The 90,289-nt window shown below is 62.8% G+C and carries 89 protein-coding genes and 1 tRNA gene; 46 read left to right on the top strand and 44 right to left on the bottom strand.

Going from position 1 to position 90,289, the window contains the following annotated elements:
* The 6 genes from AC0L3E_RS05855 to AC0L3E_RS05830 form a co-directional block, all read left to right on the top strand.
* Window positions 1–1,722, top strand: a 1,722-nt coding sequence (locus AC0L3E_RS05855) for a calcium-binding protein (RefSeq protein ID WP_473604429.1), incomplete at its 5' end; no start/stop codon positions are given.
* A gap of 60 nt (window positions 1,723–1,782) precedes the next feature.
* Window positions 1,783–2,154 (top strand): hypothetical protein, encoded by a 372-nt coding sequence (locus AC0L3E_RS05850; RefSeq protein WP_127270682.1) that lies wholly within the window; start codon window positions 1,783–1,785, stop codon window positions 2,152–2,154.
* 32 nt (window positions 2,155–2,186) lie between these two features.
* A complete protein-coding gene (locus AC0L3E_RS05845; protein WP_128307342.1) occupies window positions 2,187–2,963 on the top strand; it encodes a lytic transglycosylase domain-containing protein in 777 nt (258 codons plus the stop codon).
* 92 nt (window positions 2,964–3,055) lie between these two features.
* Window positions 3,056–4,255: an ABC transporter substrate-binding protein gene (locus tag AC0L3E_RS05840; RefSeq protein ID WP_473604428.1), complete on the top strand. Its 1,200-nt coding sequence runs from the start codon at window positions 3,056–3,058 to the stop codon at window positions 4,253–4,255.
* A 33-nt stretch (window positions 4,256–4,288) separates the two neighbouring features.
* Window positions 4,289–4,993, top strand: a complete 705-nt coding sequence (locus AC0L3E_RS05835; RefSeq protein WP_473604427.1) for a thermonuclease family protein — start codon at window positions 4,289–4,291, stop codon at window positions 4,991–4,993.
* Window positions 4,994–5,144: 151 nt separating this feature from the next.
* On the top strand, window positions 5,145–5,897 hold the full coding sequence (locus AC0L3E_RS05830) for a GGDEF domain-containing protein (protein WP_127267697.1): 753 nt from the start codon (window positions 5,145–5,147) through the stop codon (window positions 5,895–5,897).
* 58 nt (window positions 5,898–5,955) lie between these two features.
* Here AC0L3E_RS05830 and AC0L3E_RS05825 read toward each other — a convergent pair whose 3' ends face one another.
* Together AC0L3E_RS05825 and AC0L3E_RS05820 are read right to left on the bottom strand one after the other, a co-directional pair.
* Window positions 5,956–7,503, bottom strand: a complete 1,548-nt coding sequence (locus AC0L3E_RS05825) for a GMC family oxidoreductase (protein ID WP_164898482.1) — start codon at window positions 7,501–7,503, stop codon at window positions 5,956–5,958.
* 43 nt (window positions 7,504–7,546) lie between these two features.
* A complete protein-coding gene (locus tag AC0L3E_RS05820) occupies window positions 7,547–8,224 on the bottom strand; it encodes a FadR/GntR family transcriptional regulator (RefSeq protein WP_013529856.1) in 678 nt (225 codons plus the stop codon).
* Between the two features lie 202 nt (window positions 8,225–8,426).
* Here AC0L3E_RS05820 and AC0L3E_RS05815 point away from each other — a divergent pair, with 202 nt between their 5' ends.
* The 10 genes from AC0L3E_RS05815 (at window position 8,427) to AC0L3E_RS05770 (ending at window position 17,515) form a co-directional block, all read left to right on the top strand.
* Window positions 8,427–10,055: a GMC family oxidoreductase gene (locus tag AC0L3E_RS05815; RefSeq protein ID WP_128307337.1), complete on the top strand. Its 1,629-nt coding sequence runs from the start codon at window positions 8,427–8,429 to the stop codon at window positions 10,053–10,055.
* 290 nt (window positions 10,056–10,345) lie between these two features.
* On the top strand, window positions 10,346–11,497 hold the full coding sequence (locus AC0L3E_RS05810) for a cupin domain-containing protein (protein WP_027039500.1): 1,152 nt from the start codon (window positions 10,346–10,348) through the stop codon (window positions 11,495–11,497).
* Between the two features lie 44 nt (window positions 11,498–11,541).
* Entirely contained in the window at window positions 11,542–12,699 is a 1,158-nt protein-coding gene (locus AC0L3E_RS05805; protein WP_128307336.1) for an LVIVD repeat-containing protein, read from the top strand.
* Window positions 12,700–12,705: 6 nt separating this feature from the next.
* The gene (locus AC0L3E_RS05800) at window positions 12,706–13,116 is read left to right on the top strand and encodes a RidA family protein (RefSeq protein ID WP_127267701.1); all 411 of its coding nucleotides are present in this window, start codon (window positions 12,706–12,708) and stop codon (window positions 13,114–13,116) included.
* 26 nt (window positions 13,117–13,142) lie between these two features.
* On the top strand, window positions 13,143–13,763 hold the full coding sequence (locus AC0L3E_RS05795; protein ID WP_127326715.1) for a glutathione S-transferase family protein: 621 nt from the start codon (window positions 13,143–13,145) through the stop codon (window positions 13,761–13,763).
* Window positions 13,763–14,692: a 5-formyl-3-hydroxy-2-methylpyridine 4-carboxylate 5-dehydrogenase gene (fhmpcd1, locus tag AC0L3E_RS05790; protein WP_127326716.1), complete on the top strand. Its 930-nt coding sequence runs from the start codon at window positions 13,763–13,765 to the stop codon at window positions 14,690–14,692. The genes AC0L3E_RS05795 and fhmpcd1 overlap by 1 nt, the downstream gene beginning before the upstream one ends.
* 3 nt (window positions 14,693–14,695) lie before the next feature.
* Window positions 14,696–14,833, top strand: a complete 138-nt coding sequence (locus AC0L3E_RS05785) for a hypothetical protein (protein ID WP_164762504.1) — start codon at window positions 14,696–14,698, stop codon at window positions 14,831–14,833.
* The gene (locus AC0L3E_RS05780; RefSeq protein ID WP_128307335.1) at window positions 14,823–15,653 is read left to right on the top strand and encodes an ABC transporter ATP-binding protein; all 831 of its coding nucleotides are present in this window, start codon (window positions 14,823–14,825) and stop codon (window positions 15,651–15,653) included. Before AC0L3E_RS05785 ends, AC0L3E_RS05780 begins: the two co-directional genes overlap by 11 nt.
* Window positions 15,650–16,465 (top strand): ABC transporter permease, encoded by an 816-nt coding sequence (locus AC0L3E_RS05775; protein WP_473604426.1) that lies wholly within the window; start codon window positions 15,650–15,652, stop codon window positions 16,463–16,465. Before AC0L3E_RS05780 ends, AC0L3E_RS05775 begins: the two co-directional genes overlap by 4 nt.
* Window positions 16,466–16,504: 39 nt before the next feature.
* Window positions 16,505–17,515, top strand: coding sequence for an ABC transporter substrate-binding protein (locus tag AC0L3E_RS05770; protein WP_128307333.1), 1,011 nt, complete (start codon window positions 16,505–16,507; stop codon window positions 17,513–17,515).
* Window positions 17,516–17,553: 38 nt separating this feature from the next.
* On the opposite strand, the gene AC0L3E_RS05765 is transcribed toward AC0L3E_RS05770, so the two are convergent.
* Complete coding sequence (locus AC0L3E_RS05765; RefSeq protein ID WP_128307332.1) at window positions 17,554–17,979, bottom strand: hypothetical protein; 426 nt, start codon at window positions 17,977–17,979, stop codon at window positions 17,554–17,556.
* A gap of 99 nt (window positions 17,980–18,078) precedes the next feature.
* Between AC0L3E_RS05765 and AC0L3E_RS05760 the strand changes: the two genes are divergently transcribed.
* From AC0L3E_RS05760 to AC0L3E_RS05725, 8 genes are all read left to right on the top strand, one after another.
* A complete protein-coding gene (locus tag AC0L3E_RS05760) occupies window positions 18,079–19,107 on the top strand; it encodes a putative B6 ABC transporter substrate-binding protein (protein ID WP_128307331.1) in 1,029 nt (342 codons plus the stop codon).
* Between the two features lie 78 nt (window positions 19,108–19,185).
* Complete coding sequence (locus AC0L3E_RS05755; protein WP_473604425.1) at window positions 19,186–20,754, top strand: putative B6 ABC transporter ATP-binding protein; 1,569 nt, start codon at window positions 19,186–19,188, stop codon at window positions 20,752–20,754.
* Window positions 20,751–21,848 carry a putative B6 ABC transporter permease subunit 2 gene (locus tag AC0L3E_RS05750; RefSeq protein WP_128307329.1) on the top strand — a complete coding sequence of 366 codons (1,098 nt, stop codon included), beginning with the start codon at window positions 20,751–20,753 and terminating at the stop codon, window positions 21,846–21,848. The genes AC0L3E_RS05755 and AC0L3E_RS05750 overlap by 4 nt, the downstream gene beginning before the upstream one ends.
* A gap of 2 nt (window positions 21,849–21,850) precedes the next feature.
* Window positions 21,851–22,786 (top strand): putative B6 ABC transporter permease subunit 1, encoded by a 936-nt coding sequence (locus AC0L3E_RS05745; protein ID WP_127381740.1) that lies wholly within the window; start codon window positions 21,851–21,853, stop codon window positions 22,784–22,786.
* Between the two features lie 47 nt (window positions 22,787–22,833).
* Entirely contained in the window at window positions 22,834–23,640 is an 807-nt protein-coding gene (pldA, locus tag AC0L3E_RS05740) for a 4-pyridoxolactonase (RefSeq protein ID WP_128307328.1), read from the top strand.
* Window positions 23,641–23,665: 25 nt separating this feature from the next.
* Window positions 23,666–24,844 carry a pyridoxamine--pyruvate transaminase gene (gene ppaT, locus AC0L3E_RS05735; RefSeq protein WP_128307327.1) on the top strand — a complete coding sequence of 393 codons (1,179 nt, stop codon included), beginning with the start codon at window positions 23,666–23,668 and terminating at the stop codon, window positions 24,842–24,844.
* A gap of 33 nt (window positions 24,845–24,877) precedes the next feature.
* Window positions 24,878–25,624, top strand: a complete 747-nt coding sequence (gene pldH, locus AC0L3E_RS05730; protein ID WP_027039485.1) for a pyridoxal 4-dehydrogenase, SDR-type — start codon at window positions 24,878–24,880, stop codon at window positions 25,622–25,624.
* Between the two features lie 125 nt (window positions 25,625–25,749).
* Complete coding sequence (locus AC0L3E_RS05725) at window positions 25,750–26,586, top strand: sulfite exporter TauE/SafE family protein (protein ID WP_128307326.1); 837 nt, start codon at window positions 25,750–25,752, stop codon at window positions 26,584–26,586.
* Between the two features lie 20 nt (window positions 26,587–26,606).
* On the opposite strand, the gene AC0L3E_RS05720 is transcribed toward AC0L3E_RS05725, so the two are convergent.
* From AC0L3E_RS05720 to AC0L3E_RS05675, 10 genes are all read right to left on the bottom strand, one after another.
* Complete coding sequence (locus tag AC0L3E_RS05720) at window positions 26,607–27,956, bottom strand: HlyD family type I secretion periplasmic adaptor subunit (protein WP_128307325.1); 1,350 nt, start codon at window positions 27,954–27,956, stop codon at window positions 26,607–26,609.
* Complete coding sequence (locus AC0L3E_RS05715; RefSeq protein ID WP_128307340.1) at window positions 27,953–29,722, bottom strand: type I secretion system permease/ATPase; 1,770 nt, start codon at window positions 29,720–29,722, stop codon at window positions 27,953–27,955. Before AC0L3E_RS05715 ends, AC0L3E_RS05720 begins: the two co-directional genes overlap by 4 nt.
* Before the next feature lie 77 nt (window positions 29,723–29,799).
* The gene (locus AC0L3E_RS05710; RefSeq protein WP_473604424.1) at window positions 29,800–33,399 is read right to left on the bottom strand and encodes a DUF5801 repeats-in-toxin domain-containing protein; all 3,600 of its coding nucleotides are present in this window, start codon (window positions 33,397–33,399) and stop codon (window positions 29,800–29,802) included.
* Between the two features lie 318 nt (window positions 33,400–33,717).
* Complete coding sequence (locus tag AC0L3E_RS05705; RefSeq protein WP_473604423.1) at window positions 33,718–34,350, bottom strand: LuxR C-terminal-related transcriptional regulator; 633 nt, start codon at window positions 34,348–34,350, stop codon at window positions 33,718–33,720.
* Window positions 34,351–34,704: 354 nt separating this feature from the next.
* A complete protein-coding gene (locus AC0L3E_RS05700; RefSeq protein WP_164762505.1) occupies window positions 34,705–35,067 on the bottom strand; it encodes an AraC family ligand binding domain-containing protein in 363 nt (120 codons plus the stop codon).
* A 2-nt stretch (window positions 35,068–35,069) separates the two neighbouring features.
* Complete coding sequence (locus tag AC0L3E_RS05695) at window positions 35,070–36,503, bottom strand: NAD(P)/FAD-dependent oxidoreductase (RefSeq protein ID WP_128287618.1); 1,434 nt, start codon at window positions 36,501–36,503, stop codon at window positions 35,070–35,072.
* Window positions 36,503–37,681: a M20 aminoacylase family protein gene (locus tag AC0L3E_RS05690; RefSeq protein WP_473604422.1), complete on the bottom strand. Its 1,179-nt coding sequence runs from the start codon at window positions 37,679–37,681 to the stop codon at window positions 36,503–36,505. The genes AC0L3E_RS05695 and AC0L3E_RS05690 overlap by 1 nt, the downstream gene beginning before the upstream one ends.
* A complete protein-coding gene (locus AC0L3E_RS05685; protein ID WP_473604421.1) occupies window positions 37,678–38,487 on the bottom strand; it encodes an ABC transporter permease in 810 nt (269 codons plus the stop codon). The genes AC0L3E_RS05690 and AC0L3E_RS05685 overlap by 4 nt, the downstream gene beginning before the upstream one ends.
* On the bottom strand, window positions 38,484–39,683 hold the full coding sequence (locus AC0L3E_RS05680; RefSeq protein WP_473604420.1) for an ABC transporter permease: 1,200 nt from the start codon (window positions 39,681–39,683) through the stop codon (window positions 38,484–38,486). The genes AC0L3E_RS05685 and AC0L3E_RS05680 overlap by 4 nt, the downstream gene beginning before the upstream one ends.
* A gap of 31 nt (window positions 39,684–39,714) precedes the next feature.
* On the bottom strand, window positions 39,715–40,770 hold the full coding sequence (locus AC0L3E_RS05675; RefSeq protein WP_292337020.1) for an ABC transporter substrate-binding protein: 1,056 nt from the start codon (window positions 40,768–40,770) through the stop codon (window positions 39,715–39,717).
* Window positions 40,771–40,891: 121 nt separating this feature from the next.
* Between AC0L3E_RS05675 and AC0L3E_RS05670 the strand changes: the two genes are divergently transcribed.
* Genes AC0L3E_RS05670 through AC0L3E_RS05650 form a run of 5 tightly spaced genes read left to right on the top strand, consistent with a single transcriptional unit; the run spans window position 40,892 to window position 45,461 of the window.
* Complete coding sequence (locus AC0L3E_RS05670) at window positions 40,892–42,226, top strand: aspartate aminotransferase family protein (RefSeq protein WP_473604419.1); 1,335 nt, start codon at window positions 40,892–40,894, stop codon at window positions 42,224–42,226.
* A complete protein-coding gene (locus AC0L3E_RS05665) occupies window positions 42,226–42,963 on the top strand; it encodes a GntR family transcriptional regulator (RefSeq protein WP_473604418.1) in 738 nt (245 codons plus the stop codon). The genes AC0L3E_RS05670 and AC0L3E_RS05665 overlap by 1 nt, the downstream gene beginning before the upstream one ends.
* Window positions 42,963–44,069, top strand: coding sequence for an ABC transporter ATP-binding protein (locus AC0L3E_RS05660; protein WP_473604417.1), 1,107 nt, complete (start codon window positions 42,963–42,965; stop codon window positions 44,067–44,069). The genes AC0L3E_RS05665 and AC0L3E_RS05660 overlap by 1 nt, the downstream gene beginning before the upstream one ends.
* 31 nt (window positions 44,070–44,100) lie before the next feature.
* Window positions 44,101–45,036, top strand: coding sequence for a 3,5-dioxohexanoate:acetyl-CoA acetone transferase (kce, locus tag AC0L3E_RS05655; protein WP_127317813.1), 936 nt, complete (start codon window positions 44,101–44,103; stop codon window positions 45,034–45,036).
* The gene (locus tag AC0L3E_RS05650; RefSeq protein ID WP_473604416.1) at window positions 45,033–45,461 is read left to right on the top strand and encodes an acyl-CoA thioesterase; all 429 of its coding nucleotides are present in this window, start codon (window positions 45,033–45,035) and stop codon (window positions 45,459–45,461) included. Before kce ends, AC0L3E_RS05650 begins: the two co-directional genes overlap by 4 nt.
* A 176-nt stretch (window positions 45,462–45,637) precedes the next feature.
* On the opposite strand, the gene AC0L3E_RS05645 is transcribed toward AC0L3E_RS05650, so the two are convergent.
* A tRNA-Met gene (locus tag AC0L3E_RS05645) sits at window positions 45,638–45,714 on the bottom strand.
* A 240-nt stretch (window positions 45,715–45,954) separates the two neighbouring features.
* Here AC0L3E_RS05645 and AC0L3E_RS05640 point away from each other — a divergent pair.
* The gene (locus AC0L3E_RS05640; RefSeq protein WP_128308639.1) at window positions 45,955–46,920 is read left to right on the top strand and encodes a Gfo/Idh/MocA family protein; all 966 of its coding nucleotides are present in this window, start codon (window positions 45,955–45,957) and stop codon (window positions 46,918–46,920) included.
* A gap of 39 nt (window positions 46,921–46,959) precedes the next feature.
* Here AC0L3E_RS05640 and mnmA read toward each other — a convergent pair whose 3' ends face one another.
* Window positions 46,960–48,150 (bottom strand): tRNA 2-thiouridine(34) synthase MnmA, encoded by a 1,191-nt coding sequence (mnmA, locus tag AC0L3E_RS05635; protein WP_127381819.1) that lies wholly within the window; start codon window positions 48,148–48,150, stop codon window positions 46,960–46,962.
* A gap of 288 nt (window positions 48,151–48,438) precedes the next feature.
* Here mnmA and sciP point away from each other — a divergent pair, with 288 nt between their 5' ends.
* Window positions 48,439–48,714: a CtrA inhibitor SciP gene (gene sciP / locus AC0L3E_RS05630; RefSeq protein WP_013529904.1), complete on the top strand. Its 276-nt coding sequence runs from the start codon at window positions 48,439–48,441 to the stop codon at window positions 48,712–48,714.
* Window positions 48,715–48,777: 63 nt separating this feature from the next.
* Here sciP and AC0L3E_RS05625 read toward each other — a convergent pair whose 3' ends face one another.
* The gene (locus AC0L3E_RS05625; RefSeq protein WP_473604415.1) at window positions 48,778–49,704 is read right to left on the bottom strand and encodes an NADP-dependent oxidoreductase; all 927 of its coding nucleotides are present in this window, start codon (window positions 49,702–49,704) and stop codon (window positions 48,778–48,780) included.
* Window positions 49,705–49,794: 90 nt separating this feature from the next.
* Here AC0L3E_RS05625 and AC0L3E_RS05620 point away from each other — a divergent pair, with 90 nt between their 5' ends.
* On the top strand, window positions 49,795–50,193 hold the full coding sequence (locus tag AC0L3E_RS05620; RefSeq protein WP_023809911.1) for a winged helix-turn-helix transcriptional regulator: 399 nt from the start codon (window positions 49,795–49,797) through the stop codon (window positions 50,191–50,193).
* A gap of 86 nt (window positions 50,194–50,279) precedes the next feature.
* On the opposite strand, the gene AC0L3E_RS05615 is transcribed toward AC0L3E_RS05620, so the two are convergent.
* The gene (locus AC0L3E_RS05615) at window positions 50,280–50,657 is read right to left on the bottom strand and encodes a flagellar export protein FliJ (RefSeq protein WP_013529907.1); all 378 of its coding nucleotides are present in this window, start codon (window positions 50,655–50,657) and stop codon (window positions 50,280–50,282) included.
* A gap of 452 nt (window positions 50,658–51,109) precedes the next feature.
* Between AC0L3E_RS05615 and ctrA the strand changes: the two genes are divergently transcribed.
* Complete coding sequence (ctrA, locus tag AC0L3E_RS05610; RefSeq protein WP_006203583.1) at window positions 51,110–51,805, top strand: response regulator transcription factor CtrA; 696 nt, start codon at window positions 51,110–51,112, stop codon at window positions 51,803–51,805.
* A 102-nt stretch (window positions 51,806–51,907) separates the two neighbouring features.
* Here ctrA and AC0L3E_RS05605 read toward each other — a convergent pair whose 3' ends face one another.
* Window positions 51,908–52,312, bottom strand: a complete 405-nt coding sequence (locus tag AC0L3E_RS05605; RefSeq protein ID WP_032901484.1) for a response regulator — start codon at window positions 52,310–52,312, stop codon at window positions 51,908–51,910.
* A gap of 239 nt (window positions 52,313–52,551) precedes the next feature.
* A complete protein-coding gene (gene chpT, locus AC0L3E_RS05600) occupies window positions 52,552–53,181 on the bottom strand; it encodes a histidine phosphotransferase ChpT (protein ID WP_024504504.1) in 630 nt (209 codons plus the stop codon).
* A gap of 391 nt (window positions 53,182–53,572) precedes the next feature.
* On the opposite strand from chpT, the gene AC0L3E_RS05595 reads away from it, so the two are divergent.
* Complete coding sequence (locus AC0L3E_RS05595) at window positions 53,573–54,109, top strand: DUF1134 domain-containing protein (protein ID WP_236382921.1); 537 nt, start codon at window positions 53,573–53,575, stop codon at window positions 54,107–54,109.
* A gap of 190 nt (window positions 54,110–54,299) precedes the next feature.
* Window positions 54,300–55,436 carry a coiled-coil domain-containing protein gene (locus tag AC0L3E_RS05590; protein ID WP_473604414.1) on the top strand — a complete coding sequence of 379 codons (1,137 nt, stop codon included), beginning with the start codon at window positions 54,300–54,302 and terminating at the stop codon, window positions 55,434–55,436.
* Window positions 55,437–55,527: 91 nt separating this feature from the next.
* Here the strand turns inward: AC0L3E_RS05590 and AC0L3E_RS05585 are convergent, their stop codons facing one another.
* The 6 genes from AC0L3E_RS05585 to AC0L3E_RS05560 form a co-directional block, all read right to left on the bottom strand.
* On the bottom strand, window positions 55,528–56,343 hold the full coding sequence (locus AC0L3E_RS05585) for a TrmH family RNA methyltransferase (protein ID WP_473604413.1): 816 nt from the start codon (window positions 56,341–56,343) through the stop codon (window positions 55,528–55,530).
* A gap of 163 nt (window positions 56,344–56,506) precedes the next feature.
* Entirely contained in the window at window positions 56,507–56,851 is a 345-nt protein-coding gene (locus AC0L3E_RS05580) for an ArsR/SmtB family transcription factor (RefSeq protein ID WP_013529913.1), read from the bottom strand.
* Window positions 56,852–57,003: 152 nt separating this feature from the next.
* Window positions 57,004–57,783: a HugZ family pyridoxamine 5'-phosphate oxidase gene (locus AC0L3E_RS05575; RefSeq protein ID WP_128308547.1), complete on the bottom strand. Its 780-nt coding sequence runs from the start codon at window positions 57,781–57,783 to the stop codon at window positions 57,004–57,006.
* Window positions 57,784–57,814: 31 nt separating this feature from the next.
* Window positions 57,815–58,996 carry a CaiB/BaiF CoA transferase family protein gene (locus tag AC0L3E_RS05570; RefSeq protein ID WP_473604412.1) on the bottom strand — a complete coding sequence of 394 codons (1,182 nt, stop codon included), beginning with the start codon at window positions 58,994–58,996 and terminating at the stop codon, window positions 57,815–57,817.
* Between the two features lie 6 nt (window positions 58,997–59,002).
* On the bottom strand, window positions 59,003–59,764 hold the full coding sequence (locus AC0L3E_RS05565; protein ID WP_127809490.1) for a 3-hydroxyacyl-CoA dehydrogenase: 762 nt from the start codon (window positions 59,762–59,764) through the stop codon (window positions 59,003–59,005).
* A 61-nt stretch (window positions 59,765–59,825) separates the two neighbouring features.
* Entirely contained in the window at window positions 59,826–60,362 is a 537-nt protein-coding gene (locus AC0L3E_RS05560; RefSeq protein ID WP_127317843.1) for a GNAT family N-acetyltransferase, read from the bottom strand.
* Between the two features lie 29 nt (window positions 60,363–60,391).
* On the opposite strand from AC0L3E_RS05560, the gene AC0L3E_RS05555 reads away from it, so the two are divergent.
* Together AC0L3E_RS05555 and AC0L3E_RS05550 are read left to right on the top strand one after the other, a co-directional pair.
* Window positions 60,392–60,556: a hypothetical protein gene (locus tag AC0L3E_RS05555; protein ID WP_164748917.1), complete on the top strand. Its 165-nt coding sequence runs from the start codon at window positions 60,392–60,394 to the stop codon at window positions 60,554–60,556.
* A 77-nt stretch (window positions 60,557–60,633) separates the two neighbouring features.
* Window positions 60,634–61,626, top strand: coding sequence for a glutathione S-transferase family protein (locus AC0L3E_RS05550; protein WP_473604411.1), 993 nt, complete (start codon window positions 60,634–60,636; stop codon window positions 61,624–61,626).
* A 1-nt stretch (window position 61,627) separates the two neighbouring features.
* On the opposite strand, the gene AC0L3E_RS05545 is transcribed toward AC0L3E_RS05550, so the two are convergent.
* Window positions 61,628–62,122: an NUDIX domain-containing protein gene (locus AC0L3E_RS05545; protein ID WP_473604410.1), complete on the bottom strand. Its 495-nt coding sequence runs from the start codon at window positions 62,120–62,122 to the stop codon at window positions 61,628–61,630.
* Between the two features lie 53 nt (window positions 62,123–62,175).
* On the opposite strand from AC0L3E_RS05545, the gene AC0L3E_RS05540 reads away from it, so the two are divergent.
* Window positions 62,176–63,099, top strand: a complete 924-nt coding sequence (locus AC0L3E_RS05540) for a metallophosphoesterase family protein (RefSeq protein ID WP_292458860.1) — start codon at window positions 62,176–62,178, stop codon at window positions 63,097–63,099.
* On the opposite strand, the gene AC0L3E_RS05535 is transcribed toward AC0L3E_RS05540, so the two are convergent.
* The 4 genes from AC0L3E_RS05535 to leuA form a co-directional block, all read right to left on the bottom strand.
* Window positions 63,083–63,700, bottom strand: coding sequence for a hypothetical protein (locus AC0L3E_RS05535; protein WP_256747458.1), 618 nt, complete (start codon window positions 63,698–63,700; stop codon window positions 63,083–63,085). The genes AC0L3E_RS05540 and AC0L3E_RS05535 overlap by 17 nt on opposite strands.
* A gap of 113 nt (window positions 63,701–63,813) precedes the next feature.
* Entirely contained in the window at window positions 63,814–64,617 is an 804-nt protein-coding gene (locus tag AC0L3E_RS05530; protein WP_127811348.1) for an alpha/beta fold hydrolase, read from the bottom strand.
* Window positions 64,618–64,808: 191 nt separating this feature from the next.
* Window positions 64,809–66,581: a tetratricopeptide repeat protein gene (locus AC0L3E_RS05525; protein WP_473604409.1), complete on the bottom strand. Its 1,773-nt coding sequence runs from the start codon at window positions 66,579–66,581 to the stop codon at window positions 64,809–64,811.
* Between the two features lie 183 nt (window positions 66,582–66,764).
* A complete protein-coding gene (gene leuA, locus AC0L3E_RS05520; RefSeq protein WP_127326752.1) occupies window positions 66,765–68,504 on the bottom strand; it encodes a 2-isopropylmalate synthase in 1,740 nt (579 codons plus the stop codon).
* 423 nt (window positions 68,505–68,927) lie between these two features.
* On the opposite strand from leuA, the gene AC0L3E_RS05515 reads away from it, so the two are divergent.
* On the top strand, window positions 68,928–70,094 hold the full coding sequence (locus AC0L3E_RS05515; RefSeq protein WP_127271680.1) for an ATP-grasp domain-containing protein: 1,167 nt from the start codon (window positions 68,928–68,930) through the stop codon (window positions 70,092–70,094).
* A gap of 4 nt (window positions 70,095–70,098) precedes the next feature.
* Window positions 70,099–70,875, top strand: a complete 777-nt coding sequence (locus AC0L3E_RS05510) for an esterase family protein (protein ID WP_292679833.1) — start codon at window positions 70,099–70,101, stop codon at window positions 70,873–70,875.
* Between the two features lie 23 nt (window positions 70,876–70,898).
* Here the strand turns inward: AC0L3E_RS05510 and AC0L3E_RS05505 are convergent, their stop codons facing one another.
* Entirely contained in the window at window positions 70,899–72,434 is a 1,536-nt protein-coding gene (locus AC0L3E_RS05505; RefSeq protein ID WP_473604408.1) for an MFS transporter, read from the bottom strand.
* A 147-nt stretch (window positions 72,435–72,581) separates the two neighbouring features.
* Between AC0L3E_RS05505 and AC0L3E_RS05500 the strand changes: the two genes are divergently transcribed.
* Entirely contained in the window at window positions 72,582–73,475 is an 894-nt protein-coding gene (locus AC0L3E_RS05500) for a LysR family transcriptional regulator (protein WP_128308074.1), read from the top strand.
* 129 nt (window positions 73,476–73,604) lie between these two features.
* The gene (locus tag AC0L3E_RS05495) at window positions 73,605–74,684 is read left to right on the top strand and encodes a siderophore-interacting protein (protein ID WP_128308073.1); all 1,080 of its coding nucleotides are present in this window, start codon (window positions 73,605–73,607) and stop codon (window positions 74,682–74,684) included.
* 7 nt (window positions 74,685–74,691) lie between these two features.
* Here the strand turns inward: AC0L3E_RS05495 and AC0L3E_RS05490 are convergent, their stop codons facing one another.
* From AC0L3E_RS05490 to AC0L3E_RS05465, 6 genes are all read right to left on the bottom strand, one after another.
* A complete protein-coding gene (locus tag AC0L3E_RS05490) occupies window positions 74,692–75,795 on the bottom strand; it encodes an AbrB family transcriptional regulator (protein ID WP_127271715.1) in 1,104 nt (367 codons plus the stop codon).
* 95 nt (window positions 75,796–75,890) lie between these two features.
* On the bottom strand, window positions 75,891–76,277 hold the full coding sequence (locus AC0L3E_RS05485) for a type II toxin-antitoxin system VapC family toxin (protein WP_473604407.1): 387 nt from the start codon (window positions 76,275–76,277) through the stop codon (window positions 75,891–75,893).
* The gene (locus AC0L3E_RS05480) at window positions 76,274–76,519 is read right to left on the bottom strand and encodes a type II toxin-antitoxin system Phd/YefM family antitoxin (protein ID WP_056595839.1); all 246 of its coding nucleotides are present in this window, start codon (window positions 76,517–76,519) and stop codon (window positions 76,274–76,276) included. Before AC0L3E_RS05480 ends, AC0L3E_RS05485 begins: the two co-directional genes overlap by 4 nt.
* A 161-nt stretch (window positions 76,520–76,680) precedes the next feature.
* Complete coding sequence (locus AC0L3E_RS05475; RefSeq protein ID WP_023809886.1) at window positions 76,681–76,989, bottom strand: putative quinol monooxygenase; 309 nt, start codon at window positions 76,987–76,989, stop codon at window positions 76,681–76,683.
* Window positions 76,990–77,052: 63 nt separating this feature from the next.
* A complete protein-coding gene (locus AC0L3E_RS05470) occupies window positions 77,053–77,832 on the bottom strand; it encodes an SDR family NAD(P)-dependent oxidoreductase (protein WP_127270549.1) in 780 nt (259 codons plus the stop codon).
* Between the two features lie 150 nt (window positions 77,833–77,982).
* Entirely contained in the window at window positions 77,983–78,420 is a 438-nt protein-coding gene (locus AC0L3E_RS05465; RefSeq protein ID WP_127270547.1) for a DsrE family protein, read from the bottom strand.
* A gap of 102 nt (window positions 78,421–78,522) precedes the next feature.
* Here AC0L3E_RS05465 and AC0L3E_RS05460 point away from each other — a divergent pair, with 102 nt between their 5' ends.
* Window positions 78,523–79,626 carry a hypothetical protein gene (locus AC0L3E_RS05460; protein ID WP_128308072.1) on the top strand — a complete coding sequence of 368 codons (1,104 nt, stop codon included), beginning with the start codon at window positions 78,523–78,525 and terminating at the stop codon, window positions 79,624–79,626.
* 19 nt (window positions 79,627–79,645) lie between these two features.
* A complete protein-coding gene (locus tag AC0L3E_RS05455; protein WP_032808618.1) occupies window positions 79,646–79,852 on the top strand; it encodes an antitoxin in 207 nt (68 codons plus the stop codon).
* A 202-nt stretch (window positions 79,853–80,054) separates the two neighbouring features.
* Here the strand turns inward: AC0L3E_RS05455 and AC0L3E_RS05450 are convergent, their stop codons facing one another.
* On the bottom strand, window positions 80,055–81,002 hold the full coding sequence (locus AC0L3E_RS05450) for a cation diffusion facilitator family transporter (RefSeq protein ID WP_023809882.1): 948 nt from the start codon (window positions 81,000–81,002) through the stop codon (window positions 80,055–80,057).
* Between the two features lie 5 nt (window positions 81,003–81,007).
* The gene (locus AC0L3E_RS05445) at window positions 81,008–83,197 is read right to left on the bottom strand and encodes an anthranilate synthase (RefSeq protein ID WP_473604406.1); all 2,190 of its coding nucleotides are present in this window, start codon (window positions 83,195–83,197) and stop codon (window positions 81,008–81,010) included.
* A gap of 318 nt (window positions 83,198–83,515) precedes the next feature.
* Here AC0L3E_RS05445 and AC0L3E_RS05440 point away from each other — a divergent pair, with 318 nt between their 5' ends.
* Complete coding sequence (locus AC0L3E_RS05440) at window positions 83,516–84,286, top strand: isocitrate lyase/PEP mutase family protein (RefSeq protein ID WP_473604405.1); 771 nt, start codon at window positions 83,516–83,518, stop codon at window positions 84,284–84,286.
* A 1-nt stretch (window position 84,287) separates the two neighbouring features.
* Here the strand turns inward: AC0L3E_RS05440 and AC0L3E_RS05435 are convergent, their stop codons facing one another.
* The 4 genes from AC0L3E_RS05435 to AC0L3E_RS05420 all read right to left on the bottom strand — a co-directional run bounded on the left by AC0L3E_RS05435 (window position 84,288) and on the right by AC0L3E_RS05420 (window position 88,562).
* Window positions 84,288–85,343: a M14 family metallopeptidase gene (locus AC0L3E_RS05435; protein WP_473604404.1), complete on the bottom strand. Its 1,056-nt coding sequence runs from the start codon at window positions 85,341–85,343 to the stop codon at window positions 84,288–84,290.
* A gap of 86 nt (window positions 85,344–85,429) precedes the next feature.
* A complete protein-coding gene (locus AC0L3E_RS05430; RefSeq protein ID WP_127272313.1) occupies window positions 85,430–86,602 on the bottom strand; it encodes an MFS transporter in 1,173 nt (390 codons plus the stop codon).
* 125 nt (window positions 86,603–86,727) lie between these two features.
* Window positions 86,728–88,104, bottom strand: a complete 1,377-nt coding sequence (locus AC0L3E_RS05425) for an FAD-containing oxidoreductase (protein ID WP_473604403.1) — start codon at window positions 88,102–88,104, stop codon at window positions 86,728–86,730.
* Complete coding sequence (locus tag AC0L3E_RS05420) at window positions 88,101–88,562, bottom strand: DUF4126 domain-containing protein (protein ID WP_473604402.1); 462 nt, start codon at window positions 88,560–88,562, stop codon at window positions 88,101–88,103. The genes AC0L3E_RS05425 and AC0L3E_RS05420 overlap by 4 nt, the downstream gene beginning before the upstream one ends.
* A 143-nt stretch (window positions 88,563–88,705) precedes the next feature.
* Between AC0L3E_RS05420 and AC0L3E_RS05415 the strand changes: the two genes are divergently transcribed.
* On the top strand, window positions 88,706–89,263 hold the full coding sequence (locus tag AC0L3E_RS05415; protein ID WP_473604401.1) for a sugar O-acetyltransferase: 558 nt from the start codon (window positions 88,706–88,708) through the stop codon (window positions 89,261–89,263).
* A gap of 5 nt (window positions 89,264–89,268) precedes the next feature.
* On the opposite strand, the gene AC0L3E_RS05410 is transcribed toward AC0L3E_RS05415, so the two are convergent.
* Complete coding sequence (locus AC0L3E_RS05410; protein ID WP_473604400.1) at window positions 89,269–90,264, bottom strand: GlxA family transcriptional regulator; 996 nt, start codon at window positions 90,262–90,264, stop codon at window positions 89,269–89,271.
* Between the last annotated feature and the right edge of the window lie 25 nt (window positions 90,265–90,289).

Here is a 90,289-nt window from a genome sequence, read left to right as displayed (position 1 = left end):
CAGGACAAGGACAGCTTCACCTATACGGTGACCGACGCCCACGGCAACACCACCACCGGCTCCATCCTGGTCGACATCGTCGATGACATTCCGACGGCCATATCCCCAGCCTCTGCGGTCGTGGCTAACGGAGCAGGAGCGTCCGTCACGTTCGACCTCGATATCGATGGGGTGCTTACCAACAACTACGGCGCCGATGGTGGAACTGTCATCTTCCCGACGTCGCTCGACGGCACGGCGAGCGGGCTGACCTCCAATGGCGTTTCAATCGTGTATGACGTCTCCGCAGACGGCCACACGCTTACGGGCTTCGCCGGCGCCATTTCTGTGTTTGTTGTCACGCTCGACCCGGCGACGGCCTCCTATTCCGTGGATATGAACGGAGCCGTGGACAGCATAACCACCGTCGATTTCAACGGGGGTGGTTATAATTTCGTTGGCGGCAATGGTGCCTGGGCCGGCTTCAACACATTGGTCAATGACGACAGCAGGGATCTGCTCTTGACGCCTGTAGAAAGCGGCGTCAGTTCAGGAACTCTGAACACAAATGCGAATGAGGGCGGAGTTAGTGGCGGCAATTCGGTTGGCTCAGGCGAGAAAATGCGCCTTGATTATGTCGTGGACTTGACCGGAAGCCCACCGAACGGCAGTTATTCATCGCCATCGACCCATCTCTTCGAGCAACACTACGTTACGAACGGCGCGTCGGCGAAGTTCACCGGCATCTCTTCTTCGTCTGCGGCTCGCTTCGCTGCCTTCGACGATTCCGACACTGGGGGGAACGTGGTGGTTGGCGACGGCGTCCAGGATTCGGTTTCTGCGGTCGCAATTAGCTACAACGGCCAGACAAAGCTGGTGTCGTTCACCGATATTGGTACAACGGCAACGAACGTTACCGTTGGCGGTGAGATATTTACGGTGCATTTTGTCGATGGCGCAGCTGCTGGAACTCAATATGAGGTAGTTGTGGGTTCAATCTTGCAGAACACCTCGATAGCGACCTATACGGCCAACGGGTACAACAGTCTCGAGATTGGATTTGAGTCTGGAGACACTTTCAAGCTGGGAGACTTCGGCGCAGCAGCTTCGACGAACAGCCCGGTGAGCTTCGATCTGCCGGTCAGCGTCGTCGATGGGGACGGCGATACTGCTGCGGGCACCATCGGCATCACGTTGAGCCCGACGGGACAAACCGTCCAGAATCACTCGGCGGATTTGGCTGGAGACCCTCACTCGTATACTTCGACGCTGGCGGCGCCTCATATCATCGGATCGGATTTCAGCGACACGCTGACAGGTGACGGTGCCACCAACGTGCTCTTCGGCGGGCTCGGCAATGATGCGATCAACGGCGGAGCGGGCAATGACACTCTGATCGGCGGCTTCGGCCAGGATACCATGACCGGTGGCACGGGCGCCGATACATTTAAGCTCGACGGTCTCGACATCAAGGATCTCATCGTCGACTACAATGGCGGGCAAGGCGACAAGATAGACCTGACGTCGCTGTTCGACACAGCTCCCGGAGGAGCCAATGTTGGCGATTTCGTGAACTACGATTCGGCGACAGGCACTCTCAGTGTCGATCATGACGGGACCACCGGCGGCGCCAATTTCGTCGACGTGGCGACGCTGTCGAACCTGCCCGCGGCCAACACAATCACGCTGCTCTATGACGATGGCGCTACCCAGCACACGACGACGGCAAATCTGGTGGGTTAACGCCATAGCGCACAACCACGCGACTATGTTATACGTCGCTAATATCTAGGGGAGCTCAATATGAAACGTTCTGCAAGACTGCTTGTTTCCGCTGCGACGCTGTTGCTGGCAGTCGGGTCGACGGGGTATGCCGCCGACATCATCGACGGTCCGACGGGCGACTATTGCCGTGTCGTCGGCACCTCCAACCTGGTGCTGAACGACAACATCGTCGATCTGAAACAGGAGGTTGTGAAGCTGATGGACGAGTCGGTTGCCGTCGCCAACAGCTCGGAGTGGATCAACTCGTCGCGTCCCGTCTTCGTCTGGGCGTCGGAGGCCAAGGTCGCTTGCGGCAAGGCCTATGGCTACCTGAAGACGAACTACAAGGACGAAGACTACCTCAACAAATGCGAGTGTTTTCACGATCGCATGGTCGAGTACATGCACTGACCGGATAGGCGAACCCACGCCTGTTGGCCATCATGACAGCCGACGGATCCTTCCTGAAGGCGGTCGCGGGTGCGATCGTGTTGTTTGGCTTTGTCCAAACGGTCACGCCGGCCAGTGCCAACTGGCTGGAACGACCATCCGTGAAACCACAGCTTTCGTCCGGACTGAAGCAACCGGTGCGCTGTGATCCGGCCACGGAGTGGACCCGGCAGGCTTTCAAGGCATTTGCGAGTTGCCAGGCATCGATCTACGGCCTGGAGCCGATGCTGGCGCATGCGGTGATGGAGATCGAAAGCGGCTTCGACCCCGACGTGCAAGGCGGCGACGGCGAAGTCGGCCTGATGCAGGTGATGCCGGCGACCGCCAGGATGCTCGGCTTTCGAGGTTCCCTCGACGATCTCAGCGCGCCGGCGGCCAACATCGCGCTGGGGGTCAAATATCTTGCACAGGCCAACAGGCTGGCCGCGGGCGATCTGTGCACCACCGTCATGAAATATCGCGCCGGGCACAATGAAAGCCGGTTCTCGGCCCTTTCGGTCCGCTACTGCCAGCGTGCTCGGGCAATCCTGGCAAGGGAAGGCTTTGAAGTGACCGGGCCTTTGCCGGTGGCGACGTTCGGCTTTTCCGCATTTTTGCCGGGCGGAGAGGGCGGAGCCCCTGCCCAATTCTGGCCGGGGAAGGGGGCAAAGGGCGTTTGCGTGCGCCGCGTGTTCGTGCCGGGGCCGCGATACATGAAATGCGCCGACTATCGAAGTGCCGGGCAAGCAAGGCAGATCAGGGCCCTCAGAGGCAGGCTTTTCGGCGGCTAAAAGAACTACAGACGGCATTGCAAGTCCGCCGTAACATGCGTTGAAGACCAGACCGGGAACAATATCCGGCGGCACATAGGGGTGGAGCATTCATGGAAGCTGGCCGACAGGTCCACTGTCCGCGGACATGGGCAATCGCCTTGGCGCTCGCCGCGATCGTGTCGGGCTGCCAGTCGAAGGGCGGCGTGTCTGAAGTGCTCGATCCGGCGGCGATTGCCGCGCCTGCCGGGCAGAACGGCGCCGCCGGTGGCGGTCCCGTCCAGGCGACCCAGTCGCTGGGTACCGGTTCGACCAAAGTCACGATGCTGCTGCCGCTGTCCGCCCCCGGAACGGCCGGGGAAAACGGCAGGAAGATGCTCGATGCGACCAAGCTGGCGATGACGGATATCGGCAACGGATTGCTGACGCTGACGATAGAGGACACCAAGGGCGACAGCGCGCAGGCCAGCAAACTGGCGGTAACGGCCATTACGACGGGATCGAAAGTCGTCATTGGCCCGACCGAGCTGCCGGCAGCCCAGCATATTGCCACGCTTTCGGGATCGAAGCGGCCACCGGTTCTGGCGCTTGCCGATAATTTCGCCGGCGGCGCCGGGGTTTATGCCGTGCTGCTTGGCGAAGCGGACAGCGCCGCAGCCGGCGCCGCGGGACTGGCCGCGAAAGGCAGCAAGAAGTTCGTACTGCTTGTCGCGGACAATCCAAACGCCGGCGCCACGGAGAAGCGGGTCGCAAACAGCCTCAGCATCTACGGCGCGGCGCTCGCGGTCACTCTCCGATATTCTGCCGGCGACGGTGGCGCGAAGGCGGTCGACGAAATGGGCTCACTCGTGGACGCCCCCGACGCCGTCATAGTCGCCAGTGGCAATGGCAGTCCGGCGCCCATCCTTGCCGCCCTCAAATCGAAGGGCATTCCGGGAAAGACCATCTCCGTCGTCGGGACGAACCGTTGGCTGGAGCACCCCATGGATCCGCTCTTCGAGGGGGCGTTTATCGCCACGCTCGATCCAAGTGAAACCGGGCCGATCGCCGACCGCTTCAGGACGACATACAACTATCCGGCTGACGTCAATGTGGCCTATGCCTATGATATGGTTGCCCTGACGGCAGGGATTGCCAGCGCGGTCGGGCCTGATGGTTTCAGCAAGAAAGTTCTCGAAAATCCAAACGGCTTTCGTGGCTCGACCGGCCTGTTCCGGTTTCGGGCCGACGGATCCAGCCAACGCTCGATGCCGTTCTATCGGATTGAAAAAGGTGCGCTCAAGCTGGTTGCCAAATCGACGTCGGGTTTCTGACCGGCGCAAATCCCTGAGATCCTGTTCAAGCTGATGGGCAGGCCGGGCCGCAGCCGTTTGGCGATCGCGCTCGGAAGTTTCCTGCTTCTGGCCGGGATACTGCTGATCATTCAGGGCGGGGCGTTGCTTTCGGTCGATCGGCCTGTCCGTGCCCCGTCGCCGGATGTTGGCGATACCCGGCCTATCCGGCCGGTTGCCCCGGTTGCCGGCGCGCAACGCCTGGAGCCGGCGCGCAAGGTTGCTCAAGACCTGATCGCTCCGCCACGGCTTGATCCCGCTGAGATCGAACGGGCCGAGCCCCGTCCGCCACTCAGCGAGCTCGGTCTCGCCGTGCCCCCGAAAACGCCAATGCCCGGGGATTGGCGGGAGGTCTTGCTCTACCGCCCGATTGCCACATCGTCGGCGATGTTCGAAGCCATGGGCCGCAAGGTGGTCATCAGCGGAGTGCGAGGCATCGATCTCGACAGCTCCTGCTCGTTTCATGACGTCACCTGGCCTTGCGGCGTGCGCGCCCGCGCCGTTTTCAATTCCTGGCTGAGGGGACGCGCGCTGCACTGTTTCGTACCGCCGGACGTCGAGCGTTTTGCCGTCGCCGCACCATGCAGGCTGGGCAAGCAGGATGTTGGCGCCTGGCTTGTCTCCAACGGCTGGGCCACGGCGCTGCCGAGCGGCATCTACGGCAAGGCGGAGGCGACAGCCCGAAAGGCTGGGATGGGCATATTCGGCCCGGCGCAATAGCCTGCCATTCATTCCCTGATGTTTTGTTTGTTAACCGCCACGGGCGCAGCCTTGATGGGGTCATCGCGCAATCGATTAAATTGCAAGCTTCCTTGAAACTGAAATTGCAACACACCGGCCTTATACCAGCCCAACCACAGGAGATCGGCCAGTGATAAAGACTATGGCGAGCACCACCGACCAGGCATGGAAAAGCGTCGCTTTGCTGACCTTTCTGGGAACCGCTGCAATCCTGGGCGTTTCCGTCGGCCTCAATTATCTGCTCCTGTTCTCCGAGGCGCTGACGCCATTTGGGCGCAGCATGATCACGGCAATCCTGTTGCCCGTTGTCCTTGGCGTTCCGCTTTTTCTGTTCGTTGGATTAAAACGGATCGAGCTTCGTCGCTATCGCCGGGAACTCGACAAGTCGGCAACCTTCGACACCATGACCGGCTGCCTGAACGGAGCGGTCTTCACGTCGATGGTCGAAAAAAGAACGGCACGGCCGTCGGTACCGGGGCCGAAATCGGGCGCCTTCCTGGTCATCCATTCGGAACATCTGCGGTCCATCAACCTGCGCTTTGGTCTTGAATGGGGCGATCAAGCCTTGCGGCTCATAGCCTCGACCATACAATCGTCGGTGCGCGCGGAGGATCTGGTTGGACGCATGGGAACGTCGATGTTCGGGGTTTTCCTCGCCGGCGCGACCGAAGCAGAAGCCAGGGAAATCGGCGAGCGTATCCGGGCGCGCATCGCGCAAGTCTATTTCGCGCCAAAAGGGACCGAGGATGCCCTGACCGTCAAGGTCGGCGGCGTGGTGTTCGAAAACCAGGTGGAGTTCGCGGACATGTTCCGGTCCGCCGAGCAGCGCATGGCCGGCGTCCAGGACGGAGCCGCGTTTGAACTGACGCATCTCCATAGCTGACAATCGCTGGGAGCCAGAGCCATTCGGAACCCAGGGGAATTGTCGGACGCGGCCGCGGTTACGCTGACGACGGGGTAGCCCGTGAAGACGCCGCCCAGGTTTCGGCGATGGCGACGATCGCGGCGTTGATCGGTCCGCTCGGGATCGCCGGCATCACCGAGGCGTCTACGACAAAGGCATTGTCGAAGCCGTTCAGCCGCAAGTCAGGATCGACGACGGCCTCAGTGTCACGACCCATCCGGCACGTGCCGGCCGGATGGTGATGGGTGGAAGCAGCCCTGGCGATGAAAGCATCGAGTTCGGCATCGGACTGAACCGGTGCACCTGGCAGGATCTCCGTATCGCGCCATTCGTCCAGGGCCGCATGATGGCCGACCATGCGCGCCCGCTTCAACGCCATCCTGAATGTCGCGCGATCGTGTTCGGTTTCGAGGTAATGCGGGTCGATGACCGGCGCATCGTTGCGGCCCGGGCCGCTCGGTGTGATGCGCCCGCGGCTTGTTGGATGAGTGACGCCGCACAGGATGGTAAAGGCCGAGCCATAAAGCGGGGTCTTCAGGCCCTCGGCCGCCGACGGCGCGACGACGCAGGCGAGCACGATATCGGGACTTCCCGTGGAGCGGGTCGGGTCGTCGCTGTGCAGGTACATCAGCGATTCGGAGTGCTGCAGGCGGGAGGGCGGCACCGGCTTCTTCGTGCTGTAGACATTGCCGAGAGCCAGCAGATGATCCTGCAGGTTGCGGCCGACATCGCCGCGATCGGCAAGGCAACGTATGTCAGCTTGCTTCAGCGTATCGGGACAGCCAATGCCCGACCGCATGAGGATGAGCGGCGTGGATACTGCGCCGGCGCAAAGGACGATCCGGTCGGCGCAGAGCGTTCCGGTCTCACCCCCGCACACCACGCTCACGCCCGTGATCTTGTGGCCGTCCAGCACCAGGTGCTCGACCTCGTGGCCGGCAAGCAAGGTCAGGTTCGGCCGCGCCATGACCTGCGACGACAGATAGGCGTCGGCGACGCTCAGGCGCTTGCCGTCACGTATGTTGAGTGAATTGGGACTAGTGCCGACCAGTTCGCCGCTGTTGTGGTCGCTCAGGGCGGGAGCACCCATGGCGCGCCCGGCGGCGATGTAGGCCCGCACGACCGGACTGACTTCGGCGTCCGGCAGATAGACGTCCAGCGGGCCACTCTTGCCGCGTGTCGGCCCGTCGAAGGCAGTGAAGGCTTCGCTGCGGATGAAGCCCGGCAACAACCCCCGATAGGACCAGCGCTCGCCGCCGGCTTGCGCCCAGGGTTCGAAATCATCGGCATGGCCGCGGACATAGGCCATTGCATGCAGGCAGCTCGAGCCGCCGACGATCCTGCCGCGCGGCCATTCATGGACGCGGTTGGCGGTGAAGGGCTGGGGCACGGTCCGGTAGCTCCAGTCGTAGGCGCGGCCCTGGAGCATCGTCCATTTCAGCGGATCGGCGATGTCGGGATCGGCCGGCATCGCCCCGGCCTCGATGAGGCCGACCTGGCAAGACCGGTCTTCACTGAGCCGGCTGGCAACAACCGAGCCTGCGGATCCCGCGCCGATCACCAGCACGTCGAAATGACGTTTCAATTTGAAATTCCCCGCACAGGCTCACTATCGGAAGCTGATACGATCACGCGGCAAAGGCGCCGGCATTCGACCGTTCCATGATCTGTCTCTGCACGGACAAAAGGTGCGCGCGCATTGCGGCCTCTGCCGCTTCGGGATCGCGCTGCGAGATCGCCTCGGCGATCAGGCGATGCTCGCCGTCGCGGTGGGCGATCCGCTTGGGGCAGGTGGGAGCTGCGGTGCGCGCAACTTTCACCCGCGCATCGACGCCGACCTGGCGCAGCATCTTGTAGAATTCCGCGGCGAGATGGTTGCGGGCCGCGGCAACGATCGCGAGATGGAAAGCGAAGTCGACCTCCCCCGACGGGGCGTTCTCCGGCGTGGTTGCCGCGTCGAGGATCCGCGCCGTCTCGAAAGAGGAGGCGCGCAGCGACGCCAGTCGGGCAAGGCCCGGCTCCATGATCAGGCGCAATTCCAGGACCTCGATCGGATTGGTTACCCTGACCAGTTCCTCGCCATATCTCGGAAGAGCGGTCGGCGCCCGCCTGGCGCGCGCCGGTTTGAGGTCGCCCGAAAGGCGCAGCACTTCAAGCGCCTTGCGAAGCTGATGGCGCTTGACGCTCAGATGTTCCGCAAGATCGCGCTCGGACGGAAGCTTGCCGCCGCCCTGCTGCAACTGGCGGACCGCGGCGATGATGTCGTCGAGATCCGATGGTCCGACCTGCGGCTCGAATGCGCTCAAAACCAAATCTCCTGTCCGATCGGCAGACCGCCGACTCAACGTCCCGACATCATATTGTGACACGAAAACCTGTTCGACGGCACTCAACCAATTCAACCAATCTACAACTGTACGCAATGGTTGACAACACCAGTTGCGCGATGGTTGACTGCCATGTCGACGGTTGCCATCGCGGCGGGCCGTTTTCTCCCGAGGATCACGCATGCCGGCTGGCGAAACCTTTGACTACGTCATTGTCGGTGCGGGATCGGCCGGCTGCGTGCTGGCGAACCGGCTGAGCGAGGACCCTGCCGTATCGGTGCTTCTGCTGGAGGCGGGGGATTGGGACCGCGATCCGATGATCCACATCCCGCTCGGCTGGGGCAAGATACTGACCGAGCGCCGCCACGACTGGATGTATTTCTGCGAGCCCGAGGCCAATGTCGGCGGGCGCAAGGTCGAATGCGCGCGCGGCAAGGTCATCGGCGGCTCTTCCTCCACCAACGCCATGGCTTATGTGCGCGGCAATCGCGGCGACTACGATCGCTGGGCGGCAAGCGGCCTGACGGATTGGTCGTTCGACAAGGTGCTGCCCTACTTCAAGAAGCAGGAGCGCTGGGAAGCGGGGGAAAGCCGGTACCGTGGTGGCAGCGGGCCGCTGAACACCCAGTTCTGCCGGTATAAGGACGAACTGATCGATGCCTTCGCCACAGCCAGCCGTGATGCCGGATACCCGCAGACCGACGACTATAACGGCGCCATACAGGAAGGCTTCGGCCGGCTGCAGATGACGATCGCCAACGGCCGCCGCTGCTCGACCGCGACCGCCTATCTGCGGCCCGCCATGCGCCGCGGCAATGTCAAGGTGCTGACCGGCGCGATGGCGACGAAGATCCTGCTCAGGGATGGCCGCGCGGCGGGCATTGCCTACACCAGAGGCGGGGCGAGCCATGAAGTTCTGGCGCGGCGCGAAGTCCTGCTTGCCGGCGGCGTCATCAACACGCCGCAGCTGATGATGCTGTCAGGCATAGGCGACAGCGGTGAGCTCGCGGCGCATGGCATCGAGACGAAGGTCGATCGTGCGCAGGTCGGAAAGAATTTGCAGGACCATGTTTCGGTCATCCTGATGTATCGGCGCAAACAGCCGGGACCGTTTCTCAAGATGATGCGGGCCGATCGTATCGGGCTGGATTTCGTCAAGACTTATCTCACCGGAAAGGGCTTTTCGGGAGATGTGCCTGGCGGCGTCGTGGCATTCCTGAAGAGCGACGCAAGCCGGCCGCTGCCGGACGTGCAGCTGCTTTTCACCGCTGCACCGCTGGGGGCATGGCCTTACATGTCGCCGTTCAAGGCGCCGTTCGCCGACGGCTTTGCGACCCGTATCGTTGCGGTGCAGCCGGAGAGCCGCGGCAGCGTCAAGCTGGCGTCGAGCGATCCGGTCGCCGCGCCGCTGATCCACCAGAACTTCCTGTCCTCGCAGCGCGACTGGCAATCGCTTCGCGCCGGCTTTCGCGTTGCGCGCAACCTTGCCAGCCAGCCGTCCATGGCTCCGTTCGTTGGCGCGGAGTTCTTTCCCGGCCCGAAATGCGAGAGCGACGAAGAGATCGACGAGCATATCCGCAAGACCTCGATCACCGTGCATCATCCGGCCGGCACGTGCCGCATGGGCGTTGATGCGGCATCGGTGGTCGATCCGGAATTGCGGGTGCGCGGCATCGCCGGACTTCGTGTCGTGGACGCCTCGGTCATGCCCGACCTCGTCTGTGGTAACATCAATGCGGCGGTCATCATGATCGCCGAAAAGGCCGCGGATCTGATCCGCAGCCGCGCTCAACAGAGCGTGGCGGCCTGATAGAGGCGGCCGGAATACAACCAAAGTCTTTTGGTTGAGACTGAAAAACTGCGTTGGTTGGACTGTCATGCGCTTCCGCATGGCCGTGGCGAAGCGGTTTCACGCCCTGATTGCGAGCCGTATCTCGCGCATTTCTAGGCTATTCTGCCTATTTCTGGGCATTTGCCTCCCAAAAATGCACCTCAACCAAAAACTTATAAAATTCGCAATTTGGGTATTGTCGAGCAAAACCAATGCGAATACGGTTGAGTTGGTTAGAAGTATTTTCTTCGTGACGAGAGGTGTCCGATATGTCCCTGGCGCAACCAGCTAACGATGTGCTCACCAACAAGAAGGCAGCACTCAAGGGCCTCTATGACGCCCTCTACGCAAAGAACATGTTTCCGTTCTGGGCGACGTCGGAAGGCGTCGATCATGACGAGATCAAGCAGCTGATGGCGACGTCGAAGGCCGTTCCCTTCGTGTGGTCCTATTCGGACATCGAGCCGCTGCTGCAGCGCGCCGCCGAACTGGTGACCATGGACGACAGCGAGCGCCGTTCGCTGATCCTGGTCAATCCCGGTCTTGCGCCCAAGCGTGCATCGGTCAGCACCATGTACACCGCCTACCGCCTGAACGATCCCGACGAGATCATGCCGCCGCACAAGCACTCGCCGAGCGCCATCCGCTTCGGCCTGACCGGCAAGGGCAATTTCACCGGCGTCGAGGGCGAGGACGTGGTTTTTGGCCCGGGCGACATGGTGCTGACGCCCAACGACGCCTGGCACAATCATGGCACCGTCGGCGGCGAGCAGGCGGTCAACCTGTCGGTGCTCGACCTGCCGCTGGTCGAAACGCTGCATGCCGTCCATTTCGACCACAAATACACCGAGATGGTCGATGGCAAGGAAGTCGAGAAGAAGGTGCAGACCGCCCGCTATCCCGGTGACTACTCACAGCGCATCTATGGCGAGGGTGGCCTGATGCCGCGTTTCGTCGATCACAAGCGCGGCGGCGGCCTGTCGTCGCCGATGTATGTCTATCGCTGGGAGAAGATGGAAGCGGTTCTCGACGCCCACAAGGATTGGGATGGCGACCCTCATGAAGGCATCGTCATCGACTATGTCGATCCGACCACCGGCGGACCCGTCTTCCACACCATCAATTTCTACGTGCAGATGCTGCGCCCCGGCGAGAAGACCTTGCCGCAGCGCGAGACCGCCAGCCTGCTTCTGGCGCCGTTCCGCGGCAACGGCCATTCGATCATCGACGGCAAACGTTATGACTGGAACCAGTTCGACACCATCGCCATACCTGGCGGTTCCTGGGTCGAGCATGTCAACGGCTCGTCGAGCGAGCCGGTGATCTTCTTCGGCGCCACCGATGCGCCGACGCAGAAGGCGCTGCTCCTCTACAAGCGCTGGGGCCGCAACCAGGCCGGCGATCTGCTCCGCCTCGTCTAGCTCCGATCCTATTGTCCCGCCGCCAATGGCGGCGGGACATCGAAATGACGTTTCAGCAGCAAGGGCGTATGCATTTGGTTTCGGCGTTCAACACCAAGCAGATCGGCCATGTCGACTGCCCAGGCGGCGGCCAGGTCTGGGTCGACGGCAACATCCTCTATATCGGCCACATGCGGCCGCCGAGCGGCACGACGCTGGTCGACATTTCCGACCCGCGCAATCCGCGCAAGATAGCGACGATCGATGTTCCGCCCGGCTGGCACTCGCACAAGGTGCGCGCCAAGGACGGGCTGATGATCATCAACCACGAGCGCTTTGGCGATGCCGGCCCGGCCGATTTCGGCGGCGGACTGGCGCTCTACGACACCACCAAGCCGGCACAGCCCAAGCTCATCTCGAAATGGATAACCGGCGGCAAGGGCGTCCACCGCTACGACTTCGACGGCCGTTACGCCTACATCTCGCCGACCGCCGACGGTTATGTCGGCAACATCGTGATGATCCTCGACCTGATCGATCCCACGAAGCCGGTCGAGGTCGGACGCTGGTGGATACCCGGCCAGTGGACCGGCGGCGGCGAAGAATACCCGTGGCATGACTATGTCACGCCGCGTTGCCACCATCCTTTGCGCATGGGCGACCGGCTCTATGTCAGCTACTGGCATCACGGCCTGTTCATCCTCGACATTTCGGACATCACCAAGCCGAAGCTGGTCTCGCACGTCAATTCGAGCCCGAGCTTTCCGCATCCCACCCACACCTGCCTGCCGATCCCACAGCCGCTCAAGGGTCGCAACATCATGGTGGTGGCGGACGAGGATGTCGCCAAACTGCGACCTTCGCCGCCGGCCTTCACCTGGATCTATGACATCACTGACGAGACCAACCCGTTGCCGATCTCGACCTTCCAGGTGCCTGGCCTCGACCCGGATGGCGCGCCTCAACCGCCGATGACCGGCTGCCACCAGCCCTCCGAGCGGTTCAATGGAACCGTCATTCCGTTTGCATGGTTCGCGCAGGGGCTGCGCCTCGTCGACATCGCCGATCCGTTCTCGCCAAAGGAAGTCGGCCATTTCATGCCCGACGCGCCGGAGGGGGCGGAGCGTTCCTCGTCCAACGACGTGACCATCGACGACCGCGGCATCGTCTACCTGATCGATCGCATCCGCGGCGTCGACATCATCGAAACCAGCGTTCTCTAGGGGGGTATGTTGAGCGACAGCACGCGAAAATCCGCCAGCCACTACGCCATCGGCAACAAGAACCCGAACCTGCCGTTTCATCCGGCGGTGCGTGCCGGCGATTTCATCTTCGTCTCGGGCCAGGTGCCGAAGGACGAGAACAACAACGTGATCAGCGGCACGATCGAGGAAGAGACGCTGGCGACGCTGAAGACCATTGCGCGCGTCATCGCGCATGAAGGCGCGACGCTGTCGGATGTCGTGCGGATCACCACCTATCTCGAGGATACGCGCGATTTCGGCCGCTACAACAAGGCGTTCCTCGAAGGGATCGGCGACGCCGTTCTGGCGCGCACGACCGTCGAGGCAAAAGCGGTCATCAACACCAAGATCGAAATGGACGCCATCGTCTACAAGCCGCTCCCGGCGAGCAAGTAGACCCTGGACACTAGCGAGGAGACGACATGTACAAGCTGTTAGGCCGCCAGACATCAGGCAACGTCCAGAAGGTGCTCTTCATGCTCGAAGAGCTGGGAGCCTCCTACAAGCGCGAGGATTATGGCCGCCAGTTCGAGAACACGCAGACTGCGGAATACAAGGCGCTCAACCCGACCTCCAAGGTGCCGACGCTGGTCGACGGCGACACCGTGATCTGGGAGTCCAACACCATCCTGCGCTATCTCGCGGCATCCGGCGGCGAACAGTTGAATGGCGCCACGCCGGCCGAAAAGACCGAGGTCGAGCGCTGGATGGACTTCCTGCTGGCTGCGGTCAATCCGGGCTACCTGGCGGCCTTCAAGGGCGCCAAGCTCACGCCCGAAGAACAGACCGCCGAATACAAGGAACAAGTGAAGGACCTTGTCGCGCAGCTCAAGATCGTCGACGGCCACCTGGCCGGCAAGGACTTCCTGGCGCTCGGCAAGCTGACCCTTGCCGACATTGCCTGCGCGCCGATCCTGAAGCGCTGCGTCGACTTCAAGATCGACCGGCCGTCAATGCCCAATCTGGAGCGCTGGGTGGCCGCAATCGCCGCCCGGCCGGCCTTCAAGGCGGCAACCACCGCTGCTCCCGCAAAGGCGGCATGATGATCAAGCGCGCCGCTCTCATCGGACTGGGAACGATGGGTCCAGGTATCGCCGCGCGGCTTTCGCGCGGCGGGCTCGATGTGACGGCGTATGATGTTTCGCCAGGGGCAATCGAGCGCGCCCGCGGCATGCTTGATCTGGCCGGCGGCGTGCTCGACCGTCTCGACATCGAGGCGCCCGGGACTGGCGCCGGCAGCGTGCGTTTCGTCGAGACGATCGCCGAGGCCGTCGATGGCGCCGAACTGGTGATCGAGAACGTGCCCGAGAATATCGAGATCAAGGCGCAGACCTATCGCGACATCGATCCGCTGATCGGCCCGTCCGTCATCGTCGCGTCCGACACGTCGGGCATCCCGATCACCAAGCTGCAGGCGCATATCTCGCATCCCGAGCGGATGGTCGGCATGCACTGGTCGAACCCGCCGCACATCATCCCGATGATCGAGGTGATCGGCGGCGAGAAGACCGCGCCTGAAACCGTGGCTGTTATCCGCGACCTCATACGCTCGATCGGCCTGCTGCCGGTGGTGGTGAAGAAGGACGTTCCAGGCTTCGTCGAGAACCGCGTGCTCTATGCGCTGCTGCGCGAGGCGGTCGATCTTGTCGAGCGCGGCGTCATCGAGCCGGAAGACCTCGACACCTGCGTGTCGTGGGGCATCGGCTACAAGATTGCCGTCATCGGCCCGATGGCGCTGCTCGATATGGCGGGGCTGGATATCTACAAATCCGTCTCGTCCTTCCTGAATGCCGATCTGTCCAACCGCGACGATGTCGCGCCGATGGTGCTGGAGAAGACGGCTGCGTCTAAGTTCGGCATCAAGTCGGGCGAGGGCATGTTTGCCTACACGCCCGAGCAGACAAAAGCGCTACAGGGTGAACGGGCGCGCAAGCTCGTCGCGGTGCGCCGCATCCTGGAAGGCCGGGAGTAGCCAATGTCACATGGTGCGCACAGGGCAGGCCGGTTCGAGGAGTTCCACCGGCCGGCTGTTTGTGTGAAGGGCGCCTTCGCCATCAAGATGGTGCGGGTGCGGCAGAAAACAGCGCGCGGGGCGGCAAGCCATGCGCATTGAAACCATCCGAGCCGCCGGCGACAGGCCGGCCCATATCCGCCATGACGATCTGATCTCCGCCAAGGGCGTTTCGGTGGTCATGGCCCGGCAGCTGATCCTCAGCAACATCGATCTTTCGGTGCCAAAGGGATCGTTCGTTTCCCTTATCGGCCCTTCCGGCTGCGGCAAGAGCACCTTGCTCAAGGTGCTGGCCGGGCTGGTGCAGCCGACCCAGGGCAGCGTTTCGATCGCCGGGCTCGCGCCGATCGAGGCGGCGCGCAAGCGGATGATCGGTCTCGTCTTCCAGGACGCCAACCTGCTTCCCTGGAAAAACGCCGTCGACAATGCCTCGCTGCTGCTCGGCATTGCCGACAAGTCGCTGTCGCGCTCGGATCTGCGGGCGCGCGGGCAGGAGATGCTGGAACTGGTCGGGCTTGGCGACAGCGCCCACAAGCGGCCAAACGAGCTGTCGGGCGGCATGCGCCAGCGGGTCGCCATTGCACGGGCCCTGGCGCTCGATCCGGCGGTGCTGCTGATGGACGAACCGTTCGGCGCGCTCGATGCCATCACCCGCGATTCGATGGGCCAGTCGCTGCTGGAGATCTGGCAGCGGACCGGCAAGACGATCGTGCTCGTCACCCATTCCATCGACGAGGCCATCCATCTGTCGCGCCATGTCCACGTGCTGGGGATCAAGCCGGGGCGGATCACCGAGAGCCTCGACATTGCGCTGCCTTATCCGCGCGACCTGTCGGTCACCGAGGATCCGGAGTTCGTCAGGCTGGTAGTCCAGTTGCGAACGATGCTGCGCTCCAGCCATCAACCGGGAGGCGCGTCTTGAGCGACCAGCCCATCACCGATCTTTCCGAGCCGCGCCTCGCCTCCAGCTGGAGTGCGGCGACCGGCAGCTGGCTGCCGGCGGTTATCCTCCTGCTGGTGACGATCATGGCGTGGGAAGCGGCCGTGCGGATCTTTGCCATATCCGCTTTCATTATTCCCGCTCCGTCCGAGATCGCGAAGTCGCTGGTCGCGCAATGGGGCACGCTGATGCAGGCGACGCTGGTGACGGCGGGCGAGATCCTGTTCGGCTTCCTGGTCTCGGTCGTGGTCGGCCTCGCCATTGCGCTGATCATCGTGCGCTTCGATTGGTTGGGACGCGCCCTGTATCCGCTGGTGGTGCTGTTCCAGAACGTGCCGAAAGTCGCGCTCGCGCCGATCTTCATCCTCTGGTTCGGATATGGGCTGGCGCCCAAGATCGGCCTGATCCTGGTCATCGCCTTCTTCCCGGTGACGCTCTCCATGCTGGCGGGCATGCAATCGGTCGACCGCTCGCTGCTGTCGCTGATGAATTCGGTCGGGGCCAGCCAGACGCAGATCCTGTTCAGGATCCGCGTTCCGCACTCGCTGCCGAACCTTATGGCCGGAACCAAGATCGCCGCCACGTTGAGCGTGATCGGCGCCATCGTCGGCGAATTTGCCGGGGCGTCGGACGGTCTCGGCTACGTCATCCAGTTCGCTTCGACCCAGCTCGACACGGCGCTGGTCTTCGCAGCGCTGCTGCTCGTTTCCGTGCTTGGCATCGCCTTCTACTACGCCGCCGAAATCCTCGAACGCATCGTGGTGCCGTGGGCGCCGAAATTCAGCCAGTCCTAGGCCCACTCGATCAACCAAATTCATAAAGGGGAACAAAACATGCTGAGACGGTCACTTATCAAGGCAGCTACCTTGGCAGCTTTTGTCGGCGCGCTCGGCTTCTCCAGCGCGGCTCTGGCGGCCGACAAGGTCAACGTCCAGCTTGACTGGGTGGTGCGCGGCAATCACGCCATGTTCTTCGTCGGCAAGGAAAAGGGCTTCTTCGCCAAGAACGACATCGATGTGGCCGAGATCCGCAAGGGGTCCGGCTCGCCGGACGCGATGCGGCTGGTGGGCAATGAGAACGCGGATTTCGGGTTCGGCGATCTTCCCACGCTTGCCGTCGCACGGTCGCAGAATGTCCCGGTCGTGGCGCTGGCGGCTGTCAACCAGCACTCGCCGCTGGGGATCATTTCGCTGGCCAAGACGCTGAAGCTCACCAAGCCGTCCGACCTCAAGGGACTGACCATCGGCATTCATCCGGCCGGCTCCACCTACATCTTCTTCAAGGGTTTCCTGGCCGCCAACGGCCTGACCGAAAAGGACATGACGCTGAACAGCGTCTCGCCTCCCTATGAAAGCTATTTGCTGCTTGGCCGGGTTCAGACGGTCGTCGGCTATATCGATGCGGAGGTTCCCGAACTGGAAGCGAAGGCCGGAGGCCCCGGCTCGCTCAGCATCATGATGGGGGCGGACCATGGGTGGAAAGCCTATGGCTCGGGCCTGTTCACCTCGCAGGCGATGATCAAGGACAACCCGGACGTCGTACGCCGCTTCGTCAAGGCCTACAGGGAAGCCTTCGACTATGTCGTGGCACACCCGGAAGAGGCTGCCGAGATCACCGCCAAGGCGGCGCCCGGCTATGCGGAGAAAAAGGATGTGCTGCTGGCGCAGATCAACGCCGACATCGCCTCGACGTTCAGCAGCCCCGACACAAAGGAACACGGTCTCGGCTGGATGACGAAGACTCAGTGGGAGGAGACCCTGAAGACGCTGACGGACCAGGGCGTGCTCAAGGCGGCTCTGTCGGCGGACGACGTCTTCACCGACGCATTCCTGGCAAAAGAATAAGGGGCGCGCGGTGTTCGAACGGAAAGCTCGATGAGCGCCTACCGGCAGACAAGGCTGTCCCGCGCGATGCCGCAGGACACATCACGCTCGCCTTTCGCCGCATCGGTGCGGTCGAGCGTGACCTGCACGCGGGTGGCATATGCGCGGCTCGCCAGACCGCACCACAGCCGCTCGACGGGCAGGTTCTCGCGTTTGTCGTTGAGGATCGTGAACGTGCCGGTCTTCGCATCGAACCAGAGCTCGACGCGGGTCTTCTTGCCCGGCTCGACCGTTGCGATCCCGGCTGAATACCAGTGGGCGAAGTCGGCGTTGCAGGAGAGGCCTTCGCTGCCCGCATTCGAGATCGTCAACGGAACCATGTCGAGCCCGTCAGTGCCGGTGCGGACGGTGACATGGTGCAACTCAACCGCGTTGGCGAAGGACGACAACGCCAGCATCACCGGAAGGGCATAACGGATCTTCACTTTGCCTGAGCTCCACAATGTAATTTTTCCTAGGCAGTCTATCTCGCTTTTGCGCAATAACAATAAGAATATTGATTGGTAAACAACAGAGAGGGTAACATGTTAAAGTTTCTTAAGAGCAGTGTAAGTGCAGTTATATTGACCGGTGTCTTGATGAGCGGCGCGCTTGCCGGCGAGGTCAAGTCGATCGCCATCCTGACGCCCGAAGAAGGCACGGACTATGGCTGGAACCAGCAAGGCATCGACGCCGCCAAGGCGGCGGGCAAGGCCGCCGGCGTCGAAGTGGTCGTGGCCCAGGGGCTCGGCTATGGCGACGTTCGTCCGACCTTGCGGGAACTTGCCTCCGACGGCGCCAGCCTGTTGATCGCGCATGCCAGCGGCTACAACACCTCGGCGCCCGAAATCGCCAAGGAACTGAAAGTTCCGGTGGCGATCGTCGACACGCCAGCCGGCCTGGAGAAGGGCCTCGTCGCCGACTATACGCTGAGCGGCCACGAGGGTGCCTATCTCGCCGGCCGTCTCGCCGCCAAGGTGTCGCGTTCCAAGTCGGTCGGCATCGTCGTCTCGGGCGAACCGCCATCGTGGAATTCGCAGTCGGCGGCGTTCGCACAAGGCGTGAAGGCGGAAAATCCTGAGGTCAAGATCACCTATGCGGTGATCGGCCCTGCCGCCTACAGCGATGCGGCCGGCGGCAAGCGCGTCACCGAAAGCGTGATCGCATCGGGTGCCGACATCATCTTCGGCCAAGGCAACGGTTCGAGCTTCGGCATGCTGCAGGCGGTCGAGACGACCAAGGCAGCCGATGGCGGCAAGGTCTATTTCATCGACGTCATCGGCGACAAGTCACCGATCGACAAGGGCTTCCTGCTGTCGTCGGTGGTGTGGAACATCGAGCCGGTCTATGCGGCGATGATTGCCGACCTGAAGGCCGACACGTTCGGCACCAAACACTATACGATCGGCCTCAAGGACGACTCGGTCAAGCTGCTGAAGACCGCTGCGGTCCCGGACAATGTTTGGACGGAAATCCAGGCGCTGCGCGAGGACGTCATTTCCGGCAAGATCAAGGTTGAGCCGGTCTATGACGCGGCCGCCGTCAGGGCATTGATGACCAGCGTCGCCCAGTAAGGCGATCACGGTCGGCTGCCGGAGGGGTGATCCGTTCACCCCTCCGGACGATTCCCGTTTTTTTGGTGCTGGGCTTTCATGAGCGGTTTTTCTTCATCGTCCGTTGCCGGGCGCGACATCGTCGCGCTTGAAGGCGTGACCAAACGGTTCCCCGGCATCGTTGCCAATGACAGCGTCGACCTGTCGATCCGCCCGGGCGAAGTGCATGTGCTATTGGGCGAGAACGGTGCTGGAAAATCGACATTGATCGGCATGTTGTCAGGCCTGCAGCAGCCGGACGAAGGACGCATACTGGTCGACGGCAAACCGACGCCGATCACCTCGCCGCGCCATGCGCTGGCACTCGGCATCGGCACCGTATTCCAGCACATGATGCTGGTGCCGACGCTGACGGTGGCGGAAAATTTCCTGCTTGGCGGGCCGTGGTGGCAGCGCCCCAGGACCGAGGAACTGGCGGCGCGCGTCGCCGAGATCACCGGCACGCTCGGCATCACCGTCAAGCTTCAAGCCAAGGTATCGGAGTTGTCGCTCGGCGAGCAGCAGCAGGTCGAGATCCTGCGCGCGATGCTGCGCAACAGTCGGCTGCTCATCCTTGACGAGTCCACCTCCATGCTGACGCCGAAAGGTATCGACGAACTGGGCGCGCTGATGCGCCGCCTCGTCGAGCAGGGCCTGGCGATCGTCTTCATCACCCACAAGCTCAAGGAGGCGGCTGCCTTCGGCGACCGAATCTCGGTGCTGAAGCTTGGCCGCAAGGTCGGCGAGATCCCGCCCGAGCGGTTTCGCGCGCTGGGCGAACAGGAGATCGTCTCGGAGATCGTGGAATTGATGTTCGGCAAGCAGAAGGATGACCCGGAAGCCGTCGAGCGTCCTGTCCGCACTGCCCGCGCCGGAACGGCCCCGCTGCTTCAGGTCGCGGATCTGGCGGTCGCGCCGACGGACAATGCGCCGGGCCTGTCGTCGATCTCCTTCGACATCCGCCCGGGCGAGATCCTGGGCATTGCCGGCATCGACGGCAACGGCCAGAAGCAACTGGCGGAAGCGCTGGCCGGCCAGCGTACAGCTGCCGGCGGCTCGATACGGCTGGACGGCGCCGCCATCGAGACGCTGAGCGTCGGCGAGCGCCGCCGGCGCGGCCTTCGCTACCTGACCGACGACCGGCTGGGCGAGGGCACTGTCGGAACCTTCCCGGTCTCGATCAACTTCTTCCTCAAGCAGGTCGGCGCGGCCCCGTTCTGGCGCAACGGCGTCGAGCAGCGCGCGGAGATCGACAAGCGCGCCACCCAGCTCGTGCGCGAATATGACGTGCGTACGCCGAGCCTGAAGACGCCTGTCGCGAGGCTGTCCGGCGGCAACATCCAGAAGGTGCTTCTGGCGCGAGAACTGGCTGAGGGCGCCAAGGTGGTGATCTTCAACAAGCCGACCTACGGTCTCGATCTCGCCAACACTTTGGCGTCGCGCCAGCGTATTCGCGACACGGCGGCGCGTGGCCTTGCGGTGCTGCTGATCTCCACCGACCTCGAGGAATTGCTTGGTCTGTGCGATCGCATCGCCGTCATCGCCGACGGAGCTTTGGTCGGCACCGTCGAGAACGTAGACGACGCCCGCACCAAGGTCGGTCGCCTGATGATCGGACTTGCCGCATGAGCATCGACACCGCACCCACGGTCAGTGCCACCGCACTCGATGCCACGAGCGGGGCAAGGACGCGCCGCGACATCGCGCATCGGCTGCTAATGACGCTCGGCCCGATCCTCATCGCTCTCGTCATAGCCGGCTGTATCCTGCTTGCGGTCGGCGTCGACCCGCTCGCCTATTACGGCTTCGTGCTGGAGAAGGGACTGTTCTCGCCGCTCGGCATCCAGCAGACACTGACGCGCATGGCGCCGCTGCTGTTTCTTGCCGCCGGCCTGATCGTCGCCTTTCGCGCCGGCATGTGGAATCTCGGCGGCGACGGCCAGTTCCTGCTTGGCGCGGTGACGGCGGCTGCCAGCGCTCCCGTGTTCGTGCAGATCATGCCAGCCTGGCTGGCGCTGTTCTGCTCGTTCCTTATCGCCATGGCGGTGGCGATGATCTGGTCGCTGGTGCCGGCCCTGCTGCGTGCCTATCAGGGCGTCAACGAGATCATCACCACGCTGATGATGACGTTCCTCGGCACCTCGCTCGCCAATGTGCTGGTCAAGCTGGCGTTTCGCGACCCGAACACGACCGTGCCGCAGACGCGCACGCTGCCGGTGGAAGATCGGTTGCCGCGCCTGTTCGAAACGACCATCACCAGTGGCCTGCTGCTTGGGCTGGCGGCAATCGTCATCGTGCATCTGGTGATGACGCGTACGGCGTTCGGGCTGAAGCTGAGGATCGTCGGCGCCAATCCACGCGCGGCGGTTCACTCGGGGCTCGGTGTCCCCGGCCTGACCGTCGCCGTCTTCGCCATTTCGGCAGGGCTTGCCGGCCTTGCCGGCGCCGTCGACATCATCGGCGTCCAGGGCAATGTCCGCGCCGACTGGAATCCCGCCTATGGGCTTGCGGTGATACCCGCCGTGTTTCTCGCCCGCATGAACGGCTTTGCAGCCATCGGCTTCGTGTTCCTGCTTTCGGTGCTTTCGATCGGCGGTGAGAGCGCGGCGCGCCGGCTCGGCGTGCCCAATCATTTCACTCTGGTGCTGGTTTCCATCGTGCTGATCGTGCTCGCGCTCGCCGAATATTTCGATCACCGATACAACCAGTCGCGGAGGGCCTAGGCATGACCGGGCTGTTCAGCGAAGTCTTTCTCAGCGCGCTCCTGTTCGGCGCCGTCACCGCGGCGATCCCGCTGCTGCTTGCCGGGCTCGGCGAGCAGATCTCCGAGAAGGCGGGCGTGCTCAATATCGGCATCGAAGGCATGATGCTGGCCGGCGCCTATCTCGGCTTTGTCGGCGCTTTCTATTCCGGGTCGCTGTGGCTGGGCTTTCTCACCGGTGCCGCCGGGGGTGCTGCGGTGGCGCTTGTCATGGCGCTGCTTTGCGTGCGCATCGGGCTGAACCAGATCGTCATCGGCATCGCGCTGACCTTGGGGCTCGAGGGCCTGACGGCACTGCTCCACCATTTCCAGTTCTCACGCAGCTACCCGCGCCTGCCCGCGGCGGATGCTACCGTCATTCCGCTGCTTTCGGACATCCCGGTCATCGGGCCTGCATTCTTCAAGCATCATCTGATCGTCTATCTGGCGGTCGCGCTGGTTTTCGGCATGAGCTACCTCTATCGGCGCACGCAACTCGGCCTCAATTTGCAGGCGGCAGGCGACAAGCCGGCCGCGCTCGATGTCGCCGGCATCGATGTCGTGCGGACCCGCACCGTCGCCGTGTTGACGACCGGAGCGCTGGCTGGGCTCGGCGGCGCCTATCTCGCCAATGTCGGGGCTGGGCTGTTCATTCCGTTCATCACCAATGGCGCGGGCTTTCTCGGCATCGTCCTGGCCATGCTGGCGCGCGGTCGCCCGATCTGGGTGCTGTTCGGTGCGTTGCTGTTCGGTGTCTGCCTGTCGCTGACGACGGCCATGCAGGTGGCCGGCATCAACATACCGACCGACATCATCCAGATGCTGCCGTTCCTGGCGGTGATGATCATGCTGGTGCTGTTCGGCCGGCGGGCGAGCCTGCCGGCGGCGCTCGGCATTCCATACGAGCGCGGCGCGCGCTGAGGACAATTCATGCGCGGACGGGACCCGCGCCAATAAAGGAGGCAAGAATGTCGGATACCAAGGTTTATCTGCTCGACGGCGGATCGCTCGTTCTCGACGGCTATCATGTGTTCTGGAATCGCGGCCCTGGCGGCGAAGTGCGCTTCCCGGTCTATTCGATCCTGATCGAACATGCCGAGGGCCGGTTCCTCATCGACACCGGCTACGACTACGATCATGTGATGAAGGTGCTGCCGTTCGAAAAGCCGATCCAGGAAAAGCACCAGACCATCCCCGGCGCCCTGGCGCTGCTCGGCCTTGAGCCGAAGGACATTAACGTCGTCGTCAACTCGCATTTCCACTTCGATCATTGCGGCGGCAACAAGTATTTTCCGCATGCCAAGAAGATCTGCCACCGGACCGAGGTGCCGCAGGCGTGCAATCCCGAGCCTTTCGAGCATCTCGGCTATTCCGATCTGAGCTTTTCGGCGGAGGCTGCCGAAGCGCGTGGCGCGACCGGGCAACTGCTTGCAGGAACGACACGGGCGAACTCGACCTTTGAAGGCATCGATGGCGACGTCGAGCTTGCCAGGGGCGTCCGGCTGATCTCGACGCCCGGCCATTCGATCGGCCATTACAGCCTGCTGGTAGACTTCCCCAAGCGCAAGCCGATCATGTTCACGATCGACGCGGCCTATACGCAGAAGAGCCTTGAAACGCTGTGCCAGGCGGCCTTCCACATCGATCCGGTGGCGGGCGTCAATTCGATGCGCAAGGTGAAGAAACTTGCCGAGGACCATGGCGCCGAGTTGATGTACTCGCACGACATGGACAACTTCAAGACCTACAGGACCGGCACGCAATTCTACGGCTGACCCCGCCAATCCGGAGACCAAGACGATGCGCTATCTCGAACATGCCGATCCGGTCATCACTCTGACCGCAGGGCCAGTGAATGCCTATGCCGAAGTGCTGCGCGGCCTCGGGCGTACGGTGCTGTACGACTACGACCCGGCGTTCCAGCTCTTCTACGAGGGTGTGGTCGACAAGGCGCAAAAGGCGATGCGGCTGTCGAACAAGCCGGTCATCCTGCATGGCGAGCCGGTGCTTGGCCTGGAGGCCGCCGCGGCCTCGCTGATCACGCCGGACGATGTCGTGCTCAACCTTGCCTCAGGCGTTTACGGCAAGGGGTTCGGCTATTGGGCGAAGCGCTATTCGCCACATCTGCTCGAGATCGAGGTGCCCTATAACGAGGCGATCGATCCGCAGGAGGTCGAGGCAATGCTGAAGGCGCATCCGGAGATCACCGTCGTTTCCGTCTGCCACCACGACACGCCGTCCGGCACCATCAATCCGATCGACGCCATCGGTGCGCTGGTCTCGGCGCATGGCGGCTATCTCATCGTCGATGCGGTCTCGTCCTTTGGCGGCATGAAGACGCATCCCGAGGATTGCAAGGCCGATATCTATGTCACCGGCCCGAACAAATGCCTGGGCGCGCCTCCCGGCCTGACGATGATGGGTGTCAGCGAGCGGGCCTGGGCCAAGATGAAGGCCAATCCCCTGGCGCCGCGCGCGTCGATGCTGAGCATCGTCGACTGGGAGCATGCGTGGTCGCGGGACAAGCCGTTTCCATTCACGCCGTCGGTCTCGGAGATCAACGGGCTCGATGTCGCGCTCGACCTCTACCTCAATGAGGGACCGGAGGCGGTGTGGGCGCGCCATGCACTCACCGCCAAGGCCATGCGCGCCGGCGTTGCCGCGATGGGCCTGTCGATCTGGGCTGCCAGCGACAGCATCGCGTCGCCGACCACGACCGCTGTCCGCACGCCCGACGGTGTCGACGAGAAGGCGCTTCGCCAGGCCGCGCGCGCCCGCTACGGCGTGGTGTTTTCGTCTGGCCGTGGCGAGACCTTGGGAAAGCTGACGCGCATCGGCCATATGGGACCGACAGCCCAGCCGATCTGGGCGATCGCGGCGCTGACGGCACTGGGCGGCGCCATGAACGCGGCCGGCCAGAAACTGGCGATCGGCAAGGGCATCGACGCGGCGCTGGCCGTGATCGACGCCGACGCCTGAACAGACATCACCACGGATTGAGGGAGCATTTTCATGACTGAACGGCTTGCGGGAAAGACGGCCCTGGTTACAGGCGCCGCGCAGGGTATCGGCAAGGCGATCGCAGCGCGGCTTGCCGCCGACGGGGCAACCGTCATCGTCAGCGACATCAATGCCGAAGGCGCCGGGGCGGCGGCCGCGGCGATAGGTGGAAAGGCGAGGGCGATCGCCGCCGACATTTCCGATCCGGCATCCGTCAAGGCACTCTTCGCCGAAATCCAGGCCCTGACCGGGGGCATAGACATCCTGGTCAACAATGCCAGCATCGTGCCGTTCGTCGCCTGGGACGATGTCGATCTCGACCATTGGCGCAAGATCATCGACGTCAATTTGACCGGCACCTTCATCGTCAGCCGTGCCGGTACGGACCAGATGCGTGCGGCGGGGAAGGCCGGACGGGTAATCAGCATCGCATCCAACACCTTCTTTGCCGGCACGCCGAACATGGCGGCCTATGTCGCGGCCAAGGGTGGCGTCATCGGCTTCACCAGGGCGCTCGCCACCGAGCTTGGCAAATACAACATCACCGCCAATGCGGTGACGCCCGGCCTGATCGAGAGCGACGGCGTCAAGGCGAGCCCGCACAACGAGGCGTTCGGCTTCGTCGAGATGCTGCAGGCGATGAAAGGCAAGGGGCAGCCGGAACATATCGCCGACGTGGTTTCGTTCCTGGCCTCCGACGATGCGCGCTGGATCACGGGCCAGACCCTCAATGTCGACGCCGGGATGGTGCGCCACTAGCCAAAAGCGCATCCCAAAACCGCTACGACCCTTCCGGGCGACCTGCATTTTGGGTCGCAACAGCGGATGAGCGCGGCCGTGCCCGCAAGGCCGTGCCGCAAATGGCCAATCAAGGAAAAATCACAGTGGACTTCGGATTCGACACGTCGGTTTTCGACGGGCTGACGATTGCAATGCTGGTCGCCGGCCTGGCCATGACCGGAATGGCCTCCGGCGTGCTCGCCGGTCTGCTGGGAGTCGGAGGCGGCATCGTCATCGTCCCGGTGCTGTTCTGGGTGCTTAGCCTGTTCCACTTTTCGCCTGCTGTGATCAGCCATCTGGCTGTCGCGACGTCGCTTGCGGTCATCATCCCCACCTCGATCTCGTCGATGCGGTCGCACAACAGGCGCGGCAATGTCGACCGGGCACTGCTCACACTATGGGGACCGGCCATTTTCGTCAGTGCCCTCATCGGCGGCATCATGTCGAAATTTATCCCGGGCGCCGGCTTGCGGCTGGTCTTCGGCGTGGTCGGCCTGCTGGTGGCCGTCAACATGGCGTTGCCGAAGCACCTCGTGATCTCCGATCACCTGCCGCAAAGCGGCTGGATGAACCGCGCGATCGCTGCTGTGATCGGCTTTGTCTCTTCGCTCATGGGAATTGGCGGCGGCACACTGTCGGTGCCGACGCTTTCCAGCTTCTCCTTTCCGGTGCACCGGGCCGTCGGCACGTCGTCGGCGCTTGGCCTGCTTATCGCGCTTCCAGCGGTGGCCGGCTTCATCTGGTCGGGTCTCGCAAGTGCAGGCAGGCCTCCGCTCAGCCTGGGCTATGTCAGCTTGCCGGCGGTTGCCGTCATAGCGCCCATGAGCTTTCTGTTCGCTCCTCTGGGCGCAAGGCTCGCCCACGCGCTCAACCCGCGCTACCTGAAGCTTGCCTTTGCGTTCTTCCTGGCGATCACGGCCGGGCGAATGCTGCTTTCCTGAATTCGTTGGACGGCCTACGGCTATTTTTCCCGCATGGCCCGGCGGAAGTTCTGCGTGATCGGCTCGGCGAGATAAGAGAGCACGGTGCGGGTCCCCGTCCGGATCATCGTCTCGCTCGACATGCCGGGCAGCAGCTTGCGGCCCTCCAGCTTGCCCAGTTCGCTTTTGTCGATCACAACCGTCGCGGCGAAAAACGGTGCGCCGCTGCGCTCCTCAACCATGCGGTCAGCCGACACGATCTCCACGACGCCCTCGAGCGGCGGCAGGTTGTAGCGGGCGAAGGCCGGGAAGCTGACGCGCGCGAGCTGTCCGGGTGCGATCGTCTCGACATCCTCCGGCTTGACCATAGCCTCGACCACGAGTTGTTGTCCGAGCGGTACGATCGTCATCAATGTCTCACCGGGTTTCACGACACCGCCCGCCGTATGGACCTTCAGCTCCATGACGATGCCGTCAACCGGCGCGACGACGTTGGTACGGCTAAGCACGTCCCTGGCGGAACGCTCCTGCTGTCCGAGGTCAAACAGCTCCGCCTCGACCTTGCTCAACTCGTCGACGGCCTCGTTCAGGCGCACTGTGTTGAGGTTCAGGATCTGCATGTCGATCTCAGCCATGGCGCTTCCGGCACGGGCGATTGCCGCGACATTGGTGGCGCGCTCGCCCTCGATCTCCCGCTGCTGGCGTCTGAGCGACAAGTTCCGTTCGCGGGTGGTCAGCCCTTTCTTGAGCAGACCCTCAAGGTCTTTGCTTTCACCCTCGATTGCCTCGATCTGCTTGTCTTCCGTGACGACAAGCTGCTCCAGCCCCGTTATCTCTTCCTCGACCTGGTGACGGCGCTGGCCGAGAATTTCCTGCTCGTCCTTCAGATTGTGGTGCTTCGCTGTAAACACGTCACGCTGTGCTGCCACCGCGTCCTTCACGGCGATCGCGGGGTTTGCGAGCAACGCCGGATTGAACTCGATCTCGGTCTTGCCGTCACGCTCGGCCCTGAGACGCGCGGCCAGCGCCTCACGCGTTGCTATCCGGTTCTGGATCAGGTCGAGCTGCGCCTTTGCCTGCGTGTCGTCGAGCCCGACGAGGATCTTGCCCGCCTTGACGATATCCCCGTTGGCGGCGTTCAACTCCGCGATGATGCCGCCCTCGAGGTGCTGGATGAGCTTGCGGTCGCCGGCGACCTTGATCACGCCCGACGCCACCGCAGCGCTGTCCAGCGGCGCCAGGGCCGCCCATCCCCCGGCCACGCCGAAGAACAGGAACATGATCGCGAAGCCGGTGCACGTCACGCCGGTGAGACGGAGGGGTTGCGGCTCCAGGAGAGAGGGCGGCGCGAGGGGCAGCGGCACGACCTTCAATTCGGGGGGGCGGCTCATGCTTCCTTGACCTCTTTGATTTCCTTCACCACTTCAAGGGCTGGCAACTGGGCCGCCTTGGGCAAATGGGCCACCTTGCCGACACGGCTGGCGAGTTCGTTGAAGACATGGTCGCGCGGCCCGAAGAGATCTTGCTGACCCCTGTTGAGGACCAGTATCTTGTCTACCTTGTCCAAAATGCTGGCGCGGTGCGCGATAAGGATAACGGTCGTATTCGTCGCCTTGGCCACGCCGAGCGCGGCAATCAATGCCTCCTCGCCCTCCCTGTCGAGGTTGGAATTGGGTTCGTCGAGGATAAGCAGCGCGGGGTCGCCGTAGAGTGCCCGCGCCAGCCCGATGCGCTGGCGCTGCCCGCCCGACAGTATCGCACCCGCTTCGCCGATTTCGGTGCCGTACGCCTTCGGCAGTCCTTTGATCAGCTCGTGGACTCCCGCCAACCGTGCGGCCTCGACCACCTTGTTGAAGACCGCCGGGTTGAGCGTAGCAAAGCGGCAAATGTTTTCGGACACGGTGCCGGCGAAGAGCTCGATGTCCTGCGGCAGATAGCCGACATGACGACCACGGTCTTCCGCCGCCCATTGGGCAACATCCGTTCCGTCCAGCAAGGCGCGCCCCGCGGACGGGCGCCAGGCACCGGCGAGTATGCGCGCCAGGCTCGTCTTGCCAGCCCCGCTCGGACCGATCAACGCCATCGCTTCACCCGGCTCGAGGCGGAAGTTGATCCCTTTCAGGATATGCTCGCCACCCTGCCGGGCAAGCACAAGGTTCTCGGCCTCGAACCTGCCTTTCGGACGGGGCAGTGGCAGGACCGGTGTGGCCTCTCGGTGCTGTACGGCGACCGCGGTGAGGCGCCGGTAAGCGGCACGGGCTCCGACCGTCGCCTTCCAGGTGCCGATCGCTTGCTCGACCGGTGACAATGCGCGGCCCATCAGGATCGAGGCGGAGATCATGATACCGGGCGAGGCCTCGTTGCGAAGAACCAGATAGGCACCGAGGCCGAGTATGGCCATTTGCAGGGCCAGCCGGTGACAACGCGCGATGGCCGCGATGACCCCACCCCGGTTAGCGGCAAGAACTTGTCCTTTGTTCGCCTCGTCCTGCTGTGCCTTCCAGCCCTCCATCAGCGGCTTTAGCATACCCATCGCCTGGACGACCTCGGCGTTGCGGATCGTCGCCTCGGCCTGCACGTATGCCCGCGACTGTGCATTTGCAGCATCGGTCAACGGTTTGCGAGTGACGTATTCGTTGAGCAATGCCAACGCAAAGAGGACAATCCCGCCGCACAGCGCCAACCAGCCCAGCCAGGGGTGCATGACGAATATGGCGGCGAAAAACAACGGTGCCCAAGGCGCGTCAAGAATCGGGAAGATGCTCGGGCTGGTGAAGAAATTCCGCACTTGATCCAGGTCGCGCAGCGGACGGGCGTTGGCATGACCGGGCGCCGAGGCGGCATATTCCACGGATGCGGTCAGGAGAACCGGTGCCAACCGCGCGTTCATCCACGATCCGACTTTAGCCAGAAGACGCCCGCGCACCACCTCCAGCCCCGCCATTGCCGCGAGTGCCCCTGCCGCCATAAGCGACAGCATCACCAGCGTTTCCAGGCTGTGGCTGGACAACACGCGGTGGTAGACCTGGAGCATATAGAGCGCCCCGGTCAGCATCAGCACGTTGATGCCGCCGCTGAACCAGACAAGCGGCCGGATGGCGCGTCTGGCCTCTTTCATCACCACCTGCAGGGCAGGCGGCTGTTGGTTGGTTCTCATCATCTGGATGACATCTCCGTGCAAGAGATCGCGGGAGGCGCACGGGGGCAGCATCGGCTGCCCCCGTTGGTCAAGTGTCAGGCGACATCAACAAGTATGTGCTGCATGTCTGTCACATCCCCGTCCGCGTCCGCCACCTGGAAGGCGAAGTCGAGGCTGGCTGACGGCGTCTCGGTCACGGTCGTGCTGAAGGCGATGTCCACGATCTTCAGCACGTCGTTGTCAGCGCCGTCGAAGCTCACCAGATCGTTGGTCGCAACGCTGCTGCCGCCGCCAGCTCCGGTCTCCCTGATCAGGTCGATGGCACTGCCGGTGATCCCGTTGCCCGACTGCATGATCTGGACACCCTGCAGCAGGTACTCTTCGCCGGCTGCGTTGTAGTCGTTCTGCTCGATGATCACGAGGCCGTCATTGTTGTCGAGCGTGAACTCCGAGCTGTACGGGGACGGGGCCTGACCCGTCTTGAAGATGTCGGCGTTCTGCACGTACATAGCCCTTGTGATCGAAGTGTCGTCCGCGGTGCCGAAAATGTTGTCGGCACCGTTGTCGGCCAGGTTGAGGATCAGCATCAGGTCCTCGCTGTTGCCGATGCCGTCGAACTCGATGGCCATGCTGCCGGCGAAAGCCGACGTCTGCGGTGTCTGCTGCACCTCGGTTGCGATACCGACATTGTTGTCGAAGAACCGCAACGTGAGCAATTCGCCTTTCTGGATCGTGTCACCGGCGACACCGTTGGTGTTCTGCGTCGCAGACACCCATGTTTCATTGTCGTTGCTCACCATGTCGTGAGCGCCGAAGGCGAATGAGGAGTCAAAGGGATTGGATGCCCCCTCGCCGTTATTCGTCAATCCGAACGGGTTGGATCTGTTGATCGCGTTGCCCGTGAACTGCACGTAGAAGTCTTCGTCCACATTCTGTGTGGTCCCGTCATCCGCCTGCAATTGTTCCAACACGATCTGCGGGTGGCCCGTATTGCTCGTGGGCTGCTTGGACAAGAGTTCACTGGTGTGGATAAGGTCGAAGCTGAAGCCTTCGAGCGGGTCGGTCAGAGTGATGGTATAGGTGCCGTCCTCCTTGTCGAAGACGAGGGTGCCGCCCGCCGTGCCCGGCTGGACGAGATCCGCTGGGTCCTTGTCGTAGGTGAAGCTGAAGTCGAAGGTCGCGGAGGTTGCACTCTCCGACACAAGCGTCACGTCCGGGGTAAGGATATTCCCCCCGCCGCCGCCGGTGATCGAGCCGGTGAGTGCGATCTGGATGCCATTAAGCGGGTCGCCATCCTGGTCGACGAAGTCAGAGTGCGTGGCATCGTAGAACGCGCCCGGGCGAGCATCCGCGCCGATGTCGTACCCGAAGGCTCCGGTGGCGGACGCATTGGCCGCATTAGCCAGGGTTTCGTGGGTACCATCGCTACCACCACCGGAGGCATCACCGTCGAACGGCACCGTGATCGTCGGGCCGTCATCCTCGAAGGTGAAAGCAGTGCCGATGTTGGCTGTTGCCTCGGCGGTGTCGCCGTCACCATCGGTGGCGGTCGCGGTCAGAGTAACCAGATCGGCCGCGGCAAGTACCGCCGCCGAAGCGCCACTCTCCACGGGATCTGCCGGATCGTTATGGATAACCGAACGGTCCTGAGTCAGCGTTACCTCGCCGGTGTTCTCATCGACGCTGATCAGGAAGGCGACCGTAGCCGTGTCGTTCTCCAGATAGCCTTCGACTTCGCCGTTGCCATTGACGCGCAGCAGAATGTTATCGCCGCTGAGCGTGTCGTCGAGGCCGCTGTCGACGTCTGCGCTCTTGACGCCGAGCTCATAGGTGACGGCGCCGCCGTCGGCGCCGAGGTCGGTGCTGAAGGCGGAAGTAAAGCTTGCCGATGTGGTATCGGAAAGATCGCTGTCGTCGGTGGTCAGCGGCGCAACCGTACCGTCAGCGGTCACGCTCGGCCCGTCATCCTCGAACTGGAAGGCGTCGCCGATATTGGCGGTTGCAGCATCGGTGTCGCCGTCACCATCGGTGGCGGTCGCGGTCAGTGTCACGAGGTCGGCCGCGGCAAGTGCCGCCGCCGAAGCACCGCTCTCCACCGAATCTGCCGGATCGTTATGGACGATCGCGCGGTTCTGGGTCAGCGTTACCTCGCCGGTGGCATCGACGGTGATCAGGAAGGCGACCGTAGCCGTGTCGTTCTCCAGGTAACCTTCCACTTGGCCATTGAGGTTGACGCGCAGCAGGATGTTGTCGCCGCTGAGCATGTCGTCGAGGCCACTGTCGACAGCGGTGCTCTTGACGTCGAGCGCAAAGGTGATGCCGTCGAGACCATCGGCGCCGGCGTCGACGCTGAAGACCGATGCGAAGCTTGCCGACGCTGTATCGGGAATGTCGGTATCGTCGGTAATCAGCGGCGGAACAGTGCCGTCCGCTGTCACCGCCGGCCCGTCATCGTCGAAGTTGATGAAGGAGCCGACCTCTTCGCTGTGGGCGTTGGTGTTCGTCGTCGAGAAATGGAACTCGGAGATATCGAGCCCTTCGTTTGAATCGACCGATGATACCTGCAGCCGATCCATTGGGCTGCTGGTGATGACATCGACGGTGGTGACGTTGTCGAGTCCGGTGATGGTGACTATGCCCGTGCCGAGCCCACTGACGGTGACGTTGCCGCTCCCAGTGGCATAGGTGCCATTGGCGATGATGGTGGACGCAAACCCTGATTCACCCGTCAACGTGAGGCTGGTGATGTTCACGAGGTTGGTCGCGGTGCCGTCAAAGAAATCCGTGCCTTGATCGTTGCCCGTATTGTTGAAGGCAGCGATACTGACGTCCACCCGATCAGTGGGAGTAGAAGGCGTGATCTGGTTGATTGTGAATCCGGCCCGCGTGACGGTCTCGAGATGGCTATCGTACTGGATTTCCGAGGCATCACCCGCGGCCAGATCACCGCCGGTCACAAAATCGACCTGGAGCGTTTCGCCCGGATTAATGCTCTGGTTGTTGACGCCGAAGCCCTTTTCACTCACGTTGGCGGTGCCACCGTTCAAGCCTATCACCAGAAGCTGCTTGGAAGCGTCATCGGGCGAATTGATCAAGTAAAAATCATTGTTGCCGGGCGCGGCGTCCTCGCCCAAAAAACTGACCACGGAGGTTCCCGCAACGGAGGCGAACACTGCGTCTTCCAGATTGATGCGGTCGTCCGGGTTGGTCTCGTCCGGATGGAACAACGGCACGTACTGGACCGTATACAAATCCGCATTGGTGTTGCTGGTGTTGATCAGGGCGAACGAGAAGGCGAGCGGCCCGGTCTCGGCGGGCTCAGTGCCCGCGTCAGAGGTGCCAATGACGCCGATCACGACGTTTGGATGCGTTAGGTCCTGGAACAGCCAGACATAATTGCCATCGACCGTCTGAATGCCGCTGTTCACGCCGACGGTGGTGGAAAACGGGGTTCCAGCGAGGTTCTGTGAGAGAACGACCGAGGTGATGGTTTCTCCCGCGCTCGCCGAGGCCTCCACGAAGTTGGCCTGGAAGGCGACCTCAGGCGAGGTCAACCCACCCGGATCGTCGAGACTTAGGAGATATTGCACCGTGGGGTTGGTGTCGTATGGCGGAATGGCCGGATTGATATCATCGTCCGTAAAACCGATTGTCTCGTCGATGATGATGTCTTGAGCTGCGATGTCGAGTGCCATGGAGATTCTCCTTGGTTCAAAATGCTTTCTGGAAAAGGGATGCAGCCCCCAATGCCGGAAATGCACCTACCCCGGTGCAGCCGGTCGCATACTGAAATGCGCCCCTCCAATTTCATTGTGCCGCCGGCGCAGAGGACGCGTCCATTCCCGCTTCGATAGTATTGCGGTCAATGTCCGCACCTGATCGAACGATATATATCCTTCGATAGATCAGGCTGGCGGGCGCTGGGAGAGGCCGCGCCGGCACAAGGCAGATGCCGTCAGCGGCTTTCCGGCCGTTGCCTTGCGTACAATGTCAGTGCGATGAGAGAGGGGCGGTCAGAGCAGGCCGGTTCGGCCCGTTCCTGGACGCTCGGCGCCTTTGCCGTGCGCCACCCAAGCCAGTTCCGCCCTGCCGCCGAGATGCAGCTTCTCGTAGACGTGATGCAGGTGCATCTTCACCGTGCCTTCGGATAAATGCAGCCGCTGCGCGATGGTCTTGTTGCGCAGCCCGCGCGAGACGAGATCGGCGATCTCGGTCTCCCGCCCGGTCAGCCGGGACATTGGTTGCGGCTGCGACCCGGGCATCAGCAGTTGCTGGACGATCTTGTTGTCGATCCACTTCTTACCCGCCGCCACCGCATTCACGCATTCGACGAGAAAGCGGTGGCTGATGCCGTCCAGAAACAGGCCGTCGACGTCGAGCGTCTGTATTTCCCTGACATCGAGCCTACCGGTTGGCTGCACGATGAAGATGATGCCGAGAGCGCTGTTGCCGGCCTTCAGCCGTGAGGAAAGACCTGATGTCTGCTGGTCCGCGAGATCCACGCCCACGATGACGATATCAGGTTGATGGCGCTCCACATGAGCGAGAACGTCCACAGGGCGGCGGCACTGGGCGACAACATCGTGTCCAGCCTTCTGCAAAACCCATTCCAGACCGGCGAGATATACCCCTCGCGGGTCCGCCACGACCAACGTCGACATGCGAACACCGTCCGTAAAAAACGCAACGAACTTGGTTAAGTACCCGTAAAATCAGGAAACCAGAGCCTAGGCCTATTGTCAAGTAATAGCTAATATACATGTTGCTATAATGACAATCCGCCGTCTGCCAGGCGGATCAGCGGACATCTCGCATCGCACTTGGGCGGGAAGCTGGCTAGCTGCCCTTCCTGGCCGCTATCACCATGAAATCGCTTCCAAGCGTGACGCTTTGCAGCCGACGATATTGACCTGCAATGCGTACTTCGCGGAGATGCCAACAGCTGTTTCACTACCCCGGAACTGCGCGGTGAAAGGCGAACCTATGATATGCCTGTCACTTCAAGGTTCTACCGTCCCTTGCCGCGCGGCCCAGTCGTACGGGTACAGGCAGTAAAAATAGCCGGTGCGCTCGGTTGCGATGTATTTCAGATGCGTGCCATTGGGCAGCCAGACGATGTCGCCGGGGCGGCATTCGTGGCGGCCGTCATCCAGTTCGATCGTCAGCGTGCCTTCATGGATGAACAGCACCTCGTCATAGGTCACGGTCCAGTCGATCGAGGCGTTCTCCAGATACTCAATGCCACCGCCCATGGTCCGGCTGATCTCGGCATTGATCACGCGCGCGATCGACGACGTTCCGGTAGGCGTGACTGATGGCTTCAGAGTCAACTCGCTGTGCTTGAAAACCCTGGCCTTGGACATTGTCATCCTTTCTTTGCGCGAAGATTGGCTTTGGAGGGAGTGACGCCGGACGGAGCCAGCCCGGCGAGCCATCTCGTCACCGGATCCAGCTTGCGCCCGGCATGTTCGAGATCGTCGCGCCGACGCACCGCGCCACGGACGAAATGCGCACCGACGAAGCGAAAGGGTTCGGGCGGGAAACCGCGCGCCACCGGACGCACCAGCGCCGAATGCGTCAGTTCCGATTCGCCGTCAGTCAGCAGGCCGGTGAGGATCTCGCCGCCGATATAAGCCATTGTCGTGCCATTGCCGGAAAAGCCGTAGCCGTAGACGACATCGCGGTTGGCGGGCAAAGCGCCGAACAGCGGGACGCCGCTGACCGTCCGGTCGATCGGGCCGTTCCACGATGTCTCGAGCGGGAAATCGGCGAGCGCCGGGTGGCCATCCCGCAGCACGCGACGCATTTCGGCGACCCGTGGCGACAGGCCATGGAAACGCTGGTCGACGATGCCGCCGAAGCCAATGACGCCACCGCTGACGCCGACGGACAGCCGACCATCGCGCGTCGGAGACCAACCGCCAACGAAGACGCGGGAATCGATCATCAGCGGCGCCCGGCGGTAGCCGACCTTGTCGAGAAGGTCTGGAATGGGCTGTGACATGGCGTCGTCGCTGGAGATGTTGAAGATCGCAGGGGCCAGTTCCGGAATCGCCCCGGACCAGGCGTTCATGGCAAGCACGACCTTGCCGCAGGACACAGTTCCTTTCGCCGTTTCCACCGTGAGCTTGCCACGTCGCGAAAACCGCTTCATCGGCGACTTTTCATAGATCCGAACGCCGCGGTTCAGCGCTGCACGACGCAGGCCGCGCACCAGGAACCCTGGATGCACAGTTGCCGACGAAGCGTCAAACGCACCGCCAAGGTGGCTCGTCGTACCGGCCATCGCCGCGATCTCCGGGCGCGAAACTCGCCGCGCCGGGACGTAGCCGTGCGCTGCCAGCTTGTTTAACGCGTCGTCCCAGGCGCCAAGCTGTGCTTCGCACGTAGCGCCCCAGATCCAGCCGATGCGATCGAACCAGGCGTCGATTGCCTCGGCCTTGCAGAAAGCCTCGATGCCGCCGATCGCGGCTTCGGATGCCTTGATGATCGAAAGCGCGTCGTTTCCGTCGCGCAGCGCGGCAAGCGCGCTGTATTTGGTCCACGCCGAAAGCACCATTCCGGAATTGCGGCCGCTCGGGCCACCACCACAAATGTCGCGCTCTACAATGACAACGTCGAAGCCTGGATTGTGCTGCTTGAGGCGAATGGCGGTCCACAGTCCGAGATACCCGCCGCCGACGATGCAGATGTCGGCCTGCGTTGTCTCTTCGAGCGGAGGCGCAAGGTCCGGGTCCTCGGGCAATGCCTGCCGCAGCCAATGGCTCCGCCAGCGGATGTCTTTTTCCGGCAACTGCATCACGATGCGCCTGCCGCGGACAGGCGGCGCTCCACCAGCCTGACCCAAAGACTGGCGCCCATCGGCAGGATAGCGTCGTTGAAATCGTAATTGGTGTCGTGCGCGGCGGCCTGGTGCGCGTCGTCCGCCTGGCCAAGCAAGAAATAGCAGCCCGGCCGCTGTTCCAACATGTAGCAGAAATCTTCAGAACCCATCTCGGGAGGCGGATCGACGACGAGACGTTCCGAGCCCATCACCTCGTTCGCAATCGCGATCATCGCGTCGGCTTGCGCCTGAGTGTTGATCGTCGGCGCGAAGGGCGTTTCGTAGCGAATATCGACGCTGGCGCCAAAAGCTTCAGCCTCGTTTTTCGCGATGCGGCGGATTGCCATCTCCAGCGTCTTTTGAACCTGGTGGTCGAAGGTGCGCACGGTGCCGGTCAGAAACGCCGCATCGGGGATGGTGTTGAAGGCTTCGCCGGCGCGCAGGCTGCCAACGGTGACGATTGCCGGAGAGTGCACATCGGTCAGGCGACCGGGCAGGGCTTCGATTGCCAGCAGGATGCGCGCGGCGACGGGGAGTGGATTGATCGCCAGATGCGGCATCGCCGCGTGGCCGCCCCTTCCATGGACGACGATCTCGAAGCGATCGGCCGCCGCGGCCACCGTTCCGCGGTGGACGGCGATCTCGCCGAGAGGCCGTTCGCAATTATGCAGCGCGTAGACTTCATCGCAAGGGAAACGCTCGAAAAGGCCATCATTCAGCATGGCGAGTGCCCCACCTCGACCCTCCTCGGCCGGCTGGAAAATGAAATGCACGGTACCGGCGAAGTCGGGCGAGCGGGCAAGCGCCGAGGCTGCGCCGAGCAGCATCGTCGTGTGACCGTCATGGCCGCAGCCATGCATCCTCCCGGGAATGCGGGATGCATGCGGCAGCGGCCGCGCCTCGGTCATCGGCAGGGCGTCCATGTCGGCTCGGATGCCAAGACTGCGACCAGCGCCGAGCCTGCCCCTGAGCGTGCCGACGACACCTGTCTGTCCGACGCCTTCGGTCGTCTCGATGCCCCACGAGCGCAGTTTGTCCGCCACGAAACGCGCCGTCTCGAACTCTTCGAAGCCGAGTTCTGGATTGGCATGCAGATGCCGCCGCCAGGTCGTCATCTCGGTCTCCAACTGCTGTACCGATGGAACCAGTCTCATGCCGATGCCCTTGCGCGGAGAGTTTGCGAGCGGCCCTGAAGGATGGCGATGACACCAAGCAGGGTCGCAGAGAATGCGATCAGCAGCACAGCGACGGCCGCGATGGCAGGGCTGATGGATTCGCGAACCCCGGAGAAGATCATGCGAGGCAAGGTTCGCTCCGCGCCTGTCGAGAGGAAACTTGCGACGACGACTTCGTCGAAAGAGATGATGAAGGCGATGATGGCCCCTGTAATGACGCCCGGCGCTATCAGTGGCAGCACTACCTTGAAGAATGTGCGCATGGTGCCGGCGCCGAGCGATGCCGCCGCGCGAACCAACGTCCGGTCGAAGGTCGAAAGGCTGGCGACGACAGTCGTCAGCATCACAGGCACGGCCATCGCCGTATGCACCAGAATAATCGATAGCTTGTTGCCGACGAGTCCCAGTGTGGCGAAGAATGAAAAGGCCGCGACGCCGACGATGACGACTGGCGTCACCAAGGGCGCGGCGATGATCGCGTAGAGGATTCGCTTGCCGGCAAAATCGCCCCAGGCGAGTCCGATCGCCGCAGGTATGCCGAGCAGCAACGCCAGAACCGTGGTGGACAGCCCGATGACGACCGAGTTCCACAGTGCGTTCGGCCAACGCTGGTCGACCCACAGTTCGGCATACCAGCGCAGCGACCAGCCCGGCGTCGGAAATGCCAGCGAATTGCTCGAGGTCAGCGACATAGGGATCACGATCAGCAGGGGCAGGACGATGAACGCCAGCAACGTCGCCGCATAGGCATACATCAGCCACTTCCGGAAGCGGTCGGCGCTCATGCGACATGCGCCTTGCGGCGGAAGAGGACGGACGCCGTCCAGAACATGAACGCAAACAACACGAGGATCATCAGCAGTTGCAGCGAAAGCGCTGCACCCATGCCCCAGTTCAGTGTGCTGTTCGTGTAGAAAGCTATGTAGCTGGAGATCATCTGGTCGGTCGGCCCGCCGACAAGCGTCGGGGTGATGTAGTAGCCAAGTGCGAAGACAAAAACGATCGCCCCGCCAGACAGGATCCCTGGCAGGATCAACGGCAACTGCACGCGGCGCCATGCCGTGAGCCACGGCGCACCCAGCGACAGTGCCGCGCGCATGTAGGTGGTCGGAACCCGCCGCATGACAGCGACGACGGAGAGCACCATCATAGGCAGCAGAACCTGAACCATCGCCAAATAGAGCGAAAAGCGGGTGTAGATGAGGTCGAGGGGTTCGCTGACGATACCCAATCCGAGCAGAGTGGAATTCACGGGGCCGTTCTTCTGCAGCACGATGATCCAGATGACGGTGCGCACCAGCAGCGATGTCCAGAGCGGAAACAGGATCAACGCGAACATCAGCTTCGACCAGGCCGGGGGCGCGCTGACAATTGCCTGCGCCAGCGGCACGGCGAGCACCGCGCAGATGACGGTCACCACGATGCTGATCCAGATCGTACGCAGCAGCGCGTCGACGAAGATGGCGCGGTCGGCGGAAACGGCTTCGATCGAATTGTCCGCGCCTCGCTTCAGGTCCAGGCTCGCAAGCAGATAATAGTCCGTTCGCGCGCTTTGCTGACGCGCTATGACCTGCCAGAGATCGATGTTTTTCCAACCGGCCTGTTTGGCGAGCACCTCGTCGCGCACGGGGCGCATGTCGAGCTTGCCGTCGGCCGCATCCTTTGCCGTCTTGATGACGAGGAAACGGCTGCCGACCACGCGCTGGTTCACGAGTTGCGCCAGGACGCCTTCCTTCCCGGCGCGCCGCGCGTCGGCCAAATCCTCGACGAGTGCTGCAAAGACGGGTTCGCCAGGCAGGCCGCTATCCGCATTCCAGCCCGCCAGAGCGGCAATTGTGCGCGGCAGGTTGTTCGAGAAATCCGAGTTGTCGACGGCCAGAGCGAGGAAGCGCGCTACCGGCCACAGAAACAGAATGACGACGAACAGAATAAGCGGGGTCGTCAACAGGGCGAGCATGCCGCCCCGTTGGCGCCGCTTCATAGCCGGCTTTGTCCCGACCAACATGCCTGGGTTACTTCGCGAGCCAGGCCTTGAAGCGTTCTTCCAGTGCTTCCTTGTGCTCGGTCCAGAAGTCGTTGTCATAGGAGGCGCCGTACTGAAGGTGCTCCGGCGACGTCGGCAGGTTGGCCTTCCAATCCGCGGGAATGAGGTCGGCGGCTTCCTTGCGGCCGGTGCCATAGGCATAGAGTTTCGAGAAGCCGGCCTGATTTTCAGGGATGGAGAACCACTTGAGGAGATCCAGCCCGGCCTGCTGGTGCGGCGCGCCCTTCACCACCGCCCAGTAGTCGGTGCCATAGAAGAAGCCAGCGTCCCATGCGATCGCATAGGGCTTCTTCTCGTTGATGGCTTCGTTGGTGATGCGCGCATTGAACGCGTCGCTGAGAGCCACTTCACCACTGTCGAGGTTCTGGATGCCCTGCGTCGTTGTGGACCACCAGACGACGTGCGCCTTGATCTTGTCGAGCATGGCGAAAGCCCGGTCGACGCCTTCCGGCGTGCCCAGCACCTTGTACATGTCCTCGCGCTTAACGCCGTCGGCCATCAGCGCGTTTTCCAGCGTGAACTGCGCCTGCTGGTAGAGACCGCGCTTTCCCGGAAATTTCTCGACGTTCCAGAAATCCGCCCAGCTCTTCGGCGCGGCGTCACCTTTATAGACCTTCGTGTTGTAGGCGAGGACCGTAGCCCAGGTGTCGGATGCGACGCCGCATTCGTGCAGGGTGCCTGGAAGATAATTCGCCGCGTCGCCGGTGATCTCGGGCGTCAGCGGGACGAACAGGCCTTCGGCGCAGCCGACTTCCATGGCGGGCGCTTCGACCGAGACGACGTCATAAGTGATGTTGCCTGCCTGCACCTGGGCACGCACCTTGGCGACCTCGCCGCCCCATTCTTCCATGACGATCGGAACGCCCGTCTTTTCGGTGTACTTGTCCCAGACCCCATCCTTGTAGGCTTTGTCCCATGTACCCCCCCAGCCGACCACCGTGACGGGGTCGGCCGCAGACGCGGCCAAAGTCGAGGTCGCGAGGCAGATCGCGGCGGCAGATACGGCTTGCAGATAAGTCCTCATTGCAGTTCCCCTTTCTTATCGTTGCAGATTTGATCAAATTTCAAACGCAAAATCGATTGATTAGCAACAGGAATTTGCGATAGGGTGCAAAAAAGTTGAAAAGACGAGGAGATTTGATCGAATGCTGCAAGGCACTAGAGACCTGCGCGCCAATGTCAGTCTCGCTGCTGTTCTGGACGAGGCGCGACAGCGTTTCGCTGACGCCAACCCGAACAGCCGGGCGCGTCAGAACGAGGCCGCGGCATCGTTGCCGGGCGGCAATACGAGGGCTGTTCTATGGTATCGGCCATTCCCCGTATCGTTTGTTTCCGGTGAAGGCTGCAGGGTGACCGATCTGGACGGCCATACCTATGTCGACCTGGTCTCGGAATACAGTGCCGGTTTCTACGGCCACTCCGACAAGGCGATTTCGGCGGCCCTTGTGGACGTCATACAGGGTGGCATCATGCTGGGCGCACCCAACCGCTATGAGGCGCGCCTGGCTGCCGCGGTGGTCGACCGTTTTCCGGCCATCGAGCGCGTGCGCTTCTGCAACTCGGGCACCGAGGCGAACATCATGGCGATTTCGGCGGCTCGCGCCATCACGCAGCGCTCGAAGATCCTCGCCTTCCGCGAGGGCTACCATGGCGGCGTACTCACCTTTGCGCATGGCGGCTCGCCGCTCAATCTGCCGTTCCCCTTTGTCTTCGCCGACTACAACGATAGTGCAGGCGCCGTGGCGCTCATCAAGGAACAGGGCGACGAGCTTGCCGCCGTCATCGTCGAGCCGATGATGGGCGGCGGCGGCTGCATCCCGGCGACGCGTGAGTTCCTGGAAGCGCTGCGCGCGGCGACGAAGGAGACCGGCGCGCTGCTGATTTTCGACGAGGTCATGACTTCGCGCCTCGACTACCGCGCGCTCCACGGGGCGCATGGGATTTTTCCCGATTTCGTGACGCTCGGCAAGTATATCGGCGGCGGTGCGAGTTTTGGCGCATTCGGTGGACGCGCGGATCTCGTCGATCGCTTCGATCCTGCTTTGCCTGGTGCGTTTTCGCATGGCGGGACGTTCAACAACAATATTCTTAGCATGGCTGCTGGTTTCACCGGTCTGACGCAGGTGCTGACGCAAGAGGCGAGCCGCGCCATCAATGCGCGCGGCGATCGCTTGCGTGAAGCGATGAACGTCTCCCTTGAGCGGCATGGCGTCGAGGGCATCGTCATAGGGCGCGGGTCGTTGATGAACCTGCATTTCGTCAGGGGGCCGGTGGACACGCCGGCGCGGCTCGACGACGCCGATCCTTCGGTGATTGCGCTTTGGCATATCGAAATGCTGTTGCGAGGGTACTACGTGACGCCGCGCGGCATGCTGGCGTTGTCACTGCCATTTGGCGACGCCGAACTCGACGGCTTCGCCGCCGCATTCGACGATTTCCTGTCGAGCAACCTCAAAATACTGCCGCGCCGGACAAACTGATGCTCGATCGCAAGGATGCCAGTGCCGGCTCGGCCGCGCAAAAGACAGCTCATGTTCGTGTCCATACGGCCTTAAAGGAGGCACTGATGAACGGTGACTTCCTGCCCGGCCAGAGACTGGTCGTGCGACAGCTTGCCGAACAGTACCGGACCAGCGCCATGCCGGTGCGCGAGGCCTTGCGGCAACTCGTCAGCGACGAGGCGATGTTCGACCACCCAAACCGGGGCGTCATTGTCCCCGAGGCCACGGTGGCGCGTATTTCGGATCTGGTGCGTGTGCGCTGCAGCGTCGAAGGAACGGCGGCCGAGTGGGCCGCGACGACCATCACGCCCGAAGAACTCGATGAATTGGCGAAGCTGAACGGGCTGATGCGCGAATGCGTCGAGAGCAATGTCATGGCTAATTATCTCGGCCTGAACAGGCGCTTCCATTTCACGATGTACCATGCCGCGCGGTCACCTCTCATCCAGCAGATCATTGAGAAATTGTGGCTGCAGGCAGGACCGTTTCTGAACATCGTCCGCTCGGACGTGACCTACGGCCTGGGCCTGGACCATCACGACGAAATGCTCGCGGCGCTGCGTCGCGCCGATGGCGCGGCTGCGCGCAAGGCGCTGGTTGCCGATCTGCGTGAGGCCGCCGACATCATTCTTCGCGCCGCGGCGGCGGCTGAGGCTCAGCCTGCGCGCAAACGCCCGGCTTCGGCACGCCGTGATCCCAAGGCGCAGGCGCGGTGATGGGCGGATCCCCGCGTGGCCCGGTTCATGTCGAGTTTCGTGGCGTCAGCAAGCGCTACGGGCAGACGGTCCAGGCGGTGCGTCAGCTCGACCTGGAAATCATGCGCGGCGAATTCCTGACGCTGCTGGGGCCTTCCGGGTCTGGCAAGACGACGGCGTTGATGATGCTTGCGGGGTTCGAAGATACGACCGAGGGCGAAATCCTCATTGACGGTCAGCGCATCGACAACGTTCCCGCCAATCGTCGCGGCATCGGCATGGTGTTCCAGAACTACGCGCTTTTCCCGCACATGACGGTCGCCGAAAACCTGGCTTTCCCGCTCGAGGTCCGCAAACTTGGCCGCGACGAGGTGACGCGACGTGTCAGGAACGTTCTCGACATGGTCCAGTTGCCCGAATTCGGCAACCGGCGTCCGGCGCAGCTTTCGGGTGGGCAGCAACAACGCGTCGCGGTTGCCCGCGCCCTGATCTTCGAACCAAATCTTGTCCTGATGGACGAACCGCTCGGCGCCCTCGACAAGCAATTGCGCGAGCAGATGCAGTTCGAAATCAAGGATATCCATGCCCGGCTCGGCGTCACGTTCGTTTATGTGACACACGACCAGACCGAGGCGCTGACCATGTCGGACCGGATCGCGGTGTTCAGTGCCGGCCGCATCGAGCAGCTTTCGACACCACGCGAACTGTATGAGCGTCCGACGGGCAGCTTTGTGGCGAGCTTCATCGGCGAGAACAACCGCATGTCCGGCACCGTGCTTGCCGGCGGTGAAAACGGTGGCGTGGCCGTCCATCTAGACGATGGCGATCTGGTGTTGAACGCCATTTCCCCTGGCGCGACGCCCCCTGCGGGCGCCAGGGTGACGCTGTCGATCAGGCCCGAGCGCATGTCCTTATTGCACGATGGCTCCACCGCCCTCAACGTGATTGCGGCAACCGTCGTTCAGTCCGTCTATGTCGGGGATCACATCCGGCTCGTCGCTGTGACGGCGGGCGGCCTGAAATTCATTGTCAAGCTTGCCGCATCGTCGTCTCGGTCCGAATTCAATGCGGGCGAGGCGGTTCGATTGGGCTGTGGTCGTGAGGATTGCCTCGCGCTCGAGAGATAACAACAAAAGGCAGACAAGGGAGAGTTCAACAATGAAGAAATCGCCGAAAGTCGTCATCACCTGTGCGGTCACCGGTTCGATCCACACGCCGACGATGAGCCCGTATCTGCCGATAACGCCGTCCGAGATCGTCGACGCCGCCGTCGGAGCAGCCGAAGCCGGAGCGTCGGTGATCCATCTGCATGCCCGCGATCCGGAGACCGGCAAGCCTACCCCTGATCCAAAGCTGTTTATGGATTTCCTGCCGCGCATCAAGCAGCAGACCGACGCCGTGATGAACATTTCCACCGGCGGCGGGCTGAAGATGACCCTCGAAGAGCGCCTTGAAGCCGCGCACGCTTCGAAGCCGGAACTCTGCTCGCTCAATATGGGATCTATGAATTTCGCCCTGCACCACATCGCGCCGAAATACACCGACTGGAAGTACGACTGGGAGAAGGGCTACCTGGAAGACACAAAGAAGGGCATCGTCTCCAACACGTTCGAGCAGATCGAGCGTATCATCGTCGAAGTCGGCCAGGCCTACGGCACGAAGTTCGAGTTCGAGTGCTACGATGTCAGTCACCTCTACACGCTTGCGCACTTTCTTGACCGCAAGCTGCTGAAGCCGCCGCTTTTCGTCCAGACGATCTTCGGGCTGCTGGGCGGAATCGGCGCCGACCCAGAAGACATGATGCACATGCGCAGGACGGCTGATCGGCTGTTCGGAGACGACTATCTCTGGTCGATCCTTGCCGCGGGCAAGCACCAGATAAATCTCTGCACGATGGGCGCGATCATGGGCGGCAATGTACGGGTCGGTTTGGAAGACAGCCTCTATGTCGGCAAGGGCACGCTCGCTAAGAGCAATGCCGAACAGGTTGCCAAGATAAAGCGCATTCTCAACGAGTTGTCGCTCGAAATCGCGACGCCCGACGAAGCCCGTCAACTGCTGGATCTCAAGGGCGCAAACGAGGTCGGGTTTTGACGCCCGGCATCGAAACCTATGTCGGCGTCGTGCATCCTTGGATGTGCGACGCGATGGGCCATCTCAACGTTCGTCATTATGTGGCGATGTTTGATGACGCCAGTTTCCAGTTGCTGGGCAGGATTGCCGATCCTCGTTTGACGCCGACCCTCGGCTGGGCGGATGTGAGGATGGAGATCGACTACGTGCATGAAACCGCGGCGGGAACTCTGGTCACCGTTCGCAGCGTTATAGAAAAGCTTGGGAAATCGTCGCTGACTTATCTGCATGAAATGCGCGGTACGCTGGACGGAGTCCTGCATGCGCGCATGCGCACCGTAACGGTACGCTTCGATCTTCAAGCGCGGAGCAAGATCGAGATCGAAGGCGAAGCCCGACAGGCGAGCGCGAAACTCCCGAAGGGTGAAGCCGATACGCGTGGGTGACGGCGAGAATATCTGGTGACGGCATCGTTAGCCGCATTGGCGTCACTGAGCGAGATGCTGTAGGTCGCTGAAGGCTTCTACTCGCCCTAGGAAGGTCAGATATAGCCGCTATCGCACAGGACACCGCATGGGCAGCCCGCCACAATCGGCCACTGCGTACGATAGTGGGTTTGAAGTGGTAGCGGGAGAGGGACTTGAACCCCCGACCCCAGGATTATGATTCCCGTGCTCTAACCAACTGAGCTACCCCGCCAGGGCGGCGAAAGGACCGAAATCCGCCTCAAATCGAAAGGCATGTCGGGGGCGTTCGCCAAGGTCGCGCGGATATAAGGTTGGGAGGGTGAGCCTGTCAAGCTTCGAAGCAACCGGCTTGCCGGCTTATCGTCATTATCGAAAAGCTTTGCCGCGCGGACATTTGGTTGCCGCCGCCGGGGTTGAGTTCGAAGGGGCACGTCGCTATGTCTCGGCCACGAGTTTTTAGAGTTTGAAACAGATGAAGCCGCGCATAGCAGTCCTCGGTTGCGGATACTGGGGCAGCAACCACATCCGCACTCTCAAGGCGCTAGGCGCGCTGTACGCGGTCTCCGACACCAACCGGGCCCGCGCAGAAGGCTTCGCCAGCGAGCAGGACTGCCTGGCGATCGAGCCGGACCAGTTGTTCGTGCGTGACGATATCGACGCCATCGTCATGGCGCTGCCGCCGCAATTCCATGCCGACCTTGCCGTGCGTGCCGTCACGGCCGGCAAGGACGTGCTGGTGGAAAAGCCGATCGCTCTGACTGTGGCGGATGCCGAGCGTGCGGTGCAGGCGGCCAAGGACAATGGCCGCGTCTTCATGGTCGGCCATGTCCTGCGGTTCCACCCTGCCTTCGAGACGCTGAAAGGGCTGATCGACAAGGGCGAGCTCGGCGAAGTCCGCTACATCCACTCGCACCGGCTCGGCCTCGGCAAGTTCCACACAGAGAACGACGCGCTGTGGGACCTGGCGCCGCACGATCTGTCGATGATCCTGGCGATCACCGGCACGGAGCCGATCGAGGTGCGCGGCGAGGGGGCCGCTCTGCTCGACAGTCTCAGCGACTTCGCGCATCTGCACATGCGCTTCCCCAACGGCCTGCGCAGCCATCTCTTCACCTCGCGTCTCAATCCCTATCGCGAGCGGCGGCTGACCGTGGTCGGCACCAAGGCGATGGCGGTGTTCGACGACGTCGAGCCATGGGAACGCAAGCTTGCCGTCTACCGTCACGCGGTGTGGCAGGACAGCGGCCAATGGGCCTTCACCACCAATGAGCCCTCCTATGTCGCGGTTGCCCAGGGCATGCCGCTGACACGCGAGCTGGAGCATTTCATCCAGTGCATCGAGACGCGTGCCGAACCGCGTACCAGCGGCGAGGAAGCCATCAGGGTGCTGCGCATCCTGACCGCCGGCACGGTCACCCACACCAAGTCCAATTCCTGAGCGCGGATTATTCGGCGGGAATCTTATTCGGCAGGTATCTTATTCGGCAGGTATCTGGGCCGGCCTGGCGGCAAGCCGGGTCAGCATCGCCTCGGCCTCGGCGCCACGCTCCGAACGCTCGATGAAGCCGCCGCCGAACACGCGGGCTTCGTTGCCGTCATCGGAGTAGAGCACGCAGGCCTGGCCCGGCGCGATGCCGGATTCGCCGTCGACCAGTTCCACCCATGTGGCACCGGCACGATGATGCAGCACGGCCGGGCGCGGCGGCCGCGTCGAGCGGACCTTGGCGAACAGCTCCAGGCCGCCTGCAGGGACGTCTGTGAGCGGTCCGTCGCCCAGCCAGTTCATATTGCGCAGATAGATCTTGTGCGTCTCCAGCGCCTCGCGCGGGCCAACCACGACGCGAGCGCGGTCGGCATCGAGGTGGACGACGTAAAGCGGCTCGCCGGAAGCGATGCCGATGCCGCGGCGCTGGCCGATCGTGTAGCGCAGGATACCCTCATGGCGGCCGAGCACGCGGCCGTCGATGTGGACGATGTCGCCCGGATTGGCCGCAGTTGGCTTCAACTTGGCGATGATGTCGGAATACTTGCCCTGCGGCACGAAGCAGATGTCCTGGCTGTCCTGCTTGGCGGCAACCGCCAGCCCCATCTCCTCGGCGATGGCGCGAACCTGAGGCTTCGACAGGCTGCCGAGGGGAAAGCGCAGATAATCGATCTGTGCCTGCGTGGTGGCGAACAGGAAATAACTCTGGTCACGGTCGGCGTCGACCGGCCTGTAGAGCGCGCGGTGGGCGCCGTTGGCGCCGGAACGGATGTAGTGGCCGGTGGCCAGCGCGTCGGCGCCGAGCTCCTTGGCGGTGGCTAGCAGGTCGGCGAACTTCACCGTCTGGTTGCAGGAAACGCACGGGATCGGCGTCTCGCCGGCGACATAGCTCTCGGCGAAGGGATCGATGACCGCCTTGCGGAAGCGTTCCTCGTAGTCGAGCACATAATGGGGGATGCCGAGCGTCTCGGAGACACGGCGGGCATCGTCGATGTCCTGCCCGGCGCAGCATGAGCCGGCCCGGTGCGTCGCCGCGCCGTGGTCGTAGAGTTGCAAGGTGACGCCGACGACGTCGTAGCCCTCGCGTTTCAGCAGGCCTGCGACGACAGAGGAATCGACGCCGCCCGACATGGCTACGACGATGCGGGTGTTTTCGGGACGTCCGGGAAGATCGAGACTGTTCATGATGCTTTCGTTCTGCGCGGCGCCTCAATGCCAATGTCGAGAATATAGGTCAAGCTTTACCGCCGCGCCAGCGTGCAGGGCGATTCACCGGTTGCGGCCGATCTCCGCCAGGGGATGCATTTTCCCCGGCAAATCAGCGTTTGCGGGCAGATGTTTCAAATGCCGGCGAAAAGACTAACGCGGCGTTCATGATCCTTACCTAGTCATTAGGGTCTGCTTAGGCAATTTTTAAAGCTGTGGCGGTAACGTGGCGGGGATTGGGTCTTTGAGTTTTTTGTAGAGAGTACGATGACCGATCTGGTTAGACCGAGAGTCAAATATGTTATCGGGCCTGACGGCAGCCCTCTTACAATTGCCGATCTGCCGCCGACCAATACACGTCGCTGGGTTATCCGGCGTAAGGCGGAAGTGGTTGCGGCCGTGCGCGGCGGGCTTTTGAGCCTGGACGAGGCATGCCAACGCTACAAGCTCACCACCGAGGAATTCCTGTCCTGGCAGGCGTCGATCGACGAATATGGCCTTGCCGGGCTGCGCACGACACGCATCCAGCAATACCGGCACTGACCATTGCGAATTTAGACGAAGGGCGCGGCTAACCTCGCGCCCTTCTGTTTTCACCGTTCCCGCTCAGAGCGATAGCACAACCTTGCCGATCGGCTTGGTGGCGAGGAAGGCGTGAGCGGCCCCCGCCTGGTCCAGCGGGAAGCTCTTCGCCACATGGACGGCGAGCTTGTTGGCATCGATCAACCGAGCCAGTTCCAGCAGGCCCTCCCTGTCGGGCACGACGGACATACGCTCGACCCGAATGTCTCGCGCGCCGGCCTGGGCTCTGGTGTTGTCGCTGACATCGAGCAATGACACCAGCACGCCGCCACGCCTGAGCACCTTCAGCGAGCGTTGGGCGTGGTCGCCGCCCATTGGATCCAGCACCAGATCGATGTCGCGAACCTGATCGGTGAAATCGCCCTTGGTGTAGTCGAAGACCTCGTCGGCGCCGAGTTCGCGGACGAAATCGAGCTTGCCCGGGCTGGCCGTGGCGACAACGTAGGCGCCGCGCGCCCTGGCGATCTGCACCGCCAGATGACCGACGCCGCCGGCTCCTGCATGGACCAATATGCGCTGCCCCGATTTCAGTCCGCCGTGGCGAACAAGCCCTTGCCAGGCGGTGAGGCCGGCCAGCGGCAAGGCGCCTGCCTTGAGGTGGTCCGCGCCCTTCGGCTTCAGTGCGATTTGATCGGCAGGCACGGCAGCCAGCTCGGCATAGGCCGCCGCCTGCTTGGGAAAGCGCGGCATGCCGAACACCTCGTCGCCGATCTTGAAGCCGGTGACGCCGGCGCCGAGTGCTTCGACAGTTCCCGAGATATCCCAACCCAGGATGAAGGGCGGCTCGCCGAGCAAGGGGTAGTAGCCGGCACGGACGGCGCCGTCGACCGGATTGATGCCTGCGGCCTTGACGTGAACCAGCACTTCGCCGGCCTCTGGCGTGGGATCCGGCCGATCAGCGATGACAAGGACGTCGGGTCCGCCGACGGAATTCTGGATAACGGCACGCATTGAGATGTCTCCTGCTCGGTTGATGCCACTATCATTTGGATAGTAATATTCCCTTGTCCAGTATGTACCTTTCTGATATATACGCACCTTATGGATAGTGAAGATGATTGCGGTTTCGGCTATGATGCGTTCCGGCGGACGTGTCCTTCGCACACCGTGCTGGAGATGCTGGCCAGCAAATGGGTCTACCTAGTGGTTTGCGCGCTGCGCAAAGGCCGGCTGCGCAATGGTGAGCTCGCCCGCAAGCTCGAAGGCATCACGCCGAAGATGCTGACGCAGACGCTGCGGGTGCTCGAGCGCGACGGCCTGGTGCGGCGCGAGATTTTCCCGGTCATTCCGCCGCGCGTCGAATATGAATTGACCGAGCTCGGCCAGAACCTGGCCGGGCTGCTTACCCAGATCAGGTCATGGGCGGAGCAGCATGCGCCGGATATCAAGGATGCCCGTGCAAGGGCAATTGCCGAGAGTGAAGGGGATTGGGCCGCGTAGGGCGGGTTCATTTTTCCCGCCGGAGCCGCAAGCCGCGACAATGCGCCAGCCTGATGGCGAGCGTTGGTGCGGCAAACCGCCAGGTCTTAGCCGATCATGGCGCTGCGGCCACCGACTTCGGCTTCGCGGATCTTCGTGTCGCGCGATTCCAGCATTTCCGCCTTGGAAAGCTCCGCTTCAGCTTCGCCGAGTAATGATTCGGCGGCGCTTCGCTGCTGGGCGAGGTCGCTTTGGGAATTCCTGAGGTTGTCGCGGCGCAGGCGAGCCGCCTTGGCGAAGGTCGGATAGGCGAAATGGTTGATATCGGTGATGCCGGCCTTCTTTTCCTCGGCGGTGATCTGAAGCTCCAGCTCGACGGCCATGCGTTCGAACTCGGCGATCATCATGTCGAGCTGCAGCAGCTGCCGCCGCTTCTCATTCACCTGAAACTGTTTCAGCCGAACGAGGTTTTCACGTGACTTCATGATTCGGTACTCCCGGAAACGCACACCCGCACTTATCGTCCAAACCACCTGGAAACGCCCAGGCCGCACCCGTGTCCACCGCCTTTCCCCGAACTATGGGAAACAAAACCCTAAAGTTTTTTGCCGACGGTAACCATTCGTTTACGGGCATTGTTAATCATACGGGTCAGGACTTAAGGCCGGGTAAAAATTCCGGCCACCGATGCGGAAGCGACGTCGATGAGTCCCTGGAGTCGCTTAGTCCAGGTTGTTAATGTGTTGCATTAGGAATTTGGTTCTGAGATTCGTTATTAGATTCAAGAGGGTGTAGAAAGAGGTTAAAAAATCTGGTACCGTCATGGACGGGAAATTAGGATTTGTTAACCATTCAATGGCAGCCTCTGCACAAGGCAACCACTGCTCCGGGCCCGGACGGGTCGTGAAATGGTCCGGCAGCAGAAAAGGGGAATGAAATGCGTGTTCTGCTGATAGAAGATGACAGTGCAACCGCACAAAGCATCGAACTGATGCTGAAATCGGAAAGTTTCAACGTCTACACGACCGATCTCGGTGAAGAGGGCGTCGATCTAGGCAAGCTCTACGACTACGATATCATTCTCCTCGATCTCAACCTGCCCGATATGTCGGGCTACGAGGTCTTGCGAACGCTTCGCCTTTCCAAGGTCAAAACACCTATTCTCATCCTCTCCGGCATGGCCGGCATCGAGGACAAGGTGCGCGGCCTCGGCTTCGGCGCGGACGACTACATGACCAAGCCGTTCCACAAGGATGAGCTGGTTGCCCGCATTCATGCCATCGTGCGGCGCTCCAAGGGCCACGCCCAGTCGGTCATCACCACCGGCGACCTAGTGGTCAACCTAGATGCCAAGACCGTCGAAGTCGGCGGCCAGCGCGTGCACCTGACCGGCAAGGAATACCAGATGCTGGAGTTGCTTTCGCTGCGCAAAGGCACCACGCTGACCAAGGAAATGTTCCTCAACCACCTCTATGGCGGCATGGACGAGCCTGAGTTGAAGATCATCGACGTCTTCATCTGCAAGCTGCGCAAAAAGCTCGACGCGGCATCGGGCGGTCAGAACTACATTGAAACGGTCTGGGGGCGCGGCTATGTGCTGCGCGAACCGGAAGACATTCGCGTCAGCGCCTGAGCGACGAATCGTTCGAATCTTTTCCATAAAAAACCCGGCTTCGGCCGGGTTTTTGCATGACGGCTGGTAAGGGTCTGTTTTGGGCTGCCGAGCAGGAAACCGTCACGCACTTTTTCTGGAATTGCTCAAGGGTGCCGAATCAGGTGCGCTCTTCAAGGTGCGAAAGCGCTCGAGCAGCTGCGGGCGGTTGAACGGCTTCAAGAGATAGCCCTGGGCGCCGGCGCGCTTGGCCCGCATGATCGAAGCAATATCGAGCTCGACAAGGGAAATCAGGATCTGCGGCCTTATCGGGCTCTCCATGGCGCGGACGCGACGGATGAGATCGACCGCCGGTACGTCGGGCAAGGCGCCATCGACGACGATGATGTCGGGCATGTCGGCGGCGCACATCTCCAGCGCGTCAAGTCCGCTGGCGGCCTCGATGACAATCATTTCGGAGCCGCCCAGGATGCGTTTTGCAACCTTCCTGATGACGCTTGAATCGTCGACGAACATGCAGCGTTTCATTTCCGGGTCCTCTTTGCCTTCTGGCAGTCCGGTAGCGTCGGGGGCATCCAGGACGCACCATAGGCCAATCTGGTAAAGAAGCCGAAAAGGCGTTAGGTAAAATTTTTACAAAGATAGGCAGGTGCCTACTTTTATTCGCGAATGCTTTGGCGCTGCCTGGACGACCAGACGCATCTCAAGTCGATGAGCTGGAATTACAGATTTCAATGTAGAAATACTTCGCGCTATCGGCTGCGCAATCAGGCCGCAGAAAGCACGATTTCTTCCGGCGTCGCGTGGATCGATATCGTCATGCCGGCTTCGCGCGCCAGAAGCAGCGTGTAGTAGGGCTGCACGGAATGCGCGTCGATCGGTTCCTCGGGCTTGTGGCCGGAATGCAGTTCGAGGAATTTCGGCGGCACACGCAGCATCGGGCCAGCCGACGCAAGCGCGAAACGAGGTTCGGTCTCAAGATTTTCCAGCGTCACGGAAAGCTTGCCGCCGCGCGGAATGGCGGCATTGGCGACGAGGATCAGGTTGAGCAGCAGCTTGACCTTGTTCTTGGGCAGCAACGCGCGGGGCCCGTTCCAGGTCAGTTCCGGCTTTTCGTTCTTGAGGAAGGCGATGGCGACCGCTTCGGCATCGCCGGTATCGATCAACATGCCGGCCGAGCCGGCGGCACCAAAGGCGATGCGGGCGAACTGCAGGCGGGCCGAAGCGTTGCGGGCGCTCTGACGGATCAGCTTCATGGCGTCCTCGTCGGCGCCGCCTTCATCAAGCAATTCGAGCCCGTTGTTGATCGCGCCGACCGGCGAGATGATATCGTGGCAGACCCGACTGCACAAAAGCGCTGCCAGATCGGGTGCGGAAAGGGTGAACAGATCGGCCATCGGCGAAAAATCCCTGCAAAATCTCACAACTCATGGCCGGGCGATCGATCGTCGCCTGCCACACGAATCACACACTCTCTCCTCGGGCTTTCTGAATACACAGCGCCCGTGCGTGCAGCAACAAATCCAAATTGTGGTTGTGGCAAATGGCGTGTTGACGCAGGCTGCCGGCCCCACTTGAGCGACCCCAAACAGCCTTCGAACCGCCATGTTCATGTGGGAGCTTAATGGTTGAAAAAGGATTACGGCATAGTTTGCCCCTAACAGTTACCCTTAACGGCCGGCTAAAAGAGCCGTACGGGGTGCGAGGCGTCGGCGAAGGTGCTCCCTGACGGAGATTGGAAGCATGTTTTCCCGATACTACGACCGGAGCTTTCTCCGTGTCTTCTCAATGGCGGTCACGCTCCTGGGCGTTCTCGTCTTCTCGACTTCAGCCCTGCGGGCCCAGGAATACACCGCTCAGGAGATTGTCGATTCCGGTCACAAGTTCTTCGGCGCGACATCGGGCGGGCTCGCCACGGTCGTCGAGAAGATTTTTGCTTCCTATGGCCTGCCCAACGGCTATCTGCTGGGCGAAGAGGGCTCGGGCGCGCTGATCGGTGGCCTGACCTATGGCGAAGGCACGCTCTACACCAAGAATGCCGGCGATCACAAAGTGTTCTGGCAAGGCCCATCGCTCGGCTGGGATTTCGGCGGCGAGGGGTCGCGGGTGATGATGCTGGTCTACAATCTCGACGATGTGGGCAGCCTCTACAACCGCTATGGCGGCGTCGCCGGTTCGGCCTATGTGGTGGCTGGTGTCGGCTTCAACGTGCTGAAGAACAACAATGTGGTTTTGGTGCCGATCCGCACCGGTGTCGGTGCCCGGCTTGGCGTCAATCTCGGCTATCTGAAGCTTACCGAGCGCGCCACCTGGAATCCGTTCTAAGCTGAAGTCCTTGGCTGTCGTTGCCCAAAACCGGGACCGCTTTTGGGTCGACATGCATTAAACTCGTGGCGTTGCGGCAAACCCTTGCCGCAACGCTGGATTTCCGCCATGTCAACGTGGCACAGTCAAAGCGCTCTATGCGCTTTTGGTTTATCTGGTTTGATGCTTACCGGCCACAACGGGTAGTCACTTGGTCCAGTCGGTCCTGTTCTTCGTCCTCGGCTTTCTCTGTGCTGGCTTTCTGGCGCTCATGGTGGCTCCGGCCATATGGCGTCGTGCGGTCACGCTTACACGCAGACGCGTCGAATCCTCGATCCCTCTGACGCAAACCGAAATCCAGGCGGACAAGGATCGCATCCGCGCCGAATACGCCATGACGACGCGCCGCCTGGAAATCAGCGTCAAGGCGTTGCGAGAGAAGGCGGCCGAACAACTGGTCGAGATCAATCGCGGTCGCGAGGCCATGAAGGGCCTGGCGGTCGAGCGGACGGACAAGAACCAGGCGCTGACCGATCTGGGCGCGAAGAACGAAGCGCTGCGCCAGCGAGAGGGCGAGTTGCAGCAGCTTTCGGAGCGGCTGAAGGAAACCGAGCGCAAGCTGGAAAAGCGTGCACTTGAGCTGCAAAAGCTGGAGCGCATGTATGACGACGCCAGTTTTTCCTCGAGCAGCCGGCAGATCGAACTCGTGGCGCGAGAGTCCGAAATGCAGAAGCTCGCCAGTGACATTGCGATGCTGCGCGGCCAGCGCAAGGAAGCCGACAGGCGCGGCCAGGAAATCGCGGCCGAAAGCAAGGCCGCGCGGGAGGCCCTGAAAGCCGAGAAGAAAAGGACCGCCGAACTCGACAAGAAGGTCGAGCGGCTGCTGGCCACACTTGCCGATCGCGAAGACAAACTCGACCGCCGCGAAAAGGAACTGGCACGCATGCGCGTAAGATCGAAATCCGAAGACAGCGCGCCAGCCTTGCGCCTGGTCGGCAAGGGCGGCGATGTCGCCAAGAGCGATGACTTGGACAAGGCAATCGCCAAGCTCGACAGTGACCGTGAGCAGCTCGAGGCGAGGCTGACGGCGCTGGCGCGCGAGAACAAGCGGCTGAAGGCCGACCTCACCGCACTGGCCGCGTCCACGGCCACGGACAGCAGCTCCGCCTTGCGCGAGCAGATGAACGCGCTGGCGGCGGAGGTCGTCCATCTGACGGCGAAGCTCGAGGGGCCTGGTTCGCCGATCGCCAAGGCATTGGCGGTACCGTCGGACGCCCGCTCCGGCAACGGTGACCGCAGTCTTGCCGACCGCGTGCGCGCGCTGCAGAAGGCTGACGCGACAAGCTGAATCAGGCCTCCTTAGAGCATTTCACCGTTTCACGGAAACGGCGAGATGCCCTAACTCTTTGCTTTGACGCAATTCTGGACGGAAAACCGCTTCACACTTTTCCTGGAATTGCTCTAGTCGAAAAATGATGCAGCGCGATGGCTGAAGCCGCGGCGACATTCAGGCTGTCGAAGCCTTTCGCCATGGTGATCCGCACGTCGTGCAGGCTTGCGAGCAGGTTGCCCGGCAAGCCTTCGCCCTCGGTGCCGAGATAGAGCGCCAGGCGCTCGCTACGCTGCGCATCGCGGATGTCGGTCCTCCCGCGGGGCGACAGCGCGAATTGTTCGAAGCCACGCCGGGCGAGCATCGTTGTGAAGCCGGCGGTGTCGGAGAACGATGCGAAAGGGATCTTGAGCGCGGCGCCGACCGAAACGCGGATCGCCTTGCGATAGAGCGGATCGCAGCATGTCGCATCCAGCAGAACCGCGTCGGCGCCAAAGGCGGCGGCGTTGCGGAAGATCGAGCCCACATTGTCATGGTTGGCGATGCCGACGAGCACTACGACCAGCGCACGAGGGGGCAAGCCATCGAGCAGGGCTTCGGCCGGCTGCGGCTCTCCCTTGCGGCCGATGGCCAGGATGCCGCGATGCATATGAAATCCGGCGATAGCGTCCATCACCGCGCTGGTGGCGACATAGACCGGGAGGTCGGCGGGCGCCTTGCTCAGAATGTTGTCGAGACCTGCCAGCCGGTTTTCCAGGACCAGGATCGATTCGGCGGCAAAGCGCCCGGTCGAGAGCAGCAGGTCGAGCACCACCTTGCCTTCGGCGACGAAGCGGCCTTGCCGGCCGGCGAGGTCGCGCTCGCGAATGTCGAGATAGGCAGCGACGCGCGGATCTTGCGGGTCGTCGATGCGAATGGGATCCATGCAGTCCTCGCGACCGTCGCACCGGCCCGAAACCCGGACGGAACTCCCGGCGCTCGCCCTATTTGGAGAGGACGATGCGACGATTCGGGACAATCAGCCAGCTTTATGCGCCCCGGATGGGCGCATGTCGCTCTCAAATCACGGCGAGATCGGCGCTATGTGGTCAGGTTCCAGCACGGCGCAAACGGTGCGCCATCTGGGACAGGTCATCCTTGCCGCTGCCGAAAATGCCGTCCAGCATGACAAGCAGTTCTCGCACGGCGTCGGATTTGCAGGAGTAGTAGATCATCTGCCGGTCGCGGCGGGTGTCGACAAGGTCGAGCGCCCGCAACTTGGCCAGATGCTGGGACAGGGCGGATTGGCTGAGCATCACCTTCTCGGCGATGGCTCCCACCGACATTTCACCTTCGGCGAGGTAGCTCATGATCAACAGTCGCTTCTCATTGCCCATCAGCATGAGAAACTCTGCCGCCGATTCGGCGTTCACGATTAGCTTTGTCGAGACCATCGATCCCCCATGCTTCCTGTTCATCCCGACGCCATGGGGGCAATGGCGTCTGATTCCATAAATTCACTTATCGATCGGCGCTGGCGATTCAGCGTCACCAAAAGGTAGAGCATTTCACTTAAATCTCAAGTGTTGCTTTTGGTCCAGCATAATTAAGTCTCCGTCCCGGCGTCGACAATGGCTCGGCCGGCCTTGGCCATATCGACCAGAACGTGCCGCAATTCGCCTGCCGCCGCCAAAGGTTGTGGGTAAAAGGCACGGCAAACATCGTCGCCCGACACCAGGTCCATGCCATCGGCATCGAATCCGGCAACACGCCAGCCGTTTCCGGATACTTTCGCGAAATGCTGTGCGTAGACGGCGATCGCGTCGAGATGGTCGGCGTTCATGTGGTCGATGGCAGATTGTTCGCGCGCCGCGAGTTCCTCGACGATCGGTCCGCTGGTGAGCAAATCCGATCGATCGAGGTGGTAGGCCTTGCCGAAGCCGCCGTTGAGGCTGGCGCGTTGCGGATCGAGGCGAAAGATCGAAAAGTCGCCGAGACCGGCGTAAAGTTTCGCCTTGGGATTGTGATTGAGATAGCGGCGCTCGACGCGGGCGTGTTCGGCAGATCCGCGCTCAAGCCGTGCTGCCTGGCAGATCAATGTCAGGCGCGGGTGCGCCAGCGGGTCGCCCTTGCCCGGTTCGCCGAGCAACAGGGAGCAGCGCGGATCGGCAAGCAGGGCGCCGGTGTGCGCCGAAAGCATCGACACCAGGATCAGCGGCGCGCCGTCGATGTCGGTGGCCACGCCGACCCTGCTGGCCAGCGGCGAGCCGGTTTGCGGTTCGATCACCGCCAGGGCGCCAAAGCGGGCGCTGCGCAGAAGCGTCTTCGCCAGCCGGATCGCTTCGGCGTCCGTCTCGCGGATCACGTCCTTTTTCGGCTCGTCCAAGGCAGCACCGCAGTAAGTTGATCTTTCTTCTCTAGTTATCGTTATCGGTCAGCAAGCCGGATTTGACAAGGCCGTCGATCTCGGCTTTCGCAAAGCCGAAACGTGCCAGAATTGCCGATGGCGACAAATCCTCGTCGCCGGGTATAGTGGCCAATGTCGGTTGCGAGCTCGAGAAACGCGGCGCGGGGGCCGGGCGCTCAAATGCACCTGTCGTCACAGAGGCGTTGCGTGCCCGATTGTGCGGGTGGTGCTTCGCCTCTTGCAGCGACAGGACGGGGGCCACGCAGGCATCGGTCTGGGCAAACAGCAGGTCCCAGTCGTCGCGTGGTTTCTGCCGGATCCGATCGGCAATGGCGGCGCGCATCGGCGGCCACAGGGCCTTGTCGTACTGGCCGGACGCAAAGCGCTCGTCGAGCGGCAGCAGCCTGGCGAATTCGGTGAAGAATTGCGGCTCGAGGCAGCCGATGGCGATGTGCCCGCCATCCGCCGTCTCATAGGTGTCGTAGAACGGGGCGCCGGAATCGAGCAGGTTCGCGCCGCGCTTGTCGCTCCACAAGCCGGCCGCCGTCAAGGCGTGCAGGGGCACCGCCAGCATCGAGGCGCCGTCGACCATCGCTGCGTCGATGACGTCACCCTTGCCCGTGCGAGAACGTTGGAACAGGGCGGCCAGCACGCCGGCAATCAGCATCATGGCGCCACCGCCATAGTCGGCGACAAGGTTGAGCGGCGGGACGGGACGGCCGTCGGCATGGCCGATGGCGTGCAGCACGCCGCTATAGGCGAGGTAGGTGATGTCGTGGCCGGCGCGGCCGGCGAGCGGGCCGTCCTGACCGAAGCCGGTCATACGGCCGTAGATCAGCGCCGGGTTGCGCGCCAGCACCGTTTCGGGGCCGAGGCCAAGCCGTTCCATGACACCCGGGCGAAACCCTTCGAGCAACATGTCCGCCTTTTCGGCAAGGCGCAGCAACAGATCGGTGCCTTCACGGCGCTTCAGGTCGAGGCGCAGGAGGGCGCGGCCATGGCGGTCGATGTTGTACTCATCCGGCAGCGACAGGAGCTCGCTCGTCCCCGTCCGTTCGATGCGCAACACTTGCGCGCCCATCTCCGACAGCATCAGGCCGGCCAGCGGCACCGGTCCGAGCCCGGCCATCTCGATCACCTTCAGCCCGGTCAGCGGACCGGTTTTAGCGGCAGCGGACAGGCCGGCGTTCATGACCTTCTATTTCGGCGCCATGCGGATGGCGCCATCGAGACGAATGGTCTCGCCGTTCAACATCTGGTTCTCGATGATGTGCAGGGCGAGAGCGGCATATTCGGACGGTTCGCCCAGGCGCGACGGGAAAGGCACGGCGGCGCCCAGCGAATCCTGAACCTCTTGCGGCATGCCGGCCATCATCGGCGTCTTGAAGATGCCGGGCGCGATGGTGCAGACGCGGATGCCGGAACGGGCAAGGTCGCGCGCCACCGGCAGCGTCATGCCGACGACGCCGCCCTTGGATGCCGCATAGGCGGCCTGGCCGATCTGGCCATCATAGGCGGCAACCGAAGCGGTGTTGACGATGACGCCGCGCTCGCCGCCTTGCAGCGGCTCGAGCTTCGACGCGCGCTCGGCGGCGAGGCGGATCATGTTGAACGTACCGATCAGATTGACCTCGATCACCTTGCGATACTGATCAAGGGGATGGGGACCATCCTTGCCGATCGTCTTCACGCCGATGGCGATGCCGGCGCAGTTGACCAGGATCCGCGGCTCGCCAAGCTTGGCGGCTACGTCGGCGAGCGCAGCGGTTCCGCTGTCGGCGCTGCTGACGTCGCACTGGACGGCAATACCACCGATCTCGGCCGCGACCTTGGCGGCGCGGTCAATACCCACGTCGAAGATGGCGACGCGCGCGCCCTTGGCGGCCAGCGCGCGCGCCGTTGCCTCGCCAAGGCCGGAGCCGCCGCCGGTGACGATCGCGATCTGGCCGTTGGGGTTCATGACGTCATCCTTTGATCTCAGGAACAGTGGGACGGATCAGGCGCCAGATCGACGGGAAAGGTCAAGCCATCGCGGCGACAGGATCGGCCACCCGGGCCTGATCGGCGTGGCAGACCTCGCCCAAGAGCCTGGCGACCGCGCCCGGCGCGATCTCGTGCGACAGCAGCCGGTCGAGATCGACGGGGCGCGGCATCGAAATCTGGCCGCGCGGAATCCGCTTGAAACCGAGCGGCCCGTAGTAGGGTTCGTCACCCACCAGCATGACAGCGGGCGCGCCGGCCTTGGCGGCGGCCTCCAGCGCGATCGCCACCAACCGGCGGCCGATGCCGAGATTCTTGAAGGCCGGCCGCACCGCGAGCGGCCCGAGCATTAGCGCGCGACCGGCACCGGCGGCGATGCGGGTCATGCGCACCGAGGCGACGACGATGTCGCCATCGACGGCGACAAAGGACAGCGAACGCTCGTGCCCTCCGGCCTCACGAATCTTGTAGGCGGCCAGCACAAAGCGGCCCGGCCCGAAGGCTTCGTCATTGATGGCTTCGATCTCGGGGTCGTGCGCCGGGGTTTCCGGCAGGTATTTCACGTCGGCAAGGCTCATGGTCTTTGCGTTCCGGTAAGGAGGAAAGGTTGCTGCAAACGGCAGCATTCGCCAGTCAGCGCTTCATCAAGCGCGGGCGCCCTTTCGTCGTCGGTAAAACCGGATCGAAGCAAAATCGAACATGCGGATTGTCCGCTAGCATCAATTTCCCGCCGCTGCAATCGGCCGTTTTGTTCGTCATTTCCGCCAAGTGACGGTCTGTTCAGCACCTGACGTCTTCGACAGGGCAGCCTTGCGCCTACATCAACCAACAGGACGCAAGGAGATTTGTATGGGAATGCTGGTCGAAGGAAGGTGGCAGGACCGCTGGTACGATACAGCGGACAATGGTGGCAGGTTCGTGCGGACGCAGTCGCAATGGCGCGACTGGGTCACCGTTGACGGGGCGCCTGCCGAAGGCCGGACGCGTGGTTTCAAGGCCGAGCCCGGCCGCTATCACCTCTATGTCTCGCTTGCCTGTCCGTGGGCCCACCGGACGTTGATCTTTCGCGCGCTGAAGAAGCTGGAAGGCGTCATATCGGTGTCGGTGGTGCATCATTTCATGGGCGCCAACGGCTGGACGTTCGTGGCTGAGGACGGCGCCACGGGCGACATGCTCTATGGCCTCGACTTCCTGCACCAGATCTATGCCAAGGCCGATCCCGCCTATTCGGGCCGGGTGACTGTGCCGGTGCTGTGGGACAAAAAGGAGCAGACCATCGTCTCCAACGAGTCTTCCGAAATCATCCGCATGCTGAATTCAGCCTTCGACGAATGGGGCGACGCCAGCCTCGATTTCTATCCGAAGGCATTGCGCGGCGAGATCGATCGCATCAATGCGCTGGTCTATCCCGCGGTCAACAACGGCGTCTATCGCGCCGGCTTCGCCACCACGCAACGTGCCTATGAAGAGGCGTTCGGTGAAGTGTTCACAGCGTTGGATACGCTGGAGGAGCGGCTGTCGAAGCAGCGCTATCTCGTCGGCGATCGTATCACCGAAGCCGACTGGCGGCTGTTCACCACGCTGGTGCGCTTCGATCCGGTGTATGTCGGCCACTTCAAATGCAATCTGCGCCGTATCGCCGACTACCCGAACCTGTCCAACTATCTGCGTGATCTCTACCAGGTGCCTGGTGTGGCCGGGACGGTGAACATGCATCATATCAAGGCGCACTATTACGGCTGCCACCAGACGATCAATCCGACGCGGATCGTGCCTGTCGGACCGGATCTGGATTATGCCGCATGGCACGACCGGGCGCGCTTCGAGAAAGCGGCAGCCTGATCTACCAGTAGGGCGAGGGCTGCTCGCCGTCAAAAACCTCGGCGATCCGGCGCAGCGTCGCCGGCGTCGTGCCCTGCGGCAAGCGGTCGAGCGGGAAGAAGCCGGCTTCGGCGATTTCGTGATCCGGCCGCTTCGGCGCCGTCTGGCTGAAATGCTCGAGCAAATAAAAGCCGACATGGTCGCGGCGGCTGGAGCGGCGGTTGAAATGCATCGATTTGAACACCGGCGGGGCGGTGAGAGCGATGTTGCCTTCCTCGGCCAGTTCACGGGCCAGTGCCTCGTTCATCGTCTCGCCGACTTCGACGCCGCCGCCGGGCAGCTGCCAGCCTGGTACGTAGGTATGGCGAATGAGGAAGACCGACTTGGACGCCCTGTCGTGGATCAGGCCGCGCACGCCAAGCGTCATCGGCCTCCGCAGCACGAAATAGAGATGGAACAGCCTGGCCCTGAAACCTGGCCAGCCGGTCTGGCGGAAGGCATCTTCAGGGCTCGTCATTGATAGCGAAACCGTGGGTGGAAAGCCGTGCGCGGGTCGCCTATGAAGGTTGTATGTTCAGGCTCGCGCATATTTCCGATGTCCATCTGGGGCCGCTCCCCGATGTATCCTATCGCGATCTCGCCTCCAAGCGCGTGCTCGGCTATGTCAACTGGCAGCGCAACCGCCGCCGCCATATGCATGATGCGGTCATCGACACGATCGTCGCCGACATCAAGGCGAACACGCCTGACCACCTCGCCGTCACCGGCGACCTGGTCAATCTGGCGCTCGACGGCGAGATCGAGATGGCCAGGCACTGGCTGGAGACGCTGGGGCCGGCGCACGATGTTTCGGTCGTTCCGGGCAACCACGACGCCTATGTGCCAGGCGCCTTCGACAAGGTCTGCCGATCCTGGGCGGCGTGGATGAGCGGCGACGGTGTCAACACGCCGGTCGATCGTAACGCATTTCCCTATCTGCGCGTGCGCGGCAACGTCGCGCTGATCGGTGTCTCGACGGCGCGCGCCACGGCACCCTTCATGGCCAATGGTTTCTTCATGGAAGGCCAAGCGAAGCGGCTCGGCAAAATCCTTGGGGATACCGCCGGACAGGGGCTGTTTCGCGCCATCATGATCCATCATCCGCCGGTGCGCGGCGCGGTCCCGCAGCACAAGCGGCTGTTCGGCATCGCCCGCTTCAACAAGATCATTCGCCGCCACGGCGCCGACCTTGTGCTGCACGGCCATTCGCATCTGCCGTCGCTGTTCTTCATAGGCGGTCGCGGCGTCAGGATCCCGGCGGTCGGTGTCGCTGCCGCCGGCCAGGCGCCGGGCGGCAAGAACCCGGCGGCGCAGTATAATCTGTTCGACATTGATGGCGAGAAGGGCAATTGGCGGATCCGGCTGACACGGCGCGGCCTGACCGGGCCGTCCATACCGCCATCCGATCTGCAGACGGTGGAGCTTGGCGCCGAGGCCGCTATGGCCGCAAATTGACAACCATGGCCACGATGCGGTCCCAGAACAGGACGACCGACACCACAAGGCCGACCAGTGCGCCGGCAGCGACCAGGCCAAGCCCGGACAGAAGGGCTGACCAGCGTTTGCCGCGCTCCGTTGCGCGCAGCGGCGGTTCGGCTTCCGGCACATAGGCACGTTTCAGGCCGGCGACGGCGGGTTCGACGCCGCCTTCCAGCATCCTCTGACGCTCGACGATGCGCTCGGCGACATAGCGCGTCACGGAATCGGCCACCGGCTTCATCTCGGTGGATTCGGCAAGCACCACCCGGCCGATACGGGTGTCCTTGAGGAAGCGATAGGTCCGGCGGTCGCGTCCCATGGCGACATGGCTGACGGCGTCGATCCACAGGCGCGGCTGCAAGCCGGACGAGACGACAAAGTCGAAATTGTCCATGTCGGCCGGAACATCGGCAAAAACCGGTGCCAGTTCGGCGGCGAGCAGATCGAGACGCATGCGGTGCGCCTCGCGCATGTCGACGACGACGTCGTCGCGGTCGGCGAAGGCATTTTTGACATCACGGATGGCATCGGACAGTTTCTTGGACTGGTCGATGGTCTTCTCGCCTGCTTCCTTCATCGGCGTCTGCCTCGTAGGTTTGGTTAACACCGGGTTAACACAGCCGCCGGCGAAATGCACTGGCGAGATCGACGGCCCGGGGTGTCCAGGAAGGTTGTCGTGCGCGAAAAAGGTCAGCTGGCTGCGGCGGCGAATTTCTGGCGGTGTGGCCTGGCGCGACGATTGGTGTTGCGGCGAATGATCTCAGCAACAAGGTCGGGGGCTTCCTCAGCCAGCATATGGCCGGCCTCCAGCACGTGGTGCACGTGAAAATGCGCCGGCAGGTCATCCGCCTGGGTAAAGGGCAGCACCGCATCGCTGATTCCCCATGCCACCATCACCGGCATGTTCAGTCCATCGAGGCGATCGTGCGGGATGACGCCTTGCCGACCGTCCACGGTCATGGCGGCTGCGATCTCGACGAGCTTTTCGAGTTGGCCGGGTCGCCTGCGCATTTCCCAAAGGGTGTCCACCGTATGTTCGAGCGGCGGGGCTGAAGGTCCCGACATGACGGCGAGGCAGGAGCGGATCTCGGACCGATCCGCGGCTTCGGCATAGCGGCGCAACAGCGGTCCATTGATTTCGGGGCCAAGGCCGCCCGGCGCCAGAAGCGTCAGCGAGGCTATCTTTTCGGGCTCGGCCAGCGCCATCAGCGCCGCCACGGCACCGCCCATCGAGTGGCCCACGAGATGAACGCGCTTCAGGCGACGCTCCGAGAGATCGGCGAGCACGGCCTTGGCTGCCACCCTGGCGGGACCGGCGGCGGGAAAATCGAGCGACAACCCGTGCCCAGGCAGATCATAGGCCAGCGTATGCGTGGAAGGCGTCAGGGCGGAAATCACCTCGCGCCATACATCATGGCAGCCGCCGAAACCGTGCAGCAGGACGATGGCCTTCGAGCCAACACCCTCTTCGGCGGCAAAAAGTGATGCGGTCATGAAAGCTGATTTTTTGTTATTGCAGAATGCGCGACACCCAATGGTGGCTGAATTGCTCCTAGTCCAACGTGATGACCAGTAAAATTTTCGCGATTTGTACGGTTGTGTACAGAACTTGGCGACCAATCGGCGATCGGAGCGCAGGAAATCCATCGGGACGCGGCACAGCCAGTGCGCGGACGTCGATGGTGTCAGCTTGGGCTGCCGAGCCCGGCAGCGCGGAGTGCCTGGACTAGCCGGTCGGTCAGGTCGGCCGGATATTTCCGCTCGACGAAAGTCGCCCGCGGATCGGCGGCAAATTTGGGGAACTCGGTGGTCAGTTGTTTCAGCAGCGTGCTCACCAGATGATCCTGTCCGGCAGCCTTGGCGCCGATCAGCCGCGCCGCCAGATAGTGTGATTTCGTTGCCGTCGTTCTCAGGGCCATGCTGGCCGCGACTGCCTTGTTCATGTCGCCGAGCATGAACTCACCGACGAACAGCCCGTAATCCCACCATGTCGGGTGCCCGCTGAAGGTCTCCACCGCATGATCGAGGATCGGCGTTCCTTCAGCATATCGTCCGGCGAAGATCAGCCCGTAGCCGTAAGCGGCGGCCATGCCGAGATCGTAGGGGTTGAGTTCATAGGCCTTGCGCATCCAGCGGATCGCTTCGTCCGTATTGCCGAGGCGCGAACTGACATAGCCGTAGGAGCGATGCGCATAAGGGCTGGTCGGACCCATCTGCACGCCGCGATGGGCAAACTCGACGGCTGTCTCAATCGTCGCATTGGGCGGATAGGCGTAATGATCGGACACCGCCTCGAGATGCAGGGAAGCAAGCTCCGAATAGACGAGCGAGGACTTGGTTCCACCATTGGCCAGCTTCTCGAGGCATCGGTAGGCTGCCTCATGGGTCCTGGCGTTCTGGTCGAGGTAATATTTGCCGTTGAGCAGCAGGCATTGCGTCAGACCGTTTGGCGTGCCGGTCTGCTCGATATAGTTGTAGATGGTGCCGGAGGCGGGGAGTGCCGAGCTAAGCATATCGGCGATACGGTCTTCGACCGCTGCAGGTGCGCTGTCGGCGGGGGTGAGATTGCGCGATAGAAGCACCCGTCCGGACGCCATGCTTTGCAGTTCTATGGTGATGTCGCCCGCGTCCGGTCCAGATAGGACGTCGAATATGAAGCTCGTCGCGTCGTCGGCCGGATCGCCGACGGTGTCGCGGCCGATGAAGTCGATCGTATCGAAGCCACTCAGGCCGGCGCGCAGCGATGCGGCGACACGGCTGGCGTCGGGGCCGTCAGCCTTCAGTCCGATATAGACTTGCGGCAGGGCGTCAGCCCTTGCCGATGCCGTGATGCTTGCGGTTGCGCCAGCGATCTCCGTTGCCGAGATGTCGTCGCCTGCCAGCAAGGCAGTGCTGCCCTGGCGAAGGATCAGTACGCCCAGCATGGCGATGACCAGAGCGATCGCCATCCAGAAAAAGCGGAGATGGCGCGCCACCGAGGGAGCCGGCGAAGATGGTACGGAAGCCAGAGACATCGCCTCCAGCATGCCCGTGCCGGCTTCGTTTGACCGATCGGTGGATGCGGCGCCGTCCAGCCTGAGTTCGGGAACAGACTCGGCAATATCGGGCAGGCGGATCGCGTTCAATTCATAGGCAGGAACATAGCCGCCGCGCGGAATGGCGATGCGGACCGGCTCGGCAATTCCCTCATTGGCAAAATAGTGCTGCAGAAGCTCGCGCAGCCTGCCTGCCTGCACACGCACCACGGCATCGGTGGACGGATCGAAGTCGCCGTCCTTGCCGAAAACATCCATGGCAATGGAAAAGCCCTTGAGCCTGTCGGCTTCGCCGGCCTGTTCACGTTCGACAAGATAACGCAGCAGCTTGCGCGCGCGTTCGGATCGGCCGAACGTTTGGCTGGCAAGCAGTCGCTCCAGTGTCTCGCGCACTGCGGGGGCGGCAGGCGTGGCATGCTGCAAGTGTCGATCCTCTCGAAGTCGGCACAGGTTGAGGCGCGATCATATAGGTCCCGCACCACCACACAAGTATACACCCCGTTATGCGATCACGTACCCACTGGATAATTCCGCGGTGGTTAATGGCCCGAAAGATCGGAACCGTCACCAGTTTGGGTGGGTTCCGATCTTTGTTCCCGTCGGGCGTCAGCCGGCTTTTTTACCGACGATACGGTTCGCGGCAGACATCACCGCCTCCAGTGAGGCGGCGACGATGTTGGTGTTGATGCCGGCGCCGAACAGCTTGCCACCGGGATATTCCATCTCGACATACGAAATGGCCGACGCGTTCGAGCCGCGCTGCATCGAGTGCTCGGAATAGTCGAGCACCGACATCTCGACGCCGACATGGCGCGACAGCGCATTGACGAAACCATCGATCGGGCCGGTACCCGTGCCTGTAATCGTCACTTCCTTGCCGTCGTCGAGGATGACCGCCTCGACGACGCGCCGGCCCTTGATCTCGGTGCTGGGATAGGTGTGGTGATCGAGGAATTTCAGCCGCGCGCCGGGCTGGTCGACATAGGTCTCGATAAAGCGCTCGTAGATGCGTCTGGCCGGCACTTCCTTGCCCTCGGCATCGGTGATCGCCTGGATTTCCTGGCTGAACTCGATCTGCAGATTGCGCGGCAGGTTGAGGCCGTAATCGGCCTGCAGCACATAGGCGATGCCGCCCTTGCCGGACTGCGAATTTATGCGGATGATGGCTTCGTAGCTGCGTCCGACATCGGCCGGGTCGATCGGCAGATAGGGCACTTCCCACAGGCTCGTATTGGCCTTCTTCAGCGCCTTCATGCCCTTGTTGATGGCATCCTGGTGCGAACCGGAAAAGGCAGTGTAGACGAGTTCGCCGACATAGGGGTGGCGCTCGGGGATCTTCAACTGGTTCGAGTATTCGTAGACGTCCTTCATCCGGTTGATGTCGGAGCAGTCGATCAACGGATCGACACCTTGCGTGTACATGTTCAGCGCCAGCGTGACGATGTCGACATTGCCGGTGCGCTCGCCATTGCCGAACAGCGTGCCTTCGACACGGTCGGCGCCGGCCATCAGGCCGAGCTCGGTGGTGGCGATGCCGGTGCCGCGGTCATTGTGCGGATGCAGCGAGACCAGCAGGTTTTCCCGGTTGTCGAGGTTGCGGCACATCCACTCGATGCGGTCGGCATAGATGTTGGGGGTCGACATCTCGACCGTCGAGGGCAGGTTGATGATCAGCTTGTTGTCCGCCGTCGGCCTGACGATCTCTGTGACGGCGTTGCAGATCTCCAGCGCCACTTCCAGCTCGGTGCCGGTAAAGCTCTCCGGCGAATACTCGAAACGAAAGCCTCCGCCGGCCTTGGCCGCCATGTCCGTGATCATCTTGGCGGCGTCGGTGGCGATGCGCTTGATGCCGCCGACGTCCTTTTCGAAGACGACGCGACGCTGCAGCTCGCTGGTCGAATTGTAGAAATGGACGATCGGGTTGGTGGCGCCCTTCAGCGCCTCGAAGGTGCGGGTGATCAACTCCGGTCGGCACTGCACCAGCACCTGCAGCGAGACATCGGCTGGCACGTTGCCTTCCTCGATGCACCAGCGGGCAAAGTCGAAATCGGTCTGCGATGCCGACGGGAAGCCGATCTCGATCTCCTTGAAGCCCATGTCGAGCAGCAGGCCGAACATGCGTGCCTTGCGCTCATGGCCCATCGGATCGATCAGCGCCTGGTTGCCGTCGCGCAGGTCGACCGAGCACCAGATCGGCGCCTTGTCGATCACCTTCGAAGGCCAGGTCCGGTCGGTGAGGCCGACGGTCGGATAGGGCTGATATTTGCGAGCCGCGTCGGGCATCCCTTTGGCCGAATCCGTGTCGGCTACCGCGGCATCGGAGCGGATTTCTTCTCGTGCGTTCATCGTCGTTTCTCCCGGCGGCTCATGGATCCACCTTCGGTGGACTGATGGCGAGCGGCGCCTTTACCAGAATTTCGTTCGCTTGATGTGATTGCCAAGGAGCATGCGCTTGCGCGGCGGTTCGACCGCCGGGCGCTCCTTCAGCGAACCCGGCGATCGCCGATAAGGCCGAGAAGAAGCAGGGTCGAAGCCAGCGCGCGCACGGTCTCGCCGGAAAAACCGGTCGGACGGGAAGCGTTGGTGGCGCGCGTGTTCATGGCGGTTCTCTTACAGGAGCGGCTTGTGAGAGGCAAGTGGGGGCCGCGTGGCGGGCCGTGATCTGTCGGATGTTGTCCCGAACATGCGCGCTCTTCCCCACGCGCGGCAAATGCGCCAGACTCGGGCATCGACAGGGTTTCGATGCCCCTGTCGCGGGAGGGGTCGTCCATGAATTTCGTGTTCTTCTCGCCGCATTTTCCCGCCAACGGCGCGGATTTCTGCGACCGCTTGAAGAAGGCCGGGGCCAGGGTGCTCGGTATCGGCGACGCGCCCTATGACGCGCTCGACGCCAAGCTGAAAGCAGCCCTTTCGGAATATTATCGCGTCGCCAACATGGAGGACTACGATCCGGTGTTTCGGGCGATGGGGCATTTCGTCCACAAATGGGGCCGTATCGACCGTTTTGAATCGCTCAACGAACATTGGCTTGAGCTGGAAGCCAACATACGCACCGACTTCAACATCTACGGCACCAAGCTCGATTTCGTGAAGAACCTGAAGCGCAAGAGCCGCATGCGTGCCTTCTTCCGCAAGAGCGGCGTCGACACCATCGCGCAGCGCAAATGCTCCGACCGTGCCGGGGCCATGACTTTCATCCGGCGCGTCGGCTACCCCGTCGTGGTCAAGCCCGACAGCGGTTCCGGCGCATCGAACACCTTCAAGATCTCCAACGCCAAAGAGCTCGACCAGTTCTTCCGGGACAAGCCCGAGGACGTGACCTTCGTCATGGAGCAGTTCATCGAGGGGCTGGTGGTGACCTTCGACGGGCTGGTCAACCGCGACGGCGAGGTGGTGCTGGCGGCCAGCCACCGCTACGACCAGAGCGTCATGGAGGTGGTCAACAAGGACCGCCATATGAGCTACACCTGCTTTCCCAGGATCAGCCCGGCGGTCGAGGAGGCCGGCCGCAAGATCCTGAAAGCATTCGACGTACGCGAACGCTTCTTCCACATCGAGCTGTTCGAGACCAAGGACGACCGGGTCATCGCGCTTGAGGTCAACATGCGCCCGCCCGGCGCCTGGATGACCGATGCGATCAACTACACGTTCGACATCGACGTCTACGCGGCATGGGCCGACATGGTGGTCAGGGATGCCGCCGGCGGCCCTTACGAGGGGAAGTATTTCACCGCCTATGCCAGCCGCAAGCGGCGCCTCCACTATTTGCACAGCCATGAGGACGTGCTAGCCGCGCAGCGCGATAAGATCGTCCACCATCAGGCCATCGAAGAGGTTTTCAGCCGCGCCATGGGAAATTACGCCTACCAGATGCGCTCGAAGGACGAAGCAGCGTTGCGTGCAGCGGTCGCGTACATCCACGCGGAAAAGGCGTAAGGCGATGGACATTTCCTATCACAAGAATTTCTCGAGCCAGCTCGGCCGCGACATGGAATACAAGCGCTACGGCCATGCCGGCCGGCCGGTGGTGGTGTTCCCGACCTCGCAGGGCCGGTTCTACCAGCTCGAGGATTCCGGCGGGGTGGGCGCACTGGCCGAATTCATCGACACCGGCCGCATCCAGCTGTTCACGGTCGACGGCGTCGATTCTGAATCCTTCTTCGACAAGCATGCCGACGCCGCCCACCGCATCGCCCGCCACGAGGCCTATTTCCGCTATGTGCGCGAGGAGGCGCTGCCGGACTTCCTGTCCACAGCCGAGCAGGCCAATGGCGGGCGCAAGCTGAAGCCGCTGTTCTCGGGCTGTTCGATGGGCGGCTATCACTCGTCGAACTTCGTCTTCCGCTTTCCTGAACTCGCCAGCGGCGTCATTGCCCTGTCGGGCGTCTATTCGGCGCGCGACTTCTTCGGCAAAGCGCTCGAGGGCGACATTTTCTACAACTCGCCGCTCGACTATCTGCCCGGCATCGTCGATCCTAAACTGCTGGCCCGGTTGAAGACGCTCAGGCTGATCTTCTGCTGCGGCCAGGGCGCCTGGGAAGAGCGGATGCTGGTCGAGACGCGCAAGTTGGAACAGATCCTGCGCGACAAATCCATTCCCGCCTGGGTCGATTATTGGGGCGGCGATGTCAGCCACGACTGGCCATGGTGGCACAAGCAACTGGTCTATTTCTTCGGCCGTTGGCTGGATGAGGACCTGATGCACAGGCTCGACTGACAGCGGGGCTCGTCCGCTGACAGCTACCCTTCCTGGCCTGCCGGCAGAGCGACGGTCTCGTGTTCCGACGCCGATCCGCGACGCAGGCCAAGGAAGACGACGATGGCGGTCATGACGGTGATTGCCGCCAGCACGATCAGCAGCCTGTCGAACGCCGCCTCGTAGGCCTGGACCAGAACAATGGCTCCAGCCTGGGGCAGATGTTGTGCTGCTTCGCCGAGATTGCCGGTCACCAGCAGTTGGGCTGCCGCTGCTGCCTGCGTCGAAGATGCCGTTCCCTGTGCGGCGAGATGCGCGGCGGTAAAGCCGGAAAGGGTCGCCATGACGATCGCCAGCGCCACGCCCTCGCAAGCGACGCGGGTGGTGTTGAAGATGCCGACCGCCATGCCGGCGCGCTCTCTCGGCACGACACTGACGGCGAGCCCGTCCATCAATCCCCAAGGCAAAGCGATGCCGACGCCGATCAGCATCAGCGGCGCCACCAGCGCACTATCGACCGGTGGTGTCAGGCTTAGCCAGACAAGCCCGGCGGCAGCGACGAGCAGGCCGACGCCGCAGATCGTGGCCGGCGCGATCCAGCGCGCCAGCTGTCCGGCGAGCATCGGCAGGATCAGCAGCGGGCCTGATAGGCAGATCATCAATTGCCCGGCCTTGATCTCGCTCATACCCTCGATGCCGATGAAGCGGATCGGCAACAGGACGAGCAGGACGACGAAGGCGTAAGCGGGTGCCGCAGCCAGAAACTGGACGCCGACGAAGCGGGGATAGGCAAACAGCGTGAGATCGAGCATCGGCCGTTGTGCTCGCCGCTCGACAACGACGAAGGCGACAAAACAGATGGCAGAAGCGGCCAGAAGGGAGACGACGAGGGGATCGGCCCAGCCGCTCTGCGGGGCCTGGAGCACGCCATAGGTCAGCGACGCCAGCGCGATCGTGAAGGTGCCGGCTCCCGCCCAATCTAGGCCCGTCGCATCCGGGTCGCGCGATTCCCTGATGGTGCGCAGGCCGAGCATGGCGGCGGCAATCGCGAGTGCTGCAACCAGAAGAAAGATCGACCGCCAGCCGAATGCAGAGATGAGCAGGCCCGACGCGATTGGGCCGAAGGCGAGGCCGACGCCGAAACTGGTGCCGAGGAAGCTGAAGGCGCGCAGCCGCAACGGCCCTTCGAATTCCTGGGCAAGTGCCGAGGCGCCGCCAGCGAAGGCGGCCGCACTGCCGATACCCTGCGCGGCGCGGAAAATTTCGAACCAGATGATGTCCGGCGCCAGCATCGCGCCCAGCGACGCCAGGACATAGAGGGAGAGGCCGACGAGGAAGAGGCGCTTGCGCCCATGATTGTCGGCCAGAGCGCCCGACGCCATCAGGGTGGCGCCGAAGGTCAGCATGAAGGCGTTTGTCACCCAGTTGAGCTCGATCGGACTGCCGCCGAGATCGGCCGCGATGCGCGACAGAGCGACGGCCGGACCGGTGAAGGTCAAGGGCATCGTCATCGCGGCAAGGCACACGGACAAGAGCACGAGCCATCTCTCGGCAGAGCCGGTTGTGGTCCTGGAAGTCATGGATTTCCCTATCTGAAACAGTACTCGCCGGTGGACCGCGCGATTGCGGAGCCGGTCGTGATGACAAGATAGGTCGTCGGCGTTTCAGGAAAAATGGTGTTATATCTCCTGGCATATCGGACTGAAACGCTCGAATGGAATGACGCAATGGATCGTCTCAACGCGCTCCTGGCCTTCGCCCGCACCGCCGAATTCGGCAGTTTCGTCGCCGCCGGGCGGGCGCTTGGCATCTCGGCTTCCGCTGTGGGCAAAAGTGTCGCCCGGCTCGAGCAGGAACTCGGCGTGCGGCTCCTGCAGCGCAGCACGCGGCGCATTGGCCTGACGGAAGAGGGCAAGCTGTTCAACGAGCGGGTGCGCCGCATCCTCGACGACATCGACGATGCCGAGGCGATGCTGTCGCAGACACGGGAAACACCGCGTGGGCGGCTGCGCATATCCACCCCGATCGTCACCTATCATCTGCTGCTGCCGGTGCTGTCGGAGTTCATGGCACGCTATCCCGAGATCGAGCTCGACATCGATTTCAACGACCGGATCGTCGACGTCATCGACGAGGGTATCGATGTCGCGATCCGCAGCGGCGAACTGCCGGATTCGCGCCTTGTGTCGAGACCCGTTGCGCCCTTTCGCATGCTGCTGTGCGCGGCGCCCTCCTACCTGGACCGCCATGGCGCCCCCAGCGTGCCGGCTGATCTCATCAGACATTTCGGCATAAACTTCCGCTTCCTGAACAGCGGCAGGCTGCTGGAGTGGCCGTTCACTACCGGAAGCGCCGAACCGCAGATCCGCTCGATGCTGACCTGCAACAACATGGAAGCCTTGAAGGGCGCCACGCTCGCCGGCCTCGGCATAGCTTGCATGCCGGATTTCCTGGTGCGCGAGGCGCTGCACGAAGACAGGCTGCGTACCGTCCTCGATGGTCATGTCGACGGCCGTGGCCAGTTCCGGATGCTGTGGCCCTCCAATCGCCATCTGTCGCCGAAGGTGCGCGTCTTCGTTGATTTCCTTCCCGAGCGACTTGCTGCGACAAGCGGCTCGTAGCCAACTCATCGAATAAATATGATTATTATTGTCATGTTTCTGTGGAAACATCGGAGCGGCTGTGGCATGCCGCTGACGGTGAGGGTGCCGCGCGGCGCCTTGCCCGAACCGTTTCGAAGGACTTGAGCGATGGACCAACTTAGCGCGCAAACCCGGATCAGCGACGCGGCGATCAGATCGGTGATGGACCGGCTGCGCGCAGAGCACAGCGAATTCGAGATTGACACTGGCGTTGCCGACCAGTGGGAGCTCCGCCTCTACTACGGCTCGTTGAGCGCTACGCTCGATGATGAAAGCGTGCTGATCCGCGTCGCGGCGACAGACGAAACCTGCCTGTCCTACATGAAGATGACGGTCGCCGGCCATGTCGCCGAACATCTCGGCACGACCAAGGGCATCCATTGGCAAGGCGACGGCAGCGACGCCGGTACTCCGGTCTTCTTCCGCGAGATCACGGTGATGTCGTCGACGCGGATATCGGCGCATATGCAGCGCCTGCGCTTCGCCGGCAAGGATCTCGGCCGGTTTAGCCATGGCGGCCTGCACATGCGGCTGCTGCTGCCGCCGCCTGGCCGCCGGCTGGTTTGGCCGACGATGGGCGCTGACGGCTTGATCGTCTGGCCTTCTGGCGACGATGCGCTTGCCGTGCGGGTCTACACGATCCGGGCGCTGGATGCCGCAAGCGGTTGGCTCGATGTCGATTTCGTGTTGCACCCCGGCCAGAACACGCCCGCCGCCACATTCGCGCAAAACGCACGGGCGGGAGACGTCATCGGCATGATCGGACCCGGCGGCGGCGACGCCCCGGTGGCGCAGACCTTGCTTCTGCTCGGCGACGACACCGCGCTGCCCGCCATCGGCAGGATTTTGGAGCATCTGCCGCCATCAACACGTGCCGAGGCGCTGATCGAGGTCGATAGCCCGGATGACCGAATGGCGCTGGCGCAAGGGGACAATATCGACATCACCTGGCTTTACCGGCGCGGCCTCGAGGCCGGCACCGCAGGCCTATTGTCGACCGCCTTGCGTGAGCGCAATCACATGGCGCTTGCCGACGGCCTGTACGTCTGGGCAAGTTGCGAATTCGGCGATTTCCGGGAGATACGCAAGATCGTGCGCAAGCAGTGGGGCCTGCCGCGCGACCGGCACCTGGTTACGGCCTACTGGCGTCGGGATGCGCATAGCGTGGGCGAGGGCGGCGAGGACTAGTCGCTGCTTATTGCCTGACGCTTCTGGCCACCAGCCGAGCGACGCTCGGGCCGACCAGCAGCACGATCAGGAAGCGTGCCGATTGCAGGGCCATGACGAAGGAGATGTCGACGTTCTGCGCGGCGGCGGCGATGATGGCGATGCTGTCCATGCCGCCGGGGCTGGTCGCCAGATAGGCGGTCAGCGGATCGATGCCCAGGAGATGGCTGATCAGGAAGGCAAGGCCGCCGCAAAAGGCGATCAGCGCCACGATCGAGGCGATGATCTGCGGCAATGCGCGCGTTGCATGGCGCAGGATCGCCGTTGTGAAGTTCAGGCCGATCGACCAGCCGACCATGGCGTAGCTGACGGCCAGCAGCCATTGCGGCAATTGCATCTCCACGCCCAAGCCAAGATGGACGACGGTGCCGAAGATAAAGGTGCCGAGGAAGAAGGGCGAGGGCAGCCGGAAAATCTTTCCCGACAGGCCGCCAACCAGCGCGATGCCGATGGTGGCGGCGAAGGCCTGGCGGTCGATCGGCGGAAACCAGACGATGGGCGGGATTTCGACGCCCGAGGTGTCGACCCACATCTTGGCAACGAGTGCTGCGGTCATCGAGACGAAGATGACGCGCAGATATTGCATGAAAGCGACGAGACGCTGGTCGGCACCGAAGGCACCGGCCATCAGCACCATGGCGGTGGCCGCACCCGGCGACGAGCCCCAGACGGCGGTGGTGCCGGGCAGGATGCGCCAGCGGCTGATCAGCCAGCCGAGCAGGCTGGAGGCCGTGACGGTGGCCACCACGACGCCGAGAAACAGCGGCCATTCCTGGTAGAAGACCGGAAAGATGTCGGCCGAGATCGAGCTGGCGACGAGACAGCCGACGATCGCCTGGGCGGCGCCGAACAGAAGACGCGGCACACGCACCGTGGCGCCATTGGTGCCGGCGACGATGGCCGCCAGCATCGGTCCGATCAGCAACGCCGCCGGCAGGGTGGCGAGTTCCAGCGCGCCGGCAAACAGCAGGGAAACAACCAGCAGGGCAAGCCACTGCCAGAGCTTGCGCATCCGCGCCATGCGCTCGAGTGTGGGCAGGTCCGGGGATGGCTGCTCGGCCGAGGAATCCATGTTTCGGTCTTAGACTTGAAGCGGGACGATGCGAACCCCCGCTTTGCCGAAAAAGGAAGCTGTGTGACGCGCGAGTCACGCAGTTTACCAAGGTGTCAGAGCTTTCGGATAGGACCGGGATAACGGGCGACAAGATCGTCCATCGTCAGCAAGGTAATCCCCTCAATGGTTGCCTGGGCGACCAGGATTCGATCGAAGGCATCCTTGTGGATCGCCGGAAGTCCGTCGATGGCGAGGGCATGTTCACTGGTGATCGGCAAGTCGTGATAGCCATTGTCGAATAGGCCTCGCCGGAGCAAACGGGGATCGACCTGGAAATCATCCCGTCCCAGTCCTCGTTTGATTGCGATCTCCCAAAGGCTGGCGGGACTGAACAGCAATTCGTTCTCGGGGTCCTCAATCTCGGCGAGAGCCGCAGGTGTTAGCCGATCCGGTTCGCCAGCCGCCCACAGCAGCAAATGGGTGTCGAGTAGCAGTTTCAAGTGTTGACACCGAACAGTTGCTCAATCTCCTCGCCACCCATGCGGTCGAAATCGTCGGGAACGGAAAACTGGCCGGCCATAAAACCGACCCTTCGCGCCTGCGACGAGGCCGGCTGATCGATAGGCACGACTTTCACCAATGGTTTGCCCGCCTTGGCGATGATGAACGGCTCACCTTTGGCAGCTCGGTCAACGAGACGTGAAAGATTGGTCTTCGCATTGTGGATGTTCACGGTCTGCATCGCAGGTTTCTCCGAGTGGACTTAGTCCACAGAACTTAGTCCATTTTCAGAGAATTACAAGTGGAGCGCGATGACTGGCAAAACCCGGGGTCGAAATTGTTCACCTGTCGATATTGCACCTGGAGTGCGAACCCTCGCCTCGGCATCAAGCCGTGGGCGGATCACCCCGTCTTGCCGTCAGCCAGCCCGAAGCCGCCGACGGGGTGGGTTTCGACCTGGAATTCAAAACCGGCGATGAACGGCCGCGCCTTGGCGATCGCCGCCTGGACTTCGGGAAGCTGCAGCGAGGCCTTGTGGCTTTCGGCGTCGGTCCACACTTCGGTGACCCAGATCGCGTCGGCATCGGCGGGGTCGCGCGCGATGATATAGCTCAGGCAGCCCGGCAGGGCGCCTGTACTGTCGCGCAGAAGGTCCATGACCGCGTCACGCTGGCCGCGCGCCGCCCGCATCTTGCCGATCAGTCCGTACATTCCGTTGTCTCCCTTTGAGGTTTTCGACAAGAACATGCAGACCGCCAGTATGCCGGTAGCCGTTCAAGGCATCAACTGGCCGCCATTCACCTCGATCACCTGGCCGGTGATGTAGCCGCTGAGAAGGTCCGAAGAGAGGAACAGATAGGCGCCGACGCAATCCTGCGCCGTGCCGGCGCGTCCCTGCGGAATGGTGGCGACCATGCCCTTCATCTGCTCGTCGGTCGAATAGCGCTCGTGGAACGGGGTGAGAATGGTTCCGGGCGCTACCGCGTTGACGCGGATGCCGAAGCCGATCAGTTCCTTGGCCATGCCGCGCGTCACATTGGAGACGAAGGCCTTGGCTGAGCCGTAAAGCCCGGCGCCGCCGCCGGCGCCGTTGCGCGCGGCGATCGAGGAGGTGTTGACGATGAAGCCGCCCTGTTTCTTCAGCCACGGGATCGCCTTGCGCGAAGCAGTCAGCACCGAGCGCGCATTGAGGTCCATCACAGCGTCGTAATGCGCCTCGGTCTGCTCGGCATAAGGGATGCGGCCAAGCATGCCGCCGGCATTGTTGACCAGCCCGTCGAGGCGGCCGAAATATTGCGCGCTGTCCTCGACGACGCGCTCGACATCGGCGGCAACGGAAAAATCGCCCTGAACGAGAAACACCTCGCCGCCCTTGTCGGCAATCGTCAGGCCGAGCTTCTCGGCGGCGTCTTGACTCGAATTGTAGTGCAGCGCCACCTTGCATTTCTGCGCTGCATAGGCCAGCGCGAGCGCCGCTCCGATGCCGGTCGACGCACCGGTGACCAGCACTGCCTTGCCGGCAAGATCGGGTATGCTGAGTGTGGTGGCTGGCACGGTTCTTCCTCCGGGAGGTCTGCCTGTCCTTCGTAGGCCCTTGCCACCCCGGTGTTCAAGCCTTTGAGCAATTCAAGGAAACGTGTGGAGCGGTTTCCCGGCAAAGCGAGTAGCGCTTTCCCTCGGGGGATTTGCGCCAAACAAACCGCTCTACGGATGCAGATAGGCGTAACCCTGGCCTTGCAGTTCGGCGAGTTTGACGACGCCGCCCTTGTCGGCGGCATGAAACCCGGCGAGCAGGTCGGGGAGCGAAATATCCATGCCTTGCATGGTGTTGGCGCAGGCATGGGGTTCCAGCCCCTGCCGCACCAGGCCGGCGAAGCGCCCGGAAATCGCGGCCGATATGCCTTTCGACTTGAAGGCCGCGAGCGCGGGACCATGCACGACCAGCACGATGTCGACATTGCCGCCGGTGCCCTCATAGTGGTTCTTGATGTTGCCGAGCACGAAATTGACCTTGTCGGTGTCGCTCAAGTGGTAGGCGACTTTTTGCCTTGCGGGCTCGGTGGCGGCTGCCTGTGCTGCCCGCAAACCGAGAAGCGTTCCGGTTCCGGCAAGAACCGCGCGGAACATATCGCGCCGACGCATGGAATCCTCCTCCGCTTGGCGGCCCGCCGCGAATTGCGTGGCTGCGGCCGCAATACTAGCATAAATTGACGTTGCGTCCTGTCGATGCGGAGGAGAGATCACATGGCGTTCAGGGCAGGGGAATGGAAGACAGTCGCCGGCGCCGGGTTTGGCGCGGCGCTGCTTGGCTTGCTTGCCGGATCGGCCTCCGCCGACGATGCGCTGAAGCTCACCGAACTCAGTCCGAACGGCGCTGATGCCTGTTTCGGCCGCGTCTATGATGCGGGGCATCTCAAGGCGCACCCGAAGCAGAAGGTGACGCGGATCTTCTTCTACTACGGCCATGATCCGGTCAGCCGGCCGAACGAGGAACCGACCGTGAATTCCGACACGTCCTACAATGCCTTCATCGCCACCACCGTGCGCGGCGCCAAGTCGCCGGAATGGGCCGGCGGCTGGTGCAATCATGCGTCCGAGGACGGCAAGACAGGCCCGGTTCATTGCGGCATGGAATGCGACCGGACGCTTGCGTCGCTGAAGGTCGACGACAAGGGCCGGCTGTTCCTCTCGGATCTGCAGCCCGACATCTATCTCGATGCCGGTTCGGAAGAAGAGCTTGGCGCTGCGGAATATAGCAGGCAGGCACTCGGCAAGGATGACGACAATTTTCGCCTCGACCCGATCCCAGCGGCGACCTGCAAGGCGGAGTTCGCGCGCATCGATCCGGTCGACCCGGCGCTAGGCCCGCCGCTGCGCGAGCGGCTGAAGCCGGACCAGGCCTTCTGCTATGGGCGCGACTACGATGCGGCGCATCTCGGCTCGCACCCCGATCAACTCACCCAGTCGATCCGGGTTTTCCGCGGCAAGGTAGAGCTGGCGTCCTTCGCCTCGGGTGGCGACGCCGCCAACTGGCCAGACGGCGCCGACATTGCCGTTACCGTCACCACACGGCAGAAATCGGCTGAGGTTACGCAGACCTATTCCTGCCAGGGCGAAGCCGACCAGTGGCGCTGCGCGGCCAGTTCGAAGATGAGCGATTCTTCCTGCGACATCGCGCAGAAGGAGATTTTCCTCAAGCGTGGCCTCAATGGCACGATGATGCTGGCAAATCCCAACAGCGCGCTCGCGATCGTCGACCTGTGTTCGAAGGCCGCCGATGGCAAGACGAAATCCGACGACAAGGTCTATCGGCTGCAGCCGATGCCGCAATCGGCCTGCTCGCCTTGAGCTTCAATGGAGGGCGCGAATGGATAAGGCAAAAGTCTTTTGGTCTGGCGGATCGCAAGCAGTACGCATGCCGAAGAAATACCGTTTCGATACCGGCGAGATTTCAATCCGTCGCGAGGGCCGAGCGGTCGTTCTCGAACCGCTTGCGCAGGATTGGGTCTGGCTCGACAGTTTGACCGGGCCACTTGACGACGATTTTGTTGAGGCAGCTTTGGAAGGCCGATAGAGACTGGCGGCGCAGACCATAGGATCCATGCGTGACATCTGAGCGCTGCTGCGGTGCAGAATTCTGTTCCGCTGCACTCTACGGACAAGGTCGCGGCATGGATCCTCGGGTCTCCGCGACGGAGCTTCGCTCCTGCTTCGCCCGTGGATGACGAAGTCGAGAAGCTTCGGTTAATTTTCCCAAGTCGCTACAGGAAATCGCCTCAGGCAAACGGCACGGCGGTTGTGCCCTTCGGCAGCTTGGCCTCGTCGTCGGGCTCGACATGGATGGTGACGCGCACCGAGGGGATTTCGGCTTTCAGCGCGTCCTCGATGCGGTCGCAGATGACATGGCTGGCGCCGACCGACATGTCTGCGTCGACGACCAGATGAAACTCGATGAAGGTGGCGCGGCCGGCGATGCGCGTCTTGAGGTCGTGAACCTCCAGCGCGCCCTTGCAATTGGCCGAGATGACGTCACGGATGCGCATGTGTTCCTGGGTGTCGACGGCGCGGTCCATCAGGCCGTTCATCGACGAGCCTATGACATGCCAGCCCTGCCACAGGATGTTCAAAGCCACGAGGACGGCAAGTGCGGGGTCAAGGATCTGCCAGCCGGTCAGGATCGCTCCGACCAGGCCGCCGAAGACGCCGATCGAGGTGACCACGTCGGTCATGATGTGGTTGCCGTCGGCGACCAGTGCCGGTGATTTCTCCGCCCTGCCGGCGCGGATCAACGTCCAGGCCCAGAAGGCGTTGATGACCGTAGCGACGCCGTTGACGGCAAGACCTTCCCAGGGCTGTTCGAGCGGTGCCGGGGTCTGCCAGTGGCGCCAGACCTCGTTGAGGATCAAAAGGGCGGCGAGCACGATCAGCACGCCTTCCAGCACCGCCGAGAAATACTCGGCCTTGTGATGGCCGAAAGGGTGGTCCTGGTCGGCCGGCTTGTGGCTGACCTGGATCGCCCAGAAGGCTGCAACCGAGGCAATGACGTTGACGATCGATTCCAAGGCGTCCGAGTAGAGCGCCACCGAGCCGGTGACGTACCAGGCGGCAGCCTTCAGCGCGAGCACGACAAAAGCGACGATAATCGACCAGAAGGCGAGATTGGCGATTTTGCGCTTCGCGGCCGCCTTGGCCGCGATCGCCATCGTGTTCTCGGCTTCAGCCATGATCGTCAGGCGGCCTTTTCCTTGGCCTTGCGGGGCAGGTGGGCGACGATGTTCTCGATGATGCGCATGCCAGCATTGTGGCCGAGCGTCATGATCGATTCCGGGTGGAACTGTACCGCGGCGATCGGCTCCTTGCGGTGTTCGAAGGCCATGATGATGCCGTCCTCGGTCTCCGCCGTGACGATGAAATCGTCGGGCAGGCGCACCGGATCGGCAAAGATCGAGTGGTAGCGGCCGACGGTCACTTCCTTGGGCAGGCCCGAGAAGATGATGCCGGGCTTGGAGACCCGGATGCGCGACGGCTTGCCGTGCATCGGTATGTGCAGCTGCCGCAGTTCGCCGCCATAGGCCTCCGCCAATGCCTGCAGGCCAAGGCAGACGCCGAAGATCGGCAGTTCGCGGGCGCGCGCCTTCTTGATGGTTGCGGCGCAATCGAAGTCCTTCGGCGTGCCGGGGCCGGGCGACAGCACGACGAGATCGGGTTTCAGCCGGTCGAAGACTTCCTCAGGCACAGGCGAGCGAACGGTCGAGACGTTGGCGCCGGTCTGGCGGAAATAATTGGCCAGCGTGTGGACGAAACTATCCTCGTGGTCGACCAGCAGGATGTTGACGCCGTCGCCGACGCGCGCGGTCGTGCGCTCGGTGCTGGCGGAATTGCCTGTCTTGGCGTCGCGGATGGCGGAGAGCATGGCGGATGCCTTCAGTTCGGTTTCGGCTTCTTCTTCCTCGGGAATGCTGTCGAACAGCAATGTGGCGCCGGCCCGCACTTCGGCAATGCCGTCCTTGATACGGATGGTGCGGAGCGTCAGGCCGGTGTTCATGTCACCGTTGAAATTGACCATGCCGATCGCACCGCCATACCAGGCGCGCGGGCTCTTCTCGTTCTGTTCGATGAAGCGCATGGCCCACAGTTTCGGCGCGCCGGTGACGGTGACCGCCCAGGCATGCGACAGGAAGGCATCGAAGGCATCCATGCCTTCGCGCAGCCGGCCTTCGATGTGGTCGACCGTGTGGATCAGGCGCGAATACATTTCGATCTGCCGACGGCCGATGACGCGCACCGAACCCGGCTCGCAGACCCGCGACTTGTCGTTGCGATCGACGTCCGAGCACATGGTCAGCTCGGATTCGTCCTTCTTCGAGTTGAGCAGTTTCAGGATCTGCTCTGAGTCGGAAATGGCGTCGTCGCCGCGCTTGATGGTGCCTGAGATCGGGCAGGTCTCGACGCGGCGGCCGTTGACGCGCACGAACATTTCCGGCGAGGCGCCGATCAGATATTCGCCTTCGCCCAGATTGATGAAGAAGGAATAGGGCGACGGATTGATGGCTTTCAGCTTGCGCGAAATCTCGGATGGCTGCGTCTCGCAGCGCTCGTAGAACATCTGGCCGGGCACGACCTCGAACAGGTCGCCGCGCTTGAACGAATCCATCGCCTTGCGCACCAGATTGGCGTATTCGCCCGGTTCATGGTCGCCGCGCGGCGGGATGCGGTCAGGGCTCTTGAACGGCTCGGCGATTTCGTCGCGCGGCAGCCCTTCGGTCGAAAAACCCTCGCCGGCATAGTCATAGCGGTCGGTCCAGGCCTTGGCGGAATAATGGTCGACGACCAGGATCTCGTCGGGCAGGAAAAGCACCAGGTCGCGCTGGCTTGGCATGCGCTCGAGCTTGTAGTCGACCGGGTCGAACTGGAAGGCGAGGTCGTAGCCGAAAGCGCCGTAGAGACCGAGATTGGCGTCTTCCTCGGTCCTGAACAGAGCGGTGATGGCGCGCAGCACCGTGAAGACTGAAGGGACGCGGCTGCGCTCCTCCTCGGTGAAGACACGGCCGGGCTTGGCGACATCGAGGCGGATGAGTGTCTTCGACGTCTCGGCGATGGTGACATCCGCCTGGCTGGCGAGCGCCTTGCCGATGACCGGCAGCAGCGCCTCGCCACGGCGGTTCAGCGCCTCGATGCGCATGGCGCGGCCGCGCGCCGAGACGACCAGCGGCGGATCGATGATGGCGGTGTCCCAGCGCGTGTAGCGGCCGGGATATTCATAATTTGAGGAAAACACCGCACCGCGGCGCGAATTCAGGCCATCGACATAGGCGTCAATCGCACCTGCATAGGGCCGATCGTGGCGCGCGCGCGTGATGGTTATGCCACCCGCGGTCACGAAACTTTCCGCGCCGTTTTCCAGAACCTTCATCGTCATTGCCGTCTCCATCAGCTTCTTGGGCAACGGACCCGGGAATGGCTTGGAAAAAACAAATGGCCGCCCGGACTTTCCGTTGCGGCCACCCTCTCTTTTCACGCGCACGTGTTCGAACAGGCCGCTGTCAGCAGGCCCACCACCAAATGGTCTTGATCGAACGCATGTTCATGGCGAAAATCCATAGCCGCGAAAAACCGGATGCGCAACTGATTTGAAAAGCCTGTCCGGTGGCCGCCGCTTCAGCGTCTCATGGCACATCGCCAGGGCGGACAGTGCCGCTTAGACTGTTCCTCTAACAGCAGGAGACGGGAAAACACCATGACCGAGCAGATCGAGCGTGCGCGGACGTTCCATTCCCTCCACGTCAAGGGAAACCCGATCGTTCTCTACAACGTCTGGGATCCGGGTTCGGCCAAGATCGTCGAGAAAGCGGGCGCCAAGGCGATCGCCACCGGAAGCTGGCCGGTGGCTGCCGCGTTCGGCTATGCCGATGGCGAGAAAATCCCGCTGGAGCTGGCGCTCGACAACATCAAGCGCATCGTCACTGCCGTCGACCTGCCGGTGACCATGGACCTCGAGGGCGGCTACGGCGTCGATCCGGAGATTGTGGCTCGCACGGTGACGTTGGCGCTACGGGCCGGCGCTATCGGTTTCAATTTCGAAGACCAGGTTGTCGGCGGCACCGGCCTGCACGACATTTCTGTTCAGGTAAAACGCATCGAAGCTGCGGCAGCGGCCGTCAAGGCCTCCGGCATACCGGCGTTCATCAACGCCCGAACCGACATCTTCCTCAAGGCGAAACCGGATGCGCATGACGACGTCCTGCTCGACCAGGCCATCGAGCGCGCGCAGGCCTTCGAAAAAGCCGGCGCACACGGCTTCTTTGCGCCGGGTCTTGGCGATGAGGACCTGATCGAGACGCTTTGCAAGGCAATCGCGTTGCCGGTCAACATCATTGCGCTGGGGCACGTGCCGCCGCGCCAGCGGCTGGCCGAACTCGGCGTCGCCCGCATCAGCCACGGCCCGGTGCCTTACCGGCAGATGGCGGAATGGCTGGAGGCCAAGGCTAGGCAGGCCATTTCTGGCTAGATCAATCCTCTAGCGTCCCCGATCGGGCGTCGGTGCTCTTCCTGTCGCCGACCAGCTTCAGAAGATCCTCGCCGGCGCGGATGATGCGGCGCGAGCGGCGGGTCAGGATGATGCCGTCCTGCGGCGCGAAGATTTCGGTGCGGCCATCGGCTTCGCCCGGCGCATGGACGATGGTGGCGAGGCGCGCGCCCCTGGCGACGCGGTCGCCGGGTTTCACGTCGTAGAGCACGGCACCCGCCCGAGACGCCGGCATCATGTCGATGTTCTCCAATGGCGCCACGAGGCCGGTGAAGGGGCCAAGTGCGGGCAGGGCGCTATCGGCGATCACGCCGCGCGCCACCAGCAGCCGGTAGAGGCCTTCGGCGTCGGCGGCGGCCAAGGCGCCGTCGACATCGAGGATGCCGCGATATTCGACCGTGGTGGCGACGCGGCGGTCGAGCTTGGCTACATCAGCTGGGACATTCTGGTAGGGCATGATCGAGGCGCCCTCGAAAGTGCCGTCGGTGTCCTCGCTCCACAGCACGACCGCGTCGACGCCCATGGCCGCGGCGCAATCGGCCATGGCAGGCCACAGGCTGGTGTGGACGTAGAGGTAGGCGAGGCCCTCGTCATCGCAGTGCAGGTCGAGCACGATGTCATGGCCGAGCGAGAGCTGCACCAGCCGCGTCTTCAGCCGCTGGTCGACGCTGCCAAGGGTGGTGTCGGGCAAGAGCGCTGTGTCGGGCGCGGCGAGCAGCGGAAAGCCGCGGTTGAAATTGGTGCGCGTGCCCAGATGGAAGCGGCCCTGATGCTCGCCGAAATGATATTGCGCCCGGCCGATCGGATTGGCCCAGGGCACGACGGTGAGATTGCCCTTGATGCGGCCTTCGGCCTCCGCTTTGGCAAGCATCGGCATCAGCGCGTCGATGGCGACGACGCCCGGCAACTCGCCGGCATGGAGTGCCGCCTGTAGGTATGCCGAAGGAGCAGCCTTGTCGGAACCAGTGAAGCGGAACAGCGGGAATTCGTAGGAAACCCCTTCGCTTTCGCCGGCGATGCGCTCGATCGATTTCTGCATGACTTCCTCCATCAAGAGCGAGAGACATGCGATTTGAAGGCGCCGATGTCGATTGGTCCAGCCCGCCGCGCTATGGGCGCAAGAGGCTATTCAGCCGGAAGCGGGATGACCGGCGCGCGCCGGTCCAGCGCCTGCGACAGCACGGCGACGGTGACCGCCAACAAAGCGAGTGCTGCGCCGACCAGCGGCAAATTGGCATAGGAAACACCGGCGGAAAGGGCAACGCCGCCGATCCAGGCGCCGCTGGCATTGCCGACATTGAAGGCGCCCTGGTTCAGCGTGGCGGCGAGGTTCGGTCCCTCGGAGGCCGCCTCGACGACCCGGATCTGCAGCGGCGGCACGACGACGAAGATGAGCAGGCCCCACAGGAAGACGATGCCGACGGCAACGCTGGCGATTGCGCCGAACTGCCTGAAGCCAACGAAAAGCAGGGCCATCAGCAGCAGCGTGCCGATCACTGTCGGCATCAGTTTCCAGTCGGCCAGTCTGCCGCCGATAATGTTGCCGATGGTCATGCCCGCGCCGAACAGCAGCAGAACCCACGTGACTGCCGAGGTCGACAAGCCCGATACCTCGGTGAGGTAGGGTTTGATGTAGGTGAAGACGGTGAACAGGCTTGCGGAGGTCAGCGCCGCGATCAGCATGGCCAGCCAGACCTGCAGCTTGCCCAGCACGCGCAGCTCGCCGCGCAGGCCGCCACCGCTTGGCTGGGCGACATCGGACGGCACCAGCCAGGCGATCGCTGCCACCGAGATCAGGCCGATACCGACCACGGCAACGAAGGTGGAGCGCCAGCCGAACGCTTCGCCAAGTGCGGTTCCGGCGGGAACACCCAGGATGTTGGACAGCGTCAGCCCGGCGAACATCAGCGCGATGGCGCTGGCGCGTTTGTTGCGCGGCACCAGGCTGGCGGCAACGACCGAGCCGATGCCGAAGAAGGCGCCATGGCCGAAAGCGGTGAAAACGCGCGCGGCCATCAGCGTCCAGTAGTTGGGCGAGATGGCGCAAAACAGATTGCCGATGACGAACAGCACGGCCAGCCCGACCAGCACAGGCTTACGCGGCAAATGCGCGGTGGCCATCGCCACGATCGGGGCGCCGAAGACGACGCCCAGCGCATATCCGGTAACCAGCAGGCCGGCAGAAGGGATCGATACGCCGAGGTCGGCTGCGACCTCGGGCAGCAGGCCCATGATCACGAATTCGGTGGTGCCGATGCAGAAGGACGCAATGGCAAGCGCAAGGATCGGCAAGGGCATGGGGCGTCCAGACTGAATCGGTTCAAATCGAGACTGCGCGAAGGACGCCATCGTGCGCAAGCTGCATTGCTGCATCGCAGCGATGCAGAAAAGGAAGAGCTTTGAAATGGGTCGCTAACAGGCTGTCAAACCAGCGGCTTCAATTCCTGGGCAATGGTTGGCAACAGCTCCGAGACATTCGGGTGGATGTGCACGGCACGCGCCAGCGTGTCGACGGGCGCCTTGGCGTACATCAGGTCGAGTACGCAATGGATAACCTCGTCGCCGCCGGGGCCGAGCACCGAGCAGCCGAGGATCTGCCTGGTGTCGGCGTCGACCAGGATCTTCATGAAGCCCTGCGTCTCGCCCTTTTCGATAGCGCGGCCGACGCGGGTCATCGGCCGCTGGCCGACCAGCGCGCGACGGCCGGATTTCTTCACCGCGGCCTCGGTCATGCCGCAGCGGCCGAGCGGTGGGTCGATGTAGAGCGCATAGGCTTCGATGCGATCACTGACCTTGCGCGGATCGTTGTCCAGCAGGTTGGCGGCGACGATCTCGTAGTCGTTGTAGGAGGTGTGGGTGAAGGCGCCCCTGCCGTTGCAGTCGCCCATCGCCCAGATGCCGGGCACGCTGCTGCGCAACTGGTCGTCTACAGAGACGAAGCCGCGCTTGTCGACCTCCACGCCAGCCCTCTCCAGGCCGAGGTCATCGGTGTTGGGCGTCCGCCCCAGAGCCAGCAGCACGTGCGAGCCGACCGCCGGCGGTTTGCCGGCGGAGAAGGTCACGGCAATGTCCTGGCCCTGTCTGGCGAAAGCGATGTCGTCGGCGCCGACATGGACCGTGATGCCCTCGTGTTCGAGGATCGACAGGATGGCGGCGGAGACATCCTCGTCCTCGCGGCCGGTCAGGCGTGGGCTCTTCTCGATGACGGTAACTTCGCTACCGAAGCGGCGGAACATCTGTGCGAATTCGAGCGAGATGTAGCTGCCGCCGACGACGATGAGATGGCGCGGCAGCACGTCGAGATCCATCATCGAGGAATTGGTCAGATAGTCGATGTCGTGGATGCCGGGCAGGTCTGGGACCGAGGCTCGGCCGCCGGTGTTGAGGAAGATCTTTTCGGCGGTCAGCAGATCGTCGCCGACGCGCACCGTGTTGGCGGATTCGAAACGCGCATGGCCGCGATAGAGGGTGCATTTGTCCATGCCGGCAATCCAGGTCTCGAGATTGGTGCGGGCGTCGATCGTCACCTTGTCCTTGCGCGCCTTGATCCTGGCATAGTCGACGCCGACGGGGCCACTGAGCGTCACGCCATAGTCGGCGGCGCGGCGCGCAAGATGCGCGGCGTAGGCGCTGGCGACCATGGTCTTGGTCGGCATGCAGCCGGTGTTGACGCAGGTGCCGCCGACCAGCTTGCGCTCGATCAGCGCCACGCTCATGCCGGCGGCCGTCAGTCGGCCGGCCAGCGGAGGGCCAGCCTGTCCGGCACCGATGATGATGGCGTCGAAGGTTTTCGTCGTCATGCCACCGCCGCTACGATCAGCAGGCTGCCGATGATCGCCACCGCGTCCTCGATGAAGGCGGCGGGCGGATCCTTGCCGAAGGCGGCTGCGAGCCGGCCGCGAGCTTCAGCGCCGCCCAGCGTGCCGATGACAGCGCCGATGGCGCCGGCAATCAAGCCGCCGATGGTGGCGCCGCCTGTCGCGCCGATCACCGCGCCGGTGAAGGCGCCCATGACGATGCGGGCGCCGAATTGCTGCGGCACTTTACGGCTCGGCGTCGACGGCAACTGGTCGGTGACCAGTTCGACGATGGCCAGGATGGTGAAGATGCCGACAGCCGCCCAGTGACTCATGAAGCTCGCCCAGGTGCCGGCAACCGGCAGCCAGCCGAGATAAGCGCCCCAGGCAACGGCAGCCGGCGCCGTCATGGCGCGAAGACCGGCAATGACGCCGATCAGAAGTGCGAGAATGTAGAGCATGGTCGATCCCCCTCGATCACCGGGCCAGGACGGCCTTTGAGACGGCAGGCTACCATAGGTCCAATATTTGACCAGTACTTGCATCGGCGCTTTTCTGTTGGCCGCACTTGTGCTTTTGAAGGACGTGAACTGGAGACCGCGTCATGGCCGAAAGCGAGCGCGTGAAGATGGCGGCCGGCGAATGGTATACCTGCCTCGATGATGAGCTGGAGTCCTTGCGTGTGGTAGCGCGTGACGCGGTGTTCGAGCACAATTGCCTGCCGCTGCGGCAGCGCGGCAATCTCGGGTCGGGCTTGAAAGCTTTACTCGGCGACGCCGGCGAGGGTGCCCGCATCGAGGCGCCGTTTCACTGCGCCTATGGTTTCAACATCTTTCTCGGCGACGGCGTCTTTCTCAATGCCGGCTGCACCATCCTCGACACAGCGAGCGTGCGCATCGGCAAGGGAACGCTGCTCGGTCCCAATGTGCAGATCTACTGCGCCGAGCATCACAAGGAGGTCGCTGGGCGGCAAGCTGGACTGGAGATCGCCAGGCCGGTCGAGATCGGCGCCAATGCGTGGATCGGCGGCTCAGCCGTCATCCTTGGCGGCGTCAGCATCGGTGAAGGTGCCATCGTCGGCGCCGGCGCGGTGGTGACGCGCGACGTGGCTGCGAACACCACGGTGGTCGGCAATCCGGCACATCAGGTCAAGCGGGACTGAATAGATCAGGACGCCAGAACGTACGTCATGCGCTCGCCCTGGTCGGCCCTTCTGGAGAATTCGCGCCGATACTGCGCCGGCGATGTTCTGAGCCTTGCGGCGAAATGCTGGCGCAGCGAGGTGGCGCTGCCGAAGCCGGCTTCGAACGCCACCAGGTCCATCGATTTCTCCGTTGCCTCCAGCAGCCTTTGAGCCAGTTCTATCCGTTGGCTGGTCAGCCAATCGCCGAAACTGGTGCCGATCGATTTTTGGAAGCGGCGGGTAAAGGTGCGCCGGGTCAGGCCGGCGGCCTCGGCGACGCTATCCAGGCTATGAGTCTCTCCGAGCGCCGCGCGAACCGCGTCGAGGGCCTGGGTGAACCGGTCGGCGTCCGCGCTTCTTTCCACCGGATGCTCGATGAATTGCGCCTGCCCGCCCTGCCGATGCGGAGAAAGGACGATCTGGCGGGCGAGCCGCAGTGCCGCTTCCGCGCCGTAGCGGGCGCGCACGATGTGGAGACAGCAGTCCAGACCGGCGGCGACGCCGGCCGAGGTCACGATGTCACCATTGTCGACATAGAGCACCGAGGCATCGACGGCGACGTCGGGGTGGAGTTTCTGCAACTGTTCGGAATAGGCCCAGTGCGTCGCGGCACGACGGCCCGAAAGCAGCCCGGCCGCGGCAATGGCGAAGGTTCCAAGGCACAGGCCGACGATCAAGGCGCCGCGTTGGTGCGCCCGGCGCAACGCCTCCATCAGCGACGGCGATGCCGGCTCGCCGAGATGATGCCAGCTTGGAATGATGACGATATCGGCGCCGTCGAGCCCTTCGAGCCCATGCGGCGCGGCAATTGTCAGTCCGGCCTCGGTGTGGATCGGGCCGGGCTTGACCGCGCAGATGCGGAAGTCGAAGCGCGGCAGGCCAAGCGCCGTCCTGTCCTCTGCGAAGACCAGGCACGGTACGGAAAGGTGGAACGGGCTGATGCCGTCGAAGGCGAGTACGGCAATGATCGGGTCGGTCATGGGTGCTTCCGGCAGTTGAATGCGG

This window comes from Mesorhizobium sp. WSM4822 (genome assembly GCF_055811155.1).
The sequence above is the reverse complement of the archived record's forward strand: the minus strand, read 5'-3'. Positions and strand labels throughout refer to the sequence as shown.

Bases quoted from the DNA above. Each gene is read 5' to 3' on its own strand.
- AC0L3E_RS05850 (WP_127270682.1), top strand. From the start codon at position 1,783: ATGAAACGTTCTGCAAGACTGCTTGTTTCCGCTGCGACGCTGTTGCTG.
- AC0L3E_RS05845 (WP_128307342.1), top strand. From the start codon at position 2,187: ATGACAGCCGACGGATCCTTCCTGAAGGCGGTCGCGGGTGCGATCGTG.
- AC0L3E_RS05840 (WP_473604428.1), top strand. From the start codon at position 3,056: ATGGAAGCTGGCCGACAGGTCCACTGTCCGCGGACATGGGCAATCGCC.
- AC0L3E_RS05835 (WP_473604427.1), top strand. From the start codon at position 4,289: ATGGGCAGGCCGGGCCGCAGCCGTTTGGCGATCGCGCTCGGAAGTTTC.
- AC0L3E_RS05815 (WP_128307337.1), top strand. From the start codon at position 8,427: ATGCCGGCTGGCGAAACCTTTGACTACGTCATTGTCGGTGCGGGATCG.
- AC0L3E_RS05810 (WP_027039500.1), top strand. From the start codon at position 10,346: ATGTCCCTGGCGCAACCAGCTAACGATGTGCTCACCAACAAGAAGGCA.
- AC0L3E_RS05805 (WP_128307336.1), top strand. From the start codon at position 11,542: ATGACGTTTCAGCAGCAAGGGCGTATGCATTTGGTTTCGGCGTTCAAC.
- AC0L3E_RS05800 (WP_127267701.1), top strand. From the start codon at position 12,706: ATGTTGAGCGACAGCACGCGAAAATCCGCCAGCCACTACGCCATCGGC.
- AC0L3E_RS05795 (WP_127326715.1), top strand. From the start codon at position 13,143: ATGTACAAGCTGTTAGGCCGCCAGACATCAGGCAACGTCCAGAAGGTG.
- fhmpcd1 (WP_127326716.1), top strand. From the start codon at position 13,763: ATGATCAAGCGCGCCGCTCTCATCGGACTGGGAACGATGGGTCCAGGT.
- AC0L3E_RS05785 (WP_164762504.1), top strand. From the start codon at position 14,696: ATGTCACATGGTGCGCACAGGGCAGGCCGGTTCGAGGAGTTCCACCGG.
- AC0L3E_RS05780 (WP_128307335.1), top strand. From the start codon at position 14,823: ATGCGCATTGAAACCATCCGAGCCGCCGGCGACAGGCCGGCCCATATC.
- AC0L3E_RS05770 (WP_128307333.1), top strand. From the start codon at position 16,505: ATGCTGAGACGGTCACTTATCAAGGCAGCTACCTTGGCAGCTTTTGTC.
- AC0L3E_RS05760 (WP_128307331.1), top strand. From the start codon at position 18,079: ATGTTAAAGTTTCTTAAGAGCAGTGTAAGTGCAGTTATATTGACCGGT.
- AC0L3E_RS05755 (WP_473604425.1), top strand. From the start codon at position 19,186: ATGAGCGGTTTTTCTTCATCGTCCGTTGCCGGGCGCGACATCGTCGCG.
- AC0L3E_RS05750 (WP_128307329.1), top strand. From the start codon at position 20,751: ATGAGCATCGACACCGCACCCACGGTCAGTGCCACCGCACTCGATGCC.
- AC0L3E_RS05745 (WP_127381740.1), top strand. From the start codon at position 21,851: ATGACCGGGCTGTTCAGCGAAGTCTTTCTCAGCGCGCTCCTGTTCGGC.
- pldA (WP_128307328.1), top strand. From the start codon at position 22,834: ATGTCGGATACCAAGGTTTATCTGCTCGACGGCGGATCGCTCGTTCTC.
- ppaT (WP_128307327.1), top strand. From the start codon at position 23,666: ATGCGCTATCTCGAACATGCCGATCCGGTCATCACTCTGACCGCAGGG.
- pldH (WP_027039485.1), top strand. From the start codon at position 24,878: ATGACTGAACGGCTTGCGGGAAAGACGGCCCTGGTTACAGGCGCCGCG.
- AC0L3E_RS05720 (WP_128307325.1), bottom strand. From the start codon at position 27,956: ATGAGCCGCCCCCCCGAATTGAAGGTCGTGCCGCTGCCCCTCGCGCCG.
- AC0L3E_RS05715 (WP_128307340.1), bottom strand. From the start codon at position 29,722: ATGAGAACCAACCAACAGCCGCCTGCCCTGCAGGTGGTGATGAAAGAG.
- AC0L3E_RS05710 (WP_473604424.1), bottom strand. From the start codon at position 33,399: ATGGCACTCGACATCGCAGCTCAAGACATCATCATCGACGAGACAATC.
- AC0L3E_RS05700 (WP_164762505.1), bottom strand. From the start codon at position 35,067: ATGTCCAAGGCCAGGGTTTTCAAGCACAGCGAGTTGACTCTGAAGCCA.
- AC0L3E_RS05695 (WP_128287618.1), bottom strand. From the start codon at position 36,503: ATGCAGTTGCCGGAAAAAGACATCCGCTGGCGGAGCCATTGGCTGCGG.
- AC0L3E_RS05690 (WP_473604422.1), bottom strand. From the start codon at position 37,681: ATGAGACTGGTTCCATCGGTACAGCAGTTGGAGACCGAGATGACGACC.
- AC0L3E_RS05685 (WP_473604421.1), bottom strand. From the start codon at position 38,487: ATGAGCGCCGACCGCTTCCGGAAGTGGCTGATGTATGCCTATGCGGCG.
- AC0L3E_RS05680 (WP_473604420.1), bottom strand. From the start codon at position 39,683: ATGAAGCGGCGCCAACGGGGCGGCATGCTCGCCCTGTTGACGACCCCG.
- AC0L3E_RS05675 (WP_292337020.1), bottom strand. From the start codon at position 40,770: ATGAGGACTTATCTGCAAGCCGTATCTGCCGCCGCGATCTGCCTCGCG.
- AC0L3E_RS05670 (WP_473604419.1), top strand. From the start codon at position 40,892: ATGCTGCAAGGCACTAGAGACCTGCGCGCCAATGTCAGTCTCGCTGCT.
- AC0L3E_RS05665 (WP_473604418.1), top strand. From the start codon at position 42,226: ATGCTCGATCGCAAGGATGCCAGTGCCGGCTCGGCCGCGCAAAAGACA.
- AC0L3E_RS05660 (WP_473604417.1), top strand. From the start codon at position 42,963: ATGGGCGGATCCCCGCGTGGCCCGGTTCATGTCGAGTTTCGTGGCGTC.
- kce (WP_127317813.1), top strand. From the start codon at position 44,101: ATGAAGAAATCGCCGAAAGTCGTCATCACCTGTGCGGTCACCGGTTCG.
- AC0L3E_RS05640 (WP_128308639.1), top strand. From the start codon at position 45,955: ATGAAGCCGCGCATAGCAGTCCTCGGTTGCGGATACTGGGGCAGCAAC.
- mnmA (WP_127381819.1), bottom strand. From the start codon at position 48,150: ATGAACAGTCTCGATCTTCCCGGACGTCCCGAAAACACCCGCATCGTC.
- sciP (WP_013529904.1), top strand. From the start codon at position 48,439: ATGACCGATCTGGTTAGACCGAGAGTCAAATATGTTATCGGGCCTGAC.
- AC0L3E_RS05625 (WP_473604415.1), bottom strand. From the start codon at position 49,704: ATGCGTGCCGTTATCCAGAATTCCGTCGGCGGACCCGACGTCCTTGTC.
- AC0L3E_RS05620 (WP_023809911.1), top strand. From the start codon at position 49,795: ATGGATAGTGAAGATGATTGCGGTTTCGGCTATGATGCGTTCCGGCGG.
- AC0L3E_RS05615 (WP_013529907.1), bottom strand. From the start codon at position 50,657: ATGAAGTCACGTGAAAACCTCGTTCGGCTGAAACAGTTTCAGGTGAAT.
- ctrA (WP_006203583.1), top strand. From the start codon at position 51,110: ATGCGTGTTCTGCTGATAGAAGATGACAGTGCAACCGCACAAAGCATC.
- AC0L3E_RS05605 (WP_032901484.1), bottom strand. From the start codon at position 52,312: ATGAAACGCTGCATGTTCGTCGACGATTCAAGCGTCATCAGGAAGGTT.
- chpT (WP_024504504.1), bottom strand. From the start codon at position 53,181: ATGGCCGATCTGTTCACCCTTTCCGCACCCGATCTGGCAGCGCTTTTG.
- AC0L3E_RS05595 (WP_236382921.1), top strand. From the start codon at position 53,573: ATGGCGGTCACGCTCCTGGGCGTTCTCGTCTTCTCGACTTCAGCCCTG.
- AC0L3E_RS05585 (WP_473604413.1), bottom strand. From the start codon at position 56,343: ATGGATCCCATTCGCATCGACGACCCGCAAGATCCGCGCGTCGCTGCC.
- AC0L3E_RS05580 (WP_013529913.1), bottom strand. From the start codon at position 56,851: ATGGTCTCGACAAAGCTAATCGTGAACGCCGAATCGGCGGCAGAGTTT.
- AC0L3E_RS05570 (WP_473604412.1), bottom strand. From the start codon at position 58,996: ATGAACGCCGGCCTGTCCGCTGCCGCTAAAACCGGTCCGCTGACCGGG.
- AC0L3E_RS05565 (WP_127809490.1), bottom strand. From the start codon at position 59,764: ATGAACCCCAACGGCCAGATCGCGATCGTCACCGGCGGCGGCTCCGGC.
- AC0L3E_RS05560 (WP_127317843.1), bottom strand. From the start codon at position 60,362: ATGAGCCTTGCCGACGTGAAATACCTGCCGGAAACCCCGGCGCACGAC.
- AC0L3E_RS05550 (WP_473604411.1), top strand. From the start codon at position 60,634: ATGGGAATGCTGGTCGAAGGAAGGTGGCAGGACCGCTGGTACGATACA.
- AC0L3E_RS05545 (WP_473604410.1), bottom strand. From the start codon at position 62,122: ATGACGAGCCCTGAAGATGCCTTCCGCCAGACCGGCTGGCCAGGTTTC.
- AC0L3E_RS05540 (WP_292458860.1), top strand. From the start codon at position 62,176: ATGTTCAGGCTCGCGCATATTTCCGATGTCCATCTGGGGCCGCTCCCC.
- AC0L3E_RS05535 (WP_256747458.1), bottom strand. From the start codon at position 63,700: ATGAAGGAAGCAGGCGAGAAGACCATCGACCAGTCCAAGAAACTGTCC.
- AC0L3E_RS05530 (WP_127811348.1), bottom strand. From the start codon at position 64,617: ATGACCGCATCACTTTTTGCCGCCGAAGAGGGTGTTGGCTCGAAGGCC.
- leuA (WP_127326752.1), bottom strand. From the start codon at position 68,504: ATGAACGCACGAGAAGAAATCCGCTCCGATGCCGCGGTAGCCGACACG.
- AC0L3E_RS05515 (WP_127271680.1), top strand. From the start codon at position 68,928: ATGAATTTCGTGTTCTTCTCGCCGCATTTTCCCGCCAACGGCGCGGAT.
- AC0L3E_RS05510 (WP_292679833.1), top strand. From the start codon at position 70,099: ATGGACATTTCCTATCACAAGAATTTCTCGAGCCAGCTCGGCCGCGAC.
- AC0L3E_RS05505 (WP_473604408.1), bottom strand. From the start codon at position 72,434: ATGACTTCCAGGACCACAACCGGCTCTGCCGAGAGATGGCTCGTGCTC.
- AC0L3E_RS05500 (WP_128308074.1), top strand. From the start codon at position 72,582: ATGGATCGTCTCAACGCGCTCCTGGCCTTCGCCCGCACCGCCGAATTC.
- AC0L3E_RS05495 (WP_128308073.1), top strand. From the start codon at position 73,605: ATGGACCAACTTAGCGCGCAAACCCGGATCAGCGACGCGGCGATCAGA.
- AC0L3E_RS05490 (WP_127271715.1), bottom strand. From the start codon at position 75,795: ATGGATTCCTCGGCCGAGCAGCCATCCCCGGACCTGCCCACACTCGAG.
- AC0L3E_RS05480 (WP_056595839.1), bottom strand. From the start codon at position 76,519: ATGCAGACCGTGAACATCCACAATGCGAAGACCAATCTTTCACGTCTC.
- AC0L3E_RS05475 (WP_023809886.1), bottom strand. From the start codon at position 76,989: ATGTACGGACTGATCGGCAAGATGCGGGCGGCGCGCGGCCAGCGTGAC.
- AC0L3E_RS05465 (WP_127270547.1), bottom strand. From the start codon at position 78,420: ATGCGTCGGCGCGATATGTTCCGCGCGGTTCTTGCCGGAACCGGAACG.
- AC0L3E_RS05460 (WP_128308072.1), top strand. From the start codon at position 78,523: ATGGCGTTCAGGGCAGGGGAATGGAAGACAGTCGCCGGCGCCGGGTTT.
- AC0L3E_RS05455 (WP_032808618.1), top strand. From the start codon at position 79,646: ATGGATAAGGCAAAAGTCTTTTGGTCTGGCGGATCGCAAGCAGTACGC.
- AC0L3E_RS05450 (WP_023809882.1), bottom strand. From the start codon at position 81,002: ATGGCTGAAGCCGAGAACACGATGGCGATCGCGGCCAAGGCGGCCGCG.
- AC0L3E_RS05445 (WP_473604406.1), bottom strand. From the start codon at position 83,197: ATGACGATGAAGGTTCTGGAAAACGGCGCGGAAAGTTTCGTGACCGCG.
- AC0L3E_RS05440 (WP_473604405.1), top strand. From the start codon at position 83,516: ATGACCGAGCAGATCGAGCGTGCGCGGACGTTCCATTCCCTCCACGTC.
- AC0L3E_RS05435 (WP_473604404.1), bottom strand. From the start codon at position 85,343: ATGCAGAAATCGATCGAGCGCATCGCCGGCGAAAGCGAAGGGGTTTCC.
- AC0L3E_RS05430 (WP_127272313.1), bottom strand. From the start codon at position 86,602: ATGCCCTTGCCGATCCTTGCGCTTGCCATTGCGTCCTTCTGCATCGGC.
- AC0L3E_RS05425 (WP_473604403.1), bottom strand. From the start codon at position 88,104: ATGACGACGAAAACCTTCGACGCCATCATCATCGGTGCCGGACAGGCT.
- AC0L3E_RS05420 (WP_473604402.1), bottom strand. From the start codon at position 88,562: ATGCTCTACATTCTCGCACTTCTGATCGGCGTCATTGCCGGTCTTCGC.
- AC0L3E_RS05415 (WP_473604401.1), top strand. From the start codon at position 88,706: ATGGCCGAAAGCGAGCGCGTGAAGATGGCGGCCGGCGAATGGTATACC.
- AC0L3E_RS05410 (WP_473604400.1), bottom strand. From the start codon at position 90,264: ATGACCGACCCGATCATTGCCGTACTCGCCTTCGACGGCATCAGCCCG.